Genomic DNA, 113,605 nt, shown 5'->3' with positions numbered 1-113,605 from the left:
GCGCACATGGCTTCGAGATCGTCGGCCGTGGAACGGACCTGCACGGCACCTGGCCGAGCACGCTGGGCAAATAAGCCGTGACCTGACAACGAGTCGAAGGCCCCGCCTCTGCGCGGGGCCCTTTTGTTTGGAGCGATGCGATGACGCCGCAAGACCTGCTGAAGCTCTATGAGAGCCAGATCAACCTCCACCGGTTCGACGCTGTCGCGCCGCTGATCGCCGCGGACGCAGTCTTCTGGTTCAACGATGGCTCGTTTGTGGGACATGCGGCCATAAGCGGCGCCTTTAAGCGAACCTGGGCCAGTATGGGGGATGAGATCTACTGGCTAAGCGAGCTGCGCTGGATCGCCGTGGGCGACATGGCGGCAAGCTGCATCTACCAGTTCAATTGGAAGGCCTCGATCAACGGCCAGGAAGCGTCGGGGATCGGACGCGGGACAACCGTGCTCCGCCATGAAGCGGACGGTTGGCGGATCGTGCATGAACATCTGAGCGGCATTCCCGGCTAACCCACCGGGCGATGCGGCGTCTCAGAGCGGCTTGAACATCAGCAGGGCATCCACCAGCCCAAGGCGGGGATGGTTGAAGGCTTTGGGTAGCCGGGCCAGGATGTCGAAGCCGAAGCTCTGCCAGAGATGCACGGCGGCCTCGTTGGTCGAGACCACGAAGTTGAACTGGATGCCCTGGAAGCCCTGGGCGCGGCAATAATCAATGGAATGGGCGCAGAGGGCGCGGGCAATACCACGGCCCCGCGCGGCCGGCGCGGTCATGTAGCCGCAATTGGCAATATGGCTGCCACCGCCCTGCTGGTTGGCACGGACGTAGCTGGCCCCCAAGACGACGCCGTCTTCCTCGGCAACGAAGTTGACCTTTTCGGGCGAGGCGAAATAGGCCCGGGCAACGGCCTCAGTGCCGTCGCGGGGCAGGGCGAAGGTCTCGCCTTCCCGCATGATCGGCTCGATGATCGCCCAGAGATGGGGCCAGTCGGCGTCAGTGGCGAGGCGGATCTGCATCTGGATTGTCGGCATCTTCGTCGATGGGCGGAACACGAATCTGGCCCGGTGGCGGCATGTCGGGCACGTGGGGCTTGTTGGCGATCGAGGGGCGGTGGCCGAGCTCGAAGCGCCAGGCGGCGAAGGTGAACAGCACGAGGGCCCCCACGACGCAGATGGCCGCGGCGAGGAACGGCGCGCCGGGGAAGTAGCCGGGCGAGTCGGCCGCGTGGGTGAAATAGGAGAAGATCTGCGTCGCGGCGAGCGGACCGATAATCGTCGCCAGCGAGTTGGCGGCGTTGACGGCGCCCTGCAACTCGCCCTGGGCGTTGTCGGGCACCTGGCGCGATAGCACGCCGTTGATGGCGGGGGCGGCCAGGCCGCTGATGGCGCCGATCATGATGAAGACATAGAGGTAGAACACCTGGTCGGTAAAGGCCACGCCGGCGAAGGCGACGATGGCGGCGAGCAGGCCCAGTATGGCCACCGGGGGCTCACCGACGCGCTTGACCATAGGTCCGACGAGGAAGGCCTGGCAGATGGCAAAGCCGATGCCGAAGGCGCCCAGGGCGCGGCCGATATTGGACGAGGTGAAGCGGAACACTTCCACGGTGAAGTAGCTGAACACGGTCGGCAAGGCCTGTGCCGCAAGCGAGAAGGCGAAGAGTACGGCCAGCAACCAGAGCACGACCGGATACTGCTTGAGGGCAAGGACGGCGCCGAACGGATTGGCACGGCGGATGTCGAATTTGCGGCGGGAATGCTTGGGCAGGCTTTCAGGCAGGACCAGCAGGCCGAACAGGAAGTTGGCGAAGGCCAGACCTGCTGCCGCAAAGAAGGGCACGCGGGCGCCGAATTCGCCCAGTTCGCCGCCGATCACCGGGCCGATGATGAAGCCGAGGCCGAATGCGGCACCGATGAGGCCGAAGCGCTGGGTGCGCTTATGGGGCGGCGTGATATCGGCCATATAGGCGGTGGCGGTCGCGACGGCCGCGCCAGCGCAGCCGGCAATGATGCGGCCGATGAACAGATACCAGACCACCGGGGCGATCGACATCATCAGGTAGTCGAAGGTGAGGCCGAGCAGCGAGCCCAGCAGAACCGGACGACGGCCAAAGCGATCGGAGAGGTTGCCCAACACGGGCGAAAACACGAACTGCATGAAGGCGTAGGTGAAGACCAGATAGCCGCCGATGACCGCCGCATTGGCCATGCTGCCGCCAGTCAGGTCCTCCAGCAGTTCCGGCAGCACCGGCACGATGATGCCGACGCCGATCATATCGAGCAGGATCGTCACCAGGATGCAGGCGAGGGTCAGGCGTGAGCGGGTCGCTGCTTGCATGCTTGGGCGCTAACCTCTGGAATTCGGACCGACCGCCGTTGTGTCGGGCAGTTGACACAGGCCGGCCTGCCAACGCAAGACCGAAGGGCGCGACAAAGTTCCATCGCAGCGCCGTTAGTCGGCCCCGGACGCGGCGCTCCCCGGCAGAGACACCGGCCGGATTTCGTGAGCGTAAAGCCAGGCCAGCCGCCGCAGATGCCCACGACTGCCCTGCAGGGCAATCACTGCGTTGCGGGCGATACTCAGCGGCCACGGCATATGGAAGATGCGGCCATTGGTGGCGGATGTCCGGGCGACAAGCTCGACGCGGCGCTGCCGCGCCTGCTCGTATTTCTCGAAGGCCGCTTCGGCAGTGGGCTCGGCGATGAGCAGCGGGGCCAGCGTGGCGGCGTCCTCGATGCCCATGGCCGCGCCCTGCGCCTGGAAAGGCACCATGGCATGGGCCGCGTCTCCCACCAGGCCGATATTGCCCGTGTGCCAGCTCTTGGCCTCGACGGTCGAGAGGGGCCAGGCCGACCATCGGTCGCCTGCGGCAGTGAGCAGGATGTCGAACCGTGGACTGCGCCTCAGGGTTCCGGGCAGGAGAGGGTCCCTGCCAAACTCGGTCTGATTTTTGGGGACCCTGGCGAAGAGGGCAAGATTGACCTGGCGGCGGTGCGGCAAGGGGTAGCAGACCATGTGGTGGCCTGGCGCGAAGAGCACGGAGACGCGGTCGAGGGCAATCTGGCCGACGACGGAATCAAATGGTACCAAAGCGCGCCAGGCCACGCGCTGGCGGTACTGGGCTGGAGGGCCGCCGAGAATTTCGGTGCGGGTGCGGGAGTGAACGCCGTCGGCGCCGATGAAGCCATGGCCCCGCCCGGTGCGCGACTGCCCGTTGGCCTCGTCGATCGAGACAGTGATGCCCCGCGCATGGGAGACCACGTCCCAGCCGCGGACGCCGAACAGGATGTCGATATTGGCAAAGCGCCGGCAGGCCTTGTAGAGCGCGTCGGCGAGATCGGCGCGGTGCATCACGGCATAGGGGGCGCCGAAACGTTGCCGCATGACGGCGCCGAGTTCCAGCGTCACCAGCGGTGCGGGGCGGCGCCAGGGGTAGATGTCGATGCCTGTTGGCTCGAGGCTGCAGGTGGCCAGGGCGTCGTCTAGCCCGAGATCGTTGAGGATTTTCCGAGCGTTAGGGCTGATCTGGAGGCCCGCGCCGAATTCGGAAATGGTCGGGTTGCGTTCGAGCACGACCACTGTGGCGCCGAACTTGGCGAGCGCCAAGGCCAGCGTCAGGCCGGCGATTCCTGCGCCGGCGACATAGTAGGTGCGGCCGCTGCCGGGCATGGCCCGCGCTTAGGCGGCGTCGGCGTGGAAAATGGCGGAGAGCGGGTTGGCGGTGCCTTCGGCCAGACGCGAATTGAAGACGTAATGGGTTGAGCAATAAGGACAAACCGCTTCGTTGTCCTTGCCCATGTCGATGTAGATATGGGGGTGGTCAAACGGGGGCATGGCGCCGACGCACTGGAATTCCTTCGATCCGACTTCGATCTGGCGAAGGCCTTCGGTGTTGTGGAAATGGGGCGTGGTGCCGTGTGCCATGGCGATAAACCTGTTTGATTTGGCCGGACCATATGCCAAGGACGGAGTGAAGGAAAGGGTTCACACACCCTTGGCCAAAGGGTCGCATCCGGTGACCAAATGCTGACACACTGTTAGCATCGAGAGCAGGAAAACGCTGTATGCCGCAGTTCCAGTCTGACGGATTAAGCCTTGCCTACCAGAGCTTTGGCGAAGGTTTCCCGGTGCTTTGCATTCACGGGTTTGCTTCAAGCGGGAAGGTAAACTGGATCGAAACCGGCTGGGTCGAAACGCTGACCCGGGCGGGCTATCGCGCCATCACGCTGGACAATCGCGGGCATGGCGATTCCGATAAGCCCACCGACCCCGAACTCTACTATCCGGCCCTGATGGCCAAGGATGCCGTGGCGCTGCTGGACCATCTGGGCATCGAGCGGGCGGTCATTCTAGGCTATTCGATGGGCGCGCGGATAAGTGCTTTCATGGCCTATGCGCATGAGGACCGTGTCGCCTGCGCCATTTTTGGCGGCATGGGGATGAACCTGATCAACGGGCTCAGCGACGGCAATGACATCATTGCCGGGCTGCTGGCGCCCTCGCTGGCGGAGCTGACGCATCCGACGGCAAGGCAGTTCCGCATTTTTGCCGACCATACGGGTGCTGATCGCGCGGCGCTGGCGGCCTGCATGGAAACGTCGCGGCAGCCGATGGCGCGAGCCGACGTCCGGCGGATCGCTGTGCCGGTACTCGTGGCGGTGGGCGAGGCGGACGAAATGGCTGGGCCGCCGGAGCCATTGGCCGAATTGCTGCCGCAGGGCGAGGCCTTCGTCATCCCCAAGCGGGACCACATGCGGGCCACGGGCGACAAGGCGTTCAAGACGGCAGCGCTGGAATTTTTGGGCAAGACGTTGGCCTGATACAGGCAATCGTGAACCAAACAGTGCGTCCGGGCTTTGTATCGGAGTAGAGAATGGCTTATATCGGTGTTTCTCGATGAAGCGGAGCCGCCCCATGCCCACCAGTGTCAGGAAGTCAGCGGAGATCAAGGCGATCGACCCGGTCTGGGACGCCGTGCGCGCCGGGGCGCAGCAGATCGTGGCGGCCGAGCCGTCGCTGTCGAACATGGCCATCTCCGCGATTCTCAACCACGACACGTTCGAGCAGGCGCTGGCGCACCGCCTCGCGGCGCGCCTCGACCATGACGATGTGTCGGCCGATCTCATTCGTCAGGCTTTCGCCGAAACGCTGGCGGATGCGCCCGAAATCGGCGAGCGAGCGCGCGTCGACCTTGCGGCCACACTGGAGCGCGACCCGGCCTGCCACCGTGCGGTCGAGCCGTTGCTGTTCTTCAAGGGCTACCAGGCCATCCAGACGCATCGTTTTGCTCATGCCATGTTCAAGGCGGGGCGGCGGGACTTTGCGCTTTACCTGCAGAGCCGGTCCAGCCAGGTGTTCCAGGTGGACATCAATCCCGCCGTGCCGATGGGCAAGGGCATCATGCTGGACCATGGCACGGGGCTGGTGATCGGCGAAACTGCCGTGGTGGGCGACAATGTCTCAATGCTGCAGAACGTGACGCTGGGCGGCACCGGCAAGTCGGACCAGGACCGCCATCCCAAGATCGGCAATGGCGTGCTGATCGGGGCAGGGGCCAAGGTCCTGGGCAATATCATTGTCGGCGACTGCTCGCGCATTGGCGCGGGATCGGTGGTGCTCAAGGACGTGCCGCGGCGGGTTACCGTAGCCGGCGTTCCGGCCAAGGTGATCGGCGAAGCCGGCTGTGCGCAGCCAGCGCTGGTGATGGACCAGATGGTGCTGGTGCACGACCTCAACGCCCGCTGACCCGGCAAGGCCGGCAGATGACGCGGTTGGCTTAGCCAGCCGGCAAGCCCGCCGAGCGGGTTGTCACCGCTAAAATGGCCATATTCAGGGGTTGTATGCGTGGCAGCGGTGACTAGATTGCCGGCTCAACGCAAATCAGCAGGACACCGACAGTGAACCATCCCGAGATCATCAAGCTGCAGAAGTTCCTGCAACTGAAGTTCAACAACAGGAATATCGACGTGCGGCCGCGCGCCAAGCTCAACGATTCCGTCGAAGTGTTCATTGGCGATGAATCGATCGGGCTGATCCATGTCGACGACGAGGACGGCGACAAATCCTACATCTTCAACATGTCGATCCTGGATATCGACCTGGATGAAGTGAGCTGAGAAGGTCCCCGCGAGAGCGGGGATTTTTGTTTTTGGGGGGCGGTCGGCCTGCGGCCGGAGTTTTGTTTTGCGTACCCTCCTAGCCTCCCCCTGATAGGGGGAGGGATCCTTGCGGTGACCGTTACTCGATCGTGCCCCGAACTCGATCTGTCCCTCCCCCTGTCAGGGGGAGGTTAGGAGGGGGTACAGGCCGCCGACTTCAGGCATGGTGGGCGGAAACGGCCTGCATGACCTCGGCCGACATGTCGCGCGGGGCGAAATCGCCGATGTCGCCAAGGGCCAGCATGCCGACCATGCGCTTGTTTTCGTCGATGACCGGCAGCCGGCGAATGGCCCGGTCTTCCATGATGCGAATGGCGTCCCCGATATCCTCATCGGCGCGGCAATAGACGATGGGGCCGGTCATGACGTCCCGGGCGGTCAGGCTTTCTATTGACCGGCCGTCCGCCAGGCCGCGCAGCGCGATATCGCGGTCGGTCACCATGCCGATCAGCCGGTCGTTCTCACCAATGGGAATGGCGCCGATATCCTCGTCGCGCATCTTGCGCGCCAACTCGCTGAGGCTGGTTTCCGGTCCGACCCAAGTCACACCGGCATGCATTGCTTCCCTGACCTGCATTTCGTCCTCCTGTGGCAAACCTGGCGCCCAGGCGTGGGCCCGCCGCCAGTATGACGCAACGAGAATGGCTGGGGCTTGGTTCCGTCGGCCCGGCAGGGTGTGACGCGATATCGGTGCCCGGGAAGACGGCGCGTGTTGGGCAGCTCACCAGGCCCCGATGTGACCCAGCCAGCGCTCCATTTCGGTATCGAACTGGCGCCAGGATTGCAGGGCGGTCGCGCTGAAGGTGTAGACCGCCGCGATGCCACTGGGCAGGTAGGCGGTCCGGACACATTGCGCGACCCCTTCGGGGGCCACGGGCTCCACGCATTTGGCGACGAAGGGATTGGGCGAGAGGGCGTCATACCAGACGCTTTCGCCGGCATACCCATTGCTCGCCAGCATGGGCTTGCCCACCAGGCCCGACACGCCGCCAAGGGTATCCTCACCGAATTGATGCACATAGACTCGGTCCAGCAGAGCAGCGCTGGCACGCGCGCGGCTGCGGGGCAGCAGCGTTATGTCGACCGGCATCGCCGCCTCGGCCCCTTCGGGTGAATAGAGGATGCGCAGGTCGATCTGGTTGGTGAAGCCGTTGCGGATCTGCTCGCCATAGCGGAACCAGGTGGAGGGGATGGACAGTTCGCGCCCGGAAATGGTCTGCAGAATCGGATCGGCATCATCGAGCGATGGGGCTGGGGCGCGGCTGGTGCGCCCCAGTTCGTCGACCAGATAGGCCGCGCCAACGGCCAGCAGCAGCACCAAAACGGCAATGCCGGCAAGATTATAGGCCAGCGACGGGGCGCCGGAATGGCGATGGGCCGGAGCCGATTGCGAACTCATCTCCAGCATTAACCAGTTTAGCCGTAGGGACGTGACAGCGCATTGGACGGGCAATATGCTTAATGAAGGGTTAACAACGCGCTTGGCGCGTCTGCGGCGGGGACGGATTGGCATGACCAGGGAATTGCTGCTTGCGGCCTTCTTGATTGGCGTTGGCTTGTGTATCGCCGGTGCCGGCACGCATCTCTACCAGTGGCTCGCCCGCCAGCAGGCGATGCTGCGCTATGACGGCGAGACCTTCATCAATTCGATGGGCAACCTGGCGATGAGTTTCGTCTGCGGCCCCTACATCATGCTGCAGATGGGCTGGCAGCAGGAGGAGGGCGGCACGCTCTCGATGACCTCCGCGCTGGTCTCGGCCGTGGTCGCCTTCGGCTGGGCCTTTATCACGGGCCTGCTGTTCATGGGCATCTACGTGGCCGTCCGGTTCTAGGGGCATCGTCGTCGCCGAAAACAATGAGGCCAGCTTCGGGTTGCGAAGCTGGCCTCATTCATCAGACCCCTATCAGGGATAGGCTTTGGGCGGGGTCCGGAACTCTTCGGAACTCGGTATCCAGGGGATGCCGGCCTGCAAATCCCGGCCTTCTGCGCTTCCGGTGCTCACGTACTGGAGTACGCTCCGCTCCGGTTCTCGAAGGCCGGCATTTTCGGCTCGGCCTGCCCTGGATTCCTTCGCTCCTCTGTCTGCTCAGTTGATCGCTGCCGTGGCCACGACGATGTCGCGGGTGTCGATCATGTCGACCCACTGGCCGGCATCGGCTTGCGACTGGCGCTTGATGAACTTGTAGGGGGTCTGGCTCCACAGGTCGACCGAGCCGACCTGGTTGTCGAGCACCAGGTCGCCGCGATCGGTGCGGACCATCAGCACGGCATGGCCTTCGCCATTGGCCTGCTTGACCACAGCCATCAGCAGCGTCGAGGGGGGCCAGCCGGCATTGACCAGCTCGCGGCGCTTGGCCAGGGCATAGTCTTCGCAATCGCCGTAGCCGTTGGGATAGGTCCAGAATTCGGCGACCTGATAGAGGTCCTGGTCGGTGACCGGCACGACATGCTGGTTGACGCCGGCATTGATTGAGAGCAGCTGCTGCCACAGCCCCTCGGTCAGCGACACCATCGCGACCGGATTGGCATTGGCGCGGCATTCGTCGGGGCGGCTGTTGCAGAACTCGGCATGGCCCACCGGAATGCTGGTGGTGCCGCCCACGGTCTGCGCGAAAGCGACGTTGGTGGTATCGAGCGCCTGGGCGGGACTGATGATCGCGGCGAGCGCCATGAAGGCACCCATGAACGCGGCTCCCAGTCCTTTCTTGTTGGATTGCATTATGTGATCTCCCTGATGGAGACCACGTTAGGAGGGCCGGCTTAGGCCGGTCCGAAAACTGTCACGCAGTTTTTATGCGTGTTTTATCGATGTGATTCCGGCAAAATTTACCATGCGGGGCAGGGGCTTGGCTTGGGTTGCTCAGGAATGGATTCGGGCGAGGACCTGGGCATAGAGCGCGTCATCCTGGCCGGCGCCCTGGCGGCATTGCTTGGAGCCGATATGGATGGTGGTGACCTGGTCCAGCGCTGCCGAGGTGTAGCGGAAGGTGTCTTCCGCGTCCGCGCCCGGGCTCATGTGCCAGTTCTGGTGGTGGGCAACGACGTTGTCGCCGCCGGCATCGACTGCCAACGCGGTGACGCAGACGTAGTCGTCGTCGCGCGGATCGGAGTCGGTGAGGCGCTGGGTGAGTCGCAGTTCGCCCCGTGCCAGATCGAGTTCGATCGATATGTCGACCCACTGGCTGCGCTTCCAGTCCCACTTCTGGTGGTAGGGCGGGCAGACCAGCACCGTAGCCGCGGCCTGGCAATCGGCGACCTTGATCTGTTGCCAGGCATAGCCGTTCCAATCGCCACGGCCATCGGCGAAGGCGCCCTGGGAAGAGCCAAACGAGAGCAGGGTTGCGGCGAGTGCCGTCAGGCTGGAGGCGCGGAGCAGAGTTGTCATAAAAGCATCATAGAGGCGTCGGACGGGCAGGAGAATTGACAGTGACGCGTAGCGGACCTGTCCGCAATGCAGTCAGTTCATCCGCAGATTCTGCTGAATGACGGTCAGCATTTCCTGGGCCGAGGCGAATTCGACCGCGACGCCGTTCTGGAAATGGCGGACGACGCGGGCGCGCATGCGGCCGAGCGTAACCGGGGTGCCCATGGCCGGGCGGACGTCGAGCTCGATGGCGGCGCCGGAGAGCGAAATATCGATGATCTTGCAATTGTAGCGGCGGCCATCGTCGAGCACGACGGTGGAATGGCGGATATCGGGCACCACGCGTTCATGGCGCCGGTCCTCGGGCAGGTTGAGAATATCCTTGTTGGCCAGCCAGGTGAGCTGGGCCGCCATCTTGTCGCGCTTGCGCGGCGAGGCGGCGATATCCATCAGGAAGCCGCCTTCCACCTGGTTGAGGATGGTGCCTTCGATACGACCCATAAGGTCGATATAGGCGATGACCTTTTCGCCGGGGCTGCCGGCTACCGGCGCGATCACCATGGCATCACCGGGCGACATTTCGAGGACCTGGCAGGGAAATTCACGGCGGTCGGCCAGCATGTAACGGCCGAGCACAGACACTTTCACGCGCTGGAATTTGCTGGTCTCAGCGCGCGTGCGAACCGGGGCGATGAACTGCGGTGAGGTAAGGTCGTCGCTGAGCATTCGCCGGACCACTGACGCTTGTGTTGCCAAGACAAGCTAGCTGGTCTTGGTTAACGCAAGGTATTGGGGTCGCCCGCACAGCACCACGAAACACGGCACAAATTGTCTGTGCGGCGGAGAGGAATTGCTTACTGACGGCCGCCGTCGATGACAGCGAGATGGGCGTAGCGACGGGCGGTGCGGCCATAGACCACCGCCGGCATGGCCACTGGCGAGGCGGCGCTACCAAAGCCGCCATCGTTGCCGACGCTGGTCGCCACTTCGCGCACCGATTCTTCCATCGAAATGTCGTCCGGCCAGATCAGGCGCAGGCCGGTAATGCGCTGCTCGAGAATGGGCTGGACGCCGAGCCAGTAGGGCTCGTCCAGGGCCGTCATGGCGCCGAGCAGGCGGGTATGGGTGGAGCCATTGTGGCGCAGCGGCATCAGAATGGTCTCGAAGGTTACCTTGGTGTGGACAGCCGTGGTGCCCTGGAAGGTTACCAGCGCGACGGCATGATCCTCGGTGACGGCGCGGAGGAGGGTCTCCATCGCGTCATGGTCGCGTTCATGCCAGAGGGCCGAGAAGGAGCGGCCCTTGAGCTCGCGGCAATAGCTGGTGCACAGATGCGAGCCAGCGAGGCGGAAGGAGAACTTGTCGCTCTCGTCAAGCTCGAGAATGAAGGTATTGGCAAGGGCGTCGCGGATGCGGGTGGGGTCGATATCCTTGCGGTCGGGGGCGCTGCGCGCACCGCGGATGGAATTCCAGTACTCGTAAAGCGTCCTGGTGCTGTTTTTTTGCATATCTTTGACCCGCCACGTCCAACCGTGCGCTCCCCTTTGGGAACGCGTCCGCCACAAGCCGACATTGGCAAAAGCGGGGGGCAAAAGCGCCCTTAAAGAATAGTTAAGGTTAACGTCTGTGGCCCAATGTGGAAAAGAAGAGCGTAACGGGCGCGGCGCCAGCGAGTCGGAGCGAAGTGATGAATGAACAAGGTGGGGCGCCGGTAAATCCGCGTCAGCCGGGGCGGGAGCCGATCTTCCTGTTGCCGGGCGACGTCACCGCCATCATCGGCGTGCTGGTGGCCATTCACCTGGCGTCAACCCTGGTGCTTAACCAGGCCGGGCAGATGCAACTGGTCTTCTGGTTCGCGTTCCAGCCTCTGCGTATCATTGCGGGACTGGATGATCTGTCGCTCGCTGTGCCGCTGATCTGGACGCCGTTCAGCCACGCGCTGCTGCATGCGAGCTGGGAACATCTGCTGGTCAACGCAGCCTGGTTTGCCATCTTCGCGACGCCGGTCTCGCGGCGATACGGGGCAGGGCCGATGATGGCGATCTTCTTTGTCTCGGCAGCGGCCGGAGCGGCCCTGTTTGCGGCGACGACGCTCTATTCGGGCTCGTACCTGATCGGCGCTTCGGGCGGGGTGGCGGGACTGACCGGCGCGGCGGTGCGATTCATCTTCCAGCCGGTGATCGTGGCGCAGCATCCCGAGACGGGTGAGCGGGTCGTCGTGGGGCGGCGGCTGGCCTCGTTCGGCGACCTGTGGCGGGACAGTCGCGCGCGATTCTTCATCCTGATCTGGGTGCTGCTCAACGCCGCCGTGCCGCTGCTGCCGCTGCTGACGGGCACGCAGATGGCGGTCGCCTGGCAGGCGCATCTGGGCGGGTTCTTCGCGGGGCTTCTGCTGGTGGGGCTGTTCGAGCGGAAGAGCTAGGCCCTAGTAGACGTCCTTGGGATCGAACAGGCGGGGCAGGCCGCGGTCCTCAAGGAGCACGCCAGCTTCGCCGACCACCGCCTTGCGGTAGAAGCAGCTCTTGCGGCCGGTGTGGCAGGCGGCGCCACGGCCGGTCTGGTTGACGACCAGTACGATGGCGTCCTGGTCGCAATCGGTGCGCAGTTCGACGACTTCCTGCAGCTCGCCCGAGGTTTCGCCCTTTTTCCAGAGCTTGCCACGCGAGCGGGACCAGTAGTGGGCGATGCCGGTTTCCAGCGTGAGCGACAGGGCTTCGGCATTCATGTGGGCCAGCATCAGCACCTCGTTGGTGCCGGCTTCTGTCGTGACCACGGTCACGAGGCCCGCCGCGTCGAAGCGGGGGGCGAAGGCGGTGCCTTCTTCAAGCTGCTCGTGGGTAAGGGGCGCTGGGTCGGCAAATGTGAGGGTCATGTGGGGGTTCTAGCGCCATGAAACGGTTTGATCCAGCCGGTCAGCGGACAATCGACACCCAGACCTCGACCAGGCCGTTGCCGGTAAAGGGATCGTGCTCGGTGCCGTAGCGCTCGAAATTGGGGCCGCCGGTGGGGATGAGCGGGCTGTTGGGGAAGTAGTGGGCCCATATCGAATAGGCGGTGCGCCGCATGGTCGAGATGTGGCCCTGGTGCGCGAATATTGCGTAACGCTGGGCCGGGATGTCGATATAGGCCATGCCTTCATCGAGGTCCGCGGTGGGCGACACTTCGACGCCGGCGAGGTAGCCGAAGCTGCAATCCTCTTCGAAATCGGCGGCGACGCCATAGGTGGTGGTGCCGATCTGTCCGGGCATGTTGCCGACGAAGGGCGCAAAGCGCTGCCAGAGGGCGGGAATGCCGTGATTGGTGGCGAAGGTATAGCGCTCGCCAAAGCCGGCTATGCGCAGCGGGGCGCCATCGACGATGCGCGGCTCGGGCAGGGTGGCCAGCAGGGTCTCATCGATGCGCAATGGCTCGACCAGCAGAGCGGGATCGGCGATGCCGTCGGCGCGGAGCTGCTCGGGGGTCTGGCCAAAATGGTCGCGGAAGGCGCGGGTGAAGGCTTCGTGGGAGGCGTAGCCGACATCAAGGGCTACACTCAGGATGTCGGGGGCGCCGTCGAGGAGCTTTTGCGCAGCCAGGGTCAGGCGGCGGCCTCGCACATAGGCCATGACCGGCTGGCCGGTAATGGTGCCGAAGCTGCGCGACAGATGAAAGCGAGAGACACCGCCGATTTCGGCGATGTCATCAAGGGTGATCTCCTCGGCAAAACGGGTCTCGATGAACCAGATGGCGCGTTCGATGAATTGCATGGCGGACCGGACGGTGAAAGTGCGGTTCTGCCAGCCTAGCGCAGGCGGCGCTTGATCGCGATTGCGATCAGCGCTTGATCATCGCGAAAAACCGATCCTGCTCCACCCGGTCCTCGGCGAAGACGCCGGTGAAGCGGTGGGTGACGGTCGAGGCGCCGTGGGCGCGAACGCCGCGCATGGACATGCACATATGCTCGGCCTCGAGCATGACGGCGGCGCCGCGCGGGCCCAGGTTCTCATTGATGGCGTCGATGATCTGCGCCGTCAGGTTTTCCTGGGTCTGAAGGCGGAGGGCGAAGACATCGACGAGCCGGGCCAGCTTGGAGAGGCCCACGACGCCATAGTGCGGCAGGTAGGCGATGTGCGCCCGGCCGACGAAGGGCACCATGTGGTGCTCGCAGTGGGAGCTGAAGGGAATATCCTTGACCAGCACGATATCGTCGTAGCCACCGACCTCCTTGAAGGTCTTGGAGAGGATGGATCTGGCGTCCTGCTCGTAGCCGGCGAAGAACTCGCCATAGGCGCGGGTGACGCGACCGGGCGTCTCCAGCAGGCCTTCGCGGGTGGGGTCGTCGCCCGCCCACGCGATGAGGGTCCGCACGGCGGCCTCTGCCTCTTCGCGCGTGGGGCGAGGGAAGGGCGCGGTCGAGCTGGCTACGGGGGCGAAAGTCTTCGTGCGGGCATCCATCAAGGTGGCTCCTTGCGTCTGGTCATTCTATGAGACCATGACGTTTCTGGACCACCGATTGCGACGCAACCCTGACAGTCCGCTTGGGACGTCCTATATAGAAGCCCGTGGCGGCAGCCACAAGAAACAGAATTGTGCGTTTGATGGAACTCAGCGATCTCTATTCCCAAAAGATCCTCGATCTCGCAGGCAACGCCCCGCAGCCGGGCCGGCTGGCCGGCGCGGATGCCAGCGCGCGCAAGGTGAGCCGGGTCTGCGGCTCGGTGATCGAGGTGGATGTTGTCGTGCGCGATGGCGTGATTGCCGGTTATGGTCACGAGATTTCTGCCTGCGCGCTGGGGCAGACGTCGGCGGCCGTGGTGGCGCGGGAAATCGTGGGTACGCCGGTCGCCGAGTTCCGGCAGCTGCGCGAGCAGATGCATGCCATGCTCAAGGAGAATGGGGCGCCACCATCCGGAAAATGGGATGACCTGCGCTTCCTCGAGCCGGTGCGCGAGTATCGGGCGCGGCACATGTCGACGCTGCTGGTGTTTGATGCGGTGGTTGAGGCGCTGGAAAAAGCCGAATCCGCAGAGTCGGTTGCGGCTGCAAGTTGATGGAGAGAGTCAGTGCCATCTTCTGGCGGGCCGTGGACCTGCCGTTCAAAATTGTCGCGGTGCTGCTGATCAGCATCTATCGCTATACGCTCTCCGCCTTTGTCGGCCGGAGCTGCCGGCACCTGCCGACCTGCTCGGAATATACCAGCAATGCGATCTGGAAGTTCGGCTTCTGGCCGGGTGGCTGGATGGGGCTGGCAAGGTTCCAGCGCTGCCGGCCGGGCGGCACCCATGGCTATGACCCGGTGCCGGAGACGGTGCCTGATGGCGCGCGGTGGTACATGCCGTGGACCTATGGGCGGTGGAAATAGTGTCTCCCCCTGGCCGTCACGCTCGGGCTTGACCCGAGGGCACTGCACTAATCTGCCGCTCAGCAAGTGAAGAGCCCTCGGGTCAAGCCCGAGGGTGACGCGCGGTGGGGTGCTGGCATTTTGCTTTTGCAGGCCTCGGCGGCTGGAATTGCGCGGAAACCGTGCTAGACAGGCGCCCTTGCCGCGATAAACGCGGCAATGAACCCAATATCTGGAGACCTAAAATGACGATCAAGGTGACGTTCCCCGACGGTGCAGCTCGCGACTATGCGCGTGGCACCACCGGGACCACCGTGGTCGAAGGCATCTCCAAGAGCCTGGCCAAGAAGACGGTCGCCATGCGCTGGAATGGCGTGCTCAGCGATCTCAGCGATCCGCTGGAGGCCGACGGCAAGATCGAGTTCGTGACGCGTGACAGCGGGTCCAAGGACGTGCTGGAGCTGATCCGGCACGATGCTGCACACGTGCTGGCCGAGGCCGTGCAGGAACTGTGGCCCGGCACGCAGGTGACGATCGGTCCTGTTATCGAGAACGGCTTCTATTACGACTTCAAGCGCGACGAGCCGTTCTCGGAAGAGGATTTCCCCGCCATCGAGAAGAAGATGGCCGAGATCATCGACCGGGGCGCGGCCTTTACCAAGGAAGTGTGGACGCGCGACCAGGCCAAGGCCTTCTTCAATGCCCGCGGCGAGGCCTTCAAGGTGGAGCTGGTCGATGCCATTCCGGCTGACCAGTCGCTCAAAATGTACAAGCAGGGCCAGTGGATCGACCTGTGCCGCGGGCCGCATATGCGGACCGTCAAGGATGTCGGCATGGCGTTCAAGCTGACCAAGGTGGCCGGCGCCTATTGGCGTGGCGACAGCAACAATCCGGTGCTGAGCCGCATCTACGGCACGGCGTTTGCGACCAAGGACGAGCTCGACGCCTATCTCCACATGGTGGAAGAGGCCGAGAAGCGCGACCATCGCAAGATCGGCCAGGAGATGGACCTCTATCACTTCCAGCCTGAAGCGCAGGGGTCGGTGTTCTGGCACCCGAAAGGTTACGTGCTCTACAACCAGATGGAGGCGTATATCCGCCGCCGCCTGAGCACGTCAGGCTATGTCGAGGTCAAGACGCCGCAGCTGATGAGCTCCAAGTTCTGGGAGGCCTCGGGCCACTGGGGCAAGTATCGCGAAAACATGTTCGTGGTGCCCGACGAAGTCCCCGGCACGGAAGAGGAAGGTCCGGTTCTCAGCGGCGAGGGCGACCTGATGGCGCTCAAGCCGATGAACTGCCCTGCCCATATCCAGATTTTCAACCAGGGCATCAAGAGCTACCGCGACCTGCCGCTGCGCATGGCTGAATTCGGCTGCTGCCATCGCAACGAGGCGCATGGTGCCCTGCATGGACTGATGCGCGTGCGCCAGATGACGCAGGACGATGCGCATATCTTCTGCCGTGAAGACCAGATCCAGAGCGAGACCGAGCATTTCGTGCATCTGCTCTATTCGGTCTATGGGCACATGGGCTTCGACAATGTCGTCATCAAGCTGGCGACGCGGCCGGACAAGTTCGGCGGCACCATCGAGCGGTGGGATGCCGCCGAGAAGGCGCTGGGTGATGCCCTGCGCGCGACCGGCTATGACTTCGAGATCGCCGAGGGCGAGGGCGCCTTCTATGCGCCCAAGCTCGAATTCCACCTCAAGGACGCCATCGGGCGCTCCTGGCAGGTGGGCACGCTGCAGCTCGACTATGTGCTGCCGGAGCGGCTGGACGCGACCTATGTCGCCGAAGACGGTTCGCGCCAGTATGTGGTGATGCTGCACCGGGCAATCCTGGGCTCGCTCGAGCGCTTTATCGGCATGATGATCGAGAACTATGCGGGCAAGATGCCGATGTGGCTGGCGCCGACCCAGGTTGTCGTCGCGACCATCGTTTCGGAAGCCGACGACTATGCCCGCAAGCTGGTGGACCAGCTCAAGGCGGCCGGCATCCGGGCCGATCTCGACGTGCGCAACGAGAAGATCAACTACAAGGTGCGCGAGCATTCGGTCGGCAAGACCCCGCTGATGTTCGTGGTGGGCAAGCGTGAGGCCGAGGAGGGCACCGTTTCGGTGCGTCGCCTGGGCACCGAGGGCCAGAAAGTGGAGCCGTTCATGGACGCGCTGGTCACGCTCATGGCCGAAGCCACCGCACCCGATCTCAAGGCCGCAAAGGCAGCCTGATGCCGCAGCGTCCGTCCAATCGCGAAATCAAGGCCCTGACGCATCTCGGCGAAGACAATGCGTTGGGGCCCGGCGACTTCAAGGATATCGGCGAGAAGGTCTTTGCCGGCATGCTGAAGAAGGGCTGGGTGGTCGAGGCCGAAGGGTTGCCCGGGAAGTATCGGGCGACCATCAAGGGGCTGACGATCCACGAGGGTGAGATCATCTTCGCGGGACGGTATCGCAACTAACAACCACGGCGTCATTCCCGCGAAAGCGGGAATCCGCTCTTTGCGGCATGTGGGTGCATAGGATGGATTCCCGCCTTTGCGGGAATGACGCGGTGGACTAAGCGGATGGGGAGCCGACCGAAATGCCAGACCTGATCCCCATCACCCGCTCCATTGCCATCGATCCCTCGGAGATCGAGGAGAGCTTCGTGCGCTCGTCTGGGCCGGGCGGGCAGAATGTCAACAAGGTGTCGAGCGCGGTGCAACTGCGCTTCGACCTCGCCAATTCCCCCAATATTCCCGAGGCGATGAAGCGGCGCGTGGCTGTGCTCGCGGGCAAGCGGCTGACCAAGGATGGCGTGATCGTCATTGTCGCCAATTCACATCGCGACCAGCCGATGAACCGGGCCGATGCGCTGGAGCGGCTGGTGGGCCTGCTCGTGGCTGGCTCGCATGTGCCCAAGGCGCGCGTGGCGACGCGGCCGACGCTGGCCAGCAAGCGGCGGCGACTGGAAGGCAAATCGATCCGGTCGGAAGTCAAGAAGCTGCGCGGCAGCCCCTCGGACCTCTAGCATGCTGGAGCACGCAATCGCCCGGCGCAGGTCAGCCATGCAATCGTGCCGCGCAATTAATCATGAGAACAGGACATAACATCGTCAATCAAAGTCAGTAGCGACAGATGCCGCTGCAACCGTTAGTTTGTCGGATGTAAGTGCAGGAGATCTCACCATGAAGATTGCTATTGTCGGTGCTGGCTATGTTGGACTGGTGACGGGTGTCTGCCTGGCCGATTTTGGCCATGACGTCGTGTGCATTGACAAGGACCAGCGCAAGATCGATGCGCTGGAACGCGGCGAGATCCCGATCTACGAGCCTGGCCTGACCGAACTGGTCAAGAGCAACGTGGCCTCCGGCCGGCTGTCATTCTCGACCGAACTCAAGTCTGTCGTGCCCGACGCCGAGGCGGTGTTCATCGCTGTCGGCACTCCTTCACGGCGCGGCGATGGCCATGCCGATCTCAGCTATGTCTACGCCGTGGCGCGAGAAGTCGCGACCAGCGTCAAGGGCTTCACGGTCGTCATTACCAAGTCCACCGTGCCGGTCGGTACCGGCGACGAAGTGGCCCATATCATCGCCACGACCAACCCGAATGCCGACGTTGCCGTGGTGTCCAACCCCGAATTCCTGCGCGAAGGCGCGGCCATTGACGATTTCAAGCGCCCGGACCGCATCGTTGTCGGCATCGAGGACGAACGCGCCCGGCCGGTGATGACCGAGGTCTATCGGCCGCTCTACCTCAACCAGGCGCCGCTGATGTTTACCGGCCGCCGCACCGCCGAACTCATCAAGTATGCCGCCAATGCGTTTCTCGCGATGAAGATCACCTTCATCAACGAGATCGCCGACCTCTGCGAAGCGACTGGTGCCGATGTGCAGCAGGTGGCGCGCGGCATGGGCCTAGACAATCGTATCGGCACCAAGTTCCTCAATGCCGGCCCCGGCTATGGCGGTTCGTGCTTCCCCAAGGATACGCTGGCCATGGTCAAGATCGGCCAGGATTTCGAAAGCCCGATGCGGCTGGTCGAAACCACGGTCGCGATCAATGACCAGCGCAAGCGCGCCATGTCTCGCAAGGTCATCGCGGCCTGTGGCGGCGATGTGCGCGGCAAGACCATCGGCGTGCTCGGCCTGACCTTCAAGCCCAATACTGACGACATGCGCGAGGCGCCGTCGATCGATATCATCCAGGGGCTGATCGATCGCGGTGCCCGCGTCGTTGCCTATGACCCACAGGGCATGGGCGCTGCGCGCGAGCTGATCGGAAACATCGAGTTCGGTACCAATGCCTATGACGTGGCTGTCGGTGCCGATGCACTGGTGCTGATCACCGAATGGAACGAATTCCGTTCGCTCGACCTCGATCGGCTCAAGGGCGTGATGAAGTCTGCGGTGCTGGTTGACTTGCGCAACGTCTATCGACACGACGAAGTGGCCAAGCACGGATTTGAATATTCGAGCATCGGGCGACCGGCAGGTGGCGCCCCAGACAGTGCAGCCGAGGCGGCGGAATAGTTTGCAAGCCGCAAAGGCGGCCGCCATGGCGGGTTAACCGCCAGGCGGGAGGGTTTTCATGAAGATATTCGTCACGGGGACGGCCGGATTTATCGGCTTCCATCTCGCGCGCCGGCTGCTGGATGACGGGCACGCCGTCACCGGATATGACGGGGTGACCAACTATTACGATCCCGCGCTGAAGCGGAGCCGGCTGGCACTGCTGGCCAAGTATGACCAGTTCGAGCAGATCGAAGGCATGCTTGAGGATGCCGGAAGGCTCGACGATGCCGTCGTGGCCAGCGATGCCGAAATCGTCGTGCATCTGGCGGCCCAGGCCGGCGTGCGCTACAGCCTCGAGGCGCCGCAGAGCTACATCCAGTCCAATGTGGTGGGCACCGCCAACCTGCTGGAGACGCTGCGGCGGCACAAGCCAAGGCACCTGGTATTCGCGTCGACCAGTTCGGTCTATGGCGGGAACACCAAGTTTCCGTTCGCCGAGACGGACCGGGCCGACGGGCCGGTTTCGCTTTATGCCGCAACCAAGAAGTCCGGCGAGGCGATGGTGCATTCCTATGCCCACCTCTTTGGCATTGCTTCGACCTGCCTGCGTTTCTTCACGGTCTATGGGCCCTGGGGACGGCCTGACATGGCGCCCATCAAGTTCGCCTCGGCGATCCTGGAAGGGCGACCCATCGACGTCTACGGCCATGGCAAGATGCAGCGGGACTTCACCTATGTCGACGATCTGGTCGATGTGATCGCCCGGATCATGGAACTGCCGCCCGAGCAGGGCAGGCCCGTCCGCCATGACAGCCTGTCGGCGGTGGCGCCGTTCCGCGTGGTCAATATTGCTGGCGGTCGCCAGACGGAACTGCTCGATTTCATCCGCACCATCGAGAAGGCTATCGGGCGGCCGGCCGAGTTGAACCTGCTGCCGATGCAGCCAGGGGATGTGGTGGCGACGCAATCGGACACGACGCTGTTGCGCGAACTGATCGGCAGGGTGCCTGAAACCTCGGTTGAGACCGGCATCGGCCGCTTCGTCGAGTGGTACAAGGCTTACTACGGCTGGAACTGACCGCCGCGGAGGTAGAATGCCAGGCAGCAGCCTCAAATTCGGCACCAGCGGCTTGCGCGGCCTGGCCAGCGAGCTGGAGGGGCAGGCGGCGCGGCGCTATACCTCGGCCTTCCTCAAGCACCTGGCTGCACTCGGGCAGGATGGCGGCGGGCGCGTCTTCGTGGCAGGGGACTTTCGCCCGTCGAGCGCGGCCATCGCTCAAGACTGCGCGGTGGCCATAGACGCGGCAGGATTGCAGCCGGTCGATTGTGGGGCGATTCCGACGCCAGCATTGGCGCTTCATGCTATGGCGGCCGGGTGCGCGGCGATCATGGTCACGGGCAGCCATATCCCTGCGGACCGGAACGGGCTCAAGTTCTACCTGCCGAGCGGGGAAATCAGCAAGGAAGACGAAGCCGGCATCATGGCCGCGCTGGCCGATGACGCAGTGGCTGACCGGGCCGTAACCAGCCAGGACGAAGCCGCGGCAGCCTATGAGCGCTATTTCCGCCGCTATGCGGGGCTCCTGCCGGAAAGCCGGCTCACGGGCTGGCGGATCGGGGTCTTCGAGCATTCGACGGTCGCACGGGACATGTTGGGACAGTTGCTCAGGCATTTTGGCGCCGAAACAGTCAGCCTGGGACGCATAGACGGTTTCGTGCCCGTGGATACCGAGGCCTTTGGCGACGCGGTGCTGGCGCCGCTGGGTGGCTGGGTGCGCGAGCACGGCCTGGACGCCCTGGTCTCGGCCGACGGTGACGGCGACCGGCCGCTGCTGATGGATCGGCACGGCGATTTCGTGCGGGGGGACGTGCTGGGGCTGATCACGGCGCGCTACCTGGGGGCGCGGAGCGTGGTGACGCCGGTCACGTCCAATTCCGGTATCGAGCGGTCGGGCGCGTTCAGTCGCGTCGTGCGGACGCGGGTGGGGTCACCCTATGTGGTGGCGGCGATGGCTGACGCACCAGGCGCCGTGATCGGTTTCGAGGCGAATGGCGGCACGCTGGTTGGCCAGGGTGTCAGCGCCGGCGGGGTGGCGCTGCCGCCGCTGGCGACGCGCGATGCGGTGCTGCCGCTGCTCTGCGTGCTGGGGCTGGCTGCGGGCAAGGACATGCCGATAGACGCGCTGGTGCGCGCGCTGCCGCTGCAACACGCGCTGGCTGACCGCCTGCAGGACGTGCCCAGCGACAAGAGCGCGCGCTTTATCGAGCGACTGGGCAGCGATGCGGCCTATGCCGCTGACCTGTTCGCACCGCATGGCATTGCCGGGCTGTCGCAGATCGACGGCATGCAGTTCCAAACGTCGTCTGGCGACATGGTGCATTTCCGGGCGTCGGGCAATGCGCCCGAACTGCGCTGCTATGTCGAGGGCAGCACGCCCGACGTGGCGCGGGAGCTGCTGGCCTGGGGCCTTGAGGTGGCCGCGCGCGAGGTGAGCTAAGAGAAGGGCCGCACGCGCGGCCCTTCCAGGTACTGTTCCGCCTGTTACCTGGCGCTGGCGTCGATGGTGACCTTGCCGATGAGCACGGTCGGGTCGTCCTCGGCGGCCATGAAGTCCATCAGGCCCAGGCCCGGCGGCTCCTTGGCGGTCATCTCGATGGTGAGATACTTTGCCTTGCCGCTGACGAAGGCGTTGAGCGCCGCCCCGACCTTCTGGGCCTCCGCTGCGCCGGCCAGCAACCCGACAACGGTGCCTTCCGCAAGGCCGGCAAAGACCGGGCGCATGGTGGCAGGGTCGGAGCCCTGCTCGGCCGCTACGCTTGCCAGGATGAGGTCGGAAAGCCCGGCATCGGTGACGTCGAGCGTGAGGTGGCTGATGGCGACGGCCATGGCCGCGGCCAGGGCCTGATCCTCATCGATGCCGAACAGGGCCTCGGTGGCGTTGGCGATGGTGCCGGCCAGTTTGACCGTGGCGAGGTCGGCCCCGGTCACGGACACTTCGTCGACAGCGATGGTGTTGTCGGCCTCGTTCCAGGATGCGTCGATGGTGAAGCCAGCGTCGACACGGGTCACGCCCAGCGCGATCAGCTGCTGCACCTGCTCGTCGCTGCTGTCCGCCGGAAGGTCGACGACAATGTTGCTGGCGGTGGTAAGGAGGTCGGTGGGGATGCCATTGAGGTATTCGGAAAGCGACAGGTCGAAGGCGCCGACGCTGGCCTGGATGCGCTCGCCGGTTTCGGGATCGGGCACGTCCACCGCGACGTCGCTGAAGGAGAAGCCGGCGAATGCCGGGATGAGCGAGCGGGCATTGGCGGTGAACCAGGCTTCGTCGATGGCCTGGGGCGCGCCCTCAATGGCGGCGATCGGCGCGGAGAGGTCCATCGCCTTGAAGGTCATGTTACCGACCTGAACCGAGCCGTCGCCCTCGACGGTCACATCAAGGCCATCCATGGAGATTTCCGGATAGACGCCGGGGCTCATGCCCCCCATCGACATGCCGGCAACCTTGAATGTCAGGTCACGGCCCTCCTCGTCGACGCCGGAGCAGTCGAAGCCGCCAAACTCGGTGGGTGAGGATTCAAAGGCGGTGAAGAGGTCCACATACATGCGCAATGCGTCACCCACCAGCTCGGGCGATGGATCCTCACCCTCCGCAGCATTGAGCGATTCAGCCAGCGCCATGATCTCGCCGAAGGTATATTTGAGCGGCCGAGCCTTGAACTCGGCAGCGGTCATCGAGCCCATGGTGCAGCTGACTTCGGGGGCCTCGAAGGAGCCGCCCTCGAAGGTGAAATCGGTATAGATGGTTTGGAGCTCCGTCTGACCGGTATCGACCAGGCCATACATGCCCAGCATGCCCCCGATATTGAGACTGGAAGCGGACAGCGTGCCAAACTCGGCGCTGCCGTCGTTGCCCGCATCGGCGCTCATTCCGGCCAGACTGACCGAAGCGGCAATGCCATCGGTGATGTCAGACAGAACCAGGTTCGAGAACGTTACGATCGCTTCGCTGACCGCGCCGTCGGTCGTGGTGGTGGCCGAGAGCGTGATTTCGGGGATGGTGATGCTGGTGGCGCTGAGCCCCGCCAGGGCGTCGGCATTTTCAACCACGTTGCCGCTGAAGATGGCGCGCAGGGTCGCTTCGTCGACGTTGGAGTCGACGGCATCGATGGTGGGAATGTCAACCGCGATTTCCGAGGTGACTGCGGTGGATTCCACGGCCGGCGCGACCTTGTTCTTGACCTTCTGGGCCCAGGCCGGGGCGGCCGGCAGGGCAACGCTCATGAGGCAGGCGGTGGCAACAATGCCCAGGCGTTGCCGGGTCGAGGTGTTGAACGGCGTCATCATGTTCTCCCGCATTGACGTGGCGGCAATCTGAGGCATCGGCAGCCATGCTTCAATAGGCAAACGCAGCGCGAGCCAATGATGCTTGTCAGCAGTTGCGGGGCGGGCAATATTGCGCGCTGTCGTTTCCAACCAAGAGCCCTGATGCCGTGTGGTTCGCTTCCCTAGCCAGGCTTCTGCCTGCCGTGGCAATTGTATTGATGCTGGGGCAGGGCGCGTTCGCGCAGGGCACCGACGGCCAGAGCGCTGCCAAGCTGGGCGCTCCGGGCGGCGCGGCGCCGTCGCGGCCGCAGGCTGATCCGGGCACTCTCTTCAATTACGCCGACGCCGTGGGCCAGACCCTGCAATTTGCTGTGGTCGGCAGCACATCGGGAACAATCTGGGGCGACGAAGTCTATACCAGCGACTCCGTACTGGCGGTGGCGGCAGTGCATGCGGGGCTGCTGGCGCCGGGCGAGAGTGGCGTGGTGACGGTCGAGGTGATCAAAGGACCGGCATCATATGCGGGCGTCGAGCGCAATGGCGTGGTCAGCCGCAGCTATGCAAGCTGGGATGTTGCCTACCGCTTTGCCGGTGTCACGGGGCTGGACAGCGGCGTTGTGCTGCCCGACCCCGGGGATCTTTCAGCGTATCGGGGCCAGGACGGCACCATGCTGACTTTCGAGGTTACGGCGGACGTGTCGGGCTCGGTATGGGGCGACGGCGTCTATACCGATGACTCCAGGCTCGCCGCGGCTGCCGTGCATGCCGGTATATTGCGGCCGGACGAGACCGGGCTGGTGCGTGTCGAAATTCTCCCCGGAGCGGGCAGCTATGAAGGCGCGACGCGCAATGGCGTGGCGTCAGGGAACTATGCTGCCTGGCCGGGCAGCTATCGCGTACTGCCGCTGGGCCTGAAGGCGACGAGCAAGCTCTCCAACCTCAATTAGTAGACGGTGGTCAGAACTTCGATCTCACGCGCCGTACCGGCCTGGACCTGGAATTCCCGGTTGAAAACCTGGGTGCCCTGCCGGGCCAGCACCAGATATTCACCCTCGGCCAGAACGGTGGACGGGAACGCACCCAGCTCCGAGAATATGGTGGCGCCGTCCGCCGTCTTTACGGTCCATTCCACGTCGGCGATAGCCTCGCCGCCTTCTTCCGAGACGAGCTTGAAGCCAACCTGGCTGGCGTGGTGATAGAGCGTGGCATCGGTCAGCTGGCCTGCCTCGACCCGCAGATCGGCGCGCACGACGGCGTTTACCGAGCCAAAATATGACACGATGTGATAGGTGCCCGCGTTGAGCGTGACGATGTCGTTGGGCAGCAGCCCCTCGGCCACCGCGGCCCGATCATTCTCCTCACCTGCGGTGAAGATGTCGAATTTCAGCAGGCCGGCGGGAATGGCGATGTCGCCGGTTACCGCGGAGTTGAGGCGGAGGGCGCCGGCTTCGAGGATGAAGGCCTTTTCGTTGGCGCCGGGTACGACCGACAGCGGTTCGCTGGTCTGTGCCCGGCCATAGGCGACATGAACGACATAATCCCCCGGCGGCAGTTCCACCGTGGGGGCGCCAAGATCGGACTTGGCGACCAGAGCCAGTTCGCCACTTGCATCCGGCTTGGTGTCAAAAATGCGCCAGACCAGGCCGTCGGGAATTGGCGCGCCATCCTGGGTGATGCGGGCGCTCAGCGTCACGGCCTGGGGCACAGACGTCATCGCCGCGATGGCCTCGGTGGCCGGGGTGTCTGCATCGGGCTGGGTCGTGGGACTGGCGGGAAGGCTGTCAGGATCGGGGCGAGGCCGCGGCATGGGGGGCATTTCGGTCGTCGTTTCCTGGGCGAAAGCCGGAAGGACGATCGATTGTGAGGCGGGAGCCGCGACGGACAACACAAGCAGAAGGGCTAGGAGTAGTCGCAGGCGCATCGGGTCTCCCTGGCCGCTGGAGCCAAGCTGGCTGAATCAATTGCGCTTCATAGGGCGCGATTGGGGAAAAGCTGTGTCACAGACCCAGCCCGATGAAAACAGCCTAATGGGTGGGCCGGCGGATTAGTCCCAGCTTCTGGTGCCCTAGGGCACTTCACGATACTGATGCTGGCCAAAACGGAGTCTGACCATGCCTGCCAATGCCGCCCTGCGCGACTATCTGCTCACCCGCCGCTCGGTTGGCATCGCGTTTCTCAGGGAGCCGGGGCCGACACCGGCAGAGCTGGAGCAGATCCTGACCATCGGGACCCGCGTTCCCGACCATGGCAAGATAGCGCCGTGGCGGCTGGTGCTGATCGAGGGTGAGGCCCGGCAGCAGGCGGGCGAGCGGCTGGCCGAGATTGCCGCGCGCAGCAATCCGGACCTCGACGCGGCAAGCCTGGATATCGAGCGGCAGCGGTTTCTGCCGGCACCGCTGACGATCGGGGTGATCTCTTCGCCCAAGGAGCACCCCAAGGTGCCCGAGTTGGAACAGCTTCTGTCGGCGGGAAATGTGGCCTTCAACCTGCTGCACGCCGCCCATGCGCTGGGCTTTGCCGCGTCGTGGGTGACGCGATGGTATGCATTCGACGCCGAGGCGGCGGCGATGCTGGGCGTGCGGCCGGGCGAGCGGTTCGTGGGGTTCGTCCATATTGGTACGCCGACGGCAGTCATCGAGGATCGGCCCCGACCCGACCTGAACGATATCGTCAGCCGATGGGTCGATCGATCTTAACGGGTTGGTCGTATTGGTTAACAGACTGTTAGCGTTTGGCGGGCACTAATTGCCTGATCTGCCAATCCGCGAGTCGAGCCGTCCATGGGCGTCCAGCCAATTTCCGTCCCACAGAGCCTGGCCTATGTGCTGACGGCCGCCGGGGATCGGAACGGGGTCGACTTCGACTACCTGCTTCAGACGGCCATGCGTGAGAGCAGCCTGAACCCGCAGGCCAAGGCGCAGACCTCTTCGGCGGTGGGGCTGTTCCAGTTTCTGGAGAGCACCTGGTTGCAGGTGATGAAGGAAGAGGGGCCGCGCCTGGGCTATAGCGAGATTGCCGGCAATATCGAGCGATCGGCGGATGGCGACTATGTCGTTCGCGATGCCGAGACCAAGGCACAGATCCTCAAGCTGCGGGAGGATCCGCAGATCGCCGCTGACCTGGCAGCCGCCTTCACCAAGAGCAATGGCGACTATCTGAGTCAGCGCTTCGGCCGGATGCCCAGCGCCGGAGAGCTCTATATCGCGCATTTCCTGGGGGCGCAGGGGGCCGAGCGGATGTTCACGGCCGGCCTGCAGAACCCCGATCAGATCGCGGCTGACCTCTTTCCCAAGCAGGCCGCGGCCAATCGGACGATCTTTTATTCGGATGGGCAGGCCAGGACGATCCGCGAGGTCTATCGCGTGCTGGTTTCCAAGCATGAAGCCGGTGACACCAATGCCCCGTTTGCTGCTCAGCAGATGGCCAGTCAGCCGGTCATACCGGAGCTTCCTGTAGTTCCATCGCGGTTTTCGCCAGAAAACATGTCGTTTACCGGACTGTTCAAGACTGAAATCGAGGACGCGACGACGTCCTCGACAGGTGGTGATGGCAGCGCTTTCTTCACTCAACTTTATGTGCGCTAGCAACCTAGGGGAAGAGGATGGCGTTTACTTCTCGTAAGCCATTTACGGCACCCAGTTAGTAGTGACGCTAATTGCGTAAAATGCAACCGATTGGATTAGCCGGGACTATTATACTGGCCGTTATTGAGTGGATCAGGGGAAGGAGCCCCTGAGACGCCAAGGAGGCGGAAAATGCGCCGGAATACTGCAGCGCTGCATGCCCAGCACCCTCTGCCGCTCCCCCGCGGCTGGATCATTCTGGGTGCGGCCCTGACGAGTTGGGCGCTGTTCGCCGTTGCCTGGGTCGGCACAAGCCAGCTGTTCCAGTTCGTGCTGGCGGCCTTCTGATCCTTACCATTCCGTTGCCCGGCATGGTGAACCGTTCCTTAAGCCTTCCCCACTAGGGTGGACTCCGTGGTGTGCGGAGAGTGGAATGGTTGCGTATCATGAGTTCGTGTCGCTATCGCAGTCGGCTGACAGCGAAGAGCGTGGCAGCGCGGCTCACCTTTCGGCCCTGGCCTATCTCAACCATATTGGACCTGCCGACGAGCAGGCCGCCCTCTATGCAGCGCTGATCGGCTTTCTGGACGATCCATCGGTGAAGGTGCGGGCGGCGCTGGCCTATGGGCTGCTGCATTCCACCGAGGCGCCGCGGCCCATCATGCTGGCCCTGCTGCAGGACAGCGCCATCATTGCCCGCGCCGTACTGCAATATTCCCCAGTGCTGATCGATGCCGACCTGATCGGGCTGATCAAGACCCTCGATATGACCATGCTGGTGGCGGTGAGCCAACGCGCCCAGATCAGTCCGCGGCTGGCTGCGGCCATTGTGGCGCGCGGGCAGGAGGCGGTGACATTACGCCTGCTACGGCGTCGCGATGTCGCGCTTGAGGGCGGACTACTATCCGAACTGGCGGAGACGAGAGGGGGCGACGCCGAGATGCGCGGTGCGTTGCTGGCCCGGAGCGACCTGCCTGCGGGTGCGCGCCTGTTGCTGGTGCAAAAGGCGGCGGAGGCTCTGCGCGGGGCACGGATCGTGAAAGGCGCGGTGGCCGAAGACCGGCTGAGCCGGGTGTTGCGCGATTCCTGCGACACGGCGCTTTCGGCCATCGGCGAGCGTGAGGCGGTGCGAACCACTGCCGCCGCCTATGTGTCGGACCTGATCGTTACCGACCGGGTCAGCGCCCGGGTGCTGTTGCATGCAGTCGTGACCGGACATGTGATGTTCTTTGTCGATTGCCTGGCTGAGCTGGCACAGACGCCGCGGGCCAAGGTGTTTGCACTGCTCGAGACCGGCAGCCGCGCAGCGCTCAATGCGCTGCTGGCCCGCTGCGGGCTGGGCGAGGGGGTACGAAACCTGTTGGCACGCCTCGTACTCCACGCGCGCGCCAGCGACCTGGCCGATGATGCGGCGGCCCGCCACTATGTCGTTACGGCCCTTACCGAGGAACTGATCGCCGAACATGGCGGAGAGATTCCAGAGGAGCTGGAAGAGGCCTTCACCTATCTCAGTGAACAGAACATCGTGCTTGCACGCAAGGCGGCGCGCGGGGTGATGGCGGCCTTTGCCGCGGATACGACGGCCGCCCTGCCAGTGGCGGAGCCCCGTCTGGCATTGCCGGCAGCCTGAGCAGAAACCGAGCCTCTGGCGGCGCATGGCATCGCTGGGGGGGCGGGCGCGTGGCTGGGCCTTGCCGCTGACTGGGTCGTGCCGGGGAACTTTTTTTCTGCCGACGTGGCGAGGTCACGCAATTTCCATCGCCATCCGCGAGCACTGCCGAGTGCAGGGTATCGGGTTGGGCAATCCTTGCAGACGATTGTGCCCAACCTCAGCTTGGAGCAGGGTTTTTCGAGCTTTTAAGCTTGATGAGATTGCAGCTCTCGGCTTACCAACACCAGGCAATCGCGACCTTTGCCCGGGCGCCTGCTGGAGTATCGATCTCGTGACACCTGCTTCGCTGACGCATCTGCAGACCCTTGAGGCTGAGAGCATCGAAATCCTGCGCGAGGTGGCGGCCAGCTTCGAACGACCGGTGATGATGTATTCGGTCGGCAAGGATTCCAGCGTGCTGCTGCACCTGGCGCGCAAGGCGTTCTTCCCCAGCAAGATTCCGTTCCCGCTGCTGCATGTGAACACGACCTGGAAGTTCCGGGAGATGATCTCGTTCCGCGATGCCATGGCGGAGAAGTTCGGTTTCGACCTCATCAGCCATACCAATCCGGAAGGGCTGGCCAACGGCATCAACCCGTTCGACCATGGCTCGTCCCGCTTCACCGATATCATGAAGACGCAGGCCCTTCGGCAGGCGCTCAATGCCGGCCAGTATGACGCTGCGATCGGCGGAGCGCGGCGCGACGAGGAGAAGTCACGCGCCAAGGAGCGCATCTTCTCCCACCGCAATGCCAGTCATTCCTGGGATCCCAAGAACCAGCGGCCCGAATTGTGGCGGGTGTTCAACACGCGGCTGAACCCGGGTGAGAGCATGCGGGTCTTCCCCATCAGCAACTGGACCGAGCTGGATGTGTGGACCTATATCTACTCCGAAGACATCGAATTGCCGACGCTCTACTACGCCAAGCCGCGCCCGGTGGTCGAAAGATCGGGCACCCTGATCATGGTTGACGATGACCGCTTCCGGCTCGAGCCGGGCGAGACGCCGCGGCACGAGATGGTGCGCTTCCGCACCCTGGGCGACTATCCGCTGACCGGTGCGATCCGCTCCGATGCGACGACCTTGCCGGAGATCATCATGGAGATGCAGGCCAGCCGTACTTCGGAGCGGGAGGGACGCCTGATCGACAGCGACTCCGTGGGGTCGATGGAGAAAAAGAAGCAGGAGGGCTACTTCTGATGAGCCTTCCCCTGGCGACCGCTGACAATGACATCGCTCTCTGGCTTGGCCAGCAGACGGAAAAGTCCCTGCTGCGCTTCCTGACCTGCGGCAGCGTGGACGACGGCAAATCCACCCTGATCGGCCGGTTGCTCTATGACAGCCAGCTGGTGCTCGATGACCAATTGGCAAGCCTGAAGAAGGAAAGTCTTAACCGCATCGTTGGCGATGAAGGCATCGACTTCTCGCTGCTGGTGGACGGCCTCGCCGCCGAGCGCGAGCAGGGCATCACCATCGACGTGGCCTATCGTTTCTTCTCGACGGACAAGCGCAAGTTCATCGTTGCCGATACGCCGGGCCATGAGCAATACACGCGCAACATGGCAACGGGCGCATCCAATGCAGACCTGGCGCTGGTGCTGATCGATGCTCGCAAAGGCGTGCTGACGCAGACACGGCGGCACAGCTTCATCCTGTCGCTGATCGGCGTGAAGCATGTGGTGCTGGTGGTCAACAAGATCGACCTGGTCGACTATGACCAGGCTGTGTTCGACCAGATCGTCGCCGACTATCGCGCCTTCGCGGAGCCACTGGGCTTCGCGACGCTGGCCGCCGTGCCGGTCTCGGCGCTGCGCGGCGACAATATCCTCAAGGCCAGCGAGCGCACGCCGTGGTTCACCGGCTCGCCGCTGGTGCCATATCTCGAGACCATTCAGGTTGCCGAAGATCGGACCGCGGGCAGGTTCCGCTTCCCCGTGCAGTGGGTCAACCGGCCCAATCTCGACTTCCGCGGCTTTTCGGGAACGGTTGCGTCGGGCGTGGTCGCGGTGGGCGACGAGGTGCTGATCGCATCGTCGCGCAAGCCGGCCGTCGTCAAGAACATCGTCACCATGGATGGCGAGTTGCAGCATGCGGTGGCGGGCCAGGCGGTTACGCTGGTGCTCGATCGCGAGGTCGATGTGTCGCGCGGCGACATGTTGAGCCATGCGGGGGAGACGCCGGAATATTCCAACCAGTTCCAGGCTCGTATTGTCTGGATGAGCGAGGAGCCGGCCTTCCCGGGACGATCATACCTGCTCAAGCTGGGTAGCCAGATGGTGCCGGCGACGATCACCGATCTCAAGTTCCGCACCAATGTGAATACGCTGGAGCAGACGGCAGCGACCAAGGTCGATCTCAACGAGGTGGCGACAGTCACCATTGCCACCGACAAGCCGATCGCCTTCGATCCGTACACCGTCAATGCGCTGACCGGTGGTTTCATCCTGGTGGACCGCATTTCGAACGGGACTCTGGGCGCTGGCACGATCGAATTCGGCCTGCGCCGGGCGCAGAACCTGACCTACCAGTCCTTCGACGTGAACCGGGACGTTCGGGCCCAAATGAAGGGGCAGACGCCCCGCATCATCTGGTTCACCGGGCTATCGGGTTCGGGCAAGTCCTCGATTGCCAACCTGCTGGAGAAGCGGCTCACCGCCGAGGGGCGGCACGCCTATATCCTCGATGGCGACAATGTGCGGCACGGCCTCAACAAGGATCTGGGCTTTACCGAAGCGGCGCGCGTGGAGAACATTCGCCGGGTGGCTGAAGTCGCAAGGCTGATGGCCGATGCCGGGCTGATCGTGCTGGTGTCGTTCATCTCGCCCTTCGAGAAGGAACGCCGCCTGGCGCGTGAGATCGCCGGGGATATCGACTTCAGCGAAGTCTATGTGGATACGCCGCTCGAAGTGTGCGAGGCGCGCGATCCCAAGGGTCTCTACAAGCGCGCCCGCGCGGGCGAGATCAAGAATTTCACCGGCATCGACTCGCCATTCGAGCCACCCAGCAGGTCGGAACTGACCCTGCACGGCGCCGAGGAAGAGCCAGAAGTGCTGGCCGGTCAGCTCTATGATTGGCTCAAGCTCTAGCTGAGGCATGCTGCCGGGATGACTGCGCCCGACTGCCAAGCCTTCACGCATGCCAACCGGCTCTTCCCGGATGCACTGGTGCGTGTAGGGGCATGCGGGCCCACGCCGTCAGCCCATAGCCGCTGACGATATCCAGCCGCCTGTCTGATGATCACGGAAGTCCTGGGGCACCGCTGTTGCGGGCGACCTCAGTTGGGACACTCAATCACCAAGCGCAAGAACCGGGTTCTAGAACCCGGTTCCGCCGATGAACTCCCGACGGAGCGTCCGCAGCATGATCTTGAGGTCGAGCATGAACGAGAAGTTCTGGATGTAGGCCACGTCATGCTCGATCCGCAGGCGCGCGCGCGACATGTTGTCGGTGGGGCCACGGAAGCCGTTGGCCTGGGCCCAGCCGGTCAGGCCCGGACGCATGATCAGGCGATAGTCGTAATAGGGCAGGACTTCATTGTAGCGCTGCCCGGCCGCCAATTGGCCTTCCACATGAGGGCGGGGACCGACAAGCGACATGTCGCCGACCAGCACGTTGAGCAATTGGGGCAGCTCGTCGATGCTCGTGCGGCGGATGAAGGCACCGAGTGGCATCACGCGCGGATCTTCCGACGTGGTTTGCGCGACGCCGTCGACGCTGCACTTATTCATGTACATCGAGCGGAACTTGTAGATCGTGAACGGCCGACCGTCCTTGCCGAGGCGGGCCTGCTTGAACAGCGCCGGACCGGGATCGGACACCTTGATGGCAATCGCGACGACGATCAGAAGCGGCATCAGGAACAGAAGCACCAGCAAAGCGCCGATAATGTCCAGGGTGCGCTTGGCTGCCAGGCGCGCGAGGCGGGCACCAGACATGCGGATGGGCGCCGGCGCGTCGCCGAGCCAATAGGATTGTATGCCGCTCGCCGCGCGGGCGCTGAGCGTCGCTCGCGGAATCGTATCGGAAACGTCGCCCAGCTCGGCGCGGGAATGGCCGGTGCCGGGCGGTGAAAAGATGCTGGACAGGTCACGACTGGAAGCGCTGGTAGAGAACACAGGCTTAGGGCGGGGCGAGTTTGTGCCGTGAACGGACATAGCTTACGTTTTCCCTAGTTCCCAATCAATCGTCCGCCGCCGCCGCAGATTGTGGTTAACTGTTCGTTAATATGGCAAGATAGCGCTTGGCCGATGTTTCGCAAATCGGTTTTTTTGCCGCTATCGTTAACTCAACCGATTGTTACTGTTGTTAGTGACAAAAAAGGCGCTTCGGACGCCCTCAAATGCAGTTGACGGTCAAAAATGCGGCCAATTGGCACTGCTTTGAGTTCTTCCGACCGACCTGGCTGTGTTGGGCAATCAAGAATCAGGCTCGATGATATCCTGGTCCGGCCGACTGGAGCCCTTTGTCGATCGAAGACCGCTGAGTTGTCGTGCCGATCGAAGAGCATTGACGGCATATACTACCGCTGTACAGAGCAAAATTACCGCGACCGCGATGAATATCCACAACGAATGTGTTGTTGTCGCGTTCCGCAGGAGTTGTTCTGCCAGCACGAAAACCGCAGCATAGCCGATAGCCTGCACGCCGATGCTCAGCGCCACCGGGCGAGGCGATACGCCGAGCAATGTGAACATGTGGAGGCGGTAGAGGATGATGGTCGCCGTCTTGGTGAGCGAGAAGGCCGCAATTGCCGCGATCGAGCCCCAGATGTTGCCACAGACGATCATGGCGGCAAGGCTCAGGGCCAGTGAACCGACCTGGAAGAACAGTCCCATCTTCTGCAGACCCAGCACCGAGACCACGGGCGACATGGCACCAAAGGTGATCGTTGTGGCGACCCAAGGCGCCATCCAGCGAAGATAGTGCCCGGCCTCGATCCATTCCCGACCGAAGGCAATCTCGACGGCCAGTGGCGCGATAACGGCGCAGAACACGGCAGGGGCGATGATCAGGGTATTCATGATCTGCACCGGGACGAGCACCATCTGTCCGATGGCCTGTGGGTCCCGCCTGCGGTCGGCCAGGTTGCGATAGATGGATTGGCTCACAGCCGTGCCCAGAAGCGTGGCGGGCATCATGCCGACACGCTGGGCCAGCAGATAGAACCCGGCCGTCGCCGCGCCGAATTGGGAAAACAGCACCAGGGCAGGGGCCTGCTGACTGGCGGTGAATGCCACCGATGCCGGCAGGGAAAGAGCCGGGAAGTGCCAATAATGGCGGGCCAGAAACCAGATCCGGCGCAACCCGATATGGGGGATGGTGGCGCGATCCTTGGTGAAGAATGCCCGGACAAACGAGCTGATGCCCATGCTCTGGCCCAGCAGGCTACCCACCAGCAGGCCCAGGGTCGCAAAGGGTGTGAAGGCCGCGCCGATCTGAATGGCTGTCTGGCTGACAGACTGGGTCAGCTTGGTTCGCGCGATGATGCCGAAGCTGCGGCGACGCACGGCCCAGTTGTTGAAGGCGGTGTAGGAGCCCATGCTCAGCACACCCAGGGGGATGAGCCAGCTGTAGCGGGGCAGGTCGGGCGCATTGAACAGCGTGGCCAGCTGCGGACCGAAGACGATCAGGGCAAAGGCCGTAAGCAGCGCGGCCACCAGGACGCAGCCCAGGGTGAGTGCAAGCGCATTCGCTGCCATGTCATGGCGCCGGGGCAGGGGAATGATGAGTTCATAGCGGAGCGTGGAGATGGCGCCCAGAATCGTCACGGTCGCCATATAGGCGGCCAGCAGGCCGAACTGGTCCGGCGTATAGAGCCGGGTGAGAACAGGGGCGGCCAGCAACAGGATCACCTGCGATGCCGCCGTTCCGGAGGCCAGGACAGCAACGGAGCGGACCAGCCCCTTGACCGAAGGCAATTTCACAATGCTATTCCTTGATCGGCAACATAGCCGGTGCCGATTGCACCGGGCGGGGAGGCACATTGTCCAGTCACGGATCGGCACTGTCGGCGCTGAAGCGCAATGCTCGCGCGACGATCTCTTCGCTGCTGGGACGGGTGGGCGTAGAGCTGGTGCGGACCGGAAAAGCGGTCATCGACCTGCGGGGCGTGACCGGCGATCCCGTGGAGGCCGCTTATCGAGCGGGCCTGCGCCCATTTCTGATCGATGTGCCGCTGGCCAGTTGCCGCGTCCTGCCGGGCAGTGGCTTTGCCTGCGCGGCCACTGCGGGCAATCCGTTCGTCGATACGCTGATTGCCTATGGCGCCGACAGACAACTCGACTACGAGCACTCGCCGCTGGCAGGCTTCTACGCCGCCTGGCAGCCGCGGACGCTGGTGGCGGTGTTGGGCCTTGACGGCCTCGCCGTGTCGCCCGAGCTGGGCGCCGCGCCTCCGCTGGGTCTGGTGATGCCCTGGCAGGCATGGACGCCAGGTGAGGCCGAGAAACGCTGGGCCAGCTTCATCGAGCTCGACAACCGCGAGCATGGCACGAAAGTGGAGATCGGCGCCGGGTGGAAGGCATGGGGACCGATCGAACCCGCGGTGGCGCTGCAGGAATTCCAGCGCCTGACCGGCATTTATGAAGCCATCGCCCGCGAGGGCTATCGGCGCAGCGATGCGCCGGATGGCGACATCAAGGGCGTCGTGCTGGTGGGCGGGGATGGGTTCCGCGTGCTGGTGACGGCCGGGCATCATCGCGCCTCGGCGCTGACGGCGCTGGGCAAGGACAATGCGCCGATTCGCATCGACAATCCGGTCGTCCGCCGCAGCGAAGCGGGTGCGTGGCCGAATGTGCGGTCGGGACTGTTCAGCGAGGCGCAGGCGCTTGCCGTGTTCGACAGGCTGTTTGCCGGCGCCCAGCCTGCCGGCTGCCGCTGGTCCCGATAAGGCTCAGTTGCCATTGGTCAGGGCGCGCAGTTCCGGTTCGAGGGCGGGGTGGAGCTCGCGCACCGCACGCCAGGCCTGGACCGCATTGTCGGTGGAATGCATGGCGTTGTAGCGCTGATTGCGGGGCAGGCCGGCATGGACCGCGTCCCGCACTGCCTGCTTGGCAAGCTGGATCCGGTTGTTATCGAGCAGCGGGAACTGCCGGAGGGTCTCGGCATCGGGGGGAATTGGCGCGGGGTCGTGCGCGACATAGACGGCGCCGGGATTGCCCCCGCTCAGCGGGAAGGGCCCGCGGCCCCAGTTGCCGCCACGGACTTCGGCGGTGACGTCGGCCAGTTGCTCGGGCGTCAGCGGCGGAACTGGCAACAGGCGGAAGCCGCTGCTTGCCAACTTGTCCAATACCAGGTCGGTCTTGCCTTCGTCCATGGTGCGCTGGCGCAGATAGAAGACCGTCAGGCCTGGCGCCTCGGAGCCGACCCATTCGCCGGCCTTGCGCAGCTTGTCGGCGACCCAGGGGTTCCAGCAGCCGATGCGTTCGAGCATGTCGAGCGGGGGCTGCCAGTCATGGATCGCCAGGAACGCGTCGAGGGATTCGAGGGTGATCGGTGTCTCCAAAGCCAGGCCGAGCTGCCTGGCCTGGTCTTCTATTGCAGTGGTGACGGGTGACGATCCGGTGGACGCGTCGGCTGCCGGAATGCCGGAGTCGAGGCCGCGCAGGTAGACGAGCCGGAACAGGGTGGCAAAGAAGTGGTCGCGCGGAGCGACCGTGCTGACGCCATTGACCGGGGTGGCGCCGTCGAGCAGGCGACGGGCGAGGCGCGGCGGCATCAGGGGCATGTCGCCGAAGGCGAAGCCGGGCAGGCCGCTGGGCGAATAGGCCTCGATCTGTTCGCCGGTTGGCCAGGGGGTGACCATGCGACGCGCCGCATTGACGTCCTCGTCATCGACCATGATGGCGAGCCGGTCGGTGATGCCGGGGATGGCAGGCGATTGGCCGCCGATTACGGCATAGCGGATACCCCGCTTGGCAAAGGCGGCCAGCAGGGCATCCTTGGAGCCAAGATCGGGGCTGACATAGCGGCCGGGTTGCGGACCCAGAAAGCGCGCAATGCGGCCGCGATAGCGACCGGGCAGGTTGCGATCGAGCTTGTGGCCCAGCGTGGCGAGCAGTTTTCCGACGGGGCGCGGGAGTGCAGTCAGTTGATGCAATGCAGGGTCCAAGTCTTGGTGGCGGTGGGACTCTAGCCAAGAAGGTGGCTGGCGATCCATGGGTTGCTTTTGCTCAGGTTGAGCAGATCCTGCCTGGCTGGGCGATAGCCGCGCTCCGCCAGGTGCTGATCGAGGGATTCCATGTCGATTGATATCTTGAAGCCGAGCTGATCGCACAACGCGCCGAGGACGGCGGCGTAGTCATGCTCGGGCTCGGCCAGCGGGGGCACATCGGCATGCGTGGTGGGCAGGCCGGAAGCCGGCCCCTTCTGATAGACGGCGTGGTAGGCCAGGCCGTGAAAATGGTCAGCAGGCGACGGCACAGGATAGAGGCCATCCTGCAGCAGGCGGCGCGACAGCGTGGACTGCGCCAGCGCAGCCGGGAAATAAGGCCGCTGCTTGTATTGCGTGCCTGGCAGCCCGCCGGCGGTATAGATGTCGCAAGGCAAGGAGCCAGACGTGTTGTCGAGGTAGCTTCCGAGGACCTCAAGGTCGCTGTCGGCGACGAGCATGTCGATGTCTTCGCCGGGCGCCACGTAAGGCAGGGTATCGAACCAGCGCAGCACGGCACATTGCACGCCGGCATCACGCAGGGATGTGAAGAACTGCTCTACGGTGACGCCGTGGGGGATGTAGCGCCGCACGCGCGGGCGCTTGTCGCGACCAAGGACGCGGGACAGCATCCGGCGCAGGTCGGCCGGCAGCATGTCTTTCGCTGCGCTCCAGTTCATCAAGACATCTCCCTCCGTCGCTTGGGCCTATTCCTCGCGGAAGGCATATGACAACTGTTCGACCAACGGCTGGACCAGGTAGTCCAGCACGGTACGATCGGCGGTACGCACGAAGGCTTCCACCGGCATGCCGGGCACCAGCCTGACATTGTCAGGAAGGCTCGCCAGCTGGTCTTCCGAAATGCCGATGCGGACGCTGTAGTAGTAGAGGCCGGTGACTTCGTCCTGCGTCAGATCGGGCGCAATGGTGACGACATTGGCATCGAGTTCGGGCGTGGTCCGCTGGCTGAAGCCGAGCAGCCGGATATTGACCAACTGATCGACCGCGACCTTGTCGATATCGGTCGGCGCGATGCGGGCATTGATCAGCAGTTCGTCGTCCTGCGGCACGACCAGCATCAGGGTTTCGCCGGCGCCGACAACCCCACCGACGGTGTGGACGCTGGATTCATGGATCACCCCGGCCTGCGGCGCGCGGACCTCGGTTCGCTGCAGGCGGTCCTGGGCGGCCACCCTCTGCTGCATGGCGTCAAACAGGACGCGGCGCGTTTCCTGCAATTCGTCGAGCACATTGGCCAGGTAGTCCTGGTCGACCTGGTTGATCTGGAGGCGGCGCTCGGCGATGGCGGCGTTGGTCTCGGCGATGGCCGCGATCAGGCGACCTTCCTCACCATCGATTTCAGCCAGTTGGCGCTCTAGCGCCGTGATGCGGTTCACCTCGACGAGCTGGCCCTCGTAGAGCTGGCGCAGCGAGGTTATTTCGCCGGTGGCAATCTCGCCCTGGCGCCGGATGGCCGCCAGTTGCAGATCGAGGCCCTCGATCTTCCGCTCGAGCTGGGTGACCTGCTCGGTAAGCTGGGAAGAGCGGCTGGTGAGCCCGGCATGCCGGGCATGCAGCACCTGCTGCTCGGTGGCCAGCAGCTTGGCCACTTCGGGATCGTCGAGCAGCGACTGGATTTCGTCCGGAATCTCGATGGCATCGACGAAGTTGATCTCGGCGACCATGCGGGCTTCGCGCAGCGAGGCTTCCCGGACCTGGGTTTCGAGCACGGCCAGATTGGCCGCGATGGCCGTGCTGTCGAGAGTCGCCAGCAGCTGGCCGGCTTCGACGACGTCGCCGTCACGTACGTAGAAATCTTTGACGATGCCGCCTTCCTGATGCTGGATGCGCTTGGCGAAACCATCGACAACCACGGTACCGGGAGCCGCAACTGCTCCCGAAAGCTCGGTGGTCGCGGCCCAGTAGGCGAAGCCGCCGAACAACACGACCACGGCGAACAGGCCGACAAATCCGTGGCGGCGGAAACTGGCGAGGTCGGTGTTTTGGTTGGGCAGGGCGAAGTCGGTCATTGGCCGGACACCTTCATGGGGCGCACGTTCTCGCCGCTGGCGGCCTTGGCGATGTGGTCGAGCACATCCTTCTTGGGGCCGAAGCTGACCTGACGGCCCTTCTGCAACAGCAGGAGCTGGTCCACGGATGCGATGGCGCTGGGCCGATGTGCGACGACGACGACGATACCGCCGCGGGCGCGGGCACTGGCAATTGCCTTGGAGACCGCGGCATCACCCTCGGCATCGAGGTTGGAATTGGGTTCGTCGAGCACGATCAGGAACGGATCGCCATAGAGGGCGCGGGCGAGGCCGATGCGCTGGCGCTGGCCGGCCGAGAGCAGGTCACCCTGTTCCCCAATCGGGGTGTCATAGCCATTGGGCAAGCTGTTGATCATGTCGTGCACATCGGCGGAGCGGGCCGCGGCGATGACTGCCTCGGCGGTCATGTCGTGGCGGAAGCGCGCGATGTTTTCGGCAACCGTGCCTTCGAACAGGTCCACCTGCTGGGGGAGATAACCGACAATGCCGCCGATCTGGGACGGATCGTAATGGGCGAGGAGTGCGCCATCGAGACGGAGGGCGCCTGACAGTGTCGGCCAAGCGCCGACCAGACCGCGCACCAAACTGGACTTGCCCGAGCCGGAGGCCCCGATAATGCCCAGCGCATCGCCGGCGACGAGTTCGAAGCTGATGCCGTTGACAAGCGCCACCTTGGCGCCGCGCGGGCCGATAGCCAACTGGTTGGCCGAAAGCTTTTGCCCGGGCAGGGGGAGCCGAGTTTCCCGGGCGCCGTCATTGTCCTTGGGCAGGATCTTGCGGATACGGTCGTAGGCGAGGCGAGCGGCGATGAAGCCGCGCCACTGGCCGACGATCTGATCGACCGGCGCCAGCGCCCTTGAGGTGATGACCGATGCCGCGATCATCAGACCGCCGGTCAGGTCGCCCTGGATGACGAGATAGGCGCCCACAGCAAGGACCGCCGACTGCAGCAGGAAGCGCAAGGCCTTGATGATCGCCGAAAAGGCCGAGGTGCGGTCGCCGGCGAGTAGCTGGGCGGCCAGGACGTCACGATTGAGCACCGCACGCCGGCGTTCGATATCGGCCATCATGCCCATGCCGACGATGGCTTCGGCGTTGCTGCGGGCATCGTCGATATAGCGCTGGCGTGCGCCTTGGGCTGAGCTCGCCTTCTGGGCGGGACCGCGCGAGGACAGCTCATTGGCGATGGCCAGCGCAACGATCGCGACAGCGCCGCCCAGGGCCAGCCAGCCGAGCAGGGGATGCATCAGAAAGACGATGGTCAGGTAGATGGGCATCCAGGGCAGATCGAGCAAAGCCAGCGGGCCATTGCCGCTGACGAACTGACGCAGGGTATCGCCCTCGCGGACCGGATCGACATTGCCCAGCGCGCCGGGGATGAGTTTGAAGCGTACTGAGGCGGCGAAGAGCCGGCCACTCAAGGCGCCATCGACGATATTTGCGGCGCGCATGGACATGCGGGCCCGGATCGCCTCGAGCACGGCATAATAGGCGTAGAGGGCGCAGATCATCACGGTCAGGGCGACCAGCGTAGGCATGGATCGACTGGCCAGGACACGATCGTAGATCTGCAGCATGAACAGGGGGCCGGCAAGCATCAGCAGGTTGGAGACCAGGCTGGTCACGACCAGAGCTGTGCCCGGGAGCAACAGGGCGCGCCTGATATCGACGGCTGCCGGGCGGCCGGTTGTGACCTGACGCGTCATGGCAGGGTCCACCGGTTGCAGATGGCAAGAGCGGGACAGGAGGGCGCAAACGGCGCGAGCATGGTTGTTGTTTTCCGCCTCAAATATTCATCTGAAGGTATATTCGACAGGAGGAATTTGCACGTCGATAAAGCAACTGTGCGCGCCGGACTGCCAATGGGGTTAACTGGCCTTGGCTGGCCTGAGCCAAGTCCCCGAAGCAAGTTGTGGCGCGATGATCTGTTGAAATGACCTGCCGCCTCGCAAGGAGACGGCAGGTCGCATGCACCTAGACGATCTGGTGGTCGCCACCCAGCATGATGTCGTTGTACCAGACTTCGTTGCGCTGTTCGTTCTTGGCGAGCAAGAGGAAGTAGCCGCCCGTGTGGTCGCCCACGCTATGGGCAGGCGACTGGGGATCTAGGAAGTCGTCGGAACCCGGGCCTTCCATGATCAGGGTGCCGAGATCCTCGGGGTCGAATACCGGATTATCGGTATCGAAGACCTTCATGTAGATCTGGCCCTCAGGGTTGGACGTCGACTCCTGGTAGAAGACGTAGATCTGGTCATTGGTCTCGTCGAGAACCACGGTTGGGCGGCTCGGATTGTGCTCGCCGCCATCGACCACCAGGTAGGGCGCGTCCCAAGCGCCGGGGCGCCCCTTGAGCAGCCAGATGGCGTCGTTGTCGTCCTTGATCAGGGCGTAGATGAACTCGCCGTCGGAGACGGCAGACATGTGATTGTCGATATCGACCTGGTCGCTGGCAACTTCGACGTTCCACGTCCCGCCATAGGTTGTCGTGTCGGAGGCGGTGTCGTGCCAGGCGAAGGACCAGTCGTCGTCCGAGCCCGAGCCGTCACGGCTGTAGAAGATGCCGATCCTGTCGACGCCGTCCTGGGTGAAGTGGATGATGTCGGCCTTGCTGTTGCCGTTGGAACCGCCCAGGCCCTTGGTATTAGCGTCCACCAGCGACGTACCCCAGGTGCTGAGGTCGGCTGATGTGGCGAAAGCCACGTGCAGGCCTTTTTCGCCCTGCGAGGATGCCGCAATCGCCGTGAGGATCGGCACGCCGTTCTGGTCGAGGCCGAGGCTCATCTCGACGTTGTTGCCCCATTCGCTGCCGGCCAGCACACCGCCGTCACCGGCGAGCTGGACATCGATATCGACCTGCCAGGTCTGGGTGGCCTCGTTGAACGTCATCTGCTTGAGATGGGGCTCGGAGCTGCTCGACGAATAGGAGAGCACATAGAGCTTCTGGTTGACCTCGTCCCAGGCCAGCTCAGACCGGCTGCTGTTGGAGAACAGGGCATCGCTCGCAATGCTCCAGCCGCCCTGGGTGTTGGGAGCGGGCGTCGAGCCGTCGTAGCGATGGATGGACCAGTTGGCACCATCCGGCAGGACCGCCCACCAGGTGCCATTGGCGTAGAAGCTCTTGCTGGCATTGCCATGCTCGAGATTGCGCGCCGAGCCCGATGTGAGCCGGGTGGCGATATAGGAATCTTCCAGGCCATCCTGGTTGACGTTGATGATCACGCTCGCAAGGGACACGCCGCCCTGGCCGTCGGAGATGGTGTAGATGAAGCTGTCGGACCCGCTATAGCCGCTGTTGGCGGTATAGGTGATGGTGCCATCGCCGTTGATCAGCACGGTGCCATGCGCCGGACCGGTGGGAATGCCGGTGACGGTGAGCGGGTTGCCATCGGGGTCGCTGTCGTTCTGCAGCACATTGATGACCACGGCATTGCCAGGCTGGACGCTGGCACTGTCATTGGCCGCGACGGGCGCATCCGGCAACGGATTGACCGTCAGGTTGACCGTGGCGGTGCTGGTGCCGCCATTGCCGTCGCTGATGGTGTAGGTGAAGCTGTCCGGGCCGCTGTAGTTGGCGGTCGGCGTATAGCTCACCGTGCCATCCTGATTGAGCACGACGGTACCGTGGGAGGCCGCGCCAAGGCCGGAAACGCTCAGCGGGTTGCCGTCGATATCGGTATCGTTGGCGAGGACGGCGATGCCGATCGTGCTGTCCTCGTCGACCGTGATAGTGTCGTTGACGGCGACCGGATTGTCGTTGATCGGATCGACGGTGATGTTGACCGTGCCGGTGGCGGTGCCGCCCTGGCCGTCGCTCAGCGTGTAGGTGAAGCTGTCGGGGCCGCTGTAATTGGCGACCGGAGTATAGGTCACCGTGCCGTTCTGGTTCAGCACGACCGTGCCGTGGGCCGGAGTACCGAGCCCCGAAACGCTCAGCGTGCCGTTTTCCAGGTCGCTATCATTGGCAAGCACGTTGACGGTGACGGACCCGTCTTCATTGACGGCCGCCGCGTCGGTTGCGGCGACCGGCAGGTCGTTGACCGGGGTGACCGTGATATTGACGGTGCCCGTCGCCGTGCCGCCATTGCCGTCGCTGATGGTGTAGGTGAAGCTGTCGGGGCCGTTGTAGTTGCCGGTCGGCGTGTAGGTGATGGTACCGTTCTGATTGATGCCGACAGTGCCATGGGCTGGAGCCGTGCCGATGCCGGTGACGGTGAGCGTATTGTTGTCGACGTCGGTGTCGTTGCCCAGAACCGAGATGACAGCGGAGCCGTCTTCAGCGACGGAAACCGTGTCCGTGACGGCGACCGGCGGGGTATTTTCCGGGATCACCTGGACGACCGTGAGAGTGACGGTTGCCAAGGCGGTGCCGCCCTGGCCGTCGCTCACCTGGTAAACGAAGCTGTCCGGGCCGAAATAGCCAGCAGTCGGCGTATAGGTGATGGTGCCGTCCTGGTTGACCACCGCGGTGCCGTGCGCCGGGCCGGTCGTGATGCCAGCAACAGCCAGGCTATTGCCTTCGACATCGGTGTCGTTGCCGAGTACGCTGATGACGATAGCCTGGTCCTGGTTGGTGGTGGCGGAGTCGGCGCCGCCGACGGGCGCGTCATTGACCGGGGTTACGGTGATGGTCACCGTGCCGGTCGAGGTGCCGCCATTGCCGTCGCTGATGGTGTAGGTGAAGCTGTCCGGACCGCTGTAATTGGAGGCGGGCGTGTAGGTGATGGTGCCGTTCTGGTTGATCACCACGGTGCCATGGGCCGCGTTGCCGACGGCGCTCACCGACAGCGGATTGCCATCGATGTCGGTGTCGTTGGCGAGCACATTGATGATGGTCGCGACATCCTCGGTGACGGTCACCGTGTCGCCGGTTGCGACAGGGTTATCGTTGACCGGTGTCACGGTGACCTCGGCGGTGGCGGTGGCGGTGCCGCCATTGCCGTCGCTGATGGTGTAGGTAAAGCTGTCCGGGCCACTGTAGTTGGCGGTCGGCGTATAGGTCACCGTGCCATTCGGGTTGAGCACCACGGTGCCGTGGGCTGCGGTGCCGACGCTTGTCACTGTCAAGGCGTTGCCGTCGGCATCGGTGTCGTTGGCCAGCACCGAGATGACCACCGAACTGTCTTCGGCGACGGTCGAGGTGTCGGCTGTGGCGACCGGAGGCGTGTTGGCGGCGGCGGGGATCCGGTAATTGATGGTGAGTTGCGGGGCGTTGCCGCCCTCGGACGAGGTGAAGTCCCAGCCATTGCTGCCGCGCGAGACGAAGACCCAGCCAAAATTGGTCTGGCCAGACAGCCAGGCGAGGATGCTGGAGGTCACGTCGAACACCGTATTACCGGTGGAGCCGGCGCTGACAGTGGCGTCGGAGAGCGTGCGCGCCTCGACATTGTTGGTCTGGACGCCGGTGACGAGGCTGTTCCAGGTGCTGCCCTCGGTCCAGCCGGTCAGCATGCGATGCAGGGTCGCGCCGTCACCGGTATTGGTGGTGTTCAGCGTGAGGGTGGCGGACAGGATTTCGGCGCCGGCAGGAACCTGGGATGCCAGGTCGCCGAAGATGTCATTGAACTGCAGCAGAACCTGGACGTTCGCGTTCGTGCCCCGGTCGACGCCGATCGTCGTCGCGTCGCCGTAAGACGTGTTGGCCGCGCTCTGGACAAGTTGCGTGTCGATCGTGCCGGTATATCCGGCGGTGCCCTGCTTGAAGACGGCCTGCTTTTCCACCCAGGCGCCGGGCGGGGCGGTTACCGTGATGCCGACGGTGGACGTGGCCGTGCCGCCCTGGCCGTCGTTGATCGAATAGGTAAAGCTATCGGGTCCGGCATAGCCAGTGGCCGCCGTGTAGGTGACGGTGCCGTCCTGATTGAGCACGACGGTGCCATGCGCTGCTGCACCGACGCCGGTGACGGCCAGCGGATTGGCCTCGGCGTCCGTATCGTTGGACAGCACGTTGATGGTCACGGCATTGCCGGCCTGCACCGTGCCGCTATCGGCGTTGGCGACCGGATTGTCGTTCACCGGATTGACGGTGAGGCTCACTGTCGAGTTCGCTGTGCCGCCCTGGCCGTCGCTGATGGAATAGCTGAAGCTGTCGGCACCGCTGTAGTTGGCGGTGGGCGTGTAGGTGACGGTGCCGTCCTGGTTGATGACGACGGTGCCATGCGCTGGTTGCCCGACGCCGGAGACCGTCAGCGGCTGGCCTTCCGCATCGGTATCATTGCCCAGGACATTGATGACGGTGGCGACATCCTCGTTGAGGGAAACGGCGTCGGAATTCGCAACGGGGGCGGAATTGACTGGAAATACCGTGACGGTGCCGGTGCCGGTGGCGGTGCCACCATTGCCGTCGCTCAAGGTGTACTGGAAGCTGTCCGGGCCGACATAGCCCGATGTCGGCGTGTAGGTGACGGTGCCGTCCTGGTTGAGCGAGACGGTGCCATGCTCGGGCGTACCGAGAGCGGAGACCGAGAGCGCGGCACCGTCGATGTCGGTGTCGTTGGACAGGACGTTGACAACCACCGAGCTGCCGGCGTTGACCTGGGCAGCGTCGGCATTGGCGACCGGCGCATCGTTGACCGCCGAAACGGTGACATTGACGGTCGCGCTGGCGATGCCGCCATTGCCGTCGCTGATGGTGTAGTTGAAGCTGTCCGAGCCGCTATAGTTCGCGGTAGGCGTATAGGTGATGGTGCCGTTCTGGTTGACGACGACCGTGCCATGGGCCGCGGCGCCGGCACCGGTGACACTGAGGGCATGGCCATCGGCATCGCTGTCATTGGTCAGCACGCTGATCACGGTGGAACCGTCCTCGGCGACGACGGCGACGTCGTTGACGGCGACAGGCAGGGTGTTGGCCGGACCATCGGGAACGCTGTAGGTGATCGACAGCTGGGGCGGCGTGGAGCCCTGCGCCGACTGGAAGTCCCAGCCATTGCTGCCCTGAGACACGAACACCCAGCCGTTGTTGGCGGCGCCAGCCGCCCAGGCCAGCACGCTGGAGGTGACGTTATAGGCCGAGGCGCCCAGGCTGGTGCTGCCAGTCGCCAGGTCAGCGACGCTGCGGGCCTCGACATTGTTGGCCTGAACGCCGTTGCCCAGGCTGCTCCAGGTGCTGGTATCTGACCATGAACCGAGCATGCGGTAGAGCGAAGCACCGTTGCCCGTATTGGTCGTCTGCAGGGTCAGCGTGGCAGAGACGATGGTCGCCCCGGGCGGAATCTGGCTGAGGATGTCGTCGAAGCGTAGCAGAACCTGCTGGTTCTCGCCGGTACCCCTGTCAACGCCGATTACACTGGTCGATGCGTAGGACTGCGTGGGCGAAGACTCCGACAGCTGCGTGTCGACGGTCCCGGTGTAGCCGTTCACGCCTTGGCGAAACGTAACCACATGCTCTGCCATAGTCTTCATTCCCCATGAAGAATAAATCTGCAGGATCGGTCCGCAACTACCACTCTGCCGAATATCTGTTTTGTTCTGCTCCGCAAATCTCCCCAGGGCGTGGGCAGCTAAAGGCGCTGCGGCACTGGATTTTTGGAGCCAAGGCCCGCTTGTTATCGGATCGGCCACATTCCCGTCCACGACAAAATTTACGAATTGGTTACCATGTTGTCCAGCGCAACAATTTGCGGGCTGACAAGAAAAATGGCGCCGTCTCTTTTGGGGGACACTTGGCCTGCAAATACTGGGCTGAGCCGATCACGATCCCGCGAATTAATGTTACCAACACAAAACAGTCGGGCAGGTTGACTTGCCAGTCCTGGTCTGTGGACAATGCGCGTAAGGTGGCGAATGCGGCGTAGGCAGGGGACCAAGGATGCATTTTACCTTTTCTCGCGTGATTGTTGCGTTGGCAGTTGGCGTAACCCTGAGTGCTGCAGGGGCGCAGGCTCAGGATGCTGTGGCTCCTCCGGCGGCACCTGCCCCCGCAATGGTCGAGATCACTTCGGTCGAGGCGCTGTTCGAAGAGGTTCGCGAGGACCTGAGGGTCGCGGCCGAGGCCGGAGACTCCGCAGCCTCGCTCGCCATGGCGCGTTCGCTGTTCAGTGATCCCGATCCGGCAAAGCAGGCGGAAGGCATCGACTATCTTGTGCGCGCCGCCGAAGCCGGAGCGCGCGATGCCATCGAGCAATTGGGGGAGCTCTACGCCGAGGGCGGCTATGGGCTCGCACCAGATCCCGCCAAGGCGCGCGAAACCTATGAACGGGCCGTCAAGGCCGGCTCGCTCGGAGCGCTGGCGTCGCTGGGGCAACTGCTGCTCAATACCGATTTCTCCCCTGAGGGACAGAAGCGCGGCCTCGAAATGCTCGAGAAGGCCGCCGAGGCCGGACAGGTGTCGGCGGCGAACCGCCTTGCCGAAATCTATCTTGGCGGCCTCGGTGTCGATCCGGATGTCGAGAAGGCCCTGCATTACTATGGGGTCGGCCTGATCAACGAAAGCGAGGGCGCGATCGTGGGGCTCGGCGACGCCCTTCGGACAGGGACAAGACAACTGGCGGCAAACCCGAAGGTGGCCATGGACCTGTTCCAGCGTGCCGCCGACAAGGGTCAGGCGGGCGCCACGCGCCGTATTGCCAGCATGTATCTCAACGGTGAGGCGGTCGCGCAGGACGTTGTTCGTGCCGAGCAGATGCTGACCGAGCTGGCTGAGGCAGGGGACGCCCAGTCCTTTGTCGAACTGGGCGACCTCTATCGGGACGGCATCTTTGTCGCCACGGATGTTCCCAAGGCTGTCGGTTTTTATGAGAGGGCCTCGGCACTCAATTTCAACGCAGGTACCACTCGGCTGGCGGGTCTCTACCTTGCCGGCGCCGAAGGCGTGCCGATCAACGTGAAACGAAGCCTGGAATACTACAACGAGGCGGTGGAGGGCGGCAGCACCGGCGCCATGCGGTCCCTGGCCGACCTCTATCTCGAGGGCAGAATTCTCAGCCCGGATCCGCAACAGGCCATCGATCTGCTCGAGCGCGCCGCCACATTCGGCGACAGTGCATCTGCGGAGCGCCTGGCGACCATCTATGCGCAGAACGACCCCTTTCCTGCCGATTACGACAAGGTCAAATCATATCTGGATCTGGCACTCGCCATGGGTAACACCAGGGCTGTCATCAACGTTGCCACGGCAATCGCCGAGGGGCCGCTGGCCCGCAGCCAGCGGGACGCTTCGTTTGAACTGCTGAGCAGTGCGGTTTCAAGCGGCGTGCCGGGCGCAGCCGCGCGTCTCGCACGTTTGCAGCTCGATGGTCTGTTTCCGGCTCAAGGACTTAGCGGCGTCATGACGATGTTGAATGACTCCGCCACAAAAGGAGACCAGGCATCGGCGCGCTTCCTGCTGCAGCTTTATCGTGACGGCTACGGTCTGTTGCTGCAACCGGACCTCACAGCCGCGGAGACCTTCCTGGCAACGATCGAACCGGTTCTTGGCCCAGAGGGAGCGGCCATCGAACGGATCAGCCTGGCTGTGCAACGAGGCGATGACATAGAGACGCTGCAGGCCATCAGCGACCAGTTCGAGAAACTGTCCAGGGCCAGCGTGGCCGATAGCCTGAACGACCTTCGCCGGCAAAGCGCACGCGCCTATGTCTATGTGCTGCAGAAGCGCTTGCAGGCGCTCGGCCTTTATGATGGAACGCTGAACGGTACGCTGGACAGCGTGACGATCCGGGCATTCCAGGCGGCATGCCGGGAGGCCAATGCGGTGCAGGCCTGCGCACCGGGCCCGCTGACTGCGGGAACCGCAAGAGCACTCGCCGACTTCATCTGGAGCGCGCACAGCTGACCGGATCCAATTGAATATGAATCGGAAACTGGTCATGCCTGACTATTCGGTCGTCATTCCGCTCTACAACAAGGGCCCGCATATCGAGCGGGCCCTCCGCTCGGTGCAGGCCCAGACAGTGCAGCCGCGGGAGATCATCGTCGTTGATGATGGCTCGACCGACGGCGGATATGAATGGCTGGAAGGGCTTGACCTGCCCAACCTGATCCTGGAGCGGCGCGGCCTGCCAGGTCCTGGAGGCTATGCGGCGCGCAATCGGGGCATCGAGCTGGCGTCATCAGAGTGGATCGCCTTCCTCGACGCCGACGATGAGTGGCAGCCCGGTCATCTCGAAAGCGTGACGCGCGCGCTGGAGGCGATCGAGCGGCCCGACGGGGTGGTGAGCCTGTTCTCGGGCTACGAGGATGTCTATGCCGACGGGCGGCGCAGCGTTGATCCCTTCACCCGGAAAAACGGTGGGCCCATCTGCGAGATGGATTTCTCGACCCTGCTCGGCCATTGGGTCAGGCTCAACGCGTCCCCGATGTGGACCTCGGCGACCGTCTGCCGACGCACCACGCTGGTAGAGTCCGGCCGTTTCCCGGAAGGTCGATGCCGCAGGGGAGGGGACAAGGATACCTGGCTACGCGTCGCCCATATGGGGACCACGGTCTATACCGGGGCAATCACCGCACGCTACTTCCGCGACTCGATCAACATGACGACGAAAATGGCCTATGCCAACGTCGTCCCTTGCATCGTGCAGAGCACCAAGGACCTGTCAGCCCGGGAAACCGGTGACGTCGCCAAGCGCATCAGAGCCCTGCAGAATCTCGAAATTCGCAATTATGCCCTGGTCAGCGCGCGGACCGGCGGACTCGAAAGGTCCACCTGGGCCGATTTCGACACGGAGCTCGACCCATCCGGTGGCCGTTTGCTGAGCTTTCTTTCGACACCCCTGGGCGCGCTGGCGGCAAGGCTTGGCTTCACCCTGAAACGCATCGTCAAGCGGTACGTCTGAGGCTTTCGCTCGTCAGGCTGACGTGCGCCGACTCGCGCATCGTCACAAAATTGCGGCCAAATGGGCTTATTTCCGTGGATGATTCGTTTCGTCAGCGTTCCCTCCGTTGTCATGGTCGCACCATGACGTAGGATGGAACTTCCATCGCGGAGATCAGGCAGAATGCATTTCCAATTGGCGGCGGAGGGCATCCTCGCCTGGCTTGGCCGGCTCATAATCGATCGGACCACTACGCCCCATGAACAGCCGCGCGGGCCGCTAATCGCCATGCTTGCACTGGGTTGCTGGCTGGTCATTGCCATGGCCATCTGGGGCATTGTCGGCATGCTGCGCGGATAGCAGGCAACCGGGACCAGGTGCCGCGGCGCCTAGCGAAAAAGCCCCAGGGCCACACATGTCATGGCAAATATCACAGCCCAACAGGCCGACGCGAGCAGGACAATGATCCAAGCGCGTGGCAATGCGGCTACGAGTTTTATTCGCCGAGTGTACATCCCGGTAAATTAGCCGGTTATCCCTAATGGATGGTTAATGCCTCCGGATCGGGCGGCGCGCCAGCGCGGTCGCGCGCCTCCTGCCCGGCCCCGGGACGCCGAAGTTGACAGGCATGACGAACCGACGGGGCACGCGATCCACCAGGTGGTAGTAGACCGTATAGCCGCAGATCACCGCGTAGAGCATCACGCCTTCGATGGTGAAGGTCGGCATCGTGCCAAGGCACAGCAGCCCGTAGCTGACATGCATGCCCATCAGCTGCCAGCGCTTGTCGCGCCGCGCGGTCACGGCCAGCCAGAAGAAGTGAAGGGTGAGGTAGATGTAGACGGCAGTGCCGAAGAACCCGATCTCGTAGACATACGACACATAGACATTGTGAGCGTAGAGCGAGAACGACTTCTGCCAGCCGTCGGGACCAAATCCGAACATCAGGTGGGAGATATCCGAGCGGACTGTGGTGAAGATGTAGTCGCTCCAGATCATGATCCGCCCCGAAAGCAGGCTGCGGTCCTCGGATCCGAATTCGGTGGGCGGCTTGATCAGTCCACCCGGGGATGACAGGACGACACTGAGGTCGGCCATGCGCTGGGACAGCAGGGTGGTGAGGAAAATGCCGATCACGAAGGCAGCCAGGAGCGCGCCCGTGCGCACGTAGCTCGCCATATCCGCTCGAACAGTGGAGGCGCTGCCAAAGATCAGGTGCATGGCCAGAATGGGCAGGGAAGCCAAAACGGCGGTGCGGTAATTGGCGAAGATCAGGGCGGTGAAGATGATGGCCAGCAGGAGTGTGCGCCGGCGCCAGGTGAGGCCCGCCACAAGCGCCGCAATCACCATGGCGGTGAGGAGCACGACCGAGAACACGCCCTCGTGCACGTAGCCGCCGATATAGCTGACCGAACCGTCCGATTCCGAAGCCTTGCCCAGGCGCAGAACAATGGACATGACCTGGTAGGCCATGGGCACGATGAATGCCAGCAGCATGGCACGACTGACACTGCCGTCATTCGGCTCGCCATCGACAGCGGTCACGACCATGATCATGAGGCCGAGGAACAGGAACTGCCGGATCAGGGCGTTGACCGTGCCCATCACCTCGCCATTCCATAAGCCACTGATCAGCAATGCAAACATGAATGCGAAAACGGGCAGGAACAGCCGAAAGCGGATGAGGTCCTTGCGGCCATAGGCGACCACGACCGCGGTGATGAACAGTGTCAGGAAGGAATTGAGGCTCTGTCCTGCGAAGATCGACCTGGTGGTATAGTCGTGGAAAAACGTCACCAGGTAGCGAGCCGAGAATAGCAGGAAGAGCACGAGCGCGAGCCCGCGCAGCCTTGGAATTGCAACGCTGGCCAGAGCCACCCAGAGCCCCGCGCCAAGCGCCAGCAGAGGGAGCGGTAGCCCAGGTGAGCCTTCCATCAGCGGGCCTCATGCTCCCGGCAGACCGGATAGCCGCGTTTACGAGCCGTCTGGCGGTGGTGAATGGCGGGCATCACTGGATGTAGTATCCGCCAAAGCGACGCTTGTTGCTCGACTTGGACTGCTGCTCGGCGTTCAGCACGCAAATGATCTCTGCGCCATCCTGCTTGGCCTCGTTCAACTCGCGCAGTGCCGCCCGCACTTCCTGCTGGGACGTGGTGGCGTAGCGCACCACGTTGACGATCAGGTCGACATATTGTGCAAGGTAAAGCGCATCCACCAACGCGCCCACGGGAGGCGTGTCGATGATGACGACATCGTGGTTGCGCGCCGCGATGTTGAGCAGTCGCGAGAACCGTTCACCCGAAACCACCTGGCCACTCGGCGTGCCGGACGGGTTGCCGCCGATGATAACGGAAGCGTTCGTGCCGGTGTCGGTGATGGTGATCGAGGACAGGTCATCGGTGTCCTTGGTGCGGCGCAGATAGTTCTGCAAAGCATCGGACGGGGCCATGCCGAGTTCGTGGTGCACATTGGGTCGACGCAGATCGGCATCGATCAGAATGGTAGACTTGCCCGATTGTGCAAAGGCCCGCGCGAGCGAAATGGCGATGGTGGTCTTGCCTTCGCCGGCATTGGCTGACGTCACGAGGATCACCGATGCCGTTGTATCCAGATCGCCACCCCTGATCCGGCGGAGCGCCTGGTCGATCGTCACCATGATGCGGCGGATCGCTTCGGCAAAGGCGGAGTAGGGCTGAGCAATGATCAGATCGGTGGGGCTATCAACGGACTTGCCGTCGGCATCCTTGCCGAGGCGCTTCTGATGGGGAACCGTGGTAACCACCGTCGAGCGCGAAATGGATTCGAGTTGATCGGGGCTGACGATGCCGCCGATGAAGTGCTCGCGGAAGAAGGCGAGACCGATGCCGAGCAACAGAGCGAAGAGCCCGGACACCGCGAGAAGGAAACGCGTATTCGGGAAATCCGGAAATGACGGCGGGGTGGCGCTCGACACGATGCGGCTATCGGCGAGCTGCAGATATGCCTGGGCCTCGATGTCGCGCAGCCGGGCCAGCATCTGCTGATATTGGGTGCGCGAAATATCGGCACTCTGCTGCAGTTCATACATGGTGGCCAGCACTTCGGGGGGCAGGTTGCTGGTCAGGATGTTGGAGCGGAGCTGGAGCTGCAGATCGGCCTCGCGGGCGCGGTCGTTGGCCACATCCTGGCGCAACTGCTCCATCTCGGCGGTTGCCTGGATGCGGAAGTCCTCATTGGCCTGAAGCAATTCCGCGCGCAGCGCATCGGCATTTTCCGAGCCATCGACCATGTTGGCGAGTTGCTCGTCTATTTCGTCGAGGCGATTGCGAATGTCCCGCAGCGACTGGGTACCCAGCGCATTGGCGACCTGAAGCCAGTTGTTCTGGGCGAGGCCGGTTTCGACGAGGTCAAGCTGTGCGCTCATGCGCTCGCGGCTCTTGACGGCCTCCTGCAGCTCAAGGCGCATGGCCTCCAGATCGGTCCGGCCGGAGGCCTCGGCTATGCTGGCGGCGCTGTCGATGATGAAATCGTTGAATGCCTGTTCCGACTGGACCAGGGCGGTGCGCGTTTCGGCGACGCGATCCTGCATGATATCACGGCCGGCCAGGACGCTGCTGACCTTGGACTCCAGCTGGGCCCGGATATACATCTCGGCCATGGTGTTGGCCAGCTGCGCTGCCTTGTCAGGCGAACTCGCATTGGCCGAAATGGTGATGAGATAGGTCAGCCCCTGCCGCTCGATGGCAATTGCATTGCGCAGCTTGCTGAGCGCCGACTTCTGGCGATCTTCGGCGGTGAATTCCTCGGGCGGAGCCAGACGAAGCAACTGCATGATCTGCTCGCGCAGACCGATGGTTGGCGCGAAATCGGGGTCATCCACCAGCCGGGCCTCGCGCAGCACCATCTGCAAGGTGCTCTCGGCCTTGGCGATAGAGACCTCGCTTTCCACGCGCGCGTTCTCAGATGATGAACTCGATGAAGACGAACCCGGATTGAGCAAGTCCTTGTCGGTTGGATCCACCAAGACAAGTGTTGTTGCCTGGTACATTGGCTTGAGCGAGAGGATGACGACGGACGATATTCCGACGACAACCACTACAGTCACTACAATGACCCAAATCTGCCGCCTGAGCGTGCCGATAACGCTGCCTAGGCTAAACTCTTGATCTTCCATGCGCCACCGGGGACAGACACTAAATTAAGGTGCTCGGGCAGAATAAGGCCGTGCACCTGCTTGCGGCACCTTATACTTGGCCCCGAGAAAATTGCTACAAGTCGTACGATTACAATTGCGTATCGTCAGGGATAGTTAACCCGTCGCGAGGGCAACGACAGCGCGGCTGCGGGGTGCGACAGCGATGCATCTTTGCCACGGTTGTCGGGATTGCGCTGTGGATGGTTGGCGCGAGCTTGACAGGACGCGCCCGGAGTCGCTCCCTCCGCCGTCGTTAAGAATTGGTTAACAGGGGCGAGCATTGCTTGCGGCGCTAAGAACCAGAATGTGGCCTGGGCGGCCGGACGAGCCGGTACGTGCCCGGCTGCGCCGGCAGCGCTGGCCCGATGTGGTTTACGCCATCGGCGACGTCCATGGTTGCCTGGACCAGTTGCGCGCAGTCGAAGCGCGTATCGTGGAGGACGCCCGCTCCTATGAGGGCGGGAAGCTCATCGTGATGCTGGGCGACTATATCGACCGCGGCCCCGATTCAGCCGGCGTGCTCGACCACCTTATTAGTCCGCCGCCGCCGGGCTTCGAACGCATTTGCCTCGCGGGGAACCATGAGACCATCATGGCTGACTTTCTCGAGCAGCCTCGCGATCTGGCAGGGTGGATATCCCTGGGCGGGGATGTCACACTGACGTCCTACGGCCTGGTGCCAAGCCGTCTGGCCAATCTGGGTGAAGCAAGGCGCCGCGCGATGCTTTCGGCGCACGTCCCACGCCAGCATGTCGAGTTCCTGAACGCACTACCCACAGCGCTTCAGTTCCCCGGCGTGACGTTCGTCCATGCCGGCCTCCGGCCGGGGGTGGACCTGGATGACCAGAGCGAGCACGACTTGCTGTGGATGCGTCCCGACCAGGGCGACGATAGAAACAGGGAAGGTCACATGGTCATCCATGGGCACACTCCGGGGTCCGAGCCGGTACTGCTTCCTACCCGGATATGTCTCGACACTGCGGTCTGTGCGACCGGCAGGCTGACGGCATTGCGGCTATCGCGAACCGGTATCCGGATCATCCAGAGCTGATCGGCTTGTTGCCAGATACAGCGCTTGGGCAAGGCCACAGGCCAGCAATGCCACAAACCATAGCGTGACCGCCTGGATTTCGAGACTGAAGTCCACCAGCGAGTGAGACGCGCCAACAGCCAGAACACCCAGCGCTACCGTTACCGGAAGGCGTTCCCTGGCGGAGCCACCGGGCGCGCGCGCCAACATCCAGCCAATGGTCAAGAGCATCAGCGGGATGAGAAGGCCGGCAACCAGCCCGAGTTCGGACAGCAGAGTGAGATAGCTGTTGTGCGCCTTGTCCCACACCCGATCGACGCCCAGGGGCGGCTGATGCACCTGCTGGAAGGCAAGCTGGAAGCTGCCTCCGCCAAAACCGGTAAAGGGCCGGATACCGATCAGTTCGACAACCTGCCGGTAGAGATCAAGCCGTTCCGCCCAGGATTGATCGGTATAGAACAGACGCTCCAACAGGCCGCCACCGTTGAGCACAACAACAAAGCCCACCAGCGCCACTACGCCAGTGGCGACGATAACGGCCGAGACCCGGGCAATACGGACTGATGGAATGGAACGGGCGGCCACTACCAGCATGCCAACCAGCGCGGCGGCAACCCCCATGCGCGACTGAGTGGCCACAATGGTTCCGGCCAATGCCGCAAAGGCGAAGGCGGCGAGCGAGACATGCAGCCAAGGCCGGTCGAGGTCGTATGGATCGCGCTCGGACAGCGCATGCTGCAGGTCTGCAAGCAGCTTGGCAAAGGCAAGCACACAGCCGAAGGCGAGGAATGTGGCAAAGGAATTGCGATTGATGAAGGTGCCGGTGGCTGATCCCAGATAGGCAACCTTGTCGTAGCCGAGCAGGGTATCGCCGCTACGCAGCATGGCCAGCGCCAGGATCGCATGGGCCGTCAGCACAGCAAGGGCCATGTTCAGCAGATGATGAGCGCGCTCCGGGTTGAGCGAAACCTGAAGCACGATGAAGAAGAAGACGCCGTAGGTCAGCGTCCGCAGCAGCATCAGCAGCGTTGCTCCAGGTGCGTCCGACAGAAAGGGCTGCCCGGGCAGTGGCAGGACCTGGACCAGCAGATAGACGCAGAGAGCGCCGAAGGCCCATGGCAGCAAACCGATGTCGCGCATCCTGACGCGCAGGCCCTCGCCGCTGGCAAGCCAGGCGATGCCGAAGACCAGCCCCAGAATGGACACCAGACCGGCATTGACGGCCCAGAACAGGGGGCGGTTGCTGCCCAGGGGTAGCGGAACCAAGCTGAGGAAGATCAGCACCAACCAGCCGAGCACGGTATTGGATAGTGGCTGGAACCCCCGCGCGCGCCGCCTTGTCGCGCTACCCCGGCTACTTCTAGCGGCCATGCGTACGCTCCTTCTCGACCCGCAGACGGTCCACGATATTGAGGAAGCGGCGAGCGTCAGGTTCGCTTGCCGTCGTCAGGAGCAGGTCAATTCGCTCGCGCAGCTGAGGAAATGCCAGATATCTCGACGCCAGAAAGCGGCGTCCACGGTCGTTGGTCAGCTGGATGGCGAGGTCCGCCAAGTGGCGATCCACCAGGTCAGCATCCAGCTCGGCGAAGTTATCTTCGACCAGGTCCACCCGCAGTTCGGCGATCCACTGCTCGAATGGGCCGGTGGCATAGGACTGGGCCAGCCATTGGTTCAACTTTTCGGGCTCGCCGGTAAAGCTGGCGACCAGCGCACCGGTATACCATGCCGCCGAAAAACCGGGCGCGGCGGCAACGATAGCGTCGCTGCCATCGCCGCAGGCGTCCAGTATCTGCTCGCGAACGGCCGTTGGCTGGGCGCGGCCGGCAAGCGAGGTCATGGCTACGCGGCAGTGAAAGAGGAAGTCTGTTTGCGACTGTATCGAAAGTCCGGGTGCCACAATTCCCGCGGCCATCGCCCGAACCGTCGCGCGCTCGCTGAGCCGCTCGGTCGCGAACGGGCCTACTTCGACCATGGTTATGTAGGCAGCCGACAGCAGCAGAGCTGCAGATGTAGCGGCCAGTATTGCTGCCGAACGAGAATGGCTCGAGGACATGTTCAAACTCCCCGGCCAAGTGAACATCGCACGGTGCCGGCAAGCAATAGCCAGCTGCGTTTATGATTATCTTAACACACGTTCACCATCCTAACCTCGTTACACCCGAGTCGGAGTGGATTGGATGTTGTCTGGTCAGGCACTGCACAAAGGTTCCGCCGTTGTTGCGCTGATGTTTCTCTGCCTGACCGCCGCGACGCCATCAGCGGCGCGCGAAAGCCGTCCGCCGCTGGGGTTGCAGCTCTACTGCCTGCAGCACAAGGGTGCCTGCAGCAATGCGGCGGCCACAAGTATCCTTGCCTCTGCCGAGTTGGTGAGCCTGCTGAAGTCGGTTAATCGGCGCGTCAACTCCGCCATTCAGCCACGCTCCGACGGTGGCGCTGACAGCTGGAGCGCCAATGCGTCGGCCGGCGATTGCGAAGACTACGTCATGGCCAAGCGGCAGCATCTCATTGCCAAAGGCGTTCCGGCTGGGGCACTGCACATCGCCTATACCACAACCCGGTCGGGCGAGGGTCATGCCATCCTCGTGGTCCAGACCGATGCCGGGCGGCTGGTGCTGGATAATCTGGTCAGCGAGGTCAAGTCACTCGATGCGAGCGGCTATCGCGTACAGCGCATGTCCAGCGGTGGGCTGCTGCAATGGGTGTCCCAGAACTAGTCTGCCCCCCCAATCGGCTGAAGTCTTTTGGCGCGCTCACAAGTGCGGGGTCTTGTTAATCACATTCATTAACACTTTGTTCATCTGTATTGACTCTGGAACCGCTCGGGCGCTAGCTCATAAAGCGGCGCGTGAGGAGAGTACCAGATGTTCAAACTGTTTACGGTGACGGCGCTCGCCGCGCTGACAGGGATGTCGATCCCGGCCTATTCCCAACAATTCCAGACCGAAGCTGCTGTCGTCGAAACCTGCACGGCGGTTGCTCTCGCCGAGCTTGAGGACGAGGACGCCAGCCTGCTGCGCGGCCAGTGCATTGCCGCAACCCAGGCCTATATCCTGGATGTGAGCAATCGCGGCCTGAGCGACCAGGAGTTCGATCAGAACCTGGCAAACCTGGTGGTGGTGCTGGCCAATATCCTGTTCAGGCCTGACTGTATCATCGAAAGCGAAGTGGCCCAGGCCATCGCGCTGGCGAATGCCTCGGCCAGGGACCCTGAGCAGCAGGCCCAGATCCGGCTGATCTACGAGACGGTCAATGCATGTGACTTCGTCATCACAGCCGCCATCTTCACGCCGAACGATGATGGTCTGGACGGCGATTCAGGGACCCCGTCGCTGCCATTTGCAAGCAGGAACTGACGGCTGCTGTGCAGCGCCTATGAAAGTGGGCGCTGTCGCCGCCCCAGCCTGAGGCCGCTGCGGATTTCGCTCAAGCTGAACTGACGCATGGTTTTTACGATTGTCGCGGCGCGGGCCACATTGAAGCGGTCCATGTAGCTGCCGTAGCTCTTGTAGTGAGGGACATTGGTATAGTGGCCCGAACGCAGGTATTCGAGGAGTTCGCCCGCGAATTCCGAGCATAGGAGCTCGTTCTCGAGGTCGCCCGACTGGACCAGCTCCCTTTCCCATGCCTGCAATTCATCGATGGTGCGGGCGAGTGCGTCGGCGATCTGCTGTTGTGCGGCAATCTTGCGATAGCCCTGGCCCACCAGAATGCGAACCTGGCGAACTGACTCCAGGCGCCAATTGACGCCGCCGCGCTGGGTGCCAAGCGTGCCGAGTGCAGGCGGCTCCGAAGGTACGGGTAGCTTCGGAGCAGGTTTCGGTTTGGGCTTAATGTCGACGGTTGGCTTGGCCAATTGGATACACTCAAACAAGGGCAGCATGCGGCAATACCAGCGGCCGCCACCGCAGGTGTGCCGTAGCCATATATGCGGGGAAGGCCGATAGCAAGGAAAACCGATGCGCCAGACCCCGAGATAACAACCCTGTGTCTCCGTTAACCAGTAACTCCGCCATCGTTGCGCTATTGCCGGCTGCTCCATAGAGTAGCGCGCCAGCGTCAGACGATGATTTCTATTGATATTCGCCTTTGGGACTTCAACTATGTATCGACGCCGTGAATTCATTGCTGGCTCGCTCAGCCTCATGACTGTGCCAGTGCTGGCGCAGGACGTTCCGCCCGCCGAGGAAGAGGCGCCGCAGCCGGCATGGCTCACGGCCGACATTGCTCCGGGCGCCACGGTTTATGTTGCTCCCGACGGCAAGGGCGATGGTCTGAGCTGGGCCAGCGCGGCGCCGCTCGAGGCCGTTGGCGCGCTGATCGATCGCATCACCCCGGGCGGGCAGGTCTGCCTGCTGGCCGACCAGCCTTTCCAGGTCGAGACGACGATCGAGATTACCGCGGCGGGCCAGGCAGAAGCGCCGGTCAGGATTGTTGGCATGCGGGAGGATGGCGCGGCCGGCCAGGCGCAGTTCGTCGGCACCCGGACGGTCTGGGCCGGTGCCAAGACATCCGAAGACGCCGTGGACGCTTCGGCCTTTGGCGGCAACACCCTGTTCAAGCTTAGTAAGGGCGCTGGCTATCTGCACTTTGCAGGTCTGCATGTATCGCATTTCGCCATCGTGCTGGATCTGTCGGGAAGCGACGCCAAAGGGATCGTGGTTGAGGATGTCGAGTTCTTCAACATCCGCGATGGCATCTATACCGATGACGCTGCCAGCGTCTCCGACCTCACGCTTCGGCGGTTCAGCGGTCGCGGATTTTCCAAGAAGGCGGTGCGGTTTCATGGCACCTGCACCAACTGGCTCATCCAGGATTGTGATCTCGACAGCGGCTGGCAATATGGGGACAATTTCGCCGTCGGCATCGAGGCGCATGACAGCGCCCATGGCCTGCATATCGTGGGCGGCAGAACCATCAACTGCATGGACACCCAGGGGGATGATCCGGAGCAGTACTGGAATGGCGACGGGGTCGCGAGCGAACGCGACAACCATGATATCCTGATCGAGGATCACGTCAGCGCCGGCCATACCGACAGCGGTTACGACCTGAAATCCGAGCAGACCGAGCTGCGCAATTGTGTTTCGGAGGACAACAAGCGGAACTATCGCCTCTGGGGAGGGATCGGCACCGAGCCAATGGTCCTGGTGGGCTGTTCAAGCCTGGCGCCGCGCAAGCGTGGTGGCAGCGGCGGCGCCCACCATATCTGGGTCAGCGGTGGCGACAGCGACGAAGACGTCGGCGGCAGCGTTGTGTTCATCGACGGCACCATTGACGGCGAGGAGCCGGAGGAGGCCATTCATGTCGAAGGTGGGAATGCCGCAGTGCATCTGGTGGACACTTCTCTTGGTCAGATCGACCGTGATCGGCTGTTTGTCGCGACCAAGAAAAGCTCGGTCCTGATCGAAGGCTCGGCCAGCGATGCCGGGGTGACCGCCATCCTGACCGACAGCGAGATCAAGCCGATATCCGGGGCTACCACGTCGCTGCCTCTGGAAGCGGACGCGGTCGCCAGTTGGCGCATAGCCGAAAAGGATGGAATAGACGCCTGGCTCGACGGAAGTACGCTGGTTCTGACCGCTGGTGCCGTATCGGAGCGCGGGCAGATCATCGTGCAGGCGCGGGACAGCGCCGGGCGGGCAACGCCATTTGTCATTACGACTGAAAGCGTCGAGAACCCAGTGGCGGCGGGGGCTGTCCTGTCCCTGGCGATCGCCGCCGATGGGTCTCTCACCGATGCCACCGGCATGCACGCGATCGAGGCCAGCGACGAAAGCGAGGTCGTGGACGGCGCCTTCCATTTCCGCGGCAAGGGGAGCTATTTCACTGTCGACGCCTCGGACAACTTTGCCCTGGATGGCCCGTTCTGGATCGAGACCACGTTCAAGATTGAAGATCGCGATTTTGCGCTCCCGGCAGACGTGCTCACTGTGTGGAAGACATCGGGTGACAAACGCGCGTTTCGCATCGGGCTAACGGAGGATCGGTCCGTCGCCTTCTTCTGGTCCACGGACGGCGACACACAGGAGCAATCCGTGCTGGTCGGACCGGTACTGAAGGCGGGCGTGTTCTATACCATACTGGTTGATCGCGGGCCGAGCGGCATCATCCGCCTCTATGTCGATGGGGTAATGGCCGCCAAGACCGCCGAGCCGGTCGGCGCCTTCTACGCAAGCAGCGCGCCCTTGAGAGTTGCGGGGCGGCCGGACGGCAAGCAGGCGGCGTCGGGATTCATGAAGTCGCTGACCATCGTCAAAGGTAGTGCCCGCTGCGACAGCGACGATGGCTGTGCAACCTGATATGACCCATTCGATCAGCCTTCCCCCGGTGACAGATGACTATTGATGTAATGATGATCGGCCTCAGATCGGTCGGCGGCGGGCAGGGCGGGGTCGAGCGGCATGTCGCTTCCCTGGCAGCTGAATATGAGGGGCTCGGGCTGCGCACCTGCGTGGTGGTGCGAACGCCCTATGTGCGCAACGACCCGTCCAGGCTGGGCGACAACACCTGGACCCGGGCGATCTGGTCGCCCCAAAACGCCGTGCTCGAAGCGCCGTTTCACAGCTTCCTCGCCACGGTCTATGCCGGGTTCATGCGGCCTCGTATCCTGCATATTCACGCGGTCGGACCCAGTATCGTCGTGCCACTGGCACGCCTGTTGGGGTTGCGCGTCGTCTGTACGCACCACGGCGAGGACTATGCGCGGGAGAAGTGGGGCAGGGTGGCCAGGTTTGTCCTGCGCACCGGTGAACAGTTCCAGGCCCGCCTCGCCCATGGCCGTATCTGCGTCTCGCGGAGCCTGTCCAGCCGTCTCAGCGACAAGTATGGCGTGGCATTCGACTATATCCCGAATGCAGTCAGTCCCATGCAGGCGGAGATGCCTTACCCCGCTCTTGCACAGTTTGGCCTCGAGCCGGGCAAGTACATCGTCAATGTCGGGCGGTTGGTGCCTGAAAAGCGGCAGAACGACCTGATCGCCGCATTCGCGCGCCTGGACCGGCCGGGATATAAGCTGGTGCTGGTCGGGGCGGCCGATCACGAGAGCGAGTATTCCGCGGAGGTGAAGCGTCTGGCGGCGGCCACGCCCGGTGTGGTGATGACCGGCTTTCAGCAGGGCGCGGCATTAGGGCAACTGATCGGGGCGTCGGCAGTATTCGCGCTTCCGTCCAGTCACGAGGGCATGCCCATCGCTGCCCTCGAAGCCATGGGCCTCGGGCGACCGGTGGTCGTCAGCGACATAGCACCCAATCTGGACCTGGCGCTTCCCGAGGAGTGCTACCATGTTGTCGGGTCGGTCGAGAGCCTTGCGGATCGGCTCAGGGATGTTCTGGATGCCCATGCCGGGCAAACGCCGCCCTATCTGGACTGGTCGTCGCATCTGGCGGCGTTCACCTGGTCGACGGTGGCCCGCCAGACTATGGAAATCTATGATCGGGTGGCGCCGCGCAAGACGTCCCAATAGGCTGCGATCGTTGCCTCCAGGCCATAGCGGGCCGCTCCGGCGATGGCGCGTTCAGATCGTTGTTGGCGTTGCCCAGGCTCAAGGGCTGTCGCCAAGGCCCGGGCCATGGCCTCGACATCATTGGTAGGAACGAGCAGGCCATACTTGCACTCGGTCGGCTCGGTAATCGTGAAATAGGGGCGATCGTCCAGGATTTCGGCAGGGCCGGAGTGACAGTTGGTGGAAACCACCGGCGTGCCGATGATCATGGCTTCGATCAGGCCATTGGGGAAGCCTTCGCCGTTCGACGGCAGCACGTAGCAGTCGGCCGCGGCGATGGTGGCAAAGGGATTTGCCTGAAATCCCTGCAACTGGACGCGGTCGCTGAGCCCTGCGCGATCGATCTGGGCCTGAAGCTCTTCGCGCAATGGTCCCTCGCCGAGGATCAGCAACGTGCCCAGGCCATCCTGGCGGGCGAACGCATCGATCAGCATGCCGAAGTTCTTGTTGGGAACCAGCCTCCCCATTGCCACCACGAGGGGACGCGGAAATGAAATGGCCTCGCCGGACTCCGCTGCCCTGGCCCGCACCTCGGCGACATCGATGGGGTTGGGAATGACGACAATCCGGTCCGCAGGCACGCGATAGTTGTCGATGAGATCCCGGGCAATGCCGTCCGACACGGCGATCACCGCGTCGGCGCGGGGATAGAACAGGCGTGTCAGCGCCCGTGCCACAAACCCGGCGAGGTCATGGGTATGATGACTGGTGGTGTGGACCCTTTCGCTGACGACACACCGGGTCTTGCCCGCATTGCGTGTTGCAATCGCCAGTATGTTCGCGCGGGTAAGGAAGCTGAGGACGTAATCGGGCTGCAACTGCCCCATGAGGCGGCGCAGTGCGAAATAGCCCTGCAAAAGGGATCCGCCGGTATCCAGCCGGTGCAGGATGACCCAGTCCGGGACGCTGTAGGCCTCCGGATCCCGATCTAGAAGCACCAAGTGTAACTCATTGTTTTCACGTGGAGAATGCGTCGCCAGACGAGCCATGATGCGCTCAGCGCCGCCTCCGGCAAGAGAATTAATGATGAATACTGCTTTGCGCATTGATCCGTTCTGTCTCTTGCCGAAAAAAAGCCTGATTTGACTCACGAGTTGTCGAAAACCATTTTGGCCGACGTCTTTTATGCTTTCCTGACATGACCTTAGCGTGAAATTGCTAAAAAACCTTGCGGCCATATCACTGGCGCATTTGTGCCTTTGTCTGTCACGGTAATGTCAAGTGCAGGCGGTAGTACGCAGCGTGAGTTGCGTTAGGAGAGCGGGAAAAGGCATATGACAGTCACTGAGTCAATGAATCCACGCATAGCCGGGGCAGCCAACAGACAACCTGCGACGATGCAGGCAGGCATGTTTCGCGGCTATGTGATTATCACACTGGCCCTGATCTGCTGGGCCGGCGTAATCGCAGCCGTTGCAGTTGGGCTGACGCTCTTCTCGAACTGATATCGTCTTGCAAGCCGGTCGTCTGTCCCGGTAGAGACTGGGCGAGACACCGACAGCAGGCGCACCCGTGACCGTCCGATCATAGGCTGATGCCTGGCTTCAGACCGGTCGAAGCCGTTCGGCCCAGCCGTAGTGTAGTAGCGAAGGCGAGAGCCCTTGCGCCGGATCATTGGCGACCTTTCATCCTCACTCCTCCGGGAATTTCGGCGCTGGTAAAGCCTCGTGGTATCGCGCGTGGCAGCTTGTCTGTTGAATGTCGTCATCCATGGGAAACAACTCAGTTCGGCAGACGTTCCCCTCAGTGGTTGTGGTCACTCGACGGGTGACATAGCCTAGCTGGAGTTCGCTTGCAGAGGAGGCCCATATGAAGGCGCTTGTTCCCAAGACCAGCCCAGTAACGCGGGTTCCCCGCGGGTGGATCATGCTCGGCGTGATGGTTTCGAGCTGGGCGGTTGTCGCGGTGGGCTGGAAGCTCGCCCGCCACGCGCTTCGCCGTTCCTAACGCTGCCAGCGATCGGCCGGGACGTTGACCACGAAGGCCTAGTAGCGAAACTGCTCGTTCAGAACGCGTTCCTCGAGGCTGGTGCCGGGGTCGAAGAGGAGCGTGACGCCACGGGTGGGGTCCTGCTGAATGGTGACCTGCTCGATTCTCTGAAACTCGACGCTGTCGGCCACCGCACTCAAGGGGCGCTTTGCCGCTTCGCGGGTGATGAACCTGACCACGCTCTGGTTAGAGAGGATCGCACCGCGCCACCGGCGAGGGCGGAATGGCGAAATTGGAGTCAGCGCAAGCAGGGGCGATTCAATTGGCAGGATCGGGCCATGTGCAGAAAGATTGTAGGCTGTTGAGCCAACCGGGGTCGACAGCAGGACGCCATCGCAGATGAGCTCATCGAGCCTGATTTCACCATCCACCATGATCTGTATCTTGGCGGCCTGATAGGTCGAGCGGAACAGGGAGACCTCATTGAAGGCCAGGGCCTTGTGGGTGGTTCCCGAGACATCGATGGCCGTCATGGACAGGGGCCGGATGACGGTCCGTTGCGCGGCGGCCAGGCGCTCCATCAGGCCCGCCTCGAGAAACGGATTCATCATGAAACCGACTGACCCGAAATTCATGCCATAGACGGGCTTTCCCAACGGCATGACGCGGTGAAGCGTCTGCAGCATCAGTCCGTCGCCGCCCAGCGCAACGACAATGTCCGCGGCGTGAAGAGGGTGGTCGCCATAGAGCTGTCTGAGCCGCTCGGCTGCGGCATCGGCCTCGGGCGTATCGTTCGTCACGACGCAAATACGATCGGCGACAAGGCTTGCCACGGTCTTCTCCCTGGAAGTCAAAGCCTCCTAGCATGGTCGATCCAACCCTGCCAGCGCACGATCCGCAGGTTCACGGCAATTGAATCAATTGGACTCAAGCTTGAGACGAATTGCTTCGCCCATCACAAGGCCCCCGTATCCTGCGCGGCCTATCAGCAGATCCAGCAGGGGCGACTGTCTCGGCAAATTGAATAAAATTGTACCGAATTTTCGAGTTCGGCAGCAATTTGCTGCGCGCATCGTGACGTCATCACTCATCAGGGATGACCTCAAATGAACTCCAAACTCAAGGCAGTCTTGGCCACCGCCTCATTGGTGGCGAGCATGACGTCGGTTGGCGGTGCCATGGCCAACACGAACCGCACGGTCGGCTCGTTGGTCGATCAGGTGCAGGTCGCAGCGATCACTCCGCTGTCGATGCAGTTCTTCTGCGCCAAGAACAGAAGCGAATGCGCTTCGAGCGGCCAGGGCCAGGTGACGATGTCGCCAAATCTGATGGCGGTGCTCAAGCAGGTCAACAGCCACGTCAATCGCACCATTCGCCCGGAGCGCGACACGGCGGATGTGTGGGAACTCAATCCGACAAGCGGCGACTGCGAAGACTATGTGCTGTCCAAGCGCAGCGCGCTGATCCGCCAGGGCGTGTCTGCTGGCGCGTTGCGGGTCGCTTACACTCATACGCGCAGCGGTGAGCCGCATGCCGTGCTGGTTGTCCGTACGAGCGACGGCGACTATGTGCTCGACAACCTCAACAACAGCATCAAGACCCTGCGGGCATCCGGATACAACATCCGCACCATTTCCTCGCCGAACCCAACGCAATGGACGGCCGGATAGGTTGGCAAACCCTCGGCCGATAGCTCAACCCTGAAGCAAGAGCCCCGTCCATCTGGTCGGGGCTTCTGCATAAATTTGCTTGGGAGCTACTCCGCAAATGCATGGTTAATCCCCGGGGATCGGGATTTCGAATCCGCGGCAAATGATCGCAAAGGCCCCAGAAAATGTGGACTTTTGCCGCGCCTGCACAGCTGCGCGATTGACTGGCCGGAGCAACTAATCCGTTGTTTACGCTCTGACTTTGGTGAACCAAACCTAAACATCGGATTGACCATTACAAGCATCGCGAGTAGAAATGCCGCACCTTGAGTGGGGGATCTAGATGCGTAAGCTGATCGCGACTGTCTTGCTGGCAAGTGCCCTCGGCGCTTCTGTTGTTTCCGCACCCAATGCAGCACCTGTGCCGGGCTTTGAAAGTCTATACACGGCGGTGTTCACTGCGTGCACGCCACCGGCTGGTACCGCCGGAGCTTGCGAAGCGGCCATCAACGCCTATTCGGCCGCCCTGGTCGCCGCTGGAGTTGAACCGGCAGTCGCGCTGGCGTCCTTCACCGAACTCCGTTCCGAAGTTTTGGCTGCCGGCGGTGTCGCCGAAATCGACGCGTTGTTCGAAGCGCTGCTTCCCGAGTCAGGCGCCATCGGCCCGGTCGTCAGCCCGGTCTGAGGGAGCCACCTATCGATAATGATGACGAAGGTCCGGCTATGCCGGACTTTTTTTTGCACAGTATTTAAGCAGTGTCGGCACGCAAGTTGTCACAAAACTGAAGTATTCCTCAAACAATCCGTGACGCGAGTTGCGCTTGGCGCAAAAGAACCATGTGCTGCGCGCGTGGCTGTCCTCCTACTTCACTAGGCAGTCCTCGCTTTACGGTCAGATCAAGTACGGTCTCGCGGGGCCTAGAAGTAACCAGTCCCAAAATTGCCGGGCGTTGGGGCGTGACATAGTTGAATTGCTGTGGCATCGTTTACCAAGGGTTAACAAGCGCTTATGGCTTGGGGGCGTCATGGAACAAAATTCGGCGACGACCATCGAAGATTTTGGTGTCACCTATCTCGGCGCTGTCACTTCGCCGCTCGGCACCGGCACGGAAGCGCGCTACCCGGGTGCGGTAACCAGGACGAGCGAAAGCGGCCTCGCCCTCACCCTGGTGCACAAGCTGCCCGTCATGCCCGCTGCCAGCGTGGCCCGCTCGATCAACCTGGCTCTCAAGCGAGTGCTCGATATCGTCCTCAGTGGGAGCGCATTGCTCGCCATGTCGCTGGTGCTGATTGCCACGGCCATCGCCGTGAAGGTGACCAGTCGTGGACCGACCCTGTTCGTGCAGATGCGTCCCGGCCTGAACGGCGTCATGTTTCCGATGCTGAAGTTTCGCACCATGTATGCCGATCTTGGCGATGCCAGCGGCGTGAAGCAAACCGTGGCGAACGACCCTCGCATCACCAGCATTGGCGCGTTCCTGCGGCGCACCAGCCTTGATGAACTGCCGCAACTGATCAATGTCCTGCTTGGCCACATGTCCCTGGTCGGACCACGTCCGCACCCGGCCAACATGCTCGCGGCGGGCATGGATTATCGAGATCTCGTGCCCTATTACGAGATGCGATATGCGATGAAGCCGGGGCTTTCGGGCTGGGCGCAAGCAAATGGGCTTCGGGGGCCGACCGACGAGGCCGGCAAGGCCCGGGCCCGGATCGCTCATGACATGGCCTATGTCCAGAATTTCAGCGTCCTGCTGGATATCAAGATCATCTTCCGCACGATCATACGCGAATTCGTCGCTGGCACGGGGTCCTGAGGGGCTGCGCTTGTCGGCAATCGTCGGCCATGCCGACCACAAGCAGGGATACCGATTTGTTCGGTGCGACCGCCAGATCCGCGCCGTACCGACTCCACTTCAACCTGCGGCTTCGATGACGGGTCGCAACTGACTGCAGTTTATGTTTGGGGGCATCCATGTCTAAACGTGTTCTGGTCACCGGCGGAGCTGGGTTTGTCGGCTCCCACCTCTGCAAGCGGCTGCTGGATGAAGGGAGCGACGTCCTTTGTGTCGACAATTTCTTCACCGGCACCCGCCGCAATGTGCTTGAGCTGCTCGACAACAAGCATTTCGAACTGATGCGGCATGACGTGACATTCCCGCTGCATGTCGAGGTCGACGAGATCTACAATCTGGCCTGCCCGGCATCGCCGGTGCACTACCAGTTCGATCCCGTGCAGACGACCAAGACCAGCGTCATGGGGGCCATCAATATGCTGGGCCTTGCCAAGCGTCTGCGTGTGCCAATCCTGCAGGCCTCGACATCGGAGGTCTATGGCGATCCCGAGGTGCATCCGCAGCAGGAAGCCTATTGGGGCCACGTGAACCCGATCGGGCCGCGCTCCTGCTATGATGAGGGCAAACGCTGCGCCGAGACTTTGTTTTTCGACTATCGCCGCCAGCATGACCTGAAGATCAAGGTCATCCGCATCTTCAACACCTACGGGCCGAAAATGCACCCCAATGACGGGCGAGTGGTTTCGAACTTCGTGGTGCAGGCCCTGCAGGGCAGGGACATCACTATCTATGGCGACGGCAGCCAGACGCGGTCGTTCTGCTATGTCGACGACCTTGTGGACGCGATGATCCGCATGATGGGGACCGATGACAGCGTCACCGGCCCGATCAATACGGGCAATCCGGTCGAATTCACCATCAAGCAGCTGGCAGAAACCGTGGTCGACATGGTCAATACTGGCTCCCGGGTGGTCTATCAGCCTCTGCCGGTCGATGATCCCAAGCAGCGCCGTCCTGACATCACCAAGGCCAGGGACATCCTGGGCTGGGAGCCCAAGGTGCAATTGCGCGAGGGGCTCGCCAAGACCATCGACTATTTCGAAAGCCAGCTGGGTACCGTCGCCAAGGCGGCCGAATGATCGCGGACGAGCATTTCTCGCTCGCGGGCAAGAGAGTCTGGGTTGCCGGGCATGGTGGAATGGTTGGCGGCGCCGTGGTGCGCCGGCTGCGTTCCGAGGGTTGCCTCGTGGTTGGCCTGGACGAGCCGCGTGTGGACCTGCGTCGCCAGGATGCCGTGGAAGCCCTGATGGCCCGGCTCAGGCCGGACGCCATCGTGATGGCGGCGGCCAAGGTCGGCGGCATTCTGGCCAACGACACATATCCGGCCGACTTTCTCTATGACAACCTGCTGATCGAGGCCAATATCACGCAGGCGGCGCATGCCAACGACGTCAACCGCATGCTCTTTTTGGGCTCGAGCTGTATCTATCCGCGGCTGGCGCCACAACCTATCACGGAAGATGCCCTGCTGACCGGGCCGCTCGAGCCAACCAACGAGTGGTATGCGATCGCCAAGATCACCGGCATCAAGCTGGCCCAGGCCTATCGGCGTCAGCATGGGCGCGACTACATTTCGGCAATGCCGACCAATCTCTATGGCCCGGGCGACAATTTCGACCTGCAGTCCAGCCATGTCATGCCGGCACTGATCCGCAAGGCACACCTTGCCAAGCAGAAGGGCGAGCGCGAGCTGGTCGTCTGGGGTACAGGCAGCCCGCGGCGCGAGTTCCTGCATGCCGATGACTGCGCCGATGCGCTGGTTTTCCTGCTCAAGTCCTATTCGGGTGAGGAGCATGTCAATGTCGGATCGGGCGAGGACCTGACCATTCTGGAGCTGACGCAACTGGTCTGCGAGGTCGTCGGTTTCGACGGCACCATCACCCATGACCTGAGCAAGGCGGATGGCACGCCGCGCAAGCTGATGTCGGGCGACAAGCTGCGCTCCATGGGCTGGACCCCGCGCATCGCGCTGCGCGATGGCATTGCCGAAACCTATCAGTGGTTCCTCGACCATGTCGCGTGACGCCGCCTCCCATTCCATGCTGGGCATGCGCCTCGATGCTGTTGCGCCTTCGACCTATCTCGACGCCATCGTGGCGGGTGCTGCCGATGGGGAGGGTTTCTACTGCTGCGTCGCCAATGTGCATATGTGTGTGCTGGCGCATGACGACCCGGCGTTCCGCGACGTCGTCAATGGCGCGCGTTATGTCATCCCCGACAGCACCATCCTGCAGAGGGCGCGCTCGCTGCGACATGGCGCGGCGCCCATACCGACGCTGCGCGGCGCGGAAATGATGCTTGAGCTGGTGTGCGTCGCGGCCCGGCGCGGGGTCAGGATAGGCCTAGTCGGGGGCAGGGACGATGAGGCGCTGGCGCTGTTGATCGAGCGGCTGAAGCAGCGCGAGCCGGCTATCGACATCGCCTATGCCCATTCGCCACCCTTCCGCACCCTCACCGACGAGGAGGATGCGGTCATGGTGGCCGATATCCGAGCCTCGGGAGCGGGGCTGATCTTCGTGGGGCTTGGCTGCCCCAAGCAGGAGCGCTGGATGGCGGCCCATGTCGACCGCATTCCCGCGGCGATGATCGGGGTGGGTGCGGCTTTCGATTTCAATGCCGGGATTGTGCGCACATCGCCCGAATGGGTGCACAGGGCGGGGCTCGAATGGCTCTATCGCCTGACGCAGGAGCCCAAGCGGCTGTGGCGGCGCTACCTGTCGACATCGCCGCGCTTTGTGTGGCTGCTGCTGACCGACGCCATCGCCAGCCGCTGACGAGATTTCCTGCAGTTATCCCCGCTCCGGCGGGGCGGCCTATGCTTCCGCATCGCAACAAGAGATGTGGAGATAGTGATGCAGGACAGGTTTGTCGATCACGCCCGTAGCCTTCATGGTCCTGCCGACCATGGCTTTGCCATCGCACCAAACGACGCCGTCGACCTGGCCGAGGTGGCCAGGGCGATCTATGTGGGCGGGGCAGGGGCGCTGCGTGTGGTCACCGCGAGCGGCGCCGACCTGACGCTGGCGGGCCTCGCCTCGGGAACGGTGTTGCCGGTGCGCGTGCGCCGCATCATGGCCACCGGCACCACGGCGACAGCACTGGTGGGGCTCGTCTGATGCTCGGTGTCAGCCTGACGCGGGCGCAAGCGCCGGCCTGGTGGCCGGCCAATGCCATCTATGCCGCCGATTTCGTCAACCGGCGCTATATGCGCGCCGGTGTGCCGATTTCGGAGGGCTCGGCCATTTCGTTCAGCCGCAGTTCGAGCGCTTGGGCGCAGAACGCTGCGGGCCAATGGGTGGAATTCAGCGCCAATCAGCCACGCTTCACCCCGGGCGGGCTGATACTCGAGCCGCAGCGGGAAAATCTCATCCGCAACAATGCCATGGCCGGCGCCGTCGCCGGTACGCCCGGCACCCTGCCCACCCATTGGGCCCGCTTCCGCACGGGGACGCTCAACGAACCCGCCGTCGTCGGCACAGGACGCCGCGACGGGGTGGACTATATCGACCTGCGACTATCGGGAACGGCAAGCGGGAATAATGACCTGGGGGTGTTTGTTGAGCTATTGCTGCCCATGGCGGCAGGTAGTGGATATTGCCTTTCCGGCTTTTTCGAGCTCATCAGCGGATCGCTATCTGCCGCAAGTTTCGCCCACATGTCCTGCGGACGCTATCTTGACGGTACCTATGTTTCTGGCTCGCCGACGATTGATCTGAAGATGGTGGGGGCGTGGCAGAGGTACTCATTCAACGACAACGTCCCCGGTGCTGGCGTGAACCAAATACGACCATCGGTCGCTATGCGGCTAGGCGCCGGTCTGTCTATCGATGCTGTCGTCAGGATCGGGTGGCCGCAGCTCGAACTCGGTCCGTTCGTCAGCTCCCCTGTACTGTCCAGCGGTACGACGTTTGTCCGAGCCCCGGATAGCGCCACGCTGCATCTAGACGGCGGCCCTCAACAGCTAGTCCTCAGGTATGATGACGGCAATGAGGTTCAATTAAGCGGCCCCTATGCGGGCAGTGTGCCGGTCCCACAGGGCAGCAATGCACCCCGCGTAACATCCGCTTTTGCCGTGCCAGTAGTCTAGGATGCGGCTGCGGAGGCGACCTCGTTGATGGCTTCCCGGTATATGCCTTCCAGGCGAGCCAGGTTTGTGCTTGGTGTGTACAGCTGTTGATACTCAGCGTGTGCCGCGGATCCCATGCCCGGCAGCAAGTCAGGTCGTGCGAATGCGGCTTGAACAACCTGGGCCAAGTCCTCGATGTTGCCGGGTTCGAACGTGCGCCCGGTAATGCCGTCCCTTATCAGTTCCGCCAGTGATCCTATGCGGGATGCGATCACTGGCGTACCGACGCTGAATGCCTCCACCAGAGTCATGGGAAAACCCTCGTACCAGACGGAGGGCATAACCAGAGCCTGAGTTGTGGCCATGGCCAATCGGACTTGATCCGCAGGAAGGGCGCCTCGGAAGGTCACGTTTGACGGCGCTATCTGCTCGAGCGCCTCACGCTCAGGCCCATCTCCAATAATCGTGAGGGGAATGTGGGGCAACCTGGCCCAGCTCTCCACCAGAGTCCGAACGCCCTTCTCTGGAGATAGTCGACCGACGAAGACGACGCCTTGGCGATCCTGCATCGGACTAATCAGCGGGCCTGCAAAATTGGGTTTGACTGATATCCGTTCGGCCGGCAAGCCGCCTGCCACGAACTTGCCTTTGGCAAACTCCGTCAGGGCGATGAACCGATGAACCTGACGATGCCACGTCAGGTGGCGGTGCGCTCTTTGCTGAAGCCTCACTACAGCAAGCGAACCCAATGCCGACCCGCGATAGCACCTATACGCGGCGCCCCAGAGCTTGGCCCCATCAAGGCACTTCTCGCAGACGTGTCCGTCCCGCAGGAACAATGCGCCTGCGCAGAGGAGGCGATAGTTGTGGAGTGTTTGGACGACCGCCACCCCACGCTCGGCGGCGGCCTCGTGGATGGCCGGCGTTAGCAGTGGGAAGAAGTTGTGGATATGGACGACGTCGTAGTTAGCGGCATCGAGCAGGTGGTTCATCCAGGTCTTTCGTGTCGCATCATGCGGCGTACGAACGAAGGTTCGGATTTTGCCTGAAAGGCCTTGGATTTTGCTGTTCGAGACTAACTCGACATGCACATGATGCCCGGCATCCCTTAGTAACGCCGACTCTGCGGCAACTACGGTGTCTTCACCACCGCGGTGCTGATACTCATTGTGGATGATCAAGACCCTCATGTCTGCTCCCGGGGCGAAGAAGACGCCAAGAGGATAAACAGAAGGGTCCAGTAGAATACGTACATAGAGACGTTGTCCGTGGCGAAAAGGATCGCTGTATAGAGGGCGGCTCCCGATGCGAATGGACTTCTTCGGCTTATAGATAGGATTGCAGCCAGCACTATCCCGAGGCCGATAGCCCCATAATCGATCAGTATCCGTAGCCAATCATTGTGAAGGAGTGACACATGCGCAAATGACGCAACAGCAGACTCATTCATCATATCCGCCGTGGCGCCGAGCCCATTCCCAAAAATCCATTGTCCTAGATTCTGGTAATCAAGTTGGCTCTTCCATAGATAGTTGTAGATTTCGTAACGTCCTGACGTGAAGCTGTTTATGCTTGAGTATTCGCCCGTCAATTCGACATAATACGGATGAATGAACTCATATATGCTATTGATGAACACGCTTCCTATGCAGATGGCGGTCACCGACACCGCTAGGGCCGTGGTAACCAAGCGCCTAGTGGAACGACCCTTCGACCAAGAATAAATGACAGAAAAAGCGAACGATATCGCCATCGCGAGTATGGCAATTCTCTTGAACATTAGAATGCTCAATATCGCCGAAACTAACGCCAGCGAATGTCTTTTCCGATGATAGAAATATAACACTAGAATAGGCGTGAGAAGGCCGAAGGTTGTCTCCAGCGCAGCGCGCGATTGCCCTAGGCTGATGCCCAGGTCGCCAAGCTGCCCACCTCCCTTTTGAAACGCGTCTATTCCGCAGATAGCGGCAGAGACGAAGAGGGCAGGAGCCACTCTGCTGTCTACATCATATTTAGCGAGGAAAGGCGCGATGATCAGGACGACAGTTACCAGATCACGGGCGAAGAACGAGCTAGGAGCACCGCCAAGCAATGTCGCGGCAGCAAAGCCGAGGAAGGACAACAAGGCCAGTGTTGGACCCCAGGTGAAATGGGCCTTGCGCAGAACGGCTTCGACCAAGAGAAGTGCTGGGCATAGATAGACGAGATACCGGATCGCGCTGCCATCAGTGGACACAAAATAGACGACCACAAGAGCCACAAACGACCAAGCACCCCACTTAACGATGGGCTGATCTGCGACAAAATATCGTTCTCTATGGTTGGCATCTGCGCTACTGCCATCACTTCGAACCGTGGAGATTGCCGTCGTGATTTCGGTCGCATTCATTACCAGGGCCCTACCACACTACCGAGTGGAATTTCATAACCGGGTTCGAGAATTGCTTGCCGATCACGGTGTCCGTTATCAACTCTACTACAGTGGAAACGCGTCGAGTGAGCAGGCCAAAGGAGACGAAGCCGTCCCCGATTGGGCAGTAAGGCTCCCCGCCCGATACTTCGGCGATACTGAGCACTCGCTGCTGTGGCAAGACGTCAAGGGCGCTGTGCGCGGTGCTGCGCTGGTAGTCCTTGGGCAGCACAACAAGCATATTCACAACTACCCCCTGATCCTCAAGTCCCGCCTGCTCGGCAAGCCCCGGGTGGCGTTCTTTGGGCATGGGCGGGGGTTTCAGGCTGAGAACCCCAGGGGCCTGGGGGAGCGCTTCAAGCGGTTTTGGGCGAGCAAGGTGGACTGGTGGTTTGCCTATACGCCCGAGGGGGCGCGGGCGGTCGGCGATGCGGGCTTTCCGCCGGAGCGGATCACCGTTTTTAACAATGCAATAGACACCTCCGACATCAGCCGGACCCTTGCCGAAATCTCCGACGAGGACGTCGCGGCCCTGCGGGCGAGCCTGGTCGGCGGGTCGGAGCATGTTGGCGTCTATGTGGGTGGCATCTATGCGCATAAGCGCATCGGATTTCTCATTGAGGCGGCGCGGCGCATCCGCGCCCGGGTGCCCGATTTCCACCTGCTGGTGATCGGCGGCGGGCCCGATGCGCATCTGGTGCAGGCCGCTACGGCCGAGCATGACTGGATCCACGCGCTTGGGCCCCGTTTCGGACGCGACAAGTCGCTGCATGTGAAGCTGGCGCGTGCGTTCCTGATGCCTGGTCTGGTCGGATTGGCGGTGCTCGACGCCTTTGCCTATGGCACCCCGATGGTCACGACCGACCTGCCATATCACAGCCCGGAATTCGAATACCTGCGGGATGGAGAAAACGGGCTGGTGGTGGCGGAGGCCGACAGCGCCGATGCCTATGCGGCTGCCGTGACCCGCGTGCTGACGGACGACGATTTGCGCGCCAGGCTGGCGGCGGCCGGGGCGGCCGATGCCCGTGTCTATACGATCGAGAACATGGCGGAGCGATTTGCACAGGGCGTGCTGATGGCCCTGCGCCAATAGGTGGGGGGTCATGGGCGAGGGGATGCCCATCTAGCGCCGCAGCAGCTTGCGGGCGGCGAAATAGGCCTTGTAGCCGAGCGGCGTGTGGATGGCGCGGAATTGCGCGCGCTCGATCGGCGACATGCCGGTGCCGATGCCGCGGGACAGCATATCGTCGATCCAGGCCAGGCTAGGCGGATTGTTGACCTCGATGGGGCTATCGGCCGGAGCGGTGACGCCCAGCACGACATCATAGATGGCGGCCAGGTCGGCGGTGATCTTGTCCACCGCATAGCGGGAGGCGACCCAGTCTCGACCGTTGTCGCGCACGCGCTGGCGCAGGGCGCCGTCGCCCATCAGTGCAATCATGGCCTTGGGCACGGCTGCCGCATCCAGCGCAACCACGCCGCCCTGGCCGTGGCCGATGACTTCGAGTTGGCTGTTGTCGCGCAGGGGAGTGCTCAGGGTTACGACCGGCACGCCGGCCAGCATGGCCTCGCACAGCACCATGCCGAAGCTCTCGCCGATATGGGCGAGGTGGAGGAAGCTGTCCAGCACGCTGAAATAGCCCTGCAGTTGCTTGTCGTTGGACGTGGTCGGCAGGAACAGGATGCGATCGCGCACAGGCTGGGGCAGGGCCTCGACCCGGCCGGGATAGGAAGCGGGCGCACCCACAAGCAGCAGGCCGACATCATGCCCTGCCTCAACGACCTGACGGAAGGCGTTGAGAATCTCGGGGTCCCATTTCGGCTCGAGCGGCTGGCCGATACGGCCGAACAGGAAGCGCCCGGCCGGGACGCCGAACTTGGTGCGCAATGCGGCGCGCTCGTCGGCCGGCAGGGGATGGATGGAGTCAATGTCGACGGCGTAGGGCAGCAGGAAGGACAGCTTGTTGGCGGCCTTCCGGCCGGCCCAGCTGCGCCACTTATGGGCGCACCAGCGGCTGAGCTGGCAGTGGGCGTCGATCAGTTCGCCGCCCTCGGTCCAGTCGTAGCGGGCGAAGACGTTGGTTTCCACGACCTTGGCGCCGGTGCTGCGCAGTTGGCGCAGGATGGCCGTCTCGCCGGCATCGGGCCGGCCCGTGCGGTGGATGTGAACGATGTCGGGCTTCCAGACCGTCGCCTCATCGAGCGCGGTCGCCAGGGTCTTGTCGCCGGAAACGACGAAGGTCTCGATATTGCGCGCCGCCAGATGCGCCTGACGGGGGCCACCGTTGCGATGCGCCAGGAAGGCGACGTCGGCGCCGCGCGACTGCATGCCAATGGTGAGATTCTGCGCAACTCGCTGGGTGCCACCGATGCCAAGATCGGTCGCGACAGTGAGAATTCTCATGACTTGGACTCCAGGGGCGGCTGGGCCGCGCGAAGGGACAGGGTCGCGACATGCGCCATCGCCACGTAGATGATGGCCGCGAGCAGGTAGGCATAGACCATGCCGGCGACGCCCATGCTGTTGGCCAGGATGGCGGCCAGGACGATGTAGAGCAGGGGCGGCAGGACCTTGCTGGGAATGTAGGGCTTGAGGTTTTTCACCACATGCCCGTGCAGCAGATAGCAATCGCCGATGATGTAGACGGCCGAGCCCAGCATCATCACGGCCAGCAGCCAGCCATATTGGGCAAAGCGCGGTTCGGACATGATGCTCAGGATCGGCCCACCCGCCACCAGCGCGATGACGAAGGCGAGGAGACCGATGCCTGCCAGCATCAGTGAAATCCGGGTGACGATGGCATGGCCCCTCGCCACGCCATCCGCCGTTCCCAGGGCCGCATGCTTATAGATATCGGGGATGTAGGCGCGGTTGAGGACGGAATAGACGGCGGTGAAGGCGTTCTGGCTCAGAGTCACGATGATGCCGAACAGGGCCACCATGTCGAGATCGAGCATGGCAGCGGCAAGCCAGCGGTCCGCCACCCGCAGCAGCAAAGCGGGGCCGGTCCAGATGATCAACGGCGTGGCGAAGGCGAGGAGGCTCCAGGCCAGGGTTCGGGCGGCTGAGACCGACGATGCCGATGTCTGCGGCAGCCTAAGGCCGGCAAAGCGGAGGAAGGCCAGCAGGTGCAGGATATCGACCGCGAAGATCAGCCCGGCGGCGAGCAGGACCATGGCCGTAACCGACATGGCGTAGGCGCCGGCAACCAGCGCTGCGATCAGCAGGGCCAGGCCCGGCAGGATCATGGCGATCGAGGCACGGATGCGGTTGAAGGCCACATTGTCCATCTCGGTGATGAGCGCATTGGTGCCGGTAGCTATGCCGAGTAGGATGGCGCCGGCGAGCGCCGTCTGGTCCAGCACCAGTTCGCCGACCTGCACCTGGGCGCCGAGCAGCGTCATCACCGCAATGGCCGGCAGGGCCACCAGAACGGGCAGGGTGAGGAAGGCCAGCAGCACCAGAAGAAACGACCGCCCATCCCCCGTATCAGCGGACGGATAAAAGCGCGCAAAAGCGGAGACGCCGACATTGTGCCAAACGATGCGCACAAAAAGCGACACGCTGAACAGCACGGTATATTCGGCAAAATGCGCGGCACCCATCAGCGCGAAAAGCGCCTTGGCGGTGCCCAGGGTCGAGAGGAATGCCACCGAATAGAGTGCGAACTGCGCAATCCGCGAGGTCAGCATGCGACGTAGCAATTGCGACATGGTCATGGATCCAGTGGCATCCGGCTGATCGACCGCAGTGCTTTCAGGCCTCTTTCATCACCATGGAGGTCTGCATCACCTTGAGGTCGGCCCGCACCATTTCGCGGGCGAGATCGCGGACGCTGGTCTCGTGTTCCCAGCCGAGCCTGGTCTTGGCCTTGGTCGGATCGCCGAGCAGCAGTTCCACCTCGGTGGGCCGGAAGTAACGGGGATCGACCTCGACAAGGACGTTGCCAGTGGCGGTATCGATGCCCTTTTCGTCGATGCCGCTGCCTCTCCACTCGAGCGTAATGCCGACATCTTCAAACGCCCATTGCACGAAATCACGGACCGGTGTGGTCGTGCCGGTGGCGAGCACATAGTCGTCGGGTTCGTCCTGCTGCAGCATCAGCCACATGCCGCGCACATATTCGCGCGCATGGCCCCAGTCGCGCTTGGCGTCGAGATTGCCCAGATAGAGCTTCTGCTGGCGGCCAAGGTGGATGGCCGCCACTGCCCGGGTGATCTTGCGCGTGACGAAGGTTTCACCGCGCAACGGGCTTTCGTGATTGAACAGGATGCCGTTCGACGCGTGCATGCCATAGGCTTCGCGGTAGTTCACGACGATCCAGTAGGCATAGAGCTTGGCCGCGGCATAGGGCGAGCGCGGATAGAAGGGTGTCTTCTCGCTCTGGGGCACTTCCTGGACGAGGCCGTAGAGCTCGGAGGTGGATGCCTGATAGAAGCGGCTCTTCTTTTCGAGGCCGAGGATGCGGATGGCCTCCAGCAGCCGCAATGTGCCGGTGCCATCGGCATTGGAGGTATATTCGGGTGTCTCGAAGCTGACCTGGACGTGGCTCTGGGCAGCCAGGTTGTAGATTTCGTCTGGCTGCGTTTCCTGCACGATACGGATCAGGTTGGTGGAGTCGGTCATGTCTCCGTAGTGCAGTACGAAGCGTGGGTCTTCAGTGTGGGGATCCTGGTAGATATCCTCGATGCGGCCGGTATTGAACGAAGACGAGCGGCGCTTGACCCCGTGCACCTTGTAGCCCTTGCCGAGAAGCAGGTGGGACAGATAGGCACCGTCCTGTCCGGTCACGCCGGTAATGAGAGCAGTCTTGGTGGCTTTGGTCATTGTGTGCTCCATTGCGGCCAGTCTGGCCGCCGTAAGTCGTGCCGAGGCCGCCCGGCGACCGCTATGTCGGGCCTGAATCAGTAAGCATCGTCGTAGTAGCCGCCGTATTTCTGCCGGTAGGCGCGGGCTGACTCGTCCTGCTGGTTCAGGGCACAGAAGATCTCGGCTTCCGGCCTCTTGACCGCGCTCAGATTGCTGATGGCCTTCTTGGCATCGAGCTGGCTGGTACTGGCCCATTTGGTGCAGAAGATAATCACGTCCGCGAACGGGGCGATGTATAGCCCGTCGATCACCGGTCCGATCGGTGGGGTATCGAGAATGACGATGTCGAAGGTGGCCCTTGCCGCCTTGATCAGCTTGACGAAGGACGCGCCGGCAAGGAGCTGATCGGTCGGCAAGTCGCTGCGTCTTGCACCCAGGATGATGGTCGCCTGAGTCAGCGAGTCAGACGCGGCAATCGATGATATGCCAAGCGACGAGCCAGCTTCGGTGTTCAGGAATTCGTAAAGGCCCATCGAGGGCTCAAGACCAAGTTGACGATGCACGCTCGGCTTGCGCAGGTCGCAGTCGATGATCACGGTTGTGCGTCCAGAAAGCGCATAGGACCGGGCCAGGGCGAGGGCAATGGTGGTCTTGCCTTCGTTAGGGGCCGTCGATGACACCATGACGACGCAGCCGCTTTCCTCTGCTCCGGCCCTGCTCAGGCTTCGTCCGTGCTGGTCAACCATGGCCCTGATGCGGCGCAGAGATTCCGCAAACATGGACAGGGGTGACTTGACCACCAGATCGGCCAGACTGGCGGAGTCAGCCAACAGCTTGGCCCGCGGTACTGCCGCGGCCACCCTGACCTTGAGCACGGCTTCCAGTTGTTCTTCGCTGGTGAACCCGCCAATCAGGTTTTCGTAGAGGAAGGCGAGACCAATCCCCAGTCCGAGCGCGGCAAGGGCGGTAAGGGCGATCATGAAAAGCCGGTTGGGAAACGAAGCAGACCGGGGCGGCAGAGCGGCGGAGACGACGCGGCTGTCCGCGATCTGCAGTGTGGACTGTGCGTCCAGGTCCTGCACGCGTCCCAGCAAGGTCTGGTACTGGCTGCGGGCGAGTTCCGCGCTTTGCTGCAATTCATAGATCTGCGCGAGGACGTCGGCGGGCAGGGCGCTGCTCACCACTTCCTGGCGCATCTGCTGGCGCATGGTTTCTTCAGCGGTCTGCGTCTGTGCCACCGTTTCCCTGAGGGCCGAAACCTCGCTGCTGGCGGTGTTGCGCATCTCGTCTTCGATGCGCTGCAATTCGGCGCGCAGGTCGATGGCTGCGGGGGACTCTGCGTCCGCGCCGAGCCGATTGGCCAGGGCCTGACGCTGTTGCTCAAGGAGACTTAGCGACTCGGACTGGAGTGTGCCCACGAGGGTCTGCCAGTTGTCCTCCGCCAAGCTGGACTGCACCAGGCTGAGTGTGGCGCTGGTTTGTGCGCGGGTGTCGCGCAGTTCTCGAATGGACTGCTGCATGGCCGCAAGATCGGACCGGCCACTTTCCTCGGCAATGCGCTGGATGTTCTCCGAGATGAAAGTATCGAACGAGCCCTCGGACTGGATGATGGCCTCTCGCGCTTCCACGATACGCGCCTGCAGGATATCGCGCGAGGTCATCACGCTGCTCACCTTGGAGGCGAGCTGATCCTCGATGTAGACGCGAGCTGTGGCGTTGGCGAGTGCGGCGGCTTTGGCCGGGTCTTCAGAACGGGCCTGCAAGGCGATCAGATAGGTCAGTCCGCGCCGTTGCGCCGAGATCGATCCGGCGAGCTTTGACAAGGTCTGATTGAGCGCCGCATCGCCGGTGGGCAGGGTGGGCGCGGCGATGCGCAAGAATGAGAGCAGGCGATCACGCAGACCGAATGAGACCCCAAACTCATCGTCGGCAAGCAGGCTCTCGGCCTCGATGACTTTGAGCAGGATGTTTTCGGAGCGCAGGATTTCCACTTCGCTGTCGATGCGGGCGTTGTCGGCAGAGGCGCTGGTCATCTGCGCCTCGGGATCGAGCAGGTTCTTGCTGCTTGGATCTACGAGGATCAGCGCCGAGGCGGTGTAAACCGGCGTGAGCGTGAAGGCTACGATGCCCGCCGCCGCCGTTCCGATGAGGACTGTCAACAAGATGAGCCGAAACTGCCGGCGCAACAAGCTTAGAATGCCGCGCAGATCGATTTCGGACTCATTCATATTGACGTTCCCAATGGGTATAAAGGAAATCTGCGCAGACTGATCTCGAGTTTCTCGAACTAGTCTGACGGCATGATCACATCAAGTACGATCCGACACACCAACATTTAGAAAGAATGGTTTCTCGCCAGGCCGTAGACGGACTGCGGTCAGAATGCCGGTGGCGAAGGCGCCAGTGTCGATGTTGATGGTCCTTCCCGTGATCCTGGGGCTCTGGGTGGGCGTATGGCCGTGGACAAGCAACGGACCATCGGTGGCTCCTTGCTGCTCGTCTCCGTCCTGATCACGGATCCACAGCAGGTCGTCTTCTTCCTGATCCTCTAGCGGCACGCCTGCCCGCAATCCGGCATGAACGAGGACCAGGCCCGGAAAGGACAGCACGACGGGCAGCTTTCTCAAAAAATCCAGGTGCTGGGGGGGGATGTGGCTTTGCAGCAACCCTTTACGCTCCCTGGCCCCAGCCGCCATATAGGCCGAGGTGTCGATGCCGTAGGAAATCAGAGTCTCAAGGCCTCCGAAATCCAGCCAGCGGTCAGCTGAACGCGGCTCGGCGATGTGATCGAGCATCATCACCTCGTGGTTTCCGGCGAGACAGACCCGGGAGAAGCCTTCTGGCACCCCGCTCAGAAGGAAATCCAGCACACCTGCCGAGTCGACGCCCCGATCAACATAGTCGCCGAGGGAGACGATCAACTTGGTGCCTTCAATATTGGCAGCATCGGCCAGAATTTTCTGATGCAGAAGGCGTAACTGTGCAAGGCATCCATGCACATCGCCGATGGCATAGACGGCCGCAGGCCATTCCGGGACCTGCAGGCGCGGCCTGGTGATGGCCGCAGTCGTCTCGACGCCATGTCCAAATAGCCGCTTTAGTCCGAAAGCCATGTCATGCCCTCTGCTTGGGCGATGCGAGCGCACTCGTGCCGCAAGCCAGAATGGCCAGGAAGAGCACCGCGTTAGCCGGTATTTCGATACTGAAGTCGGCGAGCGCGTGCACGCCGACCACAGTCACGGCGCCCAGGCCCGTCGCCAGGGGAGCAATGACATTGCTTCCGCTATTGGCGCGCAGGAAACGCCCGATCATCATTGCCGTGAGGAAAGCCAAGATGAGCATTGGTATCGAACCAACCACGATTCCCATCTCGCTCCATAGCGTAAGATAGGTGTTGTGCCCCAGTGACCAGGTGAAATCGACGTTGACCGGTGGGCGGTGAACAAGCTGGAAAGCCTGTTCAAAGCTGCCGCCACCCCAGCCGGTGAACGGTCGCTGCGCGATCAGCTCGATGATCTGGGCATAGAAGTTGCTGCGGATCTGGCTGTCGCTTGCCAGCAGCACGACGCGATCCAGCATACGGTCCCCGGCGATCAGGAAAGCTGCGCCCCCCACCAACAGTGCGCCCGCGACAGCCAGGCCCAGGACGCGCGTGCGGCCCTGGGCCTTGGTGAGCATCAGGCAGAAGCCAAGGGCAGAGCCAACAGCACCTGCGAACAGGCCCATGCGCGATTGGGTGGCGAGGAGGGTCAGGCCGAGCATCGCAAAGGCGAGGGCGTATAGCAGCAGCGTGCTGACCGTGCCGCTGACGCGGCCGTCGTCGACATGCTGCCGACTGCGGACCACAAGAACGCTGGCACATCGCACTGCGGCTATGACCGCCCCAAGGGAGAGAAAGGTGGCAAAGGAATTGCGGTTCACGAAGGTGCTGGTTGCGGAGCCCAGATAGGCCCATTTGGGCATGCCGAGGATGGTGTCCCCACTCTGCAGGCTGACCATACCATAGGCGGCGTAGATGACGACGACGACCAACAGCGCATCCAGCAGCAGCGTGCGCCGGTTCTCATTTGCGAGAACCTGCAGCAGCAGAAAAAAGAAGAGGCCATAGGTGAGCTGACGGATCAGCGTCAGCACGGTCATGCCCGGGGCAATGGAAATCTGCCCGGACCGCAGGGTGACATCCGGTGCTTCAATGACCAGGAAGCCGCCGAACATGCCGCCGATCGGCAGGACCTGCACCACCAGAGCGATACAGAATACGCCAAGACCCGCAGCGCAAATGAAGCCGAACCGCGGTGTTGACCTGAAATCCTCCCCCAGGCGCGCCAGCGAGACGGCATATATGGCTCCCAGCAGGCCCACATAAACAGCGGCCATGCCCCAGAAGAACGGACGCACGCTTGCCAGCGGCAGGGGGACCAGGGCGACCAGCACCAGCAGCAACCAGAAGAGCTTCTGGTTCAACCCGGTCTGCCGGGTGCCGGCGCCGCGACGGGATCGGCCGCGGGGCTTTCCCGCCGCCAGGTTGATCGTCGACATTGGGATCTCGGACATGCTGGTCACCGCGATTTCGACAAGGCAGAGCGCACGTGATTCAGGAAGTCCTGCTGGCTCTGCGTCGACAGTGTCTCCACGATCGCCACTATTCGGTGCCTGAAGCCTGTGTCGGTTGTGTAACGGCGGGCAATTGAGGCAATGCCGCGCGCGCTGAGCACCAGCATGCTCAGGTCCGATTCATGAGCCTGCAGTACAGCCGGCTGAAGTTGGTCCAGGTGCGCTTCGGCCAACGCAACGCGCAATTCGGCGATCCACTGCTCGTTGGCGCCGGTCAGTTGGGAACGCCGCAGGGCGTCGTTCATCTCGGCGAAATTGCTCGTCCAGGAGAGTGCCAGCGCCTCGACATACCAGGCAAAGGATGCAGCCGGAGCGTTTGTCGTCACCGCCCTGGCCAGCGCCAAGCAAGTCGGCGCCATGGCGCTCTTTGTGCCCTCATCAAGGTAGCGCATGGCCAGCGCGTTGGGAGCTTTCAGGACGTTGGCGCAGTCGAGCAGGTTGACATTCTCTGTGGCAATGGACCAGCCGGGATGGGGAGCATCGATCGTCCAGTTCGCCACGCGCGCGAAACTGGTGTCTCCCCCGACCAGATACGCATTGCTTTCGACATACATTGCCGCGGCGCCGGTCGCGAGCAGAGCCAGGCTCAGCGCTACAATTGAAGATTGGATGCCCAGCTGCATGTTGGTCCCGTTCGATCAGCGTGGTGCGCATTCGTCGGCAACGCGCACCGTAAGTTCCTGCGGCCACAATGCACACAATGCATATGACGGGTTTTGGCTTAAAGATTGCCTACAAGTGCCTGCGGAATCGCCAGTAACACGTGTTCACGCTGGCAGACAGCCAAAGTGCGAAAGTGATTGGCTTTCGTCCACAGTGGCAGAGGGTTAGTGCCTCGCCGCCGGCTGGACTGATCAGTCAGAGACGAAACTACTAACCTGCGCCACGAGACCTCGGTGGTTGGAGCCGAAGTTCTCTTCGGTGGCTCGGATCGTCTCGATCTGCAGCCCACCGCGGGTGTAAATGCTGTCTATCGGTACGCCGAGGCCGCCCAGCCGCACTGGCCAGGTTGCAGGATAGGCGGGTGCGGGAATTAGGGCGTTTCGTCGGATGAAACGTGCGACGCTGTCCGACCATGGCGCGGCATTGAAGTCGCCGGCAACCACCAGCGGGCCCTCGATGCCCTCCAGGATATGAGACACTTGCCATAGCTCAGCGACGGCCGCCCCGTCATGGTAGGGCTTGCTCAGGTGCAGGGCCGCCACGGTGACGGTTCTGCCATCGATGGTGGTCGTCGCCGAAACGAACCGCTCCCTTTCATACGGACCGAGCAGGTGCACCGTGGCATTGGCGAGTGGCGTCCGGGACAGCACCGTCAGGTCGCATGTGGCGGTGTTTTCGCAACCAACCCGATAGGGAAGGGCCCTTTCCAGACGTTGCAGGGCGCGCTCGATGCCAGGGCTCTCCATGAGCACCACGAGATCGAAACCCGATTCCTCGATATATTCTGCGACGTTCTCGCCTTGCTCGCTATTGGCCAGCACGTTGAAGCTGAACACCTCAAAGCGCGTTGCGGGGTCGGTGGCGGCGGCCCTCGAAGCGCGCTGACCCTGGATAATCCAGCCACCATGCGCCAGGCTGGCGGCGATGATCAGCAACATGCCGATCGCCCGCCACCGGGCTCCCACGGCGAAAAGCAGCAGGGGCAGGATCAGTGCCGCCACAGCAAGGTGAAAGCGCAATGAGTGGAAGACGTCCTGCAGAGGGAAGTCGGAGTTTATGCTGGCCAGCAACAGGACGACCGCCGCTGCAGCGGACGTTGCCGTGAACAGCCCGCGCAGCTCGTACTGAACGGCCGGGGTCGGTGCTCTTGTTTGCATGGGGCGCTAATCCGCCGCTATCATTTTGGCCGTCAAGGTGCTGGCCGCTTCAGAAGCCGCCTTCATCCGGGCATCGCAGTCGTCTCTGCCGGACGGAAGCCATGCGGCAAGTAGGGTACCGCACATTGCAGGGATTTCAATCCTTGCGGTTGGGCGAAGTGGTCGCCGCGTCCTCTTGCACCAACTCGAAAAAGCGGATGGCCTCTGGGCTGAAGGTATTGCGCCCCAGCTTCTGGGCGAGGATACGTCGCAAATCAACCGGGGCCTTCGCGGCACGATCGCTTGCCCCAACCCTCTTCACACCAAGACGCATTCCCGACCCCCCACCGGCCAATATACCCGGTGCGGCCGCGAGGGCAACCGTTCGGGCCCGCTCTCCACATGAGTCTGATGTTTCAAGGTTGCTCGATAGAGGCGTCAATGCTAGATGCCCACACCGTGTGCCGGTATAGCTCAGTTGGTAGAGCACCTGATTTGTAATCAGGGGGTCGCGGGTTCGAACCCTGCTGCCGGCACCAGAAATCTCCAGCATTCGTGCGCTCCAGCCGTCGGCATTGGCGTGGTTCCCAGACGTTTCGGCGATGTCGATCGGCGGTGCCGTGTCCAGCGTCCGCCAGGCGGCAGGCCATTGGCCCGAACCTTCACATCGTCGCCCCTCACTGGACCCGCATCGCCAATGCAATTCGCGGATCCAGTATTGAGGTCGCCGCCCTGTCGATAGTCACGGGGCAGCCGCAGCTCTGGCTCAGATCGGGTAGTGGATTGGGCCGTCCTGTACCGTGATCCAGCGCAGCTCGGTGAATTCGGCGATACCCGCCTTGCCACCAAACCGACCATATCCCGAAGCCTTGACGCCTCCGAACGGCATTTGCGCCTCGTCATGCACGGTCGGGCCGTTGACGTGGCAGATGCCGCTTTCGATGCGGGCTGCTACGCTCATTGCACGGTTGATGTCCCGGCCGAAGACTGCCGCGGAGAGGCCATACTCGGTGTCGTTGGCGACCCGCACGGCTTCATCGATGCTGCCCACGCGGATAACCGCAACCACCGGGCCGAATGACTCGTCGCGATAGAGCTTCATGCCCGGCGTGACGCCATCGACCACCGTTGCCTGCATGATCGTGCCGTCAATGCCTCCACCAGCGACGATACGAGCGCCCTTTGCCACCGCGTCCTTGACCAGTGCATCGATGCGCTGGGCGGCGCTGAGGTCGACCAGGCATCCGAGCGGGGTATTGCCTTCGCGCGGGTCGCCGGCCCTGAGCGATGACGCCTTGGCTGCCAATGCGGTCACGAACTGGTCGGCGACCTTGTCGTCGACCACGATGCGTTCGGTCGACATGCATATCTGGCCCTGGTTCATGTAGGCGCCGAACGCCGCAGCCGCGACAGCCTGTTCGAGGTCGGCATCATCGAGCACGACGAGGGGCGCCTTGCCTCCCAGCTCGAGCAGAGCAGGCTTGAGGTTGCGGGCGGAAAGTTCGGCAATGTGGCGGCCGACACGGGTCGAGCCCGTGAAGTTGACGCGGCGAATGGCCTTGTGGGCGATCAGCGCCTCGACCAGTTCGGGAGCATCCTCGGGGGCGTTGGAGACGACGTTGAGCACGCCGGGCGGCAGTCCGGCTTCGAGCAACGCGTCGGCGATGAGCCGGTGGGTCCGCGGGCAGATCTCGCTCGACTTGAACACCACGGTATTGCCGCAGGCCAGGGGCGTGGCGAGCGAGCGCACGCCGAGGATGACCGGGGCATTCCATGGGGCAATTGACAGCACGACACCGGCGGCCTGACGAACGCCATAGGCGGTGGAGCCTGGCCGGTTACTCGGGATGATTTCGCCTGAGATCTGGGTGGTGAGCGAGGCAGCTTCCCGCAGCATTTCGGCGGCGAGCATGACATTGAAGCCGGCCCAGCCGGCAGTCGACCCAGTTTCGGCGCCCATAGCGGCGATGAAATCGTCGGTGCGAGCCTGCAGGCGATCAGCTGCAGCCAGCAGGATCTTGCGGCGGGCGGCGGGGGCGGTCTTGCTCCAGGCCGGGAAGGCGGCGGCCGCCGCGTCGGCGGCGCGCAGGGCATCTTCGATGGTGGCCGCAGCGGCGCGGGTCGCCAGTTCGCCGGTCATGGGATTGTTTCGCTCGAAGGTGCCGCCGCCAGTGGCTTGGGTTTCCTCGTTGCTGATGAGCAGGCCTAGATCGGTCATGTGGGAACTCCGTTCAATAAGAGGGGTGGGTGGCGCGCTTGCGCCGAGAAAGGCTTCCTGCACCGCCGGGTCGCTGCGCAGAGCGTCGGCTGTGCCGGTGCCGGTGATGCGGCCTGCCTCCATGAGGTAGCCGCGATGAGCGATGGCGAGGCTCGCTTTGACGTTCTGCTCCACGACGAGCAGCGCAATACCGGTCTCACGGATGCGCCCCAATGCGGCGAAGAGTTCTGAGGTGACGATGGGCGCTAGGCCCAGGCTCGGCTCATCGAGCATCAACAGACGCGGGCAACTCATCAGGGCGCGGCCAATAGCCAGCATCTGCTGCTCGCCGCCCGACATGGTGCGGGCGATCTGCTTCTGCCGTTCGGCTAGGCGCGGGAATAGAGACAGCACCAGATCGCGCTGCCGCGTTTCATGTGGCCTAGCGTGCCGCGTATAAGCGCCCAGCTCAAGATTTTCGGCGACCGTGAGGTCGCCAAAAATGCCGCGCGCCTCGGGAACGAGGGCGATGCCCTGTTCGAGATATCTGTGTGGCGGCAGACCGAGCAGGTCGGTGCCGCCCAGGCTTACCCGTGCGCCCGGGGCCGGCCGCACCAATCCGGCAATGGCCTTGAGCAGGCTCGACTTGCCGGCGCCATTGGCGCCGAGCACAACGACGGTTTCGCCATCGGCGACGTCGATGGAGACGTTGTCGAGGGCGAGATGCTTGCCGTAGTGCAGCGAGATGGGACCGGCGCTAAGCATGGTCGTCCCCGAGGTAGGCGCGGATGACTTCGGCGTCAGCCAACACTTCGGCCGTGGGACCATCGGCGATCTTGCTGCCGGCATTCATGACGATGCAACGGCTGCAAAGGGCGCGCACGGCATCCATCACATGCTCGACGAGCAGAATGGTGATGCCACGCTGGCGCAGCGAGGTGATGAGGTCGATGCCGGCGCGCAGTTCTGTCGGATTGAGGCCTGCGAGCCATTCATCCAGCAGCAACAGGCGGGGATCGCTTGCCAGGGCTCGGGCAAGCTCCATGCGCTTGAGGTCAATATAGGTGAGGCTATCGGCGGGCTGCCCGGCGCGGCCGGCAAGTCCGACATCGGCGAGGAGGTCGGCAATGCGGGTCTCCGCCGCCTTGCCCCAGAGCGGTTCCTTGCGGAAGGCCAGGGCCGCCAGCACGTTCTCGCCCACGCTGAGGGAAGGCAGGGCGCGAACGAGCTGGAAGGTGCGGGCAACGCCGCGATGGGCGATGCGCTCGGGACGAAGCGTGCTGATGGCGTCGCCGGCGAGGGCGATGGTGCCGTCCGAAACCGGCAGATAGCCCGAGATCATGTTGAGCGCTGTTGTCTTGCCCGAGCCATTGGGGCCGAGGAGGCCCACTGTCTCGCCTTCGAGCAGGTCGAATGAGAGCCCGTTGACTGCGGTAAGGCCGCCGAAGCGCTTGGTGACTGACTTGAGCGAGAGGAGGGTCATGTGCGCGCCTCCCTACGGCTGAGGCGGGTCCAGAGACTTTCGCCAGCCGCCAGTACGCCATTGGGCAGCACAAAGACGATGGCGATGAACAGCAGGCCCAGGATGATTGAATAATGGTTGGGGAAGTTGGCGCTCAACCATTCGAACAGCAGGAACAGTGGGACAGCGCCGAGCAGCGGCCCGAACAGCCGGTTGGGCCCGCCCAGCAGGGCCATGATGACGACAAGGAAGCTGGTGGTCGGATTGAACACGATGGACGGCTCGATATAGGTCCAGCGTGGCGCCTGGATGGCGCCTGCCAGTGTCATGATCACGCAGGATATGGAAAACAGCGTCAGCTTGGTGCGGGTGATGCGAATGCCCAGATGGCTGGCCACCACCGGGTCGTCGCCGATGACCCGCAGCGCAAGCCCGATGCGGGATTGCCGCACCCAGTAGGCCATGCCCAGCGTCGCCGCCAGCAGCGCCAGCAATTGCCAATAGATGTGTTCGGGCCCCAGCGGCAGAAAGACGTAGCGGCCGAGCGTGCGGGTGACGTTGACCTCGTAATAGGTCACCAGCTGGCGCACCAGTTCGGTGAGACCGAAGGTGAAGATGACGAAATAGATGCCGGCAAGCCGCAGCGTGGCGAGCCCGACGATCAGGGCCACGACGAGGCCGATGACAGCCGCGACGAACAGGACGACGGGATAGGGCAAGGTCTCGCTCAGGACGGCGACGGTGTAGGCGCCGAGGCCGAAGAAGGCTACGGTAGCGAGCGAGATGTAGCGGGTGGGGCCGGAGAACATGGCCCAGGCCGTGGCGAGCACGCCATAACCGAGGACGCCGATGCCAAGGCCGAGCGGGTAGGGACCAGCAAAGCTGGGCACGAAGGCGAGCGCCACGAGTGCGACGAGGGCAAGGACGAATTTCATCGCGCGGCCTTTCCGAACAGGCCCTGCGGCCGCACAACGAGCACGGCGAGAAAGATGAGATAGGTGGCGGCGAGCGTCAGGCCCGGATCGATGAAGCTGGCAACCAGCGTCTCGACCAGTCCAAGGATAAGCCCGGCGGCCAGCGCGCCCATGAGGTTGCCGACGCCACCCATGATGACCACGATCAGCGCCTTCATGGTGAAGATCACGCCCATTGTGGCCGAGAAGGTCAGATACATCGAGACCACCACGCCACCGGCCGCGGCGAGCGCCCCGCCGATGGCAAAGGCGAACCGCGCGACGCTGTCGACATCGATGCCGACAAGGGGCGCCGAAGCCGGATTGGCGGCGACGGCGCGGATGACGGTGCCGAAGCGGGTACGGGTCAGCACCAGCCACAGGCCAAGCCCGAAGGTGATGGCCAGCCCGAAAGCCAGCAGGCGATTGGCGGCAATGGTGGTGCCCAGGATATCGACTGGCACGGCAAGGTAGCTGTAGCTCATGAAGCCGGAGCCGAAGATCACCAGCGCCACGCCCTGGATGACAAAGAGCAGACCGAAGGTGGCAAGGATCGAGTCGCCCTCAAGTCGACCTCGATCCCGCGACCGGCGGGCCAGTGGCTGCAGCATCACGGCATAGATCAGCCAGCTCAGCGCGAAGCCGGCGGGGATGACGATCAGCATACCTAGCAGCGGATTGATGCCGAGCGCCGTGAACAGCACGAAAGCGCCAAAGCTGGCCGCGATGATGATGTCGCCATAGGCCAGGTTCATGATGCGCGCGACGCCATATTGCAGCGTCAGGCCCATCGCCACGAGGGCATAGGTGCCCCCGAGGACGAGGCCGGTCAGGATGGCGCTGAAGAGCATGGAGGCTCCGGTGGTTGATGTTCATCGAGGCGAGGGATTACCCCCACCCAACCTCTCCCTGAAAGGGGGAGGAGCAGATCGCGTTCTTGGCAGTATATTGCCTGGCCACCGGCTGGCTCCTCCCCCTTCAGGGAGAGGTTGGTGAGGGCCTAAGCCGCCGGAACCCAGGCTGGCTTTGGCACCACGGGCTCGCGCGCGCCGGCCCGCTCCGTATGCGCCAACCCGACAAACTTGCCGTCCTGCCACTGGCCGACGGTCCAGAGCGAGCGCAACTGGTTGTCGACCAGCTTCACCTTGCCGATGATGGTATCGAATTCGCCGCTTGAGATTTCGGCCGAGATGGCCTCGCGGTCGATGTCGCCCACGCGCTCGATGGCCTGCGCCAGGATTTCAAGGCTCGCATAGGTGACGGCGCTGGCCCAGTTGTCGGGTGCCTGGCCATTGAGTGCAGTGTGCCGTTCGAAATAGGCGGCGAGGGCTTCGCTGTCGGGGTCGATGCCGCCGATACCCATGACGCCGTTGTGGTTCGGCCCGGCAATGCCCGGATAGATGGGGAAGGCGGTGCCGACACCGAGATAGAACACCTTCGGGCTGAAATTGGCGACCACCGACTGCTGGGTCAGTGCAAACGTATCGGGTGGATAGGAGAAGGCAACGAAGGTATCGACGCCCAGCCCGGCGACCTCGCTGATAACAGGGGCAAAGTCCGACGTGCCGAGCGGATAGGTCTTGTCATAGACCAACTCGAACCCGGCCTCGGTGAAGGCCGGCGTGGCGGCTTTGGAGAGGTCGATGCCGAAGCCGTCGGCGACCGAGGCGATGGCGACTTTGTTGTTGATGGTGCCGGCGTCGCGCTGCTTGACCAGCAGGGCTACCAGCGCCTCGGCATAGTCGTGTCCACCACCCAGCATCCAGAAGCTGTGCTTCCAGCGCTTGACCAGGTCCGGCGCCATGTCGGTGACGGCGGTGCCGGCGAGCTGGGGGTACCCAAAGCGATCGAAGGTGGGGCCGGAGGCGAGGTTGGCGCCGGTGCCCCAGGTGGGCAGGATCAGGTCGACATTGTCCTGGGTGGCCAGGCGTTCGATGGCGCGCACGGTCTCTTCGGCCGTCGAGCGATCATCATATTCGGTGACTTCGATCGGCAGGGTGACGCCGAGCTTGGAGAGGGTGATGCCGCCCGCCTTGTTCACGTCATCGACCCAGAGCAGGTAATTGGGCGTCGTCGAAATACCGGCGCCAGCGGCGTTGGGGCCGGTCTTGGAAATGGCGTAGCCAATACGGATGGCCGTGCGGTCCTGCGCGAGGACCGGCAGGCCCGACAGGGCCGTAGCCAGGGCGCTGACGCCCATGCCCTGCAAGACGGTTCTCCGGCTGATAGTGGTCATGACTTCCTCCTCCTGCCCGACACTGCGGGCGCTCCCAGATGCGGTGCCGGCTGCGACCTTGTTGGTCTTTTGCTGTCCGGCTCCATCCCTGACTGAACGGTAGAGTGCCACGTGAGCGTCGAAAATGGACATTACAGAGAGATAAATGTACTTTACGGGCGTTTCGGGAGATCTGGACGCCAAATGGACCAGCAGACAATGCCTTCGCCGGGACCCGGCCTGGCGCAGGATGTTGAGGTGGCTGACATAGCCGGATCGCTGTCCACCGCCGAGTGGGACTTTCCCGCCGCCAAGGTGCGGCTTGGTGCGCATGGCTTCGTGCTCGCTTCGGGTCGCGGCGTGGTGCGCTTCGGCAGCGCAGCGGGCCCGATCGAGGCGCCCTGCGTCATCTGGTTGCCCAGGGGCGTCACAGGCAGCGTACAGCTTGAGGCAGGCGCGCGCGGTATGGCGATGGCTGTTTCCGATGCCGCGCTGGGGCGCGTCGTGCCAGCCAGCTCGATTGCCGGGCCGCTGCGGCAGGCCATTGACCGGCCGCTGCTGGGCATCCGCATCGACGCGGCCGCGGCGCGAGCCACCATCCGCGATCTTGAGGACATGCGCCGCGAGATGCTCGATGAACTGCCCGGCATGCGCGAAGCAATCATGAACCGGCTGTGCCTCGTGCTGATCGCCTTCTGGAGGTTGGGCGGGGTGGCGACGCAGCAACAGGCATCGCCGCGCGTGCTGGTTCAGGGCTTCATACAGCTGGTGGAGCTCAACGCCCGTGCGCAGTGGCGAGTGGCGGACTATGCCCGTGCCATGGGCATCTCCACCGATCGGCTGACTTCAGCGATCCGACGCGCTACCGGCCAGTCGCCGCTGGAGCTGGTACACGGCCGACTGCTTGAGGATGCCGAGAGCCTGCTGGAGCGCTCGGCGCTGCAGGTTAGCGAGATCGCAGATGCCCTGGGCTTCCGGGACCCCGGCTACTTCAACCGCTTTTTCACCCGTCTCAAGGGCATTTCTCCGGGACGTTACCGGCAGCAGATGCAGCGGCTGCGAGCCGGACGCGACGGCTCCTATGCGGCTTGGCCATGACAATCTGGTAATGCCCAACATGAGGCGTGACAAGAAGCCACGGCGCAGCGCTTCAGACCGGAGCGAGGTTGAAAGGCTGCTTCTTGTGCATTTGCGCCACGGATCGCCTTCGAGCGCATGCTAACGGCCGTTGCGCTGGCGCCAGGCTTCAAACTCCGCAGTGTATTCGTCCCTCGTCCTGGGATAGAGACCGATGATTGGCGTGCCGGACTTCACCTTTTCAACCACGAAATCCTCATAGGCGGTCATTTCAATGGCCTCGTCAGCCACTTCGGCGGCGACATCCTGCGGAATGACGATGACACAATCGTCGTCGCCGACCAGAATATCGCCCGGGAAGACGGCAACGTCGCCGCAACCGATCGGCACGTTGAGGTCAAGTGCCTCATGCAGAGTCAGGTTGGTCGGGCTCGACGGGCGGGTGTGATAAGCGGGAATATCGAGATTGCCGATGGTGGCCGCATCGCGGAAACCGCCATCGGTCACCACGCCCGCCACCCCCCGGACCATCAGCCGGGTCACCAGTATGTCGCCGGCCGATGCCGCGCGCGGGTCCTTGCGACTATCCATGACCAGCACATGGCCGGGCGGACAGGATTCCACCGCCACCCGCTGGGGATGCTCGGGATTGCGGAATTCAGCGAGCTGATTGCGGTCCTCTCGTGCCGGTATGTAGCGCAGCGTATAGGCCGGCCCGACCATATTGACGCCTTTGGCCTTGACCGGGTGCACACCTTGAATCACCTGATTGCGCAGGCCGCGTTTGAAGAGAGCAGTCGCAAGGGTAGCGACTGAAACGGTCATCAGCTTGTCGCGCAATGTGGTGTCCATTCCGATGGTCCTTCAGGTCAGCTTGTTCTGTGTCAGAAAGGCGTCGAGCTTGGTCTGTTGTGCACTCGTCAACGGCCAGGCAGACGGCGGGCGGGTCGGACCGCAGTCCAGCCCCTGGGCCAGCAGTGCCGCTTTCACGGCGGTGACATTGGTGCCGTTCATTTCCTCAGCGCGGATTTCCTCGAAGGCCTTCATGCCGGCGATGAGCGCATTGGCCCCGCGATAGTCGCCGGCCTCAAGCGCGGCGTGGATGGCGATGGAACGCTCGGGCCAGACATTGATCAGGCCCGAGGTGAAGCCGCGCGCGCCCACCGCATAGAATGTGGGCGCCCATATCTCGGCCAACCCGCCGACCCAGACAAGGTCGGGGTCGCAGGCCGCCTTGGCTTCGGCGAGTTTCAGAGGATTGGGCGTGGCCCATTTTATGCCCCTGACCTGCGGCAGGGCGCATAGTTCGGCAATTGCCTTGGTGCCGATCGTGTCATTGCGCAGATACAGCATCATCGGCAGGCCGCCTGAGACATCCGCAATGGCCTTGAGATAGTCGACGATGCCGCGCGGCGCGACGAATGGGTCGGGCGGTTGATGCACCATCAGCGCTACGGCGCCAGCGTCAGCCGACACTTTCGCCAGCGTCATGGCATCCCTGATGCCGCGCCCGATCCCGGCCAGCAAGGGCGCGCGCCCATCCACCAGTTCCGCCACTTCGCGTACCATTCTGGAGGCTTCTTCGGTGGTGAGGGCATAAAACTCGCCGGTATTGCCATTGACCACCGGCATGTGAAGGCCTGCCGCGAGGGCACGGTCCATGATGGGCTTCAGACGCTGCGGCGCCACATCTCCTGCCGCGTCATAGGGTGTCACCAGAATACCCGATATACCGGTCAGAGCCTGTTCGAGAGCAAGTGCCATGTTCTGGTCCTAGAAGATGTCGGGTTCGCCGGCGGCCTGTCCGAATCCGCGTTCGAGAAAGTCGAAGTCGCAGCCCTTGTCGGCCTGGGTGACGTGCCTGGTATACATCCAACCCCAGCCGCGCTCGAAACGAGGAGCCGGCGGCACCCAGGCGGCGCGGCGCCGCTCCAGTTCATCGTCCGCCACCAGCATGTCCAGTCGTCGATTGGGCAGGTCCAGACGCACGACATCGCCGGTCTTGAGCAGGGCCAGCGGTCCGCCGACAAAGCTCTCCGGCGCCACATGCAGGACGCAGGCGCCGTAGGAGGTGCCCGACATGCGCGCGTCGGAAATACGCAACATGTCGCGATGCCCCTGTTTGATCAGCGCCTTGGGGATGGGCAGCATGCCCCATTCCGGCATGCCAGGCCCACCTTGCGGTCCGGCATTGCGCAGCACCAGAGCATGGTCGGGCGTGACATCAAGATTTTCGTCATCGATGGCCTTCTTCATGTCCGGATAGCTGTCGAACACCAGGGCAGGGCCTTCATGGACGTAATATTTCGGATCGCAGGAGGCTGGCTTGATGATCGCACCGTCCGGGCAGAGATTGCCGCGCAACACGGCGAGCGAGCCTTCGTGATACACCGGATTGGATAGGGGCCGGATGACATCGGCATTGTAGACCACGGCCGGTTCGATATTTTCGCCCAGTGTCTTGCCATTGGCGGTGATAGCCGACGTATCGAGCCTTTCGGCAATCTGCTGTTCCAGAGCCAGGAGGCCCCCGGCAAAATAGAAGTCCTCCATGAGGTAGTCTTTGCCTGAGGGCCGGACATTGGCCAGCAGAGGGGTGCTTCTGCCCAGATCGTCGAGATCATCGAGCGTCAGATCGACGCCCGCGCGGCGAGCCATGGCGATCAGATGCACGACCGCGTTGGTGGAACAGCCGGTCGCCATGGCCACGATGGCGGCATTGCGCACGGAAGCCCGGGTGACGATGCGCTCGGGTGTGAGGTCTTCCCAGACCATGTCGACAATGCGCCGCCCGCACGCCGATGACATGCGGCTATGGGCCGAATCCACAGCCGGAATGGACGAAGCACCCGGCAGGGTCAGCCCCAGCGCATCGGTGATCGCCGTCATGGTAGAGGCCGTGCCCATGGTCATGCAGACGCCGGCCGAACGGGCAATGCCAGCCTGAACGCCACGCCACTGTTCATCGCTCACATTGCCGGCGCGGCGTTCATCCCAGTATTTCCAGGCATCGGAACCAGAGCCCAGTGGTTGACCGGCGTAGTTGCCGCGCAACATGGGGCCTGCGGGCAGAAAGATCATCGGCACGCCTGCGGTGATGCCGCCCATAACGAGGCCGGGCGTTGTCTTGTCGCAACCGCCCATCAAGACCACGCCATCGAGTGGGTGGCTGCGGATCATCTCCTCAGCTTCCATGGCCAGCATGTTGCGGTAGAGCATGGAGGTGGGCTTGGTGAAGCTCTCGTCCACGGAAAGCGTCGGCAATTCAACCGGAAGACCGCCGGCCTGCAGAACGCCGCGCTTAACTGCAGCAACGCGCTCTGGAAAGTGGCTGTGGCAGGAATTCAGCTCCGACCAGGTGTTGAGGATGCCAATCACCGGCTTCCCCACAAAGTCGTCCTCGGAATAGCCCAGTTGCATCATCCGGGAACGGTGTCCGAAACTGCGCAGGTCATCTGGCGCAAACCACTGTGCAGATCGTAGATCAGCAGCCTTCTTGCGGGCGATGGTAGTCATCAAATCCTCCAGCTGCCCAAGTGTGTATGCGGACACATTCATCGTTGTCAACAATGCCTGCTTGGTCATGATTTCAGGCCATATTAGCGCATTGACAGGGTAGATGGGGATGTGGCACGAACATGAATGCGCATTCATTTCTTGTGCCAGAATGTCTGCGATTGTGGGGACGATTTGGCTATCTGCTGTTGGCAACGATGCCCCCGAGTCCCGGTGGGACCCATCCCACTCCGACCAACCCTTGGCGTGATTGTCGGCATCCGATAAGAGCGTGACATGGTAGGCCGATCCCGAGATCCAGCGCAGATTCGCCGAAGCAGCGGCGTCACGATGGCTGAGGTCGGCCGCCTGGCTGGCGTCTCACAGGTTACCGTTTCCCGGGCGCTATCAGCGCCTGAAAAAGTGTCACCGGAAACCCTGACGCGTATTCAGGACGCCATCGCGCGCACCGGGTATGTGCCGAATGCGGTCGCCGGTGCTCTGGCCTCCAACAAGTCGAACCTCATCGCGGCGCTGGTGCCTTCGGTCACCAACATTGTCTATGCGAGCATGCTGCATGCGTTTTCCGAAATCATGTGGCAGCATGGCTATCAGATCATGTTAAGCGAAACCGGCTTTGATCCTCAGCGTGAGGAAAAGGCCATAGCCACTCATCTGTCGCGGCGCCCGGACGCTATTCTGCTGACGGGTGTGCACCATTCGCCCGCCGCACGGCGCATGCTGCACAATGCAGGCATCCCCGTCGTGGAGGTCTGGGACGTCTCTGATACTCCGATCGATCGTTGCGTTGGCTTCTCCCATATCGAGGCGGGCAGCGCGGTCGCCGATTTCGCGGCCGATGCCGGATATGCGCATGCCGCCACCATTACCGCCGGTGACGAGCGCGCCTTGCGTCGCCGGGACGCTTTCACCGCCCGCTTTGAAAGGCGCACCGGCACCAAGGTAGAGCAGGTGAACTACGCCGATTCCGCATCCCTTGGGGTCGGCCGGCAGGCATTGGCCGCTCTTGTCGAGCGGGGACTTCCACCACATGCAGTTGTCTTCTGCAGCTCTGACCAGTTTGCTCACGGCGCCCTGATCGAGGCGGCCGTGCGAGGCCTGTCGATCCCGGACGAGATTGCAATAATTGGCTTCGGGGACCAGGAATTTGCCGCGAGCACAGCTCCCGCCCTGACCAGCGTTCGCATCGATCGACAGGTCCTTGGCCAGACGGCAGCCTATGCACTGGTCGATCGTTTCGGCACTAATCCGACCGGGCCCAAAGTCTATAATGTCGGCTTCGAGATAGTGCGGCGGCAGACGGCCTAATCGGCGCAAACCTCCAACTCGTTGAACAAATAGTCGGGCTGACCGCGCGATCGCGTGCCCGAAATTAAGGTTAACAGAACGTTTTGGTGGTGCCGCGCCCGCCGGCGTGCGCAACATCTGTCCGAGCCTGGCGATTTGCCTGGAACGCCCACGAGATCGCCCAGCGCTGGTGGCGGCCTCGGTTCCCGCAGATCGCGAACAGAGGCTCAATCATGGTCATCCAGAATCCCCACCTCCGCGTCCTGTTTGTTGCCGGTATGTGGATATTCCTGGCGCCGCTGATCATTGTTCTGGGTACGCTGGATGTCGTGACCGGAGGCGAGAGCCGCAGCTGGCCCTTCGGCGAACAGCCACAGCGTTCCTGATCCTCAGGCGGTCTTCACCACGCTACCGGGTCAGTAGGACCCATACCAGCCAGCCCAGGGCAATGAAGAACGCCCAGGCAGCAATGGCCGCGACAATGATTGTCGCCAATCGGTGCTGACGCAGCCAGTCCACGCCTCGCGGAGGGTATCCTGCCGCCAGGAGCAACTGGTAAATCTGTTCCACCACGACGCACTCTCCTCGGCTGCCGCAAGCTAGGAAGCGCGCGTTACGAAATGCTGGCCAAATTTGTTGGCATTGCGACATTCACAGGCGCGAAACGACAGCAAACGGTTGCGTGGCCTTGTTCGCGTGGCGGTCTCGCCACTGCGCTGCACCTTGGGCTCCGTAACCGCAGACGACGCATGCTCAAGCTCGGGCTTGACCGCAAGCCGGTGGCTGGACCTAATGCAGCGGTTCGCGCTGGAGATGGCCGTGGCACGTGCCTATCAATGGACAGAAGACGAAGACGAAATTGCGCTTGACGCTGTGACCGTCGGGATCAGCAGCGACACCCGCATCCTCAAGGTCGGTGGTCTCCAGTTTGGTCAGAGACAGGCGCAGGTCTACTGGCCGGAGAAGCCCGGAGCCGGCACTTCGCTTGCTGCCGGAGTGGAGGGGCCCATGTCTGTGGAGGCCGGCCTGAAAAGAGCAGACGAGCTTTGCCATCGCTATGGCTTTGCGCGGGTTGTGCTCTATCTGCAGCATCGTGAATTGTGGGACGACCGCTGGGGCAGGCTGACAGAGGCGGCGGGCGTGAGCGAGCGCATGGAATAGCGACGTCAAGGTGCTCAGACTGCACCCCTCCCTCTGTGTTCAGCCTTCACTCAGCCTTTGAGCAATGCTCCAAACACCGGAACTCGTCCGGCCAGACGGTGGATCGCTATGGGCAGCGCCACGCCAGCAACCAGACCGATGGCAAAGAGGAACCAGATGACTCCGACGCCGGAGGTGTCCAGCAGGGTGCGAACCAGGGCACTGGCGGCAGGGTGCCATAGGTAGATGGTAAAGGAGTAGATCGAGATGATCTCGAGCAATCCTATCCGGGGCATCAGGCGCAGCAGTACCACCGTTGCAGCGGCCCCGCTCGTCCAGGTCAGCAAAGCATCCAGCGAGGTCCCTGGCAGGCCGGCGCCCAGAATGTTGTAGGCGATGGGGTAGGCCAGGGTCAGCGGGAGGGCCAGTGGCAGGGACACACGGTCCGTTGCGATGACAGGGAACCTGTAGAGCAGCACGCCAAAGACGAAGAACGGGAACAGGAAGAGGGTATTTCGGAGGTGCAGCAGGTCAAGCTCGGGTACGACAAGATACAGCAGGCCCGACGCAATCGCGGTCATCACGAGAAGATGGGACCGCGAACCGCCCGCCAGGTCTGCGGCCGCGGCTACGGCAAAGATCACCAGCAGAGTGTCGAGATACCAAAGGTGAAGGTATCCGTTGACGAAGGCCAGCAGAAGATCCTCGTCGGCTCCATAGATCCAGCGTCTCAGCCCCCAGAACACTAACGTGGCAAATATCAGGGGCGGTACAAACTGGTGCAGCTTTCGTGACATGAAGCCTGGCCACCCGGACCGCGAGGCGGGCAGGGCGCCGTAGAAGATGCCGGCAAGGCAGGTGAACAAAGGCAGGCGCACGAATTCGAGATTGTTCATGACCTGGTGCCACCACGACCCGGCGGGCAGCTGGAGGCCATCGACCGGATCGGCGCCGATCACGTGAACCGCAACAATCATCAGGCATGCCAGACCACGCAGGGTATCGAGATTGAGCAGCAGCCCAGGATTGCGGCGCGTCGGCGTACTGGCTGATCCGGTTTCGCCGTCACCCTCCAATCCCGCCAGTTCGGCGATCGACATGGCCTCCCACCCCTCCGGCATGGTGGGCAGGATGGCTTCGAGTTCGAGGCTGGTGCGGACATAGCTGAGGGAGTCGCCGCCAAAATCAATGAAGCTGCGCCCGGTATCGTCAGCAGCAGCCCCGAACGTCTTGCGAAAGACTGCCTCGACGCTCGAACTGCCCTCGTTGGATGACGCGGCCCGGGAGCGTATGGCTGGTTCTGCCAGTGCGGCAAGAGCGCGGCGTTGCACCTTGTTCGTTTCGGTCCGCGGGATCGATTCGACATAGGCAAGCTCAAAGCCGCTCTCGGCAACCTTGAATTCGGCCGCCGTCGTCCGCACGGCATCCCGCAAGGCGCTCTTGTCGGCGACATCGGCAATTGCCGTGGAAACAACCAGCGCCTTCTGGCCGAGCAGGGCATCATCCATCGGTGCGACCGCGATCTCGCCATAGGGCTTGGTGCGGGCCAGCACGGCGCGTTCGAAGGCCTCGGCGGGGACCTTGACGCCGCCGACGTTGATCAAGTCGTCGGCCCGTCCGTCGAAGTAGAGATATCCATCCGCGATGTGGCCGAGGTCGCTGGTAACGAGCCAGCCCTCCGTGTCGGTAATCGATTGCAGACCGTCGGCAGTGACGATGCCGCTGGCCAGATGCGGTCCCCGGATCGCGATGCGGCCGTCGTCGAGGAGCTTGATCTCTACCGAGCCAGTGGGCCGGCCCACCGATCCGAGGTGATCCTCCTCCGATGAGATGTCGAGGAATGTCGTGCGGGACGCCTCGGTCAGGCCGTAATGCTGCAGGATCCGGGCATTCGGGAAGATTTGCCGCAGGGCCTGTTTTTCAGGCAGCGAGATCGATTGGCTGCCCACTTCAAGCCATCGCAGCTTTGCGCCGATGTCACGGAACTTCTCCCGTTCGGCAATGAGAAGCCTGAGCAGGGTGGGCACTGCGGACAGCGAATTGACCTCGTCGCTGCGCAAAAGCCCGGCCAGTTCATCGATACGAAAGCCGCGTGCCGGGATGAAGGCCTCTCCGCCTACCGATGCAAGTGCGCGAATTCGTCCGAAGCCAAATGAGAAGGTTACCGGAACGCCGACATATTCACGTGCGCTGGCATCCAACTGCATGGCGGTCGACAGCCTGGTGGCAACGTCGGCCAGCGCCCTATGCGACAACAGGAGTGCCTTTGGCGCTCCGGTCGTGCCGGAGGAGAGACTTATCTGCGCGGGTTCCGTTCCCCGTCGGGGGGTTACCGCCCTGCGGTACCAACCGGTATCGGTTGACGTTTCCTGACGGTGCACAACGCTGAGCCCTGCGGGAACCGGGTCTGCATGATCGGCGACGGGCAGGACCGTGGAGCCGGCCTCGTAGCAATCGAACACCGCATCCAGATAGCCGATGGAGTTGTGCTTTGTGACGGCCACAACAGCCAGATTGTCATGCAATCGCATGGCTGCAATGGACTCCGTTTCCGTCGTGTTCACCGTCCAGACCGGCACAGCGGCCTCGCCATGACAGATGCACCTGTGGCACCACCAGACAGACTTCTGCCGCAATTGATCAAGGTCCGGCCCGGGTGTCTATAAACATGCCATTCTATCATTAATTGCTTAGTACGCCCAAATGGTTGCCATCATAGTCACAATGTTGCCCGCACTGACACAGTTCGGCACGGCTGCTGAGCTCTGCCCGCGGGTAGCGCATGGACAGAATTGGCGATATCGCAAAGCCAGTCTGGCAAAGTATTGTGAGCAATCGATAAATCGCGCCAAAGACCGGACAGCTTGAGGAGCGAACAAATGACTCCACCTTTGCATTGTGCTGCGTCACATTCGGGGAATATGATCTGCAGTTGAGTTCTGACTGCGGTGGCACCGTGGCGTGGTGGGCTAGGGGCAACTCATGATAACCGACGCTAGGCAAGTAGCACAAAGTCATCCCTTATTCTTCGACGTCTGTATCATTGGCGGCGGGGCGGCAGGCATTACTCTGGCGATAGAACTGGCCGAACGCGGCACCAGGGTCGTGTTGCTGGAGGGCGGCGGGCTTTCGCCAGACCCGATGACGCAGGAACTCTATGTCGGGGAAAACCTGGGCCTGACGCGGGAACGCCTGAGCGAATCCCGCAGCCGATATCTCGGCGGCAGCACCAACTGCTGGGGAGGCTGGTGCCGGCCCCTGGACGACATCGACTTCGAGGCCCGGCCATGGATCGCCGACAGTGGCTGGCCAATCACCAAGGCGGCGCTGGCGCCGTATTACCGTCGGAGCCAGGCCTGGCTGCAACTGCCCGAACTTGGATATGACCTCAGCGACTGGCGCGAGGGGATTGCCCAGCGCGAGGCTTCCCTTCTGCCGATCGAGCGCACAGGATTGCAGAACGTCCTCAGCCAGCTGAGCCCGCCGACTCGTTATGGCATGCAATATCGGGAGCGCCTGAGTAGCCTGCCGAACCTTACCGTCATGCTGTTTGCCAATGCGGCGCGCATCCTGACAAACGAGACCGCATCGAATGTTACGGGGATCGAGGTCAAGACGCTGAATGGCAACCGTTTCACCGTTGGCGCAAAGTACTTTACGCTGGCCTCCGGCGGAATCGAGAACGCGCGGCTGCTGCTGCTCTCAAACCAGGTCCAGACAGCGGGGCTTGGCAATGGCCACGACGTCGTCGGCCGCTATTACATGGACCATCCCAGGGTAAAGTCGCACCTGCTGAGAGTGTCCGACGCCAAGCGTTATCGTACACTTTATGACGCGACCCTGCACCGTATCCATACCGGACGCGGGGCGGTAAGCCGGGATATCGAAATTCATCTTGCGCCGACCTTTGAGCAACAGCGCCTGCTGGAGCTTTCCAATTCACGCACCTATCTCGTTGCCCGCTATAGTAACGATCTCACCAAGTCCTTCTTCGCCCTCAAGGCACTTCAACGGGCGATTTCCGGCCGGAGCCATTTCGGCTATCCGCGATCCCGGGTTTTCCGGGATGTCGTGCGTCAGTTGCCGACCTTGTTGCTGAACGCCCCAACGACCGCGCTGACCGTGGCCGATGTCAGGTTCAACTCTATTCGAACCCGCAACGACTATTCACTTGAGACAGTGTTTGAGCCCGTTCCAAACCGCCAGAGTAGGGTAACTTTGTCCGCCAGGGCCGATGCGCTGGGCCTCAGGCAGGCAGTCGTCGATTGGCGGCTGACCGATCAGGACCGCGACAATTTCCAGCGCCAGACCCAACTGGTTCTCGATGGCCTGGTCCAGATGGAGGTCGTGCAACCCAGTACGGAAGGCCGGGTGCGGGAGACCATATGGCCAGACGATGTCATGGGATGCTGGCATCACATGGGCACGACCCGGATGAGTGACGATCCGGCACGGGGGGTGGTCAATGCCGATTGCCGGGTGCATGGCATCCACAACCTCTATATCGCTGGCAGCTCTGTGTTTCCCACCGTGGGAAGCGATTCTCCGACCATCACCATCGTCGCCCTGGCGCTGCGGTTGGCAGACCGCATCAGCATGGAACTGGCACGTCCAGAGGTCGTGACGGCCGGGCAGGCCAGAAGCGCCGCCTGAAACACCCACCCTGCGAGCTCGGCCGTGCCGCAGTGTTGCTGCCGGCGCCCAATGTCGGACGGATTGCGCTGCCCGCTGTTCTGGCGCGGCATTGCTGCTATATTGCTCCCATAGGTCGCCCAGATCTGGAGATGTGGGATGAGCGAGAGCGTCTCCCAGCGCAGAGCCAATGTCATTCAGATGAGAATGGTGTTCGGTTTCCTGATCGCGGTCCTCGCCTGGGATGCGCTGGATTGGAGAGTAGACCCATCGCCGCTCTTTGTTTCCGCGTCCTACGTCCTGCTGGGCTTTGTCAGCGCCGCAGCGTTCCCCTCGCGCCCCTGGGTGGGCATATTGATCGGGGTCACCGCAGCCGTGGTTTTCGAGATGCTGCAATCGCTGGTGCCGGATCGATCCGTCCGCCTGATCGAGATGGTGGCCAAGTGGCTATGTATCTTTGCGGGGGTGGGTTGCGAGCTGATGTTGGTGCTGGCCTGGCGCTGGCTGGATAGCCGCGGCCCCTCGGAATAGGCGGCGCCGTATCCTGAATCGAGTGGCGAAATGCTGATGAGGACGGCCGAGATCAGAGGATTTGCGGTCTGACGTCGTGCCGGGAAGGGCCGAGGGAGCGGTATCGTTGCGGCGGTGACCGCTCCCCCGTGGGCGTTCCACAGCTCATTCCGTGGCTCCCGACCAATGTGTGGCAGAGATGAGATGAATGCCAGCGGAATGCGCCATTCACCTTAACGCATACAATGCGGTCGATCCTCGCGCATGGCGCGGCGGTTCGGCCAGCCAATCTCGCAGCTAAGTCAGGTGGATGTGCAGCAATGCCGGCCCAGAGATCCCGACGAGGTGGTCACATTGCCAATTGCCATAGACCCCAGCCCAGCACTATCAGCAGTCCAAGACTGGCAGCTATCAGCGCAGCAATAGAACCATATCTCGACAGCATGCGGATATTCCCCCTTGTTCCCCAGGCATCAAGGTACGGGATGATTGCTACTATCTGATAAACTGTGCATCGGGCCGCCGCCCACCGGGCCGGACTTGCGCCGCTGCTTCGGCCTGCTGGAGAAATGCGGGGCGCTCTACACTCTGCCGAACTCGTCCTCGATCCGAATGATGTCGTCCTCACCCAGATAAGAGCCGGTCTGCACCTCGATCAGTTCAAGGTCGATCTTGCCCGGATTGGCCAGGCGGTGAACGCAACCGAGCGGCAGATAGATGGACTGGTTCTCGCTGAGCGTGGTGACTGTGCCGTCCAGCGTAACCTCGGCGGTGCCCCGCACGACAACCCAATGCTCGGCCCTGTGGTGGTGCTTTTGCAGGCTGAGCTTCTTGCCTGGCTTGACGAAGAGCCGCTTGACCTGGAAGCGGTCGCCATTGACGACCGAGGCGTAGCCGCCCCAAGGGCGATATGCGGTCTTGTGGGTTTCGGTTATTGCGATGGTGTCCTTGCCGGACCGAAGCGTCTTGACGATTGCTCCCACGTTCTGGGCCTCCGACAGGCGACCGACATAGACGGCGTCCCCCGTAGCGATAACAGCAACATCGTCAAGTCCATTGACGGCGACATGGGGATGGTCGGTGATGATCAGGGAGTTCCGGACGCCGTCCAGTGTCACCGCACCCTGCGTCAGGTTCTGCGCGCCATCGCGGTCTCCGCTTTTCCACACCGCATCCCAACTGCCCAGGTCTGACCAACCAAAGTCGACGGCGATGACAGCCGCCCGGCTAGTCTTCTCAAAGATGGCATAGTCGACCGAGATGCTCGGCGCGGCGCTGAACGCGGTCTCATCCAGACGGATGAAGTCCAGATCGGCCTTGGCCTGCGCGACCGCGTCGCGCGCAGCCCTGAATGTCTCGGGGGCCAGTGTTTCCACCTCGCGCTGGAAGCTGTCTGCCCCGATCATGAACATCCCGGAATTCCAGAAATACCCACCCTCGGACAGCATCTGAGCGGCGCGTTCAGCATCAGGCTTTTCAACAAACCGCTCGACCATCTGCACACCCGAGCCAACCAGAGCAGGGGACTTGATGTAGCCAAAGCCGGTCTCGGGATAGGTCGGCACGATTCCGAACGTCACCAACTTGCCGGCGGCGGCGGAAGTTGCTGCCTCGTTGACCGCGCGCCAATAGTCTGTGTTGGCATTGACGTCGTGGTCCGACGGCAGGACGTGCAGGATGGCATCGGCGCCAAAACGACTTGCAGCGAACGCAGCGGCGGCAGCGATAGCGACTGCGGTGTTGCGTGCGGTCGGCTCAAGCAGAATGCCGGCAAGCTGGACGCCCAGCTCGGTCGCCTGTTCGGCGACTATGAAGCGGTAATCGGAATTGGTGATGACGATCGCCGGCGCATAGACCGCATCGTTGGACACCCGTCGCAAGGTGTTCTGGAACAGGCTGGTTGTTCCCGTCAAAGCCAGAAACTGCTTTGGCCGTGCGGCACGCGACATCGGCCACAGCCGCGTTCCCTGCCCACCCGCAAGTATAACCGGGACGATTGGCTGCGTCATGGTGATGTCCTATGGAATGCGGGTGTCTCGCCGGTCATCGAATACTGATTTGTAGTCGGGTTTGGTGACTTGGAATTGCGCGGTGGTTAATTCCACATAGGTGAGTGTGGCTCGGCGGGGCTCTTCATTCGCTATTGACTCAGTTCACGCGCAGCATGGCACCGTTTGATTTGAAGCGCCATTAGGCCAGCTCTGCGTTTGGGGCAGGGGTACCCTGTCGGCGGGCATGGCACGATCATCAAGCGAGCCGATGTCAGGACGATGACTGGCGCAGGGGTGCCCCGGCAAACTCGTCCTGGTCGATCGCGTTCAGGGTCTTCATCATGAGGCCCTTGAAGATGGGCTCTTTCTCGTCACGGTGGGCAATAATCTGCGGCAATCCGTTGATGCGGCAAACCAGGGTTCCCGTCAGGGCCGAGCGCACTTCCGCCAGCATCAGGTCAAGGGCCCGGGCGCCCGGGCCGATGACCAGGATATGGGACGGATCGAACACCGCCAGCATGCGGCCGAGGCCAAAGCCGATCGCCCGACCCGCAATGTTGAAGGCATGCCCGGCCGCCCGATCGCCTGCCTCGGCCCGGGCGATGAGGCCTTCATACTCCTGCGGTGGAACCGCCGGGGCAGGGGTGGCGGTCTCGGGCACGGAGTAGGCTGTGCGCAGCACGCCATAATCGGCGGCATAGGCCTCGATGCAGCCGCGCATGCCGCACCGGCAGAGCGCGCCATTGGGCATGTGGTTCATATGCCCGAATTCAGTTGAGCCCTCCTCGCCTCGACCAAGAATCTGTCCGCGGAAGGTCATGCCCATGGCGACGGTCGACCCGACAAACACAGTGGCCACGCTGGCGTCGCGCAGTGTCGGGTCGAGCCAGCGCGAGCCTTCGGCGAGCAGCCGGCCGCGCTTGTGAAGCGTAACGGTCAGCGAAAAAGCGTCGGCCAGTTCCTGCACGAAGGGTCGGTTGGCCAGGTGGGCAATTGGCGACCATTTCAGCGAACGGCCGTCGCGATCGAGAATGCCCTGGACCGAAATCGCAACGCGTCGGAGGACCGAGGTTTCGGCGGGGTTGCGCGCCTGCAACTGGCGCAGGCGCTGCGCGAGGAACACGGCGGGCGGTGTGTCCGCAAAGGTGGTGGGTGTCACCGGTGTCTCGATGCGGTCGACCAGGACGCCGCCGTAATCCACCAGCGACAGACGGGAGCGGTTGACGTCGATTTCGAACAGGGCGGCTGCGCCAATGTGGCGATTGAAGCCGACCAGGGTCGCAGGCCGGCCTCGCCCGCGACTGTCCGATTTTTCGGCAGGGTCCAGGTCGACGATGATCTGCTGTTCGATGAGGTCGTGAGTGATTGCGGTTATGCTGGCGTGGCTAAGTCCGGTATCGGTGGCCAGGGCGGTACGCGACAGCGCGCCCTGCACGCGCAGGGCGCCGAGCACCAGACCCCGGTTCTGGCGCCGGACGCTGTCGCTATCACTGACGTTCCGCCCCAACCACTCTACTCCTCACTCCGCCCGCAACACATCATTCCTCTCCGCTTTGCGCAATCGCATTTATTTCGGGCTTCGAAATTGATGTTGACTTGGCGGAGCCTCACATGTCACATCTTTTTTCGAGCAGTGAAATTAATGCTCAGGGCGCTGGTGGAGGGTGCCCGCTGGGGCAAAGCCACCGGCACGGATGCGGGCAGGGAACTGTCCGCTAGGGAGGACAGACATGAACAAGTTTCTAGCGGTCTTGCTTTGCACGACCGTCATATCAGGCACGGCCGGCGTTTCCACTTTCGCGCAGGATGGCGTGGTCGTTGGCGTTTCCTGGAACAACTTCCAGGAAGAGCGCTGGAAGACCGACGAAGCAGCGATCAAGGCGGTGCTTGAGGCTGCCGGCGCTACCTATATCTCTGCTGACGCCCAGTCGTCGGCATCCAAGCAGCTGACGGACATCGAAAGCCTGATCTCCCAGGGTGCCGATGCCATCATCGTGCTGGCCCAGGACAGCGAAGCTGTTGGCCCGGCCGTTGCCGCTGCCGTCGCCGAGGGTATTCCGGTGGTTGGCTATGACCGCCTGATCGAAAACCCGGATGCGTTCTACCTCACCTTCGACAACAAGGAAGTGGGTCGCCTCCAGGCCGCCGGCGTCGCCGCCGTCCAGCCCGAAGGCAACTATGTCTTCATCAAGGGCAACTCGGCCGATCCCAACGCCGATTTCCTGTTCGAAGGCCAGATGGAAGTGCTGCAGGCCGGTATCGACGCGGGCAAGATCGTCAATGTCGGCGAAGCCTATACCGACAACTGGAACCCGGAAGTCGCCCAGGCGAACATGGAACAGTTCCTGACCGCCAATAACAACGAAGTCGACGCCGTCGTCGCCTCGAATGACGGTACCGCCGGTGGCGCAATTGCCGCTCTGGCCGCGCAGGGCCTCGCCGGTTCCGTACCTGTTTCGGGTCAGGACGGCGACCATGCCGCCCTCAACCGCATTGCACTCGGCACCCAGACCGTATCGGTCTGGAAGGACGCGCGCGAACTCGGCAAGAAGGCCGCCGAAGTGGCGCTCGAACTGGCCGGCGGCACGGCACTCGACGCCGTCACCGGCGTGGTGCCGTTCGCTGGTGGCCCCAAGGGCGTGCAGATGAACGCGTTCTTCATCGCTCCGGTCGCCATCACCAAGGACAACCTCAACGTCGTCATCGACGCCGGCTGGGTCTCCAAGGAAGTGGTCTGCGCTGGCGTTGCCGCTGGCTCGGTTGCCGCGTGTAACTGAGGCGCAAACAGCATAATCTGTTGAAGTACGGTGCCGCGGCGTTCGCGCTGCGGCATCGTTGTGACAGGACCGCGCCGCCAGCACGTGGCGCAGCCCAGCGGGGAGAGACATTTTGGCAGAACAGCACGCCATTCCGACCAACGTACATCCGAGCCGGTTCGTGCAGAATCCGCTGCAACGCTTCCTGATGGCGACCGAGCTTGATACGCGCCTGCTCGGCATGATCGGTGCTCTGGCCATCATCTGGATAGGCTTCAATATCTTCTCGGGCGGATTGTTCCTTACGCCGCGCAATCTGTGGAACCTGTCGGTGCAGACGGCCTCGGTGGCCGTGATGGTCACCGGCATGGTGCTGATCATCGTAACCCGCAATATCGACCTTTCCGTCGGCTCCATCCTGGGCCTGGTTGGCATGGTCATGGGCGTGATGCAGACCGATATCCTGCCCGCCCAATTGGGCTTGGGGCTCGGCAATCCGCTGATCTGGGTGCTGTCGCTGGCGGCGGGCCTGGTGGTCGGCGTCGGCATCGGCGCGCTGCAAGGCGCCATCATTGCCTATCTACGCGTGCCTGCCTTTATCGTGACGCTCGGCGGCTACCTCGTCTGGCGCGGCGCGGCCTGGTGGGTCACCATGGGGCGCACGGTGGCGCCGATGGACCCGACATTCCAGCTCATGGGTGGCGGCCCAGCCGGCTCCGTCGGCCAGTTCTGGAGCTGGGTCGTCGCGGTGATCGCCTGCGCCGCCATCCTTATCGGTCTTTACTGGGGCCGCCGGCAGCGCCGCCGCTTCAATTTCCCGCTGCGCCCGGTCTGGGCAGAGGCCGCACTCGGCGTCATCGGCTGTGGCCTCTCCATTGGTGCGGTCTGGGTGGCCAATGCCTATCCCTGGCCGCGGCGCATTGCCGAGAACTACGCCGAGGCCAACGGAATTGCCGTGCCCGAAGGTGGTCTCTTCATCTCCCATGGCATTGCCGTGCCGGTGCTGATTGCGCTGGGCGTCGGCGTCGTCATGACCTTCATTGCTACCCGGACCCGTTTCGGCCGCTATGTCTTTGCTATGGGTGGCAATCCCGAGGCGGCGGAACTGGCTGGCATCAATACGCGCTGGGTCACGGTCAAGATCTTCATGCTGATGGGGGCGCTCTGCGCCATTGCCGCGGCCATCTCGACCGCTCGCCTCAACGCGGCGACCAATGCGCTGGGCACGCTGGACGAACTCTATGTCATCGCCGCGGCGGTGATCGGCGGCACGTCGCTGGCCGGGGGCGTCGGTACCATCGCCGGAGCGCTCCTGGGCGCGCTGGTCATGCAGTCGCTGCAGTCGGGCATGGTGCTGATGGGGCTCGACAGCCCACTGCAGTCCATCGTGGTCGGCGCCGTCCTCGTCTTCGCGGTGTGGCTCGACACGCTCTACCGCCGTAACAAACACTAGGGAGTCCTTGTCATGCTGGACACCAAAACGCCTCTCGTCGAGATGAACGACATCTCGATCTCCTTCGGCGGTATCAGGGCGGTGGATCGCGCCTCGATCGATCTCTATCCGGGCGAGGTCGTGGGCCTGCTTGGTCACAATGGCGCGGGCAAGTCGACGCTGATCAAGATACTGTCGGGCGCCTACAGGCGCGATGCCGGCTCGATCCGGATCAATGGCGAAGACGCTGCCATCAACAATCCGCGCGACGCCAAGGGCTATGGCATAGAGACCATCTACCAGCAGCTCGCCGTGGCCGACAATGTCGATGCCGCAGCCAATCTGTTCCTGGGTCGCGAGATCACCACCTCGATCGGCACGCTCGATGACGCGGCGATGGAATCGAAGGCGCGCGAGGTGATGGGCAGGCTCAATCCGAACTTCCGCCGCTTCAAGGAGCCGGTGAAGGCGCTGTCGGGCGGCCAGCGGCAGTCGGTGGCCATTGCCCGCGCCATCCTGTTCAATGCGCGCATCCTGATCATGGACGAGCCCACGGCGGCGCTCGGTCCGCAGGAGACGGCGCAGGTGGGGGATCTCATCAAGCAGCTCAAGTCCGACGGCATCGGCATCTTCCTCATCAGCCACGACATTCATGACGTGTTCGATCTGGCGGACCGGGTCGTGGTGATGAAGAACGGGCAGGTGGTGGGCAGCGCCCGCACCGAGGATGTCACCAAGGACGAAGTGCTGGGCATGATCATCCTGGGCAAGGTGCCCCCGGGCGCGAAGCCCGGGCCGGGGGCCATTGCCGGCTAGGGACGCTGCTGTACGGCTCATGGGCGTTCGCGGGTTGTCCAACATCCCACCGCATGCCAAACCTTGGCCAATCAATGCCCGAGGAGAATCCCATGAAGACCCGCGCCGCAGTTGCCTTTCAAGCCGGCAAGCCGCTCGAAATCGTCGAGGTCGACCTTGATGGCCCCAAGGCGGGCGAGGTGATGATCGAGATCAAGGCGACGGGCATCTGCCACACCGACGATTTCACCCTGTCCGGCGCTGATCCCGAAGGCCTGTTCCCCGCCATCCTCGGCCACGAGGGGGCCGGTATCGTCGTCGATGTCGGGCCAGGCGTGACCAGCCTCAAAAAGGGTGACCACGTCATCCCGCTCTACACGCCCGAATGCCGCGAGTGCTATTCCTGCCGTTCCGGCAAGACCAACCTCTGCACCGCCATCCGCGCGACGCAGGGGCAGGGGCTGATGCCTGACGGCACCTCGCGCTTTTCGTTCGAAGGCAGGCCGATCCACCACTATATGGGCTGCTCGACCTTCTCCAATTTCACCGTACTGCCCGAGATCGCGGTGGCCAGGATCGATGCGTCGGCCGCCTTCGACAAGGTCTGCTATGTCGGTTGCGGCGTCACCACGGGTATTGGTGCTGTCATCAACACCGCCAAGGTCGAGATCGGCGCCACCGCTGTGGTCTTCGGCCTGGGCGGCATCGGTCTCAACGTGATCCAGGGCCTGCGGCTGGCCGGCGCCGACATGATCATCGGGGTCGATCTCAACAATGCCAAGAAGGCCTGGGGCGAGCGCTTCGGCATGACGCATTTCGTCAATCCGACCGAAATCGACGGCGATATCGTCCCCTACCTGGTCAACCTGACCAAGCGACGTGGCGACCTGATCGGCGGCGCCGATTACACGTTCGACTGCACTGGTAACACCACGGTTATGCGTCAGGCCCTCGAAGCCAGCCACCGCGGCTGGGGCAAATCGGTGGTCATCGGGGTTGCGGGTGCGGGCAAGGAGATCTCCACCCGGCCTTTCCAGCTGGTCACCGGCCGCACCTGGATGGGCACGGCCTTTGGCGGCGCGAAGGGGCGCACCGATGTGCCGAAAATCGTCGACTGGTATCTCGACGGCAAGATCGAGATCGACCCGATGATCACCCACACGTTGCGGCTCGAGGATATCAACAAGGGCTTCGACATGATGCATTCGGGCGAGAGCATCAGGAGTGTGGTGGTCTACTAAGCTACTCCAACCACACCGTCTCGAAGGCCCCAGCCTCGTGAATATCGATCTGTTCGAGTAGTCCCGGACCGAGATTCTCGAACTTGTGCGGCACATTGGCCGGGCAGACCACGATCTGTCCGGCCTCGGCATCGACCGTCGCATCGCCCACCGTGAACCGGACGCGCCCGTTGCGGACGATGAAGGTTTCGGGGTAGGGATGTCTGTGCAGGCGCGGCCCGTCCCCGATGTTTTCGGTGTGGACGAAGATCACGCAGATGCCCGCGCCATATGCGCCGCCCTCGAACTCCCCCCGCCAGTTGTCGACGCCTGCCGTGGCATCCGCCCAGCTCGCCTTGTCGATCACCTTTCCCAGCATTTTTGCCTCCTGCTAGCTCACTGATGAGGACGACGAGCCATGACGCATCTTTTCGACAATCTCTTCATTGTTACGGGCGGCCCCGGCGCCGGCAAGACCACACTGCTCGATGCTGCGGCGGAGGCCGGCCTGCGCGTTGGCCAGGAGGCGGCGCGCGCTATTATCAGGGCGCAGGCAGTCATCGACGGTCCGGCGCATCACTTCGGCAACCGGGCGCTGTTCGCCGAACTGATGCTGGATAGGGATATCAGGACTTTCCTCACGCTGGGCGGAGGCGCACCGGCACTCTGCGATCGCGGCATTCCCGAGCTTGTTTGCTACTGCCGCGACTGGGGTGTGGCCGACAATGCGCATTTTCGGCGGGCGGCCGAGGTCTATCGCTA

Annotated in this window: 105 protein-coding genes, 1 tRNA gene and 1 pseudogene (2 of these 107 running past the window's edge); 53 read left to right on the top strand and 54 right to left on the bottom strand. The window is 62.9% G+C overall.

The features are described 5' to 3' along the window. Positions 1–74 carry the 3' portion of an NADP-dependent phosphogluconate dehydrogenase gene (gene gndA, locus IH615_RS10410; protein ID WP_291361799.1) on the top strand. 1,345 nt of this gene lie to the left of the window's left edge, so the window shows 74 of its 1,419 coding nt (coding positions 1,346–1,419); its start codon lies off the left edge, out of view; it ends in the stop codon at positions 72–74. A 66-nt stretch (positions 75–140) separates the two neighbouring features. Beyond that, a complete protein-coding gene (locus IH615_RS10405; RefSeq protein ID WP_291361798.1) occupies positions 141–509 on the top strand; it encodes a nuclear transport factor 2 family protein in 369 nt (122 codons plus the stop codon). Between the two features lie 21 nt (positions 510–530). On the opposite strand, the gene IH615_RS10400 is transcribed toward IH615_RS10405, so the two are convergent. The 4 genes from IH615_RS10400 to IH615_RS10385 form a co-directional block, all read right to left on the bottom strand. Continuing rightward, entirely contained in the window at positions 531–1,013 is a 483-nt protein-coding gene (locus IH615_RS10400) for a GNAT family N-acetyltransferase (protein ID WP_291361797.1), read from the bottom strand. Continuing rightward, positions 991–2,334, bottom strand: coding sequence for a TCR/Tet family MFS transporter (locus tag IH615_RS10395; RefSeq protein ID WP_291361796.1), 1,344 nt, complete (start codon positions 2,332–2,334; stop codon positions 991–993). The genes IH615_RS10400 and IH615_RS10395 overlap by 23 nt, the downstream gene beginning before the upstream one ends. 114 nt (positions 2,335–2,448) lie before the next feature. Further along, positions 2,449–3,666, bottom strand: coding sequence for an FAD-dependent monooxygenase (locus tag IH615_RS10390; RefSeq protein WP_291361795.1), 1,218 nt, complete (start codon positions 3,664–3,666; stop codon positions 2,449–2,451). Between the two features lie 9 nt (positions 3,667–3,675). Then, entirely contained in the window at positions 3,676–3,921 is a 246-nt protein-coding gene (locus IH615_RS10385) for a zinc-finger domain-containing protein (protein ID WP_291361794.1), read from the bottom strand. Positions 3,922–4,061: 140 nt separating this feature from the next. On the opposite strand from IH615_RS10385, the gene IH615_RS10380 reads away from it, so the two are divergent. From IH615_RS10380 to IH615_RS10370, 3 genes are all read left to right on the top strand, one after another. Beyond that, positions 4,062–4,817, top strand: a complete 756-nt coding sequence (locus IH615_RS10380) for an alpha/beta hydrolase (RefSeq protein ID WP_291361793.1) — start codon at positions 4,062–4,064, stop codon at positions 4,815–4,817. Positions 4,818–4,911: 94 nt separating this feature from the next. Beyond that, on the top strand, positions 4,912–5,742 hold the full coding sequence (gene cysE / locus IH615_RS10375) for a serine O-acetyltransferase (protein ID WP_291361792.1): 831 nt from the start codon (positions 4,912–4,914) through the stop codon (positions 5,740–5,742). Between the two features lie 152 nt (positions 5,743–5,894). Further along, positions 5,895–6,113 carry a DUF3126 family protein gene (locus tag IH615_RS10370; protein WP_240229517.1) on the top strand — a complete coding sequence of 73 codons (219 nt, stop codon included), beginning with the start codon at positions 5,895–5,897 and terminating at the stop codon, positions 6,111–6,113. A 199-nt stretch (positions 6,114–6,312) separates the two neighbouring features. On the opposite strand, the gene IH615_RS10365 is transcribed toward IH615_RS10370, so the two are convergent. Both IH615_RS10365 and IH615_RS10360 read right to left on the bottom strand, forming a co-directional pair. Then, complete coding sequence (locus tag IH615_RS10365; protein WP_291361791.1) at positions 6,313–6,732, bottom strand: CBS domain-containing protein; 420 nt, start codon at positions 6,730–6,732, stop codon at positions 6,313–6,315. A 144-nt stretch (positions 6,733–6,876) separates the two neighbouring features. After that, positions 6,877–7,554: a hypothetical protein gene (locus IH615_RS10360; RefSeq protein WP_291361790.1), complete on the bottom strand. Its 678-nt coding sequence runs from the start codon at positions 7,552–7,554 to the stop codon at positions 6,877–6,879. A 112-nt stretch (positions 7,555–7,666) separates the two neighbouring features. On the opposite strand from IH615_RS10360, the gene IH615_RS10355 reads away from it, so the two are divergent. Beyond that, positions 7,667–7,987: a hypothetical protein gene (locus IH615_RS10355; protein ID WP_291361789.1), complete on the top strand. Its 321-nt coding sequence runs from the start codon at positions 7,667–7,669 to the stop codon at positions 7,985–7,987. Positions 7,988–8,242: 255 nt separating this feature from the next. Here the strand turns inward: IH615_RS10355 and IH615_RS10350 are convergent, their stop codons facing one another. The 4 genes from IH615_RS10350 to IH615_RS10335 form a co-directional block, all read right to left on the bottom strand. Then, positions 8,243–8,875 carry a transglutaminase-like cysteine peptidase gene (locus tag IH615_RS10350; RefSeq protein WP_291361788.1) on the bottom strand — a complete coding sequence of 211 codons (633 nt, stop codon included), beginning with the start codon at positions 8,873–8,875 and terminating at the stop codon, positions 8,243–8,245. A gap of 141 nt (positions 8,876–9,016) precedes the next feature. Continuing rightward, positions 9,017–9,541, bottom strand: a complete 525-nt coding sequence (locus IH615_RS10345; RefSeq protein ID WP_291361787.1) for a hypothetical protein — start codon at positions 9,539–9,541, stop codon at positions 9,017–9,019. 72 nt (positions 9,542–9,613) lie between these two features. After that, positions 9,614–10,246, bottom strand: coding sequence for a PilZ domain-containing protein (locus IH615_RS10340; RefSeq protein ID WP_291361786.1), 633 nt, complete (start codon positions 10,244–10,246; stop codon positions 9,614–9,616). Positions 10,247–10,374: 128 nt separating this feature from the next. Beyond that, complete coding sequence (locus IH615_RS10335; protein ID WP_291361785.1) at positions 10,375–11,028, bottom strand: PAS domain-containing protein; 654 nt, start codon at positions 11,026–11,028, stop codon at positions 10,375–10,377. Positions 11,029–11,207: 179 nt separating this feature from the next. Between IH615_RS10335 and IH615_RS10330 the strand changes: the two genes are divergently transcribed. Continuing rightward, complete coding sequence (locus IH615_RS10330; RefSeq protein WP_291361784.1) at positions 11,208–11,942, top strand: rhomboid family intramembrane serine protease; 735 nt, start codon at positions 11,208–11,210, stop codon at positions 11,940–11,942. A 3-nt stretch (positions 11,943–11,945) separates the two neighbouring features. Here the strand turns inward: IH615_RS10330 and hisI are convergent, their stop codons facing one another. From hisI to folE, 3 genes are all read right to left on the bottom strand, one after another. Further along, positions 11,946–12,392, bottom strand: a complete 447-nt coding sequence (hisI, locus tag IH615_RS10325; RefSeq protein ID WP_291361783.1) for a phosphoribosyl-AMP cyclohydrolase — start codon at positions 12,390–12,392, stop codon at positions 11,946–11,948. Between the two features lie 40 nt (positions 12,393–12,432). Further along, a complete protein-coding gene (locus IH615_RS10320; RefSeq protein WP_291361782.1) occupies positions 12,433–13,266 on the bottom strand; it encodes an AraC family transcriptional regulator in 834 nt (277 codons plus the stop codon). 67 nt (positions 13,267–13,333) lie between these two features. Then, positions 13,334–13,954, bottom strand: coding sequence for a GTP cyclohydrolase I FolE (gene folE / locus IH615_RS10315; RefSeq protein WP_291361781.1), 621 nt, complete (start codon positions 13,952–13,954; stop codon positions 13,334–13,336). A 143-nt stretch (positions 13,955–14,097) separates the two neighbouring features. Here folE and IH615_RS10310 point away from each other — a divergent pair, with 143 nt between their 5' ends. The 8 genes from IH615_RS10310 to IH615_RS10275 all read left to right on the top strand — a co-directional run bounded on the left by IH615_RS10310 (position 14,098) and on the right by IH615_RS10275 (position 21,830). After that, complete coding sequence (locus IH615_RS10310) at positions 14,098–14,550, top strand: iron-sulfur cluster assembly scaffold protein (RefSeq protein WP_291361780.1); 453 nt, start codon at positions 14,098–14,100, stop codon at positions 14,548–14,550. Continuing rightward, entirely contained in the window at positions 14,550–14,861 is a 312-nt protein-coding gene (gene yidD, locus IH615_RS10305) for a membrane protein insertion efficiency factor YidD (protein WP_291361779.1), read from the top strand. The genes IH615_RS10310 and yidD overlap by 1 nt, the downstream gene beginning before the upstream one ends. A 224-nt stretch (positions 14,862–15,085) precedes the next feature. Beyond that, positions 15,086–17,068: a threonine--tRNA ligase gene (gene thrS / locus IH615_RS10300; RefSeq protein WP_291361778.1), complete on the top strand. Its 1,983-nt coding sequence runs from the start codon at positions 15,086–15,088 to the stop codon at positions 17,066–17,068. Beyond that, positions 17,068–17,298, top strand: a complete 231-nt coding sequence (locus IH615_RS10295; RefSeq protein ID WP_291361777.1) for a hypothetical protein — start codon at positions 17,068–17,070, stop codon at positions 17,296–17,298. The genes thrS and IH615_RS10295 overlap by 1 nt, the downstream gene beginning before the upstream one ends. 122 nt (positions 17,299–17,420) lie before the next feature. Further along, on the top strand, positions 17,421–17,849 hold the full coding sequence (gene arfB / locus IH615_RS10290; RefSeq protein ID WP_291361776.1) for an alternative ribosome rescue aminoacyl-tRNA hydrolase ArfB: 429 nt from the start codon (positions 17,421–17,423) through the stop codon (positions 17,847–17,849). Between the two features lie 157 nt (positions 17,850–18,006). After that, positions 18,007–19,350: a UDP-glucose/GDP-mannose dehydrogenase family protein gene (locus IH615_RS10285; RefSeq protein ID WP_291361775.1), complete on the top strand. Its 1,344-nt coding sequence runs from the start codon at positions 18,007–18,009 to the stop codon at positions 19,348–19,350. A 58-nt stretch (positions 19,351–19,408) separates the two neighbouring features. Then, positions 19,409–20,410: an NAD-dependent epimerase/dehydratase family protein gene (locus IH615_RS10280; RefSeq protein WP_291361774.1), complete on the top strand. Its 1,002-nt coding sequence runs from the start codon at positions 19,409–19,411 to the stop codon at positions 20,408–20,410. 16 nt (positions 20,411–20,426) lie between these two features. Further along, the gene (locus IH615_RS10275) at positions 20,427–21,830 is read left to right on the top strand and encodes a phosphomannomutase (protein WP_291361773.1); all 1,404 of its coding nucleotides are present in this window, start codon (positions 20,427–20,429) and stop codon (positions 21,828–21,830) included. Positions 21,831–21,874: 44 nt separating this feature from the next. Here the strand turns inward: IH615_RS10275 and IH615_RS10270 are convergent, their stop codons facing one another. Further along, positions 21,875–23,713: a hypothetical protein gene (locus IH615_RS10270; protein ID WP_291361772.1), complete on the bottom strand. Its 1,839-nt coding sequence runs from the start codon at positions 23,711–23,713 to the stop codon at positions 21,875–21,877. Between the two features lie 146 nt (positions 23,714–23,859). Between IH615_RS10270 and IH615_RS10265 the strand changes: the two genes are divergently transcribed. Then, a complete protein-coding gene (locus tag IH615_RS10265) occupies positions 23,860–24,603 on the top strand; it encodes an LCCL domain-containing protein (RefSeq protein WP_291361771.1) in 744 nt (247 codons plus the stop codon). Here IH615_RS10265 and IH615_RS10260 read toward each other — a convergent pair. Beyond that, positions 24,600–25,463, bottom strand: a complete 864-nt coding sequence (locus IH615_RS10260; protein WP_291361770.1) for a hypothetical protein — start codon at positions 25,461–25,463, stop codon at positions 24,600–24,602. The genes IH615_RS10265 and IH615_RS10260 overlap by 4 nt on opposite strands. A gap of 304 nt (positions 25,464–25,767) precedes the next feature. On the opposite strand from IH615_RS10260, the gene IH615_RS10255 reads away from it, so the two are divergent. The 6 genes from IH615_RS10255 (at position 25,768) to cysN (ending at position 31,957) form a co-directional block, all read left to right on the top strand. Further along, on the top strand, positions 25,768–26,352 hold the full coding sequence (locus IH615_RS10255; RefSeq protein WP_291361769.1) for a nitroreductase: 585 nt from the start codon (positions 25,768–25,770) through the stop codon (positions 26,350–26,352). A gap of 84 nt (positions 26,353–26,436) precedes the next feature. Continuing rightward, entirely contained in the window at positions 26,437–27,240 is an 804-nt protein-coding gene (locus tag IH615_RS10250; protein WP_291361768.1) for a transglycosylase SLT domain-containing protein, read from the top strand. A gap of 171 nt (positions 27,241–27,411) precedes the next feature. Next, positions 27,412–27,567 (top strand): hypothetical protein, encoded by a 156-nt coding sequence (locus IH615_RS10245; protein WP_291361767.1) that lies wholly within the window; start codon positions 27,412–27,414, stop codon positions 27,565–27,567. A gap of 85 nt (positions 27,568–27,652) precedes the next feature. Beyond that, positions 27,653–28,849, top strand: a complete 1,197-nt coding sequence (locus IH615_RS10240) for a DUF2336 domain-containing protein (RefSeq protein ID WP_291361766.1) — start codon at positions 27,653–27,655, stop codon at positions 28,847–28,849. A gap of 313 nt (positions 28,850–29,162) precedes the next feature. Then, the gene (cysD, locus tag IH615_RS10235; protein WP_291361765.1) at positions 29,163–30,071 is read left to right on the top strand and encodes a sulfate adenylyltransferase subunit CysD; all 909 of its coding nucleotides are present in this window, start codon (positions 29,163–29,165) and stop codon (positions 30,069–30,071) included. Continuing rightward, positions 30,071–31,957 (top strand): sulfate adenylyltransferase subunit CysN, encoded by a 1,887-nt coding sequence (cysN, locus tag IH615_RS10230; protein WP_291361764.1) that lies wholly within the window; start codon positions 30,071–30,073, stop codon positions 31,955–31,957. Before cysD ends, cysN begins: the two co-directional genes overlap by 1 nt. A 228-nt stretch (positions 31,958–32,185) precedes the next feature. Here the strand turns inward: cysN and IH615_RS10225 are convergent, their stop codons facing one another. Both IH615_RS10225 and IH615_RS10220 read right to left on the bottom strand, forming a co-directional pair. Beyond that, positions 32,186–33,025, bottom strand: a complete 840-nt coding sequence (locus tag IH615_RS10225) for a sugar transferase (protein WP_291361763.1) — start codon at positions 33,023–33,025, stop codon at positions 32,186–32,188. Positions 33,026–33,286: 261 nt separating this feature from the next. After that, complete coding sequence (locus IH615_RS10220) at positions 33,287–34,795, bottom strand: oligosaccharide flippase family protein (protein WP_291361762.1); 1,509 nt, start codon at positions 34,793–34,795, stop codon at positions 33,287–33,289. 59 nt (positions 34,796–34,854) lie between these two features. Between IH615_RS10220 and IH615_RS10215 the strand changes: the two genes are divergently transcribed. Further along, positions 34,855–35,760 carry a hypothetical protein gene (locus IH615_RS10215; protein ID WP_291361761.1) on the top strand — a complete coding sequence of 302 codons (906 nt, stop codon included), beginning with the start codon at positions 34,855–34,857 and terminating at the stop codon, positions 35,758–35,760. Positions 35,761–35,763: 3 nt separating this feature from the next. Here the strand turns inward: IH615_RS10215 and IH615_RS10210 are convergent, their stop codons facing one another. From IH615_RS10210 to IH615_RS10190, 5 genes are all read right to left on the bottom strand, one after another. After that, complete coding sequence (locus IH615_RS10210) at positions 35,764–36,969, bottom strand: hypothetical protein (RefSeq protein ID WP_291361760.1); 1,206 nt, start codon at positions 36,967–36,969, stop codon at positions 35,764–35,766. A 32-nt stretch (positions 36,970–37,001) separates the two neighbouring features. Next, the gene (locus tag IH615_RS10205; protein ID WP_291361759.1) at positions 37,002–37,700 is read right to left on the bottom strand and encodes a hypothetical protein; all 699 of its coding nucleotides are present in this window, start codon (positions 37,698–37,700) and stop codon (positions 37,002–37,004) included. A 27-nt stretch (positions 37,701–37,727) separates the two neighbouring features. Further along, positions 37,728–39,050: an HlyD family type I secretion periplasmic adaptor subunit gene (locus tag IH615_RS10200; RefSeq protein WP_291361758.1), complete on the bottom strand. Its 1,323-nt coding sequence runs from the start codon at positions 39,048–39,050 to the stop codon at positions 37,728–37,730. Then, on the bottom strand, positions 39,047–40,777 hold the full coding sequence (locus tag IH615_RS10195) for a type I secretion system permease/ATPase (protein WP_291361757.1): 1,731 nt from the start codon (positions 40,775–40,777) through the stop codon (positions 39,047–39,049). Before IH615_RS10195 ends, IH615_RS10200 begins: the two co-directional genes overlap by 4 nt. A 268-nt stretch (positions 40,778–41,045) precedes the next feature. Continuing rightward, positions 41,046–46,463: an Ig-like domain-containing protein gene (locus tag IH615_RS10190; protein ID WP_291361756.1), complete on the bottom strand. Its 5,418-nt coding sequence runs from the start codon at positions 46,461–46,463 to the stop codon at positions 41,046–41,048. A 529-nt stretch (positions 46,464–46,992) separates the two neighbouring features. On the opposite strand from IH615_RS10190, the gene IH615_RS10185 reads away from it, so the two are divergent. The 3 genes from IH615_RS10185 to IH615_RS10175 all read left to right on the top strand — a co-directional run bounded on the left by IH615_RS10185 (position 46,993) and on the right by IH615_RS10175 (position 50,179). Next, positions 46,993–48,840, top strand: coding sequence for a tetratricopeptide repeat protein (locus IH615_RS10185; protein WP_291361755.1), 1,848 nt, complete (start codon positions 46,993–46,995; stop codon positions 48,838–48,840). Positions 48,841–48,874: 34 nt separating this feature from the next. Beyond that, the gene (locus IH615_RS10180; protein ID WP_291361754.1) at positions 48,875–49,840 is read left to right on the top strand and encodes a glycosyltransferase family A protein; all 966 of its coding nucleotides are present in this window, start codon (positions 48,875–48,877) and stop codon (positions 49,838–49,840) included. 162 nt (positions 49,841–50,002) lie between these two features. Further along, complete coding sequence (locus IH615_RS10175) at positions 50,003–50,179, top strand: hypothetical protein (RefSeq protein ID WP_291361753.1); 177 nt, start codon at positions 50,003–50,005, stop codon at positions 50,177–50,179. 189 nt (positions 50,180–50,368) lie between these two features. Here IH615_RS10175 and IH615_RS10170 read toward each other — a convergent pair whose 3' ends face one another. Continuing rightward, positions 50,369–51,754 (bottom strand): hypothetical protein, encoded by a 1,386-nt coding sequence (locus IH615_RS10170; protein WP_291361752.1) that lies wholly within the window; start codon positions 51,752–51,754, stop codon positions 50,369–50,371. 73 nt (positions 51,755–51,827) lie between these two features. Next, positions 51,828–53,972: a polysaccharide biosynthesis tyrosine autokinase gene (locus tag IH615_RS10165; RefSeq protein ID WP_291361751.1), complete on the bottom strand. Its 2,145-nt coding sequence runs from the start codon at positions 53,970–53,972 to the stop codon at positions 51,828–51,830. A 301-nt stretch (positions 53,973–54,273) separates the two neighbouring features. On the opposite strand from IH615_RS10165, the gene IH615_RS10160 reads away from it, so the two are divergent. Then, positions 54,274–55,044 (top strand): metallophosphoesterase family protein, encoded by a 771-nt coding sequence (locus IH615_RS10160; RefSeq protein ID WP_291361750.1) that lies wholly within the window; start codon positions 54,274–54,276, stop codon positions 55,042–55,044. Here IH615_RS10160 and IH615_RS10155 read toward each other — a convergent pair. Both IH615_RS10155 and IH615_RS10150 read right to left on the bottom strand, forming a co-directional pair. Next, positions 55,009–56,394 (bottom strand): O-antigen ligase family protein, encoded by a 1,386-nt coding sequence (locus IH615_RS10155; protein ID WP_291361749.1) that lies wholly within the window; start codon positions 56,392–56,394, stop codon positions 55,009–55,011. The genes IH615_RS10160 and IH615_RS10155 overlap by 36 nt on opposite strands. Next, positions 56,384–57,076: a hypothetical protein gene (locus IH615_RS10150; RefSeq protein WP_291361748.1), complete on the bottom strand. Its 693-nt coding sequence runs from the start codon at positions 57,074–57,076 to the stop codon at positions 56,384–56,386. Before IH615_RS10150 ends, IH615_RS10155 begins: the two co-directional genes overlap by 11 nt. Before the next feature lie 124 nt (positions 57,077–57,200). Here IH615_RS10150 and IH615_RS10145 point away from each other — a divergent pair, with 124 nt between their 5' ends. Next, positions 57,201–57,737 (top strand): transglutaminase-like cysteine peptidase, encoded by a 537-nt coding sequence (locus tag IH615_RS10145; RefSeq protein ID WP_291361747.1) that lies wholly within the window; start codon positions 57,201–57,203, stop codon positions 57,735–57,737. Positions 57,738–57,884: 147 nt separating this feature from the next. Then, complete coding sequence (locus tag IH615_RS10140) at positions 57,885–58,376, top strand: hypothetical protein (RefSeq protein ID WP_291361746.1); 492 nt, start codon at positions 57,885–57,887, stop codon at positions 58,374–58,376. Between the two features lie 17 nt (positions 58,377–58,393). On the opposite strand, the gene IH615_RS10135 is transcribed toward IH615_RS10140, so the two are convergent. After that, a complete protein-coding gene (locus IH615_RS10135) occupies positions 58,394–58,876 on the bottom strand; it encodes a hypothetical protein (RefSeq protein ID WP_291361745.1) in 483 nt (160 codons plus the stop codon). A gap of 247 nt (positions 58,877–59,123) precedes the next feature. Here IH615_RS10135 and IH615_RS10130 point away from each other — a divergent pair, with 247 nt between their 5' ends. Further along, entirely contained in the window at positions 59,124–61,322 is a 2,199-nt protein-coding gene (locus IH615_RS10130) for a LamG-like jellyroll fold domain-containing protein (protein ID WP_291361744.1), read from the top strand. A gap of 35 nt (positions 61,323–61,357) precedes the next feature. Further along, on the top strand, positions 61,358–62,485 hold the full coding sequence (locus tag IH615_RS10125) for a glycosyltransferase family 4 protein (RefSeq protein ID WP_291361743.1): 1,128 nt from the start codon (positions 61,358–61,360) through the stop codon (positions 62,483–62,485). On the opposite strand, the gene IH615_RS10120 is transcribed toward IH615_RS10125, so the two are convergent. Next, positions 62,449–63,615 carry a glycosyltransferase gene (locus IH615_RS10120; protein WP_291361742.1) on the bottom strand — a complete coding sequence of 389 codons (1,167 nt, stop codon included), beginning with the start codon at positions 63,613–63,615 and terminating at the stop codon, positions 62,449–62,451. The genes IH615_RS10125 and IH615_RS10120 overlap by 37 nt on opposite strands. Positions 63,616–64,333: 718 nt before the next feature. Here IH615_RS10120 and IH615_RS10115 point away from each other — a divergent pair. Continuing rightward, positions 64,334–64,471: a hypothetical protein gene (locus tag IH615_RS10115; RefSeq protein WP_291361741.1), complete on the top strand. Its 138-nt coding sequence runs from the start codon at positions 64,334–64,336 to the stop codon at positions 64,469–64,471. Positions 64,472–64,509: 38 nt separating this feature from the next. Here the strand turns inward: IH615_RS10115 and IH615_RS10110 are convergent, their stop codons facing one another. Further along, positions 64,510–65,286, bottom strand: coding sequence for an NAD kinase (locus tag IH615_RS10110; RefSeq protein WP_291361740.1), 777 nt, complete (start codon positions 65,284–65,286; stop codon positions 64,510–64,512). A gap of 297 nt (positions 65,287–65,583) precedes the next feature. On the opposite strand from IH615_RS10110, the gene IH615_RS10105 reads away from it, so the two are divergent. The 8 genes from IH615_RS10105 (at position 65,584) to IH615_RS10070 (ending at position 72,045) form a co-directional block, all read left to right on the top strand. Next, on the top strand, positions 65,584–66,123 hold the full coding sequence (locus IH615_RS10105) for a transglutaminase-like cysteine peptidase (RefSeq protein WP_291361739.1): 540 nt from the start codon (positions 65,584–65,586) through the stop codon (positions 66,121–66,123). A 322-nt stretch (positions 66,124–66,445) separates the two neighbouring features. Next, positions 66,446–66,787 (top strand): hypothetical protein, encoded by a 342-nt coding sequence (locus IH615_RS10100; protein ID WP_291361738.1) that lies wholly within the window; start codon positions 66,446–66,448, stop codon positions 66,785–66,787. 136 nt (positions 66,788–66,923) lie between these two features. Continuing rightward, positions 66,924–67,919 (top strand): sugar transferase, encoded by a 996-nt coding sequence (locus tag IH615_RS10095; RefSeq protein WP_291361737.1) that lies wholly within the window; start codon positions 66,924–66,926, stop codon positions 67,917–67,919. A 158-nt stretch (positions 67,920–68,077) separates the two neighbouring features. Beyond that, on the top strand, positions 68,078–69,037 hold the full coding sequence (locus IH615_RS10090) for a UDP-glucuronic acid decarboxylase family protein (RefSeq protein WP_291361736.1): 960 nt from the start codon (positions 68,078–68,080) through the stop codon (positions 69,035–69,037). Beyond that, the gene (locus IH615_RS10085) at positions 69,034–69,981 is read left to right on the top strand and encodes a GDP-L-fucose synthase (protein ID WP_291361735.1); all 948 of its coding nucleotides are present in this window, start codon (positions 69,034–69,036) and stop codon (positions 69,979–69,981) included. The genes IH615_RS10090 and IH615_RS10085 overlap by 4 nt, the downstream gene beginning before the upstream one ends. Further along, entirely contained in the window at positions 69,971–70,732 is a 762-nt protein-coding gene (locus tag IH615_RS10080) for a WecB/TagA/CpsF family glycosyltransferase (RefSeq protein WP_291361734.1), read from the top strand. Before IH615_RS10085 ends, IH615_RS10080 begins: the two co-directional genes overlap by 11 nt. A gap of 78 nt (positions 70,733–70,810) precedes the next feature. After that, the gene (locus IH615_RS10075) at positions 70,811–71,074 is read left to right on the top strand and encodes a hypothetical protein (RefSeq protein ID WP_291361733.1); all 264 of its coding nucleotides are present in this window, start codon (positions 70,811–70,813) and stop codon (positions 71,072–71,074) included. After that, the gene (locus IH615_RS10070) at positions 71,074–72,045 is read left to right on the top strand and encodes a hypothetical protein (RefSeq protein WP_291361732.1); all 972 of its coding nucleotides are present in this window, start codon (positions 71,074–71,076) and stop codon (positions 72,043–72,045) included. Before IH615_RS10075 ends, IH615_RS10070 begins: the two co-directional genes overlap by 1 nt. Here IH615_RS10070 and IH615_RS10065 read toward each other — a convergent pair. Next, the gene (locus IH615_RS10065; RefSeq protein ID WP_291361731.1) at positions 72,042–73,214 is read right to left on the bottom strand and encodes a glycosyltransferase family 4 protein; all 1,173 of its coding nucleotides are present in this window, start codon (positions 73,212–73,214) and stop codon (positions 72,042–72,044) included. The two genes, IH615_RS10070 and IH615_RS10065, sit on opposite strands and share 4 nt — an antisense overlap. Next, a complete protein-coding gene (locus IH615_RS10060) occupies positions 73,211–74,413 on the bottom strand; it encodes a hypothetical protein (protein ID WP_291361730.1) in 1,203 nt (400 codons plus the stop codon). The genes IH615_RS10065 and IH615_RS10060 overlap by 4 nt, the downstream gene beginning before the upstream one ends. Here IH615_RS10060 and IH615_RS10055 point away from each other — a divergent pair. Next, a complete protein-coding gene (locus IH615_RS10055) occupies positions 74,379–75,530 on the top strand; it encodes a glycosyltransferase family 4 protein (protein ID WP_291361729.1) in 1,152 nt (383 codons plus the stop codon). The genes IH615_RS10060 and IH615_RS10055 overlap by 35 nt on opposite strands. A gap of 30 nt (positions 75,531–75,560) precedes the next feature. On the opposite strand, the gene IH615_RS10050 is transcribed toward IH615_RS10055, so the two are convergent. From IH615_RS10050 to IH615_RS10010, 9 genes are all read right to left on the bottom strand, one after another. Then, complete coding sequence (locus tag IH615_RS10050) at positions 75,561–76,841, bottom strand: glycosyltransferase family 4 protein (protein ID WP_291361728.1); 1,281 nt, start codon at positions 76,839–76,841, stop codon at positions 75,561–75,563. Beyond that, a complete protein-coding gene (locus tag IH615_RS10045) occupies positions 76,838–78,151 on the bottom strand; it encodes a hypothetical protein (protein WP_291361727.1) in 1,314 nt (437 codons plus the stop codon). Before IH615_RS10045 ends, IH615_RS10050 begins: the two co-directional genes overlap by 4 nt. A gap of 43 nt (positions 78,152–78,194) precedes the next feature. Then, positions 78,195–79,277, bottom strand: coding sequence for a GDP-mannose 4,6-dehydratase (gmd, locus tag IH615_RS10040; RefSeq protein WP_291361726.1), 1,083 nt, complete (start codon positions 79,275–79,277; stop codon positions 78,195–78,197). A gap of 65 nt (positions 79,278–79,342) precedes the next feature. Then, positions 79,343–81,475: a Wzz/FepE/Etk N-terminal domain-containing protein gene (locus IH615_RS10035; RefSeq protein WP_291361725.1), complete on the bottom strand. Its 2,133-nt coding sequence runs from the start codon at positions 81,473–81,475 to the stop codon at positions 79,343–79,345. Positions 81,476–81,556: 81 nt separating this feature from the next. Then, entirely contained in the window at positions 81,557–82,360 is an 804-nt protein-coding gene (locus tag IH615_RS10030; RefSeq protein ID WP_291361724.1) for a metallophosphoesterase, read from the bottom strand. Between the two features lies 1 nt (position 82,361). Then, the gene (locus tag IH615_RS10025; RefSeq protein ID WP_291361723.1) at positions 82,362–83,801 is read right to left on the bottom strand and encodes an O-antigen ligase family protein; all 1,440 of its coding nucleotides are present in this window, start codon (positions 83,799–83,801) and stop codon (positions 82,362–82,364) included. 5 nt (positions 83,802–83,806) lie between these two features. Then, positions 83,807–84,484: a hypothetical protein gene (locus IH615_RS10020; protein ID WP_291361722.1), complete on the bottom strand. Its 678-nt coding sequence runs from the start codon at positions 84,482–84,484 to the stop codon at positions 83,807–83,809. A gap of 231 nt (positions 84,485–84,715) precedes the next feature. Then, the gene (locus tag IH615_RS10015) at positions 84,716–85,681 is read right to left on the bottom strand and encodes an endonuclease/exonuclease/phosphatase family protein (protein WP_291361721.1); all 966 of its coding nucleotides are present in this window, start codon (positions 85,679–85,681) and stop codon (positions 84,716–84,718) included. 136 nt (positions 85,682–85,817) lie between these two features. Then, the gene (locus tag IH615_RS10010) at positions 85,818–85,994 is read right to left on the bottom strand and encodes a hypothetical protein (protein ID WP_291361720.1); all 177 of its coding nucleotides are present in this window, start codon (positions 85,992–85,994) and stop codon (positions 85,818–85,820) included. Between the two features lie 129 nt (positions 85,995–86,123). On the opposite strand from IH615_RS10010, the gene IH615_RS10005 reads away from it, so the two are divergent. Continuing rightward, positions 86,124–86,199 (top strand) — tRNA-Thr (locus IH615_RS10005). Positions 86,200–86,426: 227 nt separating this feature from the next. Here the strand turns inward: IH615_RS10005 and IH615_RS10000 are convergent. The 6 genes and pseudogenes from IH615_RS10000 to IH615_RS09975 form a co-directional block, all read right to left on the bottom strand. Then, on the bottom strand, positions 86,427–87,878 hold the full coding sequence (locus IH615_RS10000) for an aldehyde dehydrogenase (protein ID WP_291361850.1): 1,452 nt from the start codon (positions 87,876–87,878) through the stop codon (positions 86,427–86,429). A 267-nt stretch (positions 87,879–88,145) separates the two neighbouring features. Beyond that, positions 88,146–88,622, bottom strand: a pseudogene (locus tag IH615_RS09995) (ATP-binding cassette domain-containing protein); the annotation flags it as partial. Then, complete coding sequence (locus IH615_RS09990) at positions 88,615–89,340, bottom strand: ABC transporter ATP-binding protein (protein WP_291361719.1); 726 nt, start codon at positions 89,338–89,340, stop codon at positions 88,615–88,617. The gene IH615_RS09990 and the pseudogene IH615_RS09995, both read right to left, overlap by 8 nt. After that, positions 89,337–90,254: a branched-chain amino acid ABC transporter permease gene (locus IH615_RS09985; protein WP_291361718.1), complete on the bottom strand. Its 918-nt coding sequence runs from the start codon at positions 90,252–90,254 to the stop codon at positions 89,337–89,339. Before IH615_RS09985 ends, IH615_RS09990 begins: the two co-directional genes overlap by 4 nt. Then, positions 90,251–91,123, bottom strand: a complete 873-nt coding sequence (locus IH615_RS09980) for a branched-chain amino acid ABC transporter permease (RefSeq protein ID WP_291361717.1) — start codon at positions 91,121–91,123, stop codon at positions 90,251–90,253. Before IH615_RS09980 ends, IH615_RS09985 begins: the two co-directional genes overlap by 4 nt. 149 nt (positions 91,124–91,272) lie before the next feature. Beyond that, positions 91,273–92,508, bottom strand: coding sequence for an amino acid ABC transporter substrate-binding protein (locus tag IH615_RS09975; protein ID WP_291361716.1), 1,236 nt, complete (start codon positions 92,506–92,508; stop codon positions 91,273–91,275). Positions 92,509–92,691: 183 nt separating this feature from the next. Here IH615_RS09975 and IH615_RS09970 point away from each other — a divergent pair, with 183 nt between their 5' ends. Beyond that, positions 92,692–93,585 carry an AraC family transcriptional regulator gene (locus tag IH615_RS09970; protein ID WP_291361715.1) on the top strand — a complete coding sequence of 298 codons (894 nt, stop codon included), beginning with the start codon at positions 92,692–92,694 and terminating at the stop codon, positions 93,583–93,585. 120 nt (positions 93,586–93,705) lie between these two features. On the opposite strand, the gene IH615_RS09965 is transcribed toward IH615_RS09970, so the two are convergent. The 3 genes from IH615_RS09965 to araD are packed head-to-tail and all read right to left on the bottom strand — an operon-like array spanning position 93,706 to position 97,080. Beyond that, on the bottom strand, positions 93,706–94,416 hold the full coding sequence (locus IH615_RS09965) for a ribonuclease activity regulator RraA (RefSeq protein ID WP_291361714.1): 711 nt from the start codon (positions 94,414–94,416) through the stop codon (positions 93,706–93,708). A 12-nt stretch (positions 94,417–94,428) separates the two neighbouring features. Further along, positions 94,429–95,328 carry a dihydrodipicolinate synthase family protein gene (locus IH615_RS09960; protein ID WP_291361713.1) on the bottom strand — a complete coding sequence of 300 codons (900 nt, stop codon included), beginning with the start codon at positions 95,326–95,328 and terminating at the stop codon, positions 94,429–94,431. A 9-nt stretch (positions 95,329–95,337) separates the two neighbouring features. Further along, positions 95,338–97,080, bottom strand: coding sequence for an L-arabinonate dehydratase (gene araD, locus IH615_RS09955; protein WP_291361712.1), 1,743 nt, complete (start codon positions 97,078–97,080; stop codon positions 95,338–95,340). 330 nt (positions 97,081–97,410) lie between these two features. Between araD and IH615_RS09950 the strand changes: the two genes are divergently transcribed. Together IH615_RS09950 and IH615_RS09945 are read left to right on the top strand one after the other, a co-directional pair. After that, on the top strand, positions 97,411–98,388 hold the full coding sequence (locus tag IH615_RS09950) for a LacI family DNA-binding transcriptional regulator (RefSeq protein WP_291361711.1): 978 nt from the start codon (positions 97,411–97,413) through the stop codon (positions 98,386–98,388). Between the two features lie 212 nt (positions 98,389–98,600). After that, complete coding sequence (locus IH615_RS09945) at positions 98,601–98,753, top strand: hypothetical protein (RefSeq protein WP_291361710.1); 153 nt, start codon at positions 98,601–98,603, stop codon at positions 98,751–98,753. A 22-nt stretch (positions 98,754–98,775) separates the two neighbouring features. Here IH615_RS09945 and IH615_RS09940 read toward each other — a convergent pair whose 3' ends face one another. Then, positions 98,776–98,940, bottom strand: coding sequence for a hypothetical protein (locus IH615_RS09940; protein WP_291361709.1), 165 nt, complete (start codon positions 98,938–98,940; stop codon positions 98,776–98,778). Positions 98,941–99,186: 246 nt separating this feature from the next. Here IH615_RS09940 and IH615_RS09935 point away from each other — a divergent pair, with 246 nt between their 5' ends. Next, positions 99,187–99,528 carry a hypothetical protein gene (locus tag IH615_RS09935; protein ID WP_291361708.1) on the top strand — a complete coding sequence of 114 codons (342 nt, stop codon included), beginning with the start codon at positions 99,187–99,189 and terminating at the stop codon, positions 99,526–99,528. Between the two features lie 50 nt (positions 99,529–99,578). Here the strand turns inward: IH615_RS09935 and IH615_RS09930 are convergent, their stop codons facing one another. After that, positions 99,579–102,071 carry an AMP-binding protein gene (locus tag IH615_RS09930; RefSeq protein ID WP_291361707.1) on the bottom strand — a complete coding sequence of 831 codons (2,493 nt, stop codon included), beginning with the start codon at positions 102,069–102,071 and terminating at the stop codon, positions 99,579–99,581. Positions 102,072–102,489: 418 nt separating this feature from the next. Between IH615_RS09930 and IH615_RS09925 the strand changes: the two genes are divergently transcribed. Beyond that, the gene (locus tag IH615_RS09925) at positions 102,490–104,160 is read left to right on the top strand and encodes a GMC family oxidoreductase (protein WP_291361706.1); all 1,671 of its coding nucleotides are present in this window, start codon (positions 102,490–102,492) and stop codon (positions 104,158–104,160) included. Positions 104,161–104,298: 138 nt separating this feature from the next. After that, on the top strand, positions 104,299–104,670 hold the full coding sequence (locus tag IH615_RS09920; protein WP_291361705.1) for a hypothetical protein: 372 nt from the start codon (positions 104,299–104,301) through the stop codon (positions 104,668–104,670). 560 nt (positions 104,671–105,230) lie between these two features. Here IH615_RS09920 and IH615_RS09915 read toward each other — a convergent pair. Together IH615_RS09915 and IH615_RS09910 are read right to left on the bottom strand one after the other, a co-directional pair. Beyond that, a complete protein-coding gene (locus IH615_RS09915; RefSeq protein ID WP_291361704.1) occupies positions 105,231–106,658 on the bottom strand; it encodes a mannose-1-phosphate guanylyltransferase/mannose-6-phosphate isomerase in 1,428 nt (475 codons plus the stop codon). Positions 106,659–106,911: 253 nt separating this feature from the next. Continuing rightward, positions 106,912–108,147, bottom strand: coding sequence for an ROK family protein (locus IH615_RS09910; RefSeq protein ID WP_291361703.1), 1,236 nt, complete (start codon positions 108,145–108,147; stop codon positions 106,912–106,914). Positions 108,148–108,370: 223 nt separating this feature from the next. On the opposite strand from IH615_RS09910, the gene xylF reads away from it, so the two are divergent. The 4 genes from xylF (at position 108,371) to IH615_RS09890 (ending at position 112,864) form a co-directional block, all read left to right on the top strand. Next, on the top strand, positions 108,371–109,417 hold the full coding sequence (gene xylF, locus IH615_RS09905; RefSeq protein WP_291361702.1) for a D-xylose ABC transporter substrate-binding protein: 1,047 nt from the start codon (positions 108,371–108,373) through the stop codon (positions 109,415–109,417). A 130-nt stretch (positions 109,418–109,547) separates the two neighbouring features. Further along, the gene (locus IH615_RS09900) at positions 109,548–110,849 is read left to right on the top strand and encodes a sugar ABC transporter permease (protein WP_291361849.1); all 1,302 of its coding nucleotides are present in this window, start codon (positions 109,548–109,550) and stop codon (positions 110,847–110,849) included. Positions 110,850–110,861: 12 nt separating this feature from the next. After that, a complete protein-coding gene (locus tag IH615_RS09895) occupies positions 110,862–111,644 on the top strand; it encodes an ATP-binding cassette domain-containing protein (protein ID WP_291361701.1) in 783 nt (260 codons plus the stop codon). Between the two features lie 92 nt (positions 111,645–111,736). Continuing rightward, positions 111,737–112,864, top strand: coding sequence for an S-(hydroxymethyl)glutathione dehydrogenase/class III alcohol dehydrogenase (locus IH615_RS09890; RefSeq protein WP_291361700.1), 1,128 nt, complete (start codon positions 111,737–111,739; stop codon positions 112,862–112,864). A 1-nt stretch (position 112,865) separates the two neighbouring features. On the opposite strand, the gene IH615_RS09885 is transcribed toward IH615_RS09890, so the two are convergent. Next, on the bottom strand, positions 112,866–113,219 hold the full coding sequence (locus IH615_RS09885) for a cupin domain-containing protein (RefSeq protein WP_291361848.1): 354 nt from the start codon (positions 113,217–113,219) through the stop codon (positions 112,866–112,868). Positions 113,220–113,261: 42 nt separating this feature from the next. Between IH615_RS09885 and IH615_RS09880 the strand changes: the two genes are divergently transcribed. Continuing rightward, a protein-coding gene (locus tag IH615_RS09880; protein ID WP_291361699.1) for an AAA family ATPase crosses the window boundary here: on the top strand, positions 113,262–113,605 show its 5' portion. The gene runs 205 nt beyond the window's last position; the window shows 344 of its 549 coding nt (coding positions 1–344); it begins with the start codon at positions 113,262–113,264; the stop codon falls past the right edge of the window.

The organism is Devosia sp., from assembly GCF_014860165.1.
Classification (GTDB): Bacteria; Pseudomonadota; Alphaproteobacteria; order Rhizobiales; family Devosiaceae; genus Devosia.
Note: the sequence above shows the minus strand (reverse complement) of the source record. Positions and strands in the feature narration are given on the sequence as shown.

What these genes read in the sequence shown, in the direction of transcription:
- IH615_RS10405 (WP_291361798.1), top strand. Translation starts at nt 141, where the DNA reads ATGACGCCGCAAGACCTGCTGAAGCTCTATGAGAGCCAGATCAACCTC.
- IH615_RS10400 (WP_291361797.1), bottom strand. Translation starts at nt 1,013, where the DNA reads ATGCAGATCCGCCTCGCCACTGACGCCGACTGGCCCCATCTCTGGGCG.
- IH615_RS10395 (WP_291361796.1), bottom strand. Translation starts at nt 2,334, where the DNA reads ATGCAAGCAGCGACCCGCTCACGCCTGACCCTCGCCTGCATCCTGGTG.
- IH615_RS10390 (WP_291361795.1), bottom strand. Translation starts at nt 3,666, where the DNA reads ATGCCCGGCAGCGGCCGCACCTACTATGTCGCCGGCGCAGGAATCGCC.
- IH615_RS10385 (WP_291361794.1), bottom strand. Translation starts at nt 3,921, where the DNA reads ATGGCACACGGCACCACGCCCCATTTCCACAACACCGAAGGCCTTCGC.
- IH615_RS10380 (WP_291361793.1), top strand. Translation starts at nt 4,062, where the DNA reads ATGCCGCAGTTCCAGTCTGACGGATTAAGCCTTGCCTACCAGAGCTTT.
- cysE (WP_291361792.1), top strand. Translation starts at nt 4,912, where the DNA reads ATGCCCACCAGTGTCAGGAAGTCAGCGGAGATCAAGGCGATCGACCCG.
- IH615_RS10365 (WP_291361791.1), bottom strand. Translation starts at nt 6,732, where the DNA reads ATGCAGGTCAGGGAAGCAATGCATGCCGGTGTGACTTGGGTCGGACCG.
- IH615_RS10360 (WP_291361790.1), bottom strand. Translation starts at nt 7,554, where the DNA reads ATGAGTTCGCAATCGGCTCCGGCCCATCGCCATTCCGGCGCCCCGTCG.
- IH615_RS10355 (WP_291361789.1), top strand. Translation starts at nt 7,667, where the DNA reads ATGACCAGGGAATTGCTGCTTGCGGCCTTCTTGATTGGCGTTGGCTTG.
- IH615_RS10350 (WP_291361788.1), bottom strand. Translation starts at nt 8,875, where the DNA reads ATGCAATCCAACAAGAAAGGACTGGGAGCCGCGTTCATGGGTGCCTTC.
- IH615_RS10345 (WP_291361787.1), bottom strand. Translation starts at nt 9,541, where the DNA reads ATGACAACTCTGCTCCGCGCCTCCAGCCTGACGGCACTCGCCGCAACC.
- IH615_RS10340 (WP_291361786.1), bottom strand. Translation starts at nt 10,246, where the DNA reads ATGCTCAGCGACGACCTTACCTCACCGCAGTTCATCGCCCCGGTTCGC.
- IH615_RS10335 (WP_291361785.1), bottom strand. Translation starts at nt 11,028, where the DNA reads ATGCAAAAAAACAGCACCAGGACGCTTTACGAGTACTGGAATTCCATC.
- IH615_RS10330 (WP_291361784.1), top strand. Translation starts at nt 11,208, where the DNA reads ATGAATGAACAAGGTGGGGCGCCGGTAAATCCGCGTCAGCCGGGGCGG.
- hisI (WP_291361783.1), bottom strand. Translation starts at nt 12,392, where the DNA reads ATGACCCTCACATTTGCCGACCCAGCGCCCCTTACCCACGAGCAGCTT.
- IH615_RS10320 (WP_291361782.1), bottom strand. Translation starts at nt 13,266, where the DNA reads ATGCAATTCATCGAACGCGCCATCTGGTTCATCGAGACCCGTTTTGCC.
- folE (WP_291361781.1), bottom strand. Translation starts at nt 13,954, where the DNA reads ATGGATGCCCGCACGAAGACTTTCGCCCCCGTAGCCAGCTCGACCGCG.
- IH615_RS10310 (WP_291361780.1), top strand. Translation starts at nt 14,098, where the DNA reads ATGGAACTCAGCGATCTCTATTCCCAAAAGATCCTCGATCTCGCAGGC.
- yidD (WP_291361779.1), top strand. Translation starts at nt 14,550, where the DNA reads ATGGAGAGAGTCAGTGCCATCTTCTGGCGGGCCGTGGACCTGCCGTTC.
- thrS (WP_291361778.1), top strand. Translation starts at nt 15,086, where the DNA reads ATGACGATCAAGGTGACGTTCCCCGACGGTGCAGCTCGCGACTATGCG.
- IH615_RS10295 (WP_291361777.1), top strand. Translation starts at nt 17,068, where the DNA reads ATGCCGCAGCGTCCGTCCAATCGCGAAATCAAGGCCCTGACGCATCTC.
- arfB (WP_291361776.1), top strand. Translation starts at nt 17,421, where the DNA reads ATGCCAGACCTGATCCCCATCACCCGCTCCATTGCCATCGATCCCTCG.
- IH615_RS10285 (WP_291361775.1), top strand. Translation starts at nt 18,007, where the DNA reads ATGAAGATTGCTATTGTCGGTGCTGGCTATGTTGGACTGGTGACGGGT.
- IH615_RS10280 (WP_291361774.1), top strand. Translation starts at nt 19,409, where the DNA reads ATGAAGATATTCGTCACGGGGACGGCCGGATTTATCGGCTTCCATCTC.
- IH615_RS10275 (WP_291361773.1), top strand. Translation starts at nt 20,427, where the DNA reads ATGCCAGGCAGCAGCCTCAAATTCGGCACCAGCGGCTTGCGCGGCCTG.
- IH615_RS10270 (WP_291361772.1), bottom strand. Translation starts at nt 23,713, where the DNA reads ATGCCTCAGATTGCCGCCACGTCAATGCGGGAGAACATGATGACGCCG.
- IH615_RS10260 (WP_291361770.1), bottom strand. Translation starts at nt 25,463, where the DNA reads ATGCCGCGGCCTCGCCCCGATCCTGACAGCCTTCCCGCCAGTCCCACG.
- IH615_RS10255 (WP_291361769.1), top strand. Translation starts at nt 25,768, where the DNA reads ATGCCTGCCAATGCCGCCCTGCGCGACTATCTGCTCACCCGCCGCTCG.
- IH615_RS10250 (WP_291361768.1), top strand. Translation starts at nt 26,437, where the DNA reads ATGGGCGTCCAGCCAATTTCCGTCCCACAGAGCCTGGCCTATGTGCTG.
- IH615_RS10245 (WP_291361767.1), top strand. Translation starts at nt 27,412, where the DNA reads ATGCGCCGGAATACTGCAGCGCTGCATGCCCAGCACCCTCTGCCGCTC.
- IH615_RS10240 (WP_291361766.1), top strand. Translation starts at nt 27,653, where the DNA reads ATGGTTGCGTATCATGAGTTCGTGTCGCTATCGCAGTCGGCTGACAGC.
- cysN (WP_291361764.1), top strand. Translation starts at nt 30,071, where the DNA reads ATGAGCCTTCCCCTGGCGACCGCTGACAATGACATCGCTCTCTGGCTT.
- IH615_RS10225 (WP_291361763.1), bottom strand. Translation starts at nt 33,025, where the DNA reads ATGTCCGTTCACGGCACAAACTCGCCCCGCCCTAAGCCTGTGTTCTCT.
- IH615_RS10205 (WP_291361759.1), bottom strand. Translation starts at nt 37,700, where the DNA reads ATGAACTGGAGCGCAGCGAAAGACATGCTGCCGGCCGACCTGCGCCGG.
- IH615_RS10200 (WP_291361758.1), bottom strand. Translation starts at nt 39,050, where the DNA reads ATGACCGACTTCGCCCTGCCCAACCAAAACACCGACCTCGCCAGTTTC.
- IH615_RS10195 (WP_291361757.1), bottom strand. Translation starts at nt 40,777, where the DNA reads ATGACGCGTCAGGTCACAACCGGCCGCCCGGCAGCCGTCGATATCAGG.
- IH615_RS10190 (WP_291361756.1), bottom strand. Translation starts at nt 46,463, where the DNA reads ATGGCAGAGCATGTGGTTACGTTTCGCCAAGGCGTGAACGGCTACACC.
- IH615_RS10185 (WP_291361755.1), top strand. Translation starts at nt 46,993, where the DNA reads ATGGTCGAGATCACTTCGGTCGAGGCGCTGTTCGAAGAGGTTCGCGAG.
- IH615_RS10180 (WP_291361754.1), top strand. Translation starts at nt 48,875, where the DNA reads ATGCCTGACTATTCGGTCGTCATTCCGCTCTACAACAAGGGCCCGCAT.
- IH615_RS10175 (WP_291361753.1), top strand. Translation starts at nt 50,003, where the DNA reads ATGCATTTCCAATTGGCGGCGGAGGGCATCCTCGCCTGGCTTGGCCGG.
- IH615_RS10170 (WP_291361752.1), bottom strand. Translation starts at nt 51,754, where the DNA reads ATGGAAGGCTCACCTGGGCTACCGCTCCCTCTGCTGGCGCTTGGCGCG.
- IH615_RS10165 (WP_291361751.1), bottom strand. Translation starts at nt 53,972, where the DNA reads ATGGAAGATCAAGAGTTTAGCCTAGGCAGCGTTATCGGCACGCTCAGG.
- IH615_RS10155 (WP_291361749.1), bottom strand. Translation starts at nt 56,394, where the DNA reads ATGGCCGCTAGAAGTAGCCGGGGTAGCGCGACAAGGCGGCGCGCGCGG.
- IH615_RS10150 (WP_291361748.1), bottom strand. Translation starts at nt 57,076, where the DNA reads ATGTCCTCGAGCCATTCTCGTTCGGCAGCAATACTGGCCGCTACATCT.
- IH615_RS10145 (WP_291361747.1), top strand. Translation starts at nt 57,201, where the DNA reads ATGTTGTCTGGTCAGGCACTGCACAAAGGTTCCGCCGTTGTTGCGCTG.
- IH615_RS10140 (WP_291361746.1), top strand. Translation starts at nt 57,885, where the DNA reads ATGTTCAAACTGTTTACGGTGACGGCGCTCGCCGCGCTGACAGGGATG.
- IH615_RS10130 (WP_291361744.1), top strand. Translation starts at nt 59,124, where the DNA reads ATGTATCGACGCCGTGAATTCATTGCTGGCTCGCTCAGCCTCATGACT.
- IH615_RS10125 (WP_291361743.1), top strand. Translation starts at nt 61,358, where the DNA reads ATGACTATTGATGTAATGATGATCGGCCTCAGATCGGTCGGCGGCGGG.
- IH615_RS10115 (WP_291361741.1), top strand. Translation starts at nt 64,334, where the DNA reads ATGAAGGCGCTTGTTCCCAAGACCAGCCCAGTAACGCGGGTTCCCCGC.
- IH615_RS10100 (WP_291361738.1), top strand. Translation starts at nt 66,446, where the DNA reads ATGCGTAAGCTGATCGCGACTGTCTTGCTGGCAAGTGCCCTCGGCGCT.
- IH615_RS10090 (WP_291361736.1), top strand. Translation starts at nt 68,078, where the DNA reads ATGTCTAAACGTGTTCTGGTCACCGGCGGAGCTGGGTTTGTCGGCTCC.
- IH615_RS10085 (WP_291361735.1), top strand. Translation starts at nt 69,034, where the DNA reads ATGATCGCGGACGAGCATTTCTCGCTCGCGGGCAAGAGAGTCTGGGTT.
- IH615_RS10080 (WP_291361734.1), top strand. Translation starts at nt 69,971, where the DNA reads ATGTCGCGTGACGCCGCCTCCCATTCCATGCTGGGCATGCGCCTCGAT.
- IH615_RS10075 (WP_291361733.1), top strand. Translation starts at nt 70,811, where the DNA reads ATGCAGGACAGGTTTGTCGATCACGCCCGTAGCCTTCATGGTCCTGCC.
- IH615_RS10070 (WP_291361732.1), top strand. Translation starts at nt 71,074, where the DNA reads ATGCTCGGTGTCAGCCTGACGCGGGCGCAAGCGCCGGCCTGGTGGCCG.
- IH615_RS10065 (WP_291361731.1), bottom strand. Translation starts at nt 73,214, where the DNA reads ATGAGGGTCTTGATCATCCACAATGAGTATCAGCACCGCGGTGGTGAA.
- IH615_RS10060 (WP_291361730.1), bottom strand. Translation starts at nt 74,413, where the DNA reads ATGAATGCGACCGAAATCACGACGGCAATCTCCACGGTTCGAAGTGAT.
- IH615_RS10050 (WP_291361728.1), bottom strand. Translation starts at nt 76,841, where the DNA reads ATGAGAATTCTCACTGTCGCGACCGATCTTGGCATCGGTGGCACCCAG.
- IH615_RS10045 (WP_291361727.1), bottom strand. Translation starts at nt 78,151, where the DNA reads ATGTCGCAATTGCTACGTCGCATGCTGACCTCGCGGATTGCGCAGTTC.
- gmd (WP_291361726.1), bottom strand. Translation starts at nt 79,277, where the DNA reads ATGGAGCACACAATGACCAAAGCCACCAAGACTGCTCTCATTACCGGC.
- IH615_RS10035 (WP_291361725.1), bottom strand. Translation starts at nt 81,475, where the DNA reads ATGAATGAGTCCGAAATCGATCTGCGCGGCATTCTAAGCTTGTTGCGC.
- IH615_RS10030 (WP_291361724.1), bottom strand. Translation starts at nt 82,360, where the DNA reads ATGGCTTTCGGACTAAAGCGGCTATTTGGACATGGCGTCGAGACGACT.
- IH615_RS10025 (WP_291361723.1), bottom strand. Translation starts at nt 83,801, where the DNA reads ATGTCCGAGATCCCAATGTCGACGATCAACCTGGCGGCGGGAAAGCCC.
- IH615_RS10020 (WP_291361722.1), bottom strand. Translation starts at nt 84,484, where the DNA reads ATGCAGCTGGGCATCCAATCTTCAATTGTAGCGCTGAGCCTGGCTCTG.
- IH615_RS10015 (WP_291361721.1), bottom strand. Translation starts at nt 85,681, where the DNA reads ATGCAAACAAGAGCACCGACCCCGGCCGTTCAGTACGAGCTGCGCGGG.
- IH615_RS10010 (WP_291361720.1), bottom strand. Translation starts at nt 85,994, where the DNA reads ATGCGTCTTGGTGTGAAGAGGGTTGGGGCAAGCGATCGTGCCGCGAAG.
- IH615_RS10000 (WP_291361850.1), bottom strand. Translation starts at nt 87,878, where the DNA reads ATGACCGATCTAGGCCTGCTCATCAGCAACGAGGAAACCCAAGCCACT.
- IH615_RS09990 (WP_291361719.1), bottom strand. Translation starts at nt 89,340, where the DNA reads ATGACCCTCCTCTCGCTCAAGTCAGTCACCAAGCGCTTCGGCGGCCTT.
- IH615_RS09985 (WP_291361718.1), bottom strand. Translation starts at nt 90,254, where the DNA reads ATGAAATTCGTCCTTGCCCTCGTCGCACTCGTGGCGCTCGCCTTCGTG.
- IH615_RS09980 (WP_291361717.1), bottom strand. Translation starts at nt 91,123, where the DNA reads ATGCTCTTCAGCGCCATCCTGACCGGCCTCGTCCTCGGGGGCACCTAT.
- IH615_RS09975 (WP_291361716.1), bottom strand. Translation starts at nt 92,508, where the DNA reads ATGACCACTATCAGCCGGAGAACCGTCTTGCAGGGCATGGGCGTCAGC.
- IH615_RS09970 (WP_291361715.1), top strand. Translation starts at nt 92,692, where the DNA reads ATGGACCAGCAGACAATGCCTTCGCCGGGACCCGGCCTGGCGCAGGAT.
- IH615_RS09965 (WP_291361714.1), bottom strand. Translation starts at nt 94,416, where the DNA reads ATGGACACCACATTGCGCGACAAGCTGATGACCGTTTCAGTCGCTACC.
- IH615_RS09960 (WP_291361713.1), bottom strand. Translation starts at nt 95,328, where the DNA reads ATGGCACTTGCTCTCGAACAGGCTCTGACCGGTATATCGGGTATTCTG.
- araD (WP_291361712.1), bottom strand. Translation starts at nt 97,080, where the DNA reads ATGACTACCATCGCCCGCAAGAAGGCTGCTGATCTACGATCTGCACAG.
- IH615_RS09950 (WP_291361711.1), top strand. Translation starts at nt 97,411, where the DNA reads ATGGCTGAGGTCGGCCGCCTGGCTGGCGTCTCACAGGTTACCGTTTCC.
- IH615_RS09945 (WP_291361710.1), top strand. Translation starts at nt 98,601, where the DNA reads ATGGTCATCCAGAATCCCCACCTCCGCGTCCTGTTTGTTGCCGGTATG.
- IH615_RS09925 (WP_291361706.1), top strand. Translation starts at nt 102,490, where the DNA reads ATGATAACCGACGCTAGGCAAGTAGCACAAAGTCATCCCTTATTCTTC.
- IH615_RS09920 (WP_291361705.1), top strand. Translation starts at nt 104,299, where the DNA reads ATGAGCGAGAGCGTCTCCCAGCGCAGAGCCAATGTCATTCAGATGAGA.
- IH615_RS09915 (WP_291361704.1), bottom strand. Translation starts at nt 106,658, where the DNA reads ATGACGCAGCCAATCGTCCCGGTTATACTTGCGGGTGGGCAGGGAACG.
- xylF (WP_291361702.1), top strand. Translation starts at nt 108,371, where the DNA reads ATGAACAAGTTTCTAGCGGTCTTGCTTTGCACGACCGTCATATCAGGC.
- IH615_RS09895 (WP_291361701.1), top strand. Translation starts at nt 110,862, where the DNA reads ATGCTGGACACCAAAACGCCTCTCGTCGAGATGAACGACATCTCGATC.
- IH615_RS09890 (WP_291361700.1), top strand. Translation starts at nt 111,737, where the DNA reads ATGAAGACCCGCGCCGCAGTTGCCTTTCAAGCCGGCAAGCCGCTCGAA.